Annotated in this window: 115 protein-coding genes, 1 tRNA gene and 1 pseudogene (1 of these 117 running past the window's edge); 63 read left to right on the forward strand and 54 right to left on the reverse strand. The window is 59.3% G+C overall.

Translation table 11 applies throughout. The features are described 5' to 3' along the window. Positions 1-176: 176 nt before the first annotated feature. Positions 177-578: a type II toxin-antitoxin system PemK/MazF family toxin gene (locus ACIQUH_RS19795; RefSeq protein ID WP_400818058.1), complete on the forward strand. Its 402-nt coding sequence runs from the start codon at positions 177-179 to the stop codon at positions 576-578. A gap of 300 nt (positions 579-878) precedes the next feature. Here the strand turns inward: ACIQUH_RS19795 and ACIQUH_RS19800 are convergent, their stop codons facing one another. Continuing rightward, positions 879-1379: a hypothetical protein gene (locus ACIQUH_RS19800; protein WP_400818060.1), complete on the reverse strand. Its 501-nt coding sequence runs from the start codon at positions 1377-1379 to the stop codon at positions 879-881. Positions 1380-2516: 1137 nt separating this feature from the next. Between ACIQUH_RS19800 and ACIQUH_RS19805 the strand changes: the two genes are divergently transcribed. Then, on the forward strand, positions 2517-3002 hold the full coding sequence (locus ACIQUH_RS19805) for a hypothetical protein (protein ID WP_400818062.1): 486 nt from the start codon (positions 2517-2519) through the stop codon (positions 3000-3002). A gap of 673 nt (positions 3003-3675) precedes the next feature. On the opposite strand, the gene ACIQUH_RS19810 is transcribed toward ACIQUH_RS19805, so the two are convergent. The 8 genes from ACIQUH_RS19810 to ACIQUH_RS19845 all read right to left on the reverse strand — a co-directional run bounded on the left by ACIQUH_RS19810 (position 3676) and on the right by ACIQUH_RS19845 (position 10278). Further along, positions 3676-4779: a hypothetical protein gene (locus ACIQUH_RS19810; RefSeq protein ID WP_400818064.1), complete on the reverse strand. Its 1104-nt coding sequence runs from the start codon at positions 4777-4779 to the stop codon at positions 3676-3678. Positions 4780-5033: 254 nt separating this feature from the next. Next, positions 5034-6068 (reverse strand): major capsid protein, encoded by a 1035-nt coding sequence (locus ACIQUH_RS19815; protein WP_400818066.1) that lies wholly within the window; start codon positions 6066-6068, stop codon positions 5034-5036. A gap of 6 nt (positions 6069-6074) precedes the next feature. Next, the gene (locus ACIQUH_RS19820) at positions 6075-6449 is read right to left on the reverse strand and encodes a head decoration protein (protein ID WP_400818068.1); all 375 of its coding nucleotides are present in this window, start codon (positions 6447-6449) and stop codon (positions 6075-6077) included. A 12-nt stretch (positions 6450-6461) separates the two neighbouring features. Beyond that, a complete protein-coding gene (locus tag ACIQUH_RS19825; RefSeq protein WP_400818070.1) occupies positions 6462-7496 on the reverse strand; it encodes a head maturation protease, ClpP-related in 1035 nt (344 codons plus the stop codon). After that, positions 7493-8014 (reverse strand): hypothetical protein, encoded by a 522-nt coding sequence (locus ACIQUH_RS19830; protein ID WP_400818072.1) that lies wholly within the window; start codon positions 8012-8014, stop codon positions 7493-7495. The genes ACIQUH_RS19825 and ACIQUH_RS19830 overlap by 4 nt, the downstream gene beginning before the upstream one ends. Then, positions 8011-8358 (reverse strand): hypothetical protein, encoded by a 348-nt coding sequence (locus tag ACIQUH_RS19835; protein ID WP_400818074.1) that lies wholly within the window; start codon positions 8356-8358, stop codon positions 8011-8013. The genes ACIQUH_RS19830 and ACIQUH_RS19835 overlap by 4 nt, the downstream gene beginning before the upstream one ends. 46 nt (positions 8359-8404) lie before the next feature. Beyond that, positions 8405-8917 carry a hypothetical protein gene (locus ACIQUH_RS19840; protein ID WP_400818076.1) on the reverse strand — a complete coding sequence of 171 codons (513 nt, stop codon included), beginning with the start codon at positions 8915-8917 and terminating at the stop codon, positions 8405-8407. Positions 8918-9579: 662 nt separating this feature from the next. Further along, positions 9580-10278, reverse strand: coding sequence for a hypothetical protein (locus ACIQUH_RS19845; protein ID WP_400818077.1), 699 nt, complete (start codon positions 10276-10278; stop codon positions 9580-9582). A 182-nt stretch (positions 10279-10460) separates the two neighbouring features. Here ACIQUH_RS19845 and ACIQUH_RS19850 point away from each other — a divergent pair, with 182 nt between their 5' ends. Then, the gene (locus tag ACIQUH_RS19850) at positions 10461-11051 is read left to right on the forward strand and encodes an alpha-ketoglutarate-dependent dioxygenase AlkB (protein ID WP_400818079.1); all 591 of its coding nucleotides are present in this window, start codon (positions 10461-10463) and stop codon (positions 11049-11051) included. Positions 11052-11060: 9 nt separating this feature from the next. On the opposite strand, the gene mnhG is transcribed toward ACIQUH_RS19850, so the two are convergent. The 7 genes from mnhG to ACIQUH_RS19885 form a co-directional block, all read right to left on the reverse strand. After that, a complete protein-coding gene (gene mnhG / locus ACIQUH_RS19855) occupies positions 11061-11405 on the reverse strand; it encodes a monovalent cation/H(+) antiporter subunit G (protein WP_400818081.1) in 345 nt (114 codons plus the stop codon). Continuing rightward, on the reverse strand, positions 11402-11683 hold the full coding sequence (locus tag ACIQUH_RS19860; protein ID WP_400818083.1) for a K+/H+ antiporter subunit F: 282 nt from the start codon (positions 11681-11683) through the stop codon (positions 11402-11404). Before ACIQUH_RS19860 ends, mnhG begins: the two co-directional genes overlap by 4 nt. Continuing rightward, positions 11680-12168: a Na+/H+ antiporter subunit E gene (locus ACIQUH_RS19865; RefSeq protein ID WP_400818085.1), complete on the reverse strand. Its 489-nt coding sequence runs from the start codon at positions 12166-12168 to the stop codon at positions 11680-11682. Before ACIQUH_RS19865 ends, ACIQUH_RS19860 begins: the two co-directional genes overlap by 4 nt. Continuing rightward, positions 12165-13811, reverse strand: a complete 1647-nt coding sequence (locus tag ACIQUH_RS19870) for a monovalent cation/H+ antiporter subunit D (RefSeq protein WP_400818087.1) — start codon at positions 13809-13811, stop codon at positions 12165-12167. The genes ACIQUH_RS19865 and ACIQUH_RS19870 overlap by 4 nt, the downstream gene beginning before the upstream one ends. Then, positions 13808-14143, reverse strand: a complete 336-nt coding sequence (locus ACIQUH_RS19875) for a Na+/H+ antiporter subunit C (RefSeq protein ID WP_020810384.1) — start codon at positions 14141-14143, stop codon at positions 13808-13810. The genes ACIQUH_RS19870 and ACIQUH_RS19875 overlap by 4 nt, the downstream gene beginning before the upstream one ends. Next, positions 14143-17061 carry a monovalent cation/H+ antiporter subunit A gene (locus tag ACIQUH_RS19880; protein WP_400818090.1) on the reverse strand — a complete coding sequence of 973 codons (2919 nt, stop codon included), beginning with the start codon at positions 17059-17061 and terminating at the stop codon, positions 14143-14145. The genes ACIQUH_RS19875 and ACIQUH_RS19880 overlap by 1 nt, the downstream gene beginning before the upstream one ends. 106 nt (positions 17062-17167) lie before the next feature. Continuing rightward, entirely contained in the window at positions 17168-17545 is a 378-nt protein-coding gene (locus tag ACIQUH_RS19885) for a hypothetical protein (protein WP_400818324.1), read from the reverse strand. Positions 17546-18062: 517 nt separating this feature from the next. On the opposite strand from ACIQUH_RS19885, the gene ACIQUH_RS19890 reads away from it, so the two are divergent. The 13 genes from ACIQUH_RS19890 (at position 18063) to ACIQUH_RS19950 (ending at position 31575) form a co-directional block, all read left to right on the forward strand. Next, positions 18063-19658, forward strand: a complete 1596-nt coding sequence (locus ACIQUH_RS19890) for a globin-coupled sensor protein (RefSeq protein WP_400818092.1) — start codon at positions 18063-18065, stop codon at positions 19656-19658. Next, entirely contained in the window at positions 19658-19957 is a 300-nt protein-coding gene (locus ACIQUH_RS19895) for an STAS domain-containing protein (RefSeq protein WP_003503483.1), read from the forward strand. Before ACIQUH_RS19890 ends, ACIQUH_RS19895 begins: the two co-directional genes overlap by 1 nt. Continuing rightward, complete coding sequence (gene cheY1 / locus ACIQUH_RS19900) at positions 19954-20319, forward strand: chemotaxis response regulator CheY1 (protein WP_004439870.1); 366 nt, start codon at positions 19954-19956, stop codon at positions 20317-20319. Before ACIQUH_RS19895 ends, cheY1 begins: the two co-directional genes overlap by 4 nt. Before the next feature lie 16 nt (positions 20320-20335). Further along, positions 20336-22609 carry a chemotaxis protein CheA gene (locus ACIQUH_RS19905; protein ID WP_400818097.1) on the forward strand — a complete coding sequence of 758 codons (2274 nt, stop codon included), beginning with the start codon at positions 20336-20338 and terminating at the stop codon, positions 22607-22609. Between the two features lie 13 nt (positions 22610-22622). After that, the gene (gene cheR / locus ACIQUH_RS19910; protein WP_400818099.1) at positions 22623-23531 is read left to right on the forward strand and encodes a protein-glutamate O-methyltransferase CheR; all 909 of its coding nucleotides are present in this window, start codon (positions 22623-22625) and stop codon (positions 23529-23531) included. Further along, entirely contained in the window at positions 23528-24583 is a 1056-nt protein-coding gene (gene cheB / locus ACIQUH_RS19915; protein WP_400818101.1) for a protein-glutamate O-methylesterase CheB, read from the forward strand. Before cheR ends, cheB begins: the two co-directional genes overlap by 4 nt. After that, entirely contained in the window at positions 24583-24972 is a 390-nt protein-coding gene (cheY2, locus tag ACIQUH_RS19920) for a chemotaxis response regulator CheY2 (RefSeq protein WP_003503467.1), read from the forward strand. Before cheB ends, cheY2 begins: the two co-directional genes overlap by 1 nt. Further along, positions 24969-25514, forward strand: coding sequence for a chemoreceptor glutamine deamidase CheD (gene cheD / locus ACIQUH_RS19925; protein ID WP_003522762.1), 546 nt, complete (start codon positions 24969-24971; stop codon positions 25512-25514). The genes cheY2 and cheD overlap by 4 nt, the downstream gene beginning before the upstream one ends. Before the next feature lie 14 nt (positions 25515-25528). Beyond that, the gene (locus ACIQUH_RS19930) at positions 25529-25912 is read left to right on the forward strand and encodes a hypothetical protein (RefSeq protein WP_400818104.1); all 384 of its coding nucleotides are present in this window, start codon (positions 25529-25531) and stop codon (positions 25910-25912) included. A gap of 130 nt (positions 25913-26042) precedes the next feature. Beyond that, positions 26043-27725, forward strand: coding sequence for a flagellar basal-body MS-ring/collar protein FliF (gene fliF / locus ACIQUH_RS19935; protein WP_400818106.1), 1683 nt, complete (start codon positions 26043-26045; stop codon positions 27723-27725). 369 nt (positions 27726-28094) lie between these two features. Continuing rightward, positions 28095-28826, forward strand: a complete 732-nt coding sequence (visN, locus tag ACIQUH_RS19940; protein WP_035262791.1) for a transcriptional regulator VisN — start codon at positions 28095-28097, stop codon at positions 28824-28826. A gap of 53 nt (positions 28827-28879) precedes the next feature. After that, positions 28880-29581 (forward strand): transcriptional regulator VisR, encoded by a 702-nt coding sequence (visR, locus tag ACIQUH_RS19945; protein ID WP_400818327.1) that lies wholly within the window; start codon positions 28880-28882, stop codon positions 29579-29581. 146 nt (positions 29582-29727) lie between these two features. Next, positions 29728-31575: a methyl-accepting chemotaxis protein gene (locus tag ACIQUH_RS19950; RefSeq protein WP_400818108.1), complete on the forward strand. Its 1848-nt coding sequence runs from the start codon at positions 29728-29730 to the stop codon at positions 31573-31575. Between the two features lie 54 nt (positions 31576-31629). Here the strand turns inward: ACIQUH_RS19950 and ACIQUH_RS19955 are convergent, their stop codons facing one another. Beyond that, positions 31630-35139, reverse strand: a complete 3510-nt coding sequence (locus ACIQUH_RS19955; RefSeq protein WP_400818111.1) for a PAS-domain containing protein — start codon at positions 35137-35139, stop codon at positions 31630-31632. A gap of 219 nt (positions 35140-35358) precedes the next feature. Here ACIQUH_RS19955 and mscL point away from each other — a divergent pair, with 219 nt between their 5' ends. From mscL to galE, 3 genes are all read left to right on the forward strand, one after another. Beyond that, positions 35359-35787 (forward strand): large conductance mechanosensitive channel protein MscL, encoded by a 429-nt coding sequence (gene mscL, locus ACIQUH_RS19960; RefSeq protein WP_400818113.1) that lies wholly within the window; start codon positions 35359-35361, stop codon positions 35785-35787. Between the two features lie 154 nt (positions 35788-35941). Then, positions 35942-37108, forward strand: a complete 1167-nt coding sequence (locus ACIQUH_RS19965; protein ID WP_400818115.1) for a pyridoxal phosphate-dependent aminotransferase — start codon at positions 35942-35944, stop codon at positions 37106-37108. Between the two features lie 327 nt (positions 37109-37435). Next, the gene (galE, locus tag ACIQUH_RS19970) at positions 37436-38467 is read left to right on the forward strand and encodes a UDP-glucose 4-epimerase GalE (RefSeq protein ID WP_400818117.1); all 1032 of its coding nucleotides are present in this window, start codon (positions 37436-37438) and stop codon (positions 38465-38467) included. A 12-nt stretch (positions 38468-38479) separates the two neighbouring features. Here the strand turns inward: galE and ACIQUH_RS19975 are convergent, their stop codons facing one another. The 10 genes from ACIQUH_RS19975 to ACIQUH_RS20020 form a co-directional block, all read right to left on the reverse strand. Next, positions 38480-39316, reverse strand: a complete 837-nt coding sequence (locus ACIQUH_RS19975; RefSeq protein WP_400818119.1) for a DUF6030 family protein — start codon at positions 39314-39316, stop codon at positions 38480-38482. A gap of 148 nt (positions 39317-39464) precedes the next feature. After that, a complete protein-coding gene (gene yacG, locus ACIQUH_RS19980) occupies positions 39465-39692 on the reverse strand; it encodes a DNA gyrase inhibitor YacG (RefSeq protein WP_400818121.1) in 228 nt (75 codons plus the stop codon). 3 nt (positions 39693-39695) lie between these two features. Further along, positions 39696-40319, reverse strand: coding sequence for a Maf-like protein (locus ACIQUH_RS19985; RefSeq protein ID WP_020010410.1), 624 nt, complete (start codon positions 40317-40319; stop codon positions 39696-39698). Between the two features lie 33 nt (positions 40320-40352). After that, a complete protein-coding gene (infA, locus tag ACIQUH_RS19990; protein ID WP_003503453.1) occupies positions 40353-40571 on the reverse strand; it encodes a translation initiation factor IF-1 in 219 nt (72 codons plus the stop codon). A gap of 143 nt (positions 40572-40714) precedes the next feature. After that, a complete protein-coding gene (locus ACIQUH_RS19995) occupies positions 40715-41203 on the reverse strand; it encodes a low molecular weight phosphatase family protein (protein WP_004432476.1) in 489 nt (162 codons plus the stop codon). 2 nt (positions 41204-41205) lie between these two features. Next, entirely contained in the window at positions 41206-41679 is a 474-nt protein-coding gene (locus ACIQUH_RS20000; RefSeq protein ID WP_400818124.1) for a UPF0262 family protein, read from the reverse strand. A gap of 3 nt (positions 41680-41682) precedes the next feature. After that, positions 41683-42981 carry a histidinol dehydrogenase gene (gene hisD / locus ACIQUH_RS20005; protein WP_400818126.1) on the reverse strand — a complete coding sequence of 433 codons (1299 nt, stop codon included), beginning with the start codon at positions 42979-42981 and terminating at the stop codon, positions 41683-41685. A gap of 133 nt (positions 42982-43114) precedes the next feature. After that, on the reverse strand, positions 43115-43555 hold the full coding sequence (locus tag ACIQUH_RS20010; protein WP_400818128.1) for a DUF2948 family protein: 441 nt from the start codon (positions 43553-43555) through the stop codon (positions 43115-43117). Positions 43556-43669: 114 nt separating this feature from the next. Continuing rightward, complete coding sequence (gene murA / locus ACIQUH_RS20015; RefSeq protein WP_149744035.1) at positions 43670-44962, reverse strand: UDP-N-acetylglucosamine 1-carboxyvinyltransferase; 1293 nt, start codon at positions 44960-44962, stop codon at positions 43670-43672. 101 nt (positions 44963-45063) lie between these two features. After that, positions 45064-45318 (reverse strand): hypothetical protein, encoded by a 255-nt coding sequence (locus tag ACIQUH_RS20020; protein WP_400818131.1) that lies wholly within the window; start codon positions 45316-45318, stop codon positions 45064-45066. 155 nt (positions 45319-45473) lie between these two features. Between ACIQUH_RS20020 and ACIQUH_RS20025 the strand changes: the two genes are divergently transcribed. Next, positions 45474-45548: transfer RNA gene (locus tag ACIQUH_RS20025), tRNA-Thr, on the forward strand. 188 nt (positions 45549-45736) lie between these two features. Here the strand turns inward: ACIQUH_RS20025 and ACIQUH_RS20030 are convergent. The 18 genes and pseudogenes from ACIQUH_RS20030 to ACIQUH_RS20115 form a co-directional block, all read right to left on the reverse strand. Continuing rightward, the gene (locus tag ACIQUH_RS20030; protein WP_149744037.1) at positions 45737-46678 is read right to left on the reverse strand and encodes a flagellin; all 942 of its coding nucleotides are present in this window, start codon (positions 46676-46678) and stop codon (positions 45737-45739) included. 240 nt (positions 46679-46918) lie between these two features. Beyond that, positions 46919-47881 (reverse strand): flagellin, encoded by a 963-nt coding sequence (locus tag ACIQUH_RS20035; protein WP_400818133.1) that lies wholly within the window; start codon positions 47879-47881, stop codon positions 46919-46921. A 25-nt stretch (positions 47882-47906) separates the two neighbouring features. Continuing rightward, the gene (locus ACIQUH_RS20040; protein ID WP_400818135.1) at positions 47907-48092 is read right to left on the reverse strand and encodes a hypothetical protein; all 186 of its coding nucleotides are present in this window, start codon (positions 48090-48092) and stop codon (positions 47907-47909) included. 196 nt (positions 48093-48288) lie between these two features. Further along, entirely contained in the window at positions 48289-49209 is a 921-nt protein-coding gene (locus ACIQUH_RS20045) for a flagellin (protein WP_400818137.1), read from the reverse strand. A gap of 373 nt (positions 49210-49582) precedes the next feature. After that, positions 49583-50320: a flagellar type III secretion system pore protein FliP gene (gene fliP / locus ACIQUH_RS20050; protein ID WP_059760555.1), complete on the reverse strand. Its 738-nt coding sequence runs from the start codon at positions 50318-50320 to the stop codon at positions 49583-49585. Next, positions 50317-50820, reverse strand: coding sequence for a flagellar basal body-associated FliL family protein (locus ACIQUH_RS20055; protein WP_400818140.1), 504 nt, complete (start codon positions 50818-50820; stop codon positions 50317-50319). The genes fliP and ACIQUH_RS20055 overlap by 4 nt, the downstream gene beginning before the upstream one ends. A 28-nt stretch (positions 50821-50848) precedes the next feature. Then, positions 50849-51568: a flagellar basal body L-ring protein FlgH gene (flgH, locus tag ACIQUH_RS20060; RefSeq protein WP_400818142.1), complete on the reverse strand. Its 720-nt coding sequence runs from the start codon at positions 51566-51568 to the stop codon at positions 50849-50851. Next, entirely contained in the window at positions 51565-52110 is a 546-nt protein-coding gene (locus ACIQUH_RS20065; RefSeq protein ID WP_400818144.1) for a MotE family protein, read from the reverse strand. The genes flgH and ACIQUH_RS20065 overlap by 4 nt, the downstream gene beginning before the upstream one ends. Then, positions 52107-53162: pseudogene (locus ACIQUH_RS20070) on the reverse strand (flagellar basal body P-ring protein FlgI); the annotation flags it as partial. The gene ACIQUH_RS20065 and the pseudogene ACIQUH_RS20070, both read right to left, overlap by 4 nt. A 62-nt stretch (positions 53163-53224) precedes the next feature. Continuing rightward, positions 53225-53713 (reverse strand): flagellar basal body P-ring formation chaperone FlgA, encoded by a 489-nt coding sequence (gene flgA / locus ACIQUH_RS20075; RefSeq protein WP_400818146.1) that lies wholly within the window; start codon positions 53711-53713, stop codon positions 53225-53227. A 20-nt stretch (positions 53714-53733) separates the two neighbouring features. Beyond that, a complete protein-coding gene (flgG, locus tag ACIQUH_RS20080; RefSeq protein WP_400818148.1) occupies positions 53734-54522 on the reverse strand; it encodes a flagellar basal-body rod protein FlgG in 789 nt (262 codons plus the stop codon). Positions 54523-54540: 18 nt separating this feature from the next. After that, positions 54541-54879 carry a flagellar hook-basal body complex protein FliE gene (locus tag ACIQUH_RS20085; RefSeq protein ID WP_269708012.1) on the reverse strand — a complete coding sequence of 113 codons (339 nt, stop codon included), beginning with the start codon at positions 54877-54879 and terminating at the stop codon, positions 54541-54543. Then, entirely contained in the window at positions 54876-55295 is a 420-nt protein-coding gene (gene flgC, locus ACIQUH_RS20090) for a flagellar basal body rod protein FlgC (protein ID WP_003503422.1), read from the reverse strand. The genes ACIQUH_RS20085 and flgC overlap by 4 nt, the downstream gene beginning before the upstream one ends. Before the next feature lie 3 nt (positions 55296-55298). Further along, positions 55299-55691 (reverse strand): flagellar basal body rod protein FlgB, encoded by a 393-nt coding sequence (flgB, locus tag ACIQUH_RS20095; protein WP_400818151.1) that lies wholly within the window; start codon positions 55689-55691, stop codon positions 55299-55301. A 172-nt stretch (positions 55692-55863) separates the two neighbouring features. Further along, on the reverse strand, positions 55864-56427 hold the full coding sequence (locus ACIQUH_RS20100) for a hypothetical protein (RefSeq protein WP_400818153.1): 564 nt from the start codon (positions 56425-56427) through the stop codon (positions 55864-55866). A gap of 3 nt (positions 56428-56430) precedes the next feature. Then, positions 56431-57837 carry a flagellar protein export ATPase FliI gene (gene fliI, locus ACIQUH_RS20105; RefSeq protein WP_400818155.1) on the reverse strand — a complete coding sequence of 469 codons (1407 nt, stop codon included), beginning with the start codon at positions 57835-57837 and terminating at the stop codon, positions 56431-56433. An 11-nt stretch (positions 57838-57848) separates the two neighbouring features. Further along, entirely contained in the window at positions 57849-58583 is a 735-nt protein-coding gene (gene flgF, locus ACIQUH_RS20110; RefSeq protein WP_400818157.1) for a flagellar basal-body rod protein FlgF, read from the reverse strand. 1 nt (position 58584) lies between these two features. Continuing rightward, positions 58585-59364, reverse strand: coding sequence for a DUF1217 domain-containing protein (locus ACIQUH_RS20115; protein WP_400818159.1), 780 nt, complete (start codon positions 59362-59364; stop codon positions 58585-58587). A 186-nt stretch (positions 59365-59550) separates the two neighbouring features. Here ACIQUH_RS20115 and motA point away from each other — a divergent pair, with 186 nt between their 5' ends. The 29 genes from motA (at position 59551) to folD (ending at position 87079) form a co-directional block, all read left to right on the forward strand. Next, the gene (motA, locus tag ACIQUH_RS20120; RefSeq protein ID WP_020010426.1) at positions 59551-60423 is read left to right on the forward strand and encodes a flagellar motor stator protein MotA; all 873 of its coding nucleotides are present in this window, start codon (positions 59551-59553) and stop codon (positions 60421-60423) included. After that, positions 60420-61379 (forward strand): FliM/FliN family flagellar motor switch protein, encoded by a 960-nt coding sequence (locus ACIQUH_RS20125; protein ID WP_400818163.1) that lies wholly within the window; start codon positions 60420-60422, stop codon positions 61377-61379. Before motA ends, ACIQUH_RS20125 begins: the two co-directional genes overlap by 4 nt. Positions 61380-61443: 64 nt before the next feature. Further along, positions 61444-61983, forward strand: a complete 540-nt coding sequence (gene fliN, locus ACIQUH_RS20130; RefSeq protein WP_400818166.1) for a flagellar motor switch protein FliN — start codon at positions 61444-61446, stop codon at positions 61981-61983. Positions 61984-62010: 27 nt separating this feature from the next. Beyond that, entirely contained in the window at positions 62011-63054 is a 1044-nt protein-coding gene (gene fliG / locus ACIQUH_RS20135; RefSeq protein WP_400818168.1) for a flagellar motor switch protein FliG, read from the forward strand. 127 nt (positions 63055-63181) lie between these two features. After that, positions 63182-64264 carry a flagellar biosynthesis protein FlhB gene (gene flhB / locus ACIQUH_RS20140; protein ID WP_400818171.1) on the forward strand — a complete coding sequence of 361 codons (1083 nt, stop codon included), beginning with the start codon at positions 63182-63184 and terminating at the stop codon, positions 64262-64264. Between the two features lie 5 nt (positions 64265-64269). Beyond that, the gene (locus ACIQUH_RS20145; RefSeq protein ID WP_400818174.1) at positions 64270-64707 is read left to right on the forward strand and encodes a hypothetical protein; all 438 of its coding nucleotides are present in this window, start codon (positions 64270-64272) and stop codon (positions 64705-64707) included. A gap of 309 nt (positions 64708-65016) precedes the next feature. After that, positions 65017-66309 carry a flagellin gene (locus ACIQUH_RS20150; protein WP_400818177.1) on the forward strand — a complete coding sequence of 431 codons (1293 nt, stop codon included), beginning with the start codon at positions 65017-65019 and terminating at the stop codon, positions 66307-66309. A 313-nt stretch (positions 66310-66622) separates the two neighbouring features. Continuing rightward, positions 66623-67279, forward strand: a complete 657-nt coding sequence (locus ACIQUH_RS20155) for a hypothetical protein (RefSeq protein WP_400818179.1) — start codon at positions 66623-66625, stop codon at positions 67277-67279. Continuing rightward, entirely contained in the window at positions 67276-68583 is a 1308-nt protein-coding gene (locus ACIQUH_RS20160) for a MotB family protein (RefSeq protein WP_400818182.1), read from the forward strand. Before ACIQUH_RS20155 ends, ACIQUH_RS20160 begins: the two co-directional genes overlap by 4 nt. Beyond that, positions 68580-69857: a chemotaxis protein MotC gene (motC, locus tag ACIQUH_RS20165; RefSeq protein WP_400818185.1), complete on the forward strand. Its 1278-nt coding sequence runs from the start codon at positions 68580-68582 to the stop codon at positions 69855-69857. Before ACIQUH_RS20160 ends, motC begins: the two co-directional genes overlap by 4 nt. Then, complete coding sequence (locus ACIQUH_RS20170; RefSeq protein WP_400818188.1) at positions 69854-71215, forward strand: flagellar hook-length control protein FliK; 1362 nt, start codon at positions 69854-69856, stop codon at positions 71213-71215. Before motC ends, ACIQUH_RS20170 begins: the two co-directional genes overlap by 4 nt. After that, entirely contained in the window at positions 71163-71729 is a 567-nt protein-coding gene (locus ACIQUH_RS20175) for a lytic transglycosylase domain-containing protein (protein ID WP_400818190.1), read from the forward strand. The genes ACIQUH_RS20170 and ACIQUH_RS20175 overlap by 53 nt, the downstream gene beginning before the upstream one ends. Positions 71730-72011: 282 nt before the next feature. Further along, positions 72012-72683 carry a response regulator transcription factor gene (locus ACIQUH_RS20180; protein WP_004432529.1) on the forward strand — a complete coding sequence of 224 codons (672 nt, stop codon included), beginning with the start codon at positions 72012-72014 and terminating at the stop codon, positions 72681-72683. A gap of 105 nt (positions 72684-72788) precedes the next feature. Further along, positions 72789-74084 (forward strand): flagellar hook protein FlgE, encoded by a 1296-nt coding sequence (locus tag ACIQUH_RS20185; RefSeq protein WP_400818193.1) that lies wholly within the window; start codon positions 72789-72791, stop codon positions 74082-74084. 22 nt (positions 74085-74106) lie between these two features. Beyond that, the gene (gene flgK, locus ACIQUH_RS20190; RefSeq protein ID WP_400818196.1) at positions 74107-75585 is read left to right on the forward strand and encodes a flagellar hook-associated protein FlgK; all 1479 of its coding nucleotides are present in this window, start codon (positions 74107-74109) and stop codon (positions 75583-75585) included. Between the two features lie 3 nt (positions 75586-75588). Beyond that, positions 75589-76692, forward strand: a complete 1104-nt coding sequence (locus ACIQUH_RS20195) for a flagellar hook-associated family protein (RefSeq protein WP_400818199.1) — start codon at positions 75589-75591, stop codon at positions 76690-76692. Between the two features lie 34 nt (positions 76693-76726). Next, positions 76727-77071, forward strand: a complete 345-nt coding sequence (gene flaF, locus ACIQUH_RS20200) for a flagellar biosynthesis regulator FlaF (protein WP_004432537.1) — start codon at positions 76727-76729, stop codon at positions 77069-77071. Continuing rightward, complete coding sequence (flbT, locus tag ACIQUH_RS20205; protein WP_004432543.1) at positions 77068-77517, forward strand: flagellar biosynthesis repressor FlbT; 450 nt, start codon at positions 77068-77070, stop codon at positions 77515-77517. Before flaF ends, flbT begins: the two co-directional genes overlap by 4 nt. Continuing rightward, positions 77508-77978 (forward strand): flagellar hook assembly protein FlgD, encoded by a 471-nt coding sequence (flgD, locus tag ACIQUH_RS20210; RefSeq protein WP_020812913.1) that lies wholly within the window; start codon positions 77508-77510, stop codon positions 77976-77978. Before flbT ends, flgD begins: the two co-directional genes overlap by 10 nt. Before the next feature lie 48 nt (positions 77979-78026). Continuing rightward, the gene (gene fliQ / locus ACIQUH_RS20215) at positions 78027-78293 is read left to right on the forward strand and encodes a flagellar biosynthesis protein FliQ (protein WP_003503352.1); all 267 of its coding nucleotides are present in this window, start codon (positions 78027-78029) and stop codon (positions 78291-78293) included. Between the two features lie 157 nt (positions 78294-78450). Beyond that, positions 78451-80538, forward strand: coding sequence for a flagellar biosynthesis protein FlhA (flhA, locus tag ACIQUH_RS20220; protein ID WP_400818202.1), 2088 nt, complete (start codon positions 78451-78453; stop codon positions 80536-80538). After that, positions 80535-81290, forward strand: coding sequence for a flagellar biosynthetic protein FliR (fliR, locus tag ACIQUH_RS20225; protein WP_020812910.1), 756 nt, complete (start codon positions 80535-80537; stop codon positions 81288-81290). Before flhA ends, fliR begins: the two co-directional genes overlap by 4 nt. Positions 81291-81304: 14 nt before the next feature. After that, positions 81305-81724, forward strand: coding sequence for a hypothetical protein (locus ACIQUH_RS20230; RefSeq protein ID WP_400818205.1), 420 nt, complete (start codon positions 81305-81307; stop codon positions 81722-81724). A 114-nt stretch (positions 81725-81838) separates the two neighbouring features. Then, complete coding sequence (locus ACIQUH_RS20235; RefSeq protein ID WP_065654443.1) at positions 81839-82396, forward strand: rod-binding protein; 558 nt, start codon at positions 81839-81841, stop codon at positions 82394-82396. 29 nt (positions 82397-82425) lie between these two features. Beyond that, positions 82426-82794 carry a hypothetical protein gene (locus ACIQUH_RS20240; RefSeq protein ID WP_004432559.1) on the forward strand — a complete coding sequence of 123 codons (369 nt, stop codon included), beginning with the start codon at positions 82426-82428 and terminating at the stop codon, positions 82792-82794. After that, on the forward strand, positions 82794-83333 hold the full coding sequence (locus tag ACIQUH_RS20245; protein ID WP_400818208.1) for a flagellar basal body-associated FliL family protein: 540 nt from the start codon (positions 82794-82796) through the stop codon (positions 83331-83333). The genes ACIQUH_RS20240 and ACIQUH_RS20245 overlap by 1 nt, the downstream gene beginning before the upstream one ends. A 204-nt stretch (positions 83334-83537) precedes the next feature. Further along, the gene (locus ACIQUH_RS20250) at positions 83538-84212 is read left to right on the forward strand and encodes a WecB/TagA/CpsF family glycosyltransferase (protein ID WP_400818211.1); all 675 of its coding nucleotides are present in this window, start codon (positions 83538-83540) and stop codon (positions 84210-84212) included. Between the two features lie 114 nt (positions 84213-84326). After that, a complete protein-coding gene (locus tag ACIQUH_RS20255; protein ID WP_400818214.1) occupies positions 84327-86102 on the forward strand; it encodes a hypothetical protein in 1776 nt (591 codons plus the stop codon). A 77-nt stretch (positions 86103-86179) separates the two neighbouring features. Continuing rightward, positions 86180-87079 carry a bifunctional methylenetetrahydrofolate dehydrogenase/methenyltetrahydrofolate cyclohydrolase FolD gene (gene folD / locus ACIQUH_RS20260; RefSeq protein ID WP_400818216.1) on the forward strand — a complete coding sequence of 300 codons (900 nt, stop codon included), beginning with the start codon at positions 86180-86182 and terminating at the stop codon, positions 87077-87079. A 248-nt stretch (positions 87080-87327) separates the two neighbouring features. Here the strand turns inward: folD and ACIQUH_RS20265 are convergent, their stop codons facing one another. Further along, entirely contained in the window at positions 87328-88353 is a 1026-nt protein-coding gene (locus tag ACIQUH_RS20265; protein ID WP_400818219.1) for a LacI family DNA-binding transcriptional regulator, read from the reverse strand. A gap of 277 nt (positions 88354-88630) precedes the next feature. Between ACIQUH_RS20265 and ACIQUH_RS20270 the strand changes: the two genes are divergently transcribed. The 8 genes from ACIQUH_RS20270 to ACIQUH_RS20305 all read left to right on the forward strand — a co-directional run bounded on the left by ACIQUH_RS20270 (position 88631) and on the right by ACIQUH_RS20305 (position 96348). Continuing rightward, positions 88631-89992 carry an ABC transporter substrate-binding protein gene (locus ACIQUH_RS20270; RefSeq protein ID WP_400818222.1) on the forward strand — a complete coding sequence of 454 codons (1362 nt, stop codon included), beginning with the start codon at positions 88631-88633 and terminating at the stop codon, positions 89990-89992. A 105-nt stretch (positions 89993-90097) separates the two neighbouring features. Continuing rightward, positions 90098-91111, forward strand: a complete 1014-nt coding sequence (locus ACIQUH_RS20275; RefSeq protein WP_400818225.1) for a carbohydrate ABC transporter permease — start codon at positions 90098-90100, stop codon at positions 91109-91111. Position 91112: 1 nt separating this feature from the next. Further along, on the forward strand, positions 91113-92273 hold the full coding sequence (locus ACIQUH_RS20280; protein WP_142855323.1) for a carbohydrate ABC transporter permease: 1161 nt from the start codon (positions 91113-91115) through the stop codon (positions 92271-92273). 36 nt (positions 92274-92309) lie between these two features. Further along, positions 92310-93965, forward strand: coding sequence for an alpha-glucosidase family protein (locus tag ACIQUH_RS20285; protein WP_400818228.1), 1656 nt, complete (start codon positions 92310-92312; stop codon positions 93963-93965). Between the two features lie 20 nt (positions 93966-93985). Further along, positions 93986-95074 (forward strand): ABC transporter ATP-binding protein, encoded by a 1089-nt coding sequence (locus ACIQUH_RS20290; RefSeq protein WP_400818230.1) that lies wholly within the window; start codon positions 93986-93988, stop codon positions 95072-95074. 239 nt (positions 95075-95313) lie between these two features. Beyond that, positions 95314-95670, forward strand: coding sequence for a hypothetical protein (locus ACIQUH_RS20295; protein WP_035236048.1), 357 nt, complete (start codon positions 95314-95316; stop codon positions 95668-95670). Positions 95671-95794: 124 nt separating this feature from the next. Continuing rightward, positions 95795-96058 carry a type II toxin-antitoxin system ParD family antitoxin gene (locus tag ACIQUH_RS20300; protein ID WP_400818233.1) on the forward strand — a complete coding sequence of 88 codons (264 nt, stop codon included), beginning with the start codon at positions 95795-95797 and terminating at the stop codon, positions 96056-96058. Continuing rightward, entirely contained in the window at positions 96055-96348 is a 294-nt protein-coding gene (locus ACIQUH_RS20305; RefSeq protein ID WP_400818236.1) for a type II toxin-antitoxin system RelE/ParE family toxin, read from the forward strand. Before ACIQUH_RS20300 ends, ACIQUH_RS20305 begins: the two co-directional genes overlap by 4 nt. Positions 96349-96437: 89 nt before the next feature. Here the strand turns inward: ACIQUH_RS20305 and ACIQUH_RS20310 are convergent, their stop codons facing one another. From ACIQUH_RS20310 to ACIQUH_RS20335, 6 genes are all read right to left on the reverse strand, one after another. Then, positions 96438-97802 (reverse strand): metallophosphoesterase, encoded by a 1365-nt coding sequence (locus tag ACIQUH_RS20310; RefSeq protein WP_400818238.1) that lies wholly within the window; start codon positions 97800-97802, stop codon positions 96438-96440. A gap of 221 nt (positions 97803-98023) precedes the next feature. Then, on the reverse strand, positions 98024-99844 hold the full coding sequence (gene edd, locus ACIQUH_RS20315; RefSeq protein WP_309578519.1) for a phosphogluconate dehydratase: 1821 nt from the start codon (positions 99842-99844) through the stop codon (positions 98024-98026). A 128-nt stretch (positions 99845-99972) separates the two neighbouring features. Further along, positions 99973-100671: a 6-phosphogluconolactonase gene (pgl, locus tag ACIQUH_RS20320; RefSeq protein ID WP_400818240.1), complete on the reverse strand. Its 699-nt coding sequence runs from the start codon at positions 100669-100671 to the stop codon at positions 99973-99975. 11 nt (positions 100672-100682) lie between these two features. After that, on the reverse strand, positions 100683-102158 hold the full coding sequence (gene zwf, locus ACIQUH_RS20325; RefSeq protein ID WP_400818243.1) for a glucose-6-phosphate dehydrogenase: 1476 nt from the start codon (positions 102156-102158) through the stop codon (positions 100683-100685). Between the two features lie 136 nt (positions 102159-102294). Next, complete coding sequence (locus ACIQUH_RS20330) at positions 102295-103581, reverse strand: NAD(P)/FAD-dependent oxidoreductase (protein WP_400818246.1); 1287 nt, start codon at positions 103579-103581, stop codon at positions 102295-102297. Positions 103582-103593: 12 nt separating this feature from the next. After that, complete coding sequence (locus ACIQUH_RS20335; RefSeq protein ID WP_400818248.1) at positions 103594-105033, reverse strand: glutamine synthetase family protein; 1440 nt, start codon at positions 105031-105033, stop codon at positions 103594-103596. 123 nt (positions 105034-105156) lie between these two features. Here ACIQUH_RS20335 and ACIQUH_RS20340 point away from each other — a divergent pair, with 123 nt between their 5' ends. The 3 genes from ACIQUH_RS20340 (at position 105157) to ACIQUH_RS20350 (ending at position 107757) form a co-directional block, all read left to right on the forward strand. Beyond that, positions 105157-106341, forward strand: coding sequence for an NAD(P)/FAD-dependent oxidoreductase (locus ACIQUH_RS20340; protein ID WP_400818250.1), 1185 nt, complete (start codon positions 105157-105159; stop codon positions 106339-106341). 155 nt (positions 106342-106496) lie between these two features. Then, complete coding sequence (locus tag ACIQUH_RS20345; RefSeq protein WP_400818252.1) at positions 106497-106631, forward strand: hypothetical protein; 135 nt, start codon at positions 106497-106499, stop codon at positions 106629-106631. Between the two features lie 253 nt (positions 106632-106884). Further along, complete coding sequence (locus ACIQUH_RS20350) at positions 106885-107757, forward strand: LysR family transcriptional regulator (RefSeq protein ID WP_400818255.1); 873 nt, start codon at positions 106885-106887, stop codon at positions 107755-107757. A gap of 15 nt (positions 107758-107772) precedes the next feature. Here ACIQUH_RS20350 and ACIQUH_RS20355 read toward each other — a convergent pair whose 3' ends face one another. Together ACIQUH_RS20355 and aceA are read right to left on the reverse strand one after the other, a co-directional pair. Then, positions 107773-108030, reverse strand: a complete 258-nt coding sequence (locus ACIQUH_RS20355) for a hypothetical protein (protein ID WP_003493954.1) — start codon at positions 108028-108030, stop codon at positions 107773-107775. An 84-nt stretch (positions 108031-108114) separates the two neighbouring features. Beyond that, a complete protein-coding gene (gene aceA, locus ACIQUH_RS20360) occupies positions 108115-109404 on the reverse strand; it encodes an isocitrate lyase (RefSeq protein ID WP_400818258.1) in 1290 nt (429 codons plus the stop codon). A 254-nt stretch (positions 109405-109658) separates the two neighbouring features. On the opposite strand from aceA, the gene ACIQUH_RS20365 reads away from it, so the two are divergent. The 3 genes from ACIQUH_RS20365 to ACIQUH_RS20375 all read left to right on the forward strand — a co-directional run. Then, complete coding sequence (locus ACIQUH_RS20365; protein WP_400818260.1) at positions 109659-111074, forward strand: short-chain fatty acyl-CoA regulator family protein; 1416 nt, start codon at positions 109659-109661, stop codon at positions 111072-111074. Between the two features lie 152 nt (positions 111075-111226). Then, positions 111227-112324 carry a polyamine ABC transporter substrate-binding protein gene (locus ACIQUH_RS20370; protein WP_400818262.1) on the forward strand — a complete coding sequence of 366 codons (1098 nt, stop codon included), beginning with the start codon at positions 111227-111229 and terminating at the stop codon, positions 112322-112324. Between the two features lie 239 nt (positions 112325-112563). Next, on the forward strand, positions 112564-113699 hold the 5' portion of the coding sequence (locus tag ACIQUH_RS20375; RefSeq protein WP_400818264.1) for an ABC transporter ATP-binding protein. 22 nt of this gene lie beyond the right edge of the window; the window shows 1136 of its 1158 coding nt (coding positions 1-1136); its start codon is at positions 112564-112566; its stop codon lies off the right edge, out of view.

Below are 113699 nucleotides of genomic sequence, written 5' to 3' on the forward strand. Positions count from 1 at the left end.
GCAAACACGTCAGGAACGGGATGCTGTCGCCCGTCGAGTTCGAGAAGCAGCAGAAAATCTAACCCGAGGGTGTCTACGAAACTCGGGGCTATTCAAACGAAATCCGAAAGTGAGTTGACTATTCCCGATCTGTTCCCTGATATCCTGCGTAGGCAGAAAATCCAGGCAAGATTCGATTGATAACTTTTACGCCCTCCCGCGGCAGCATCCTCATGTGCGATTTCGATATGGCAACGGTACCGCCCGAGATGCGCAAGCGTCGCCGCGTCATCGTCCTTTCCCCAAAATCCTATAATAAGCGGCCGAGCATGGCCGTGCCGGGCAAATGCATTGTGGTGCCGCTGTCAGTGACCGAACCCCGCACGCCTCAACCATCGCACGTTGCTATTCCTGACGATCGATACGCTAGCATCACGAAGCCGGTATGGGCGATCTGCGAAATGGTGGCGCACGTCTCCCATGCGCGCCTCGATCGTGTGGCATCTGGCAAGAAATTCCTGTCCGAAAGCATCACGGCAGATGATCTACAGAGCATCGAAAATGCTCTCAAACATGCATTGGGTTTTCCGGCCGAATAAAACGGCATGCAACATCATGCGACAGCATGGTTTCACATTGGGCTTGAATTTTCTGCGTTCACAGACTATATCAAAGTCACTTCCCGAAAGGGGCTTGCGGGCCTGTCCAGCGTGAAAGCGCTGGCAGGCCTAAATCATTTCTATCGATAAGTTTACCCGCCGCAGCCACCTGACTTGCTGATCTCTGGCGGAAAGGTTCGTCCGGTATCGGGTGCTGATCAACCCAGGGTGAAAAACATAAAATGCGGGAGAATGACACTCCCGCCGCCGCCTTTGCGTATCAGGATCGGTTCTTGCGTCTTACGAAATCTCGCAGGCCTTCATGAAGCTGGTCGCAGCCTTCGTCGATCCACTAGGCGAAATGTCAATCGAGTGTTTCGAATCGATGCTTTCGACGGACAGCCCTGCGAGGATCTTCTTTTTTGCAGATGAGATGGATTTCAGCAAGCTGACCTTCTGGGCGTCGTCCAACCTGGCTTTGAAACCCGCGTATTTATCGTTGTGCTGGTAAGCTTCCGCGTCGAGCCGCAACGCCTCGCCGCTGTCGACTTTGATGACAAGAAGGCCTTTGAGGGATGTGTCAATATCTTCTTTGAAGGGAAAAATGATCGATACATTAACATTCCGATCAGCGTCGCAGTTAAGGTAGACCGATCCGGCCGGCCCGCTGGCACCAATCATCGTGGCAGTTTGTTTTCCGCTGAATACGTCTTCTTCCGATTTCGTGAACCAGTCGGCAAACGCCGTGCTGCTTGACGCTAGAATGCATGTGGCAACCAGACAAAATTTCCGTATCGACATTTCAAACCCCCTAGAATTGGATGCGATTACTGATTGCACAAAATTGCAAAACAATCGTTATCAGCGAAGTCCGGAGTTCAGGGATGCGTCTGAAACCCAAAGACGGGACGCTAACGTTCCTCTCCGATTCTGCGATTCCTCGGGTGGAAAAACGAATATCGCTGAGTCGGCATGCAAATGCGTGCCAAGTCTTCAACAAAAAAGAACGAAACGCGAATTATTCACTGTGGATATCGCAGCCTTGAGCACTAAATATAGTATTAACAATACCTTATCGTAGTATCTTTAAGTCGCTGATTCATAAGCGATTTTTTCGAATGGCGCCCAATGAAAACAGTAGGTTACACGTTTTGTTCCGCGAAAAAACGGTTCAACATGACTGCGGCGCCGCTTGACTGTTAATGAACAATCGACTTCTATCCCTAGTGTCAGTGTTCACTGATGGTACGAAAAAGCCGAGGTCTGCGAAACCTCGGCCTCTCGTATCGAAACGCAAAGGCTAGGAAAGCTTGCGGATCGGTATCGTTAACAGGCGCAGAGTACGCGCAGAAACCCTTCTGTCAAGTTTTCCTATCCAAATTTTACGGATAGGAACAATGAAGTCACACTCGTATCAACTCACAAAACAAGATGCCGTACAGGTTTGGATTCGTCATTGGAAAGGCGAATATCAGCATGCGATTGCCGCAAGCTTCGGTGTCAACCAAGGTCGGGTAAACGAGGTCCTGAAAGGCCACCGTCACCCCGGAAGCGAGGAAATTGCTCGCGATCTCAAAGATCTTCACTAGGGAGGAAGGTATGTCAGTCTACATGGTGACATATGACCTAAACACACCTGGTCAAGACTATACGTCGTTAATCTCCCAGATCAAACGATACTCGCATTGCAAAGCGCTAGATTCCGCATATTTCGTCGATAGCTCGTCATCCGCGTCAGCAATTCGGGATCACCTGAATAGCTACATTGACGCAAACGACACGCTTTTTGTGATGGAACTGAGAAAACACTGGGCTTGCAGTCGAACAACTCCGGCTACGAAATGGCTGAAGGACGAGAGCCGAACTTGGTCATAAGCATACGTGCCCGCTTCTTTGAAGCGGGCACGTTCTAGCGCAGTGTCTTAAAAGGATGACGTGATGACAGAACGATTTGCTGAACTCGATGACATCTTTGCGCGGCATGAGGCCGAGCAGACGGCGCAAAAACAGCGAGACCTTGAGCTACAAAAACAACAACGCGATAGAATTATTAAGTTTATTGGCGTCGCAAACGATGTGATACGCCCCGCTATGCGAAAGTTTGGTGAATACCTCGATACAAAGGGATGCGAGTTCCTAATCGATCCTCGAGATGATCAACCTGCAGTCTTTGTTGCTGAGGCGTCTATAAAATTCACATTCGCGCCACCTGGACAGAGACTTGGAAACTTTGGTAGCGGCTTCCCAAATTTTTCATTCCACACATATTCCCATGACAACAAGGTCAATCTTCATCGTAGCACGATGACTCCTAGCCGTGGTGGACAAACCAGTTTCGTTGGGAAGTGCGATGCCGACGAAATTACGGAAAAACTCGTCATGGAAAAGTTGAAGGATTTGGTGGTGGAGGTTCTAGCACGATGACCGACAGTTGCATCGCTGCGAAATTTGTCCTTACCAAAACAATGGACGCCGATAAAAGTAGACTCGACGCGTTAACCTTACCCTTACGGAATTCACACCAAGTTGTATAGGCTAAGAAAAAATGCCGCGCTCTCGGCCTCGTTAGAGGCAGAGTTCGAAAAGGAAGCTGCGCGAGCATTGTTGTATTCAATTATCGCCGCGCTACTCACTGTAGTAAGTGGACAAGATAACAAGATATCGATCGCTGGGATCGCACTCGACCTGAAAGAACAATTTTTTCTCAGCGGAGCTTTTTGCGCGCTGTCGATATTTTTTGGCGCTTCGGCATTTCTTACTGGCATAAAGCTTCACGGGGCGGGCTGGCCATCAACATACGCGTTATTTTACAAAAGATACTTATTTAAAAGCCGGAATAGACAGGGGAATGAATATCGGCCAAGGCGCACTAAAACCATCGCCAGGATACTATGTTCCCTATTCAATAGTATATTAGTTACCGTGGGCATTCCCGTTCTTCTTGTCTATATCTATGGGGTCGTCACCACTTTCCCAGATTTGATGCGAATAATATATCTGATAATCGCCAAGGTCATAGAGAGGTAGAGGGCTGGTGTTATCCTTGCCATCAATCTCAAGCTCTGCCCGAACTTTCCGATTTGCCATTTGGCTATCCTCATCCCGCGAAATATTCGATGATCACAAGACCGGGTGCGCCGACTGCGCCTCCATAATTCGATCCAGCGCCGGCACCACCGCCACCTGGCGTTTGCCCAGGTGCCGGAAAGCCGGTAGATGAACCGCCGCCGGGGCCACCGCCTGAAGCTCCAGAGCCGCCAACTCCGCCAATACCGTATGTGCCAATGAACGTTCCGGATGATCCTTGGCCACCTGCTGTTTGAATATGGCCACCCACGCCGTTCCCGCCGCCGCCACTCACTCCTTGGCTATTGTTGGGGGCACCTTTTCCGCCGCCACCGCCTGTTGCGGAAACAGCAGAACCGAAAGAGGATGTGCCGCCGGCGGCGCCATCTCCATAAGTCGTGTTGCCTGCTCCACCCGTTCCACCAGCTCCGACCGTAACATTCACTGGAGTGCCGGGTGTAACAGCAACATGACCCTCTGCATATCCACCGCCGCCACCGCCGCCGCCCGCGCCGTTACTTTGGTTGCCGCCACCGCCACCGCCTGCGCCCCATACGCGGGCAAAAACCGAGCGAACGTTGGCTGGAGGCGTCCAGGACGACACACCCGTCGCAGAGAATGCGACGATCGTGCTACCCTTGTTCAATCGAGCTTGCAGCATTGAAGACGAGAACGTGATCTGGACGTTCGTGCCGTCATAGACGAACACGGCCACGGAACCCGATTTCAGGTCGCCGGCAATCGGATCACTGCCGTTGTCGATCTTGATCGACTTCGCACCGAGGCCGTTGACATTCAGCGTGCAGGCTCCGGTGTTCGTCGTGGCGATGATGCCGCGAAGTGGCGTTCCAACCAGGTCATTCCACGACGCAGGAGCTTCAGGAAGGATCATCGTCAGCGCGTTAGCTGTTCCAGCAATCGCGCTGAAATTCAACTTCCCCGACTGAATAGCAGAGGCGAGTTGATTTCCGTCAGACGGCTCTTTTCCTGTCTTGCTGATGACATTGACGATTTCGCGCTGTGGAACCTCGACCGCTTTGGCGGGGATCGCAGATCCTCGCACCGCGCCGGGAACGTCTTTGTCGACGTAAGACGCATTCGGATCTATCGACCCATAAGGTGGGTGGTATTTCATTTAGATATTTCCTTCTTTACATGGCGAATTTCGACGGCAACGGAAGCACCCGGATTAGGAATTATTTCTCTCAGTTTTAGTCCTTTAGTTTAGGCTTTAGGCTTCAGTTTTAGCCTCACACTGGAGATATTTCCGGGTCGTCCCGGCCCGCACTGGGAAAGAAAGCGGTACGGTCCCTTGATGGAGGGGGTGGCCTACCAGGCAGCCAGCAAACCAGCGGCCACCCCCACACGAGACCGGGCAGGAGAACCCGGTCAGGTGAGACGCAAACGGACGAGAAGCGGCGGGCGAACGCAGATCGGAAGCACGTTCGATTCGGTGTGGATTTCCCGGCCCTTGTCATGCGGCAGATCGTCCGTCGACACGAAAATCTTGGCATCCGGAGCGGGCTTGCGGTTCGCGCCGCTCAGCGTATCAGGCGGGGCCACGTAGCGCTTGAAGTAAGGCGTACCGAGCGGCAACAGGATGGCTTCGTCGTCGGGAACGGCCTTCTTGCTTATCAGCGTGCCGTTCGCCTGCCGGACCTTGTATTCCTCGTCGATACGCTCAAGCGTGATGCCGGCGAAGCTGAAGCGGTCCTGAATGTCATCGCGGCCGGGATTGGGCGTCGCGCCAGGATAGGCCCGCAACTCCGAAAGGACGTTCGGATGCTTCACATAGTTGTCGAAGAAGTTTTTGCCGGCAAGGGCAATGACGCCGGTGGATGCCGTGCCGCGCAATTCCTTGCGGATGATGCCCTTGGCCTCGCGGTTCTTATCGGAAACGGCAGTGTTGACATCATCGAGGTTGAAATCCACGACGTTTTCCGTCAGGTCGAATTTGTCATAGAGGTTCAGCAGAACCTTGCCTTCACCGTCCATGACGACGCCGTTCAACGCGCCCCAGTCGAGATAGCTGTGGGTGAGATCGTGCTTGCCGCGCATCGCCGTCAGACGGTCGTTATAGACGTCTTCCAGCGATGCCATTACGTGGCCGTCCCAGACCGTCAGGTTTTGGATATCGGAAGGCGTGATGGCGTCATCGAGCGGGAAATGCGGAATGTTGAACTGGACGCCGTTGCGGTCGTTACGCATGTTGAGATTGCTCTCACCGCCGCGCTCGCGGGCCGGGATCACGGTCAGTTCGTCTTCCTCGATACCGAGGCGAACATAGGTGGTATGGATCGGCGTATCGGTGAAGATACCCAGCTGGGCGGCGCGGCCCGTGGTGTAGGGCGCGACGTTGATGGCCTCCGTCAGATTGTCATCTGCAAATTCGGGAGCGTTGAGAAAATCGAGTACGGTGGACATGTGCGGTTACACTCCCATGCGGGGGACGATGCCAAGCGCCTTAAGCTGCGCGATGGCGGTGGATTTCTGGGTGTCGGTGACGCCGGCCGGCCAGACGAGAGCCTGCAGAACGACCTGGGCGCGGCGCTTGAGGTTGACAACAGTCTGATCGGCAGTCGTCGCGTCGGCATACTGCAGGATGACGGCGGCGGCGGTCTGGGTGCCGTCGCTGGCGCCAGGTGCAAGCGGCTTGAACTTGCCAGATGCCGTCACCTGCCCGAGGACAGCGCCGGGAATGACCTTGCCGGAGCCGGACGCCAGTGTGTCGGTGTCGCGGGAAAAGCGGTTCTTGCCTTCGTCCTTGACGACATCGCTGTCGGTTTTGATGCTGTAATGTTCCATGGCGGCCGATCCTTACTTGATGCCGTTACGGCGTTTCATGTTGGCGACAAGGCCACTGGCTTTCGGGTCGCCACCGACGACATAATCCGGTCTCGCAAGTCCAGAAATAGCGGAAGTATAGCCCGGCGGCAGCGCGGCGGCGCGGCGGCGGTCGTGTTCGGTCAAGCCCATAGCAGCGAGGCGACGCTCCTCGTAAGTCATCGTCTTTTCCGGCGTTTCCTTGCCGGCCAGCGCCAGCATTTTCGCCGCTTCTTCTGGCTCCATGTCGGTTTCGTAGGCGAGGTGTTCGGCAAGGGCGGTGCGGCCTTTAGCCTCCGCATGCATCATGATGGCCTTGATACGCGCAGCGGCTTCGGCCCGTGCCGTCGCGGCGGGTGTGTTCGACATCGTCTTTTCCTTCGGTGGGACAGGGGATTTAGTCTCGGCTTTCCAGTTTTTCGCCGCGGCTAGGTCGACAAGCTTTTTTGGCGCATGCTGAAACAGGGAATAATCGAAAGCGGCAACCATCAGGCCACGCGCTCCGGGGCCGGAAACCTTGTCGGCAAATCCTGCCGCCACGGCCTGATCCGGTTCGAACCACGTTTCCGCCTTCATCAGGTTGCGGCAGGCCGTGACAGATTTTTTCGACTTGGCGGCATAGACGCCGGCGTAAACGTTGGATGTCGCCTCTAGCCCAGACAGGGCGCGCTTGTGATCGTCGGAATTGCCATCGGTGAACTGGCTGACATCGTGGATCATCATCACCGATGATGTCATCATGGTCACGGTTTTTCCGGCCATGGCGATCAGGGATCCGGCAGAGGCAGCAATCCCCTCGATGACAACATCGACGCCGTTCTGAAGGGCGGCCAGCGTCGAATAGATCGCAGCGCCTTCAATCGCATCGCCGCCGGCCGAGTTGATGTGCACCGTGAGCTTCTTGCTCCGGTCCGTCTGATCGAGAGCGGTCATCACGTCTTCAAAGGTGAAACAATCATTGGTGAACCAGGTGTAGTCACCCACCATGCCATTGAGGTACAGCTTGCCATTGGAAACGAACGCGCTCATTCGAGGCTCTCCTTGCTGGCGAGAACCGCGAGAGGATCCGCGTCAAAACGGCGGAGAATATCGAGGCCCAAATCTTCGAGATGACGGATAATCGCCTCTTCCGACAGTTCCAAAGCCAGCACTTCCGCTGTCTTCGCCTCGATCTGGCTTTTGCGGTCGGCGTCAGTCAGGCCATCGATATCGCCATAGTTGGCCGTGAGCAGCTTCAGCATTTCGCCGCGCACCATCTGCGACAGGATGCCCATGATGAAATCCAGCGCCTCGGCAGGCTGCGGAGCGCGGTAAGACGGGAACACGAAGCGCCGAACAAAAAGCTTCAGGGTTTCTTCCTTGTGCAGATCGGAAAGCCAGGTATCCACACGATCACTCGCGATGGACAGCGCTACCGGCGCACGCTCAAGCTCCCCGATGGCGGCCCGTGCGAGAACGACCTTGAAGCGGATATCTTCCAGACCTTCGAACAGGTCAGCGCTGGCGCGCTTGGACTTGGAAACGGATTTCTTGGCGTCAGCGGTCAACGCGATGCCTCCTGCTGGTTAGAAACGAAGTCGGCGCAGTTTTTCGCGAGCCGGGAAGCACACACGTAACGCTCACGGGCGATTTCGGCCTGATAGTTCGCTTCCTCGATTTTTTTATCGAGGCGCTTCTGTTCGACCTTGAGGGCCGCCAGACGTTTCGAGAGGTTTTCGCCGGGCGCGCGGTCAATCTGACGCTGGATGTTCTGGATGTCCCGGCGCAGCGTGGCGGCCCGGTCCATCTTGGCGCTAACCTCATCCTGCGCCGCCTGCATCGCGGATTTCTCGCGATGGCTGATCGTCTGAAGGGCATCCAGTCGGCCCGGATCGATTGTCGGTTGCTGCATCGAAAACTCCTGTGATGGAGCGATCATCCCGCCGAGTCGTGGTTTTTCAAATGGGGTCTTGAAAAACCACGGCGAGAATTTTGCGAAGATGGTCCGGGCCGGGAACACGGGAGCGCATCTGGAGCAACTGCCAGAACGTGCGATGCGGTTCTGACGATGGAGCCTGCTGACGTTGGCGCTCACGCTGCCAGCGGGTTTTTTCGTACCGGCAAAACTCCGCGTACATCTGCCGGCTGACTGTTGCGACCGGCTGGCCCGGCCAATGGTTCCGGGCCAGCGATTGCAACAGGGTGTCTCGTTCGGCTTTTAAGACCGCCTTGTGAGCCGTCACGCCGCCATGGCTCTTGAGGCCCAGTGCGAAATCCAGCGAGGCAGCGCGGCCCCGCTCCAGATCGGAAAGATAAACCTTGAGACCAGGGCAAACCCGAGACTTCGCATCCGGTGGGATCGGTGTTCCATGTTCGAGGAATTCGAAAACTGCCCGTAGCGCCGCAACCTGATCGACTACAGAAACGCACTCGGCGTTCTCTTCTTCAGCCCATGCGTTGACGTCAACCATGGGCGTTAACCTCACCGTTAACCTCGTTAACTGCGTTAACCCAAATTTTGGGGCTGTTTGACTGCCGGCTTTGCGGGGTCGTCCCGGCCCGCACTGAGAAAGAAACAGGTACGGTCCCTAGACCCAGGGGGGTGGGTTCACCGGGCGATCCCTTATCCTCAGCCAAACTAAAGGGTGTCCATACTACTGACACCCTTCCTCTTGAATTTTTTGTTTCCAACACCGTTGGAAAAGCAACCTTCACCAAGAGAACAGTGCTTTTCAGCCTGTTTTGGACAGATAGGACAGAGATTAGAATTGAATGGACATGAAGAAGGACAGCAATAGAGCTATATTCTTTAATGAAATCAATAGATGGACAGGAAGGACAGCAATTTCCGGGTTTTATATGACGCGAGAAAGAAAAGATGTAGCTAACTGATTTCGGAGTTATCACATGTGCACATACGCACATCATGAAAAACCCGGAAATTGCTGTCCTTCCTGTCCAAGGTAAATAAGTCGCTGGAAAATATGTCGATTTTTGATTGGGGCCAAACCTGCTTCGTGTCCGTGCCGTAAAGATTGCTGTCCTAGCCGTCCAAAAACCCCTGTAACTCGCCACATAGCGAAAGACAGAAACACGCCATCTTGCATGGTCGTACAAGCAAAGGGTCCGGGTTTCAACCATTAGACCCGCCTTCATCGCAAAGCCGAATGCCGATGTAGATTGAGCCGTTGCTTCGTCGCCGCTTCGCGCCACACCTGATCGCAGCCTTCCCGAACGCGTGCAGACCTAATTGCGTGCCGTCTCGACCGACCATCCAGCGCTCGTAGCGCCTATGAAGCTCCGTTGCCGACATTCGCCACCGAGGGTCTGGGATAGTGCATTCTTTGAGGAACACAGAGACCATCTCGGTCGCTTCGGAAGTCGCCAGTGTGCTGGGGGGCGGTGGCGTGGGCATAGGCAAGCCCATTTCGTGCCAAAGCGCTTGAGCGACCTTTTGCCCATGGATGTCTAGCGCTAGCCGGACGAGATCGATCTTGAAGCTGTCAGCGTCGAATTTTGCAGGGAATGGCCCACCCGTCTCGGCGCCTGTCTCTTGAGCCGAAGCACCACCTGATACAGGTGGTCGATCTGTATTCCCCCGGACCCCACGCGTAGCGTCAGAAACGCCAGCTTCAGTGAACATGTCCAGCGTGTCCACCGAAGGTTTGGAAGGAAAAAGCGGCGCTTTATCGTTCTCTGGGTCCTCCTGAAGGTTTGACAAATCCTCGCTAAGTGCTTGACTTTCGATGCCGGGTTTGACAGTTTTTTTCCGGTAAGCTTTTGTTTTCGGCTTTTCACGCGGGGATTGAAAATCCGCGTGTCGGTGGTTCAAATCCGCCTCCGGGCACCATTTTCTCAACTTCATCGTTTTATGAATGATTGTGTCGGCTTGCCCGTGTACGAGGTGCGACCAAGCTTTGATCGCAGGCCTCGTTGTCACGTACTCTTGATATAAATGATATAGCTATGCAGCTAGCCCCTGTTTGCTTCAAGCAGTTGGAGAGCAGCCTGCACATGGACGAATTCGCAGGCCCATTTGTCCTACCGCCCGACATCATTTATTTTGACGGCTTCCTCTCTCCAGATGAGGAAGTCGCCGTCACGGACAGATTGGATGCCGGCGAGTGGAGCACGGAGCTGAAGCGTCGTGTGCAGCATTTCGGCTATCGGTATGACTATAAAGCGCGCGCTGTTACGCCAGATGCCTATCTAGGGCCTTTGCCGCCCTGGCTTCGCCTGTTCGCCGAACGATTGGTGGAGGATGGCTACTGCCGGAACTTGCCGGATCAAGTGATTGCGAACGAGTATCTTCCGGGGCAGGGCATCAGCGCGCATGTGGACTGTGTCCCCTGTTTTGATGATACGATCGTATCGATAAGCCTTTTATCCGCATGCGAGATGATTTTCCGCGATTTGCACGGACCGAACACATGCGGCGTTGTGCTTCACCCTCGTTCAGGTGTTCTGCTCAGTGGCTCCGGCCGCTACGATTGGAGCCATGAAATCCCGGCTCGCAAATCCGATATTGTTAACGGGGTAAAGACCGCCCGAAGCAGAAGGATTTCCCTCACTTTCCGCAAGGTTCTGGCTTTGAAACGGCCCTGATCAGAGCGATCACAAATGCTCCCGATTATCCGTATTCTGCTCCGCCCGGTCCCGATAAAGCGCCGCGCGCCCCAGCAGCATCAGGGAAACCGGCGTGGTCACCGTCATGAAGATGCCGATGAAGATTTCGTGGAAGGCGAAGCGGTCGCCGGAGACGGAGAAATAGATGATCGAGGCCATGACGATGCCGCCGGTGCCCCAGCTGGTGCCCAGCGTCGGCGCGTGCAGGCGCTCATAGAAGCTGTTCAGCCTGGCAAAGCCGATCGTGCCGATCAGCGTCAGCGAGGCGCCCAAGAGCACGAAGAAGGCCACTAGGATGGCGGCCCAGAGGGGGAATTCGTGCGCCTCGATCATTCGATCACCTCGCCGCGCATCAGGAACTTGGAAAGGGCCACGGTGGAGACGAAGCCGAGGATGGCGATGAGCAGCGACGCTTCGAAATAGATGTCGTTGCCGGTGCGCAGTCCGAAGGTCAGCAGAAGCAGCATGGCATTGACATAAAGCGTATCCATGCCCAGCACGCGGTCCTGCGCACGCGGGCCGATGGCGATGCGGTAGACCGAGATTATCATGGCGATGGCGAGCATCAACTGCGCCAGCGAAAAGGACCAGAAAAGGATAATCGAACTCATTCGAATATCTCCATCAGCAGTTTTTCATATCGGTTCTTGATGAGGCTTATCCATGCCGCCTCATCCACATCGTCGAGAACGTGAAGCAGCAGCGTGCCCTGGCTGGAATTATATTCGAGCCATGCGCTGCCCGGTGTCGAGGTGAGGATCGTTGCCAGAACGGCCAGCGCCATGGGGTCGCGAATCTCGAGCGGCACGGCCAGGAAGCCGGATTTGCGGTCCCTTTCACGCTGGAACAGGATGATCTTCACGACCGAGAGATTGGACCTGATGATATCGTAGAGCACGATGAAGATCAGTTGCACCAGCCTGTGCCAGTTGCGGATGCGCGGCTTGGCCGGCCTCAGCGACGCCATCGCCCAGGAGGCGATGAGGGCGACACAGGTGCCGAGCAGCAGGTGCCCCGGCGAAAAGCTGTTGATCGTCATCCAGAAGAAGATCAGCGAGATCGTCAGCAGCGGGTAGGGGAGGAGACGGCTTATCATGGCTCTGCCTCCGGATTGCTGCCCGCTCGCGGCGCGGAAATGACACCCTGAATATAGCTCGCGGGCAGATCGAGAATACGCGCCGTTTCCTGCATGTAACGCATCACCGGTCCCGCCTGCACGGTCATGGCGAGCGTCAGGCCGAGCAGCAGCATGACGGGGGCGATTTCGATGACGAGCACGCGCGGCACCGTACCTTCGATGGAGGCCCAGAAGGTGCGGATGCCGGCGCGTGTCATCGAGATCAGCGAAGCGAAACCGGCAAAGACGATCAGGAAAACCAGCCACCAGGAAAGCGTGGATACGCTGTCATTGGCGCCAAGCCCGGAAGGATTGAGAATGGCCGTCAGCATCGAGAATTTGGCGATGAAACCCGAAAGCGGCGGCAGGCCGGCAAGGAGAATGCCGCAGGCCGCAAAACAGGCACCGAGCACCGCCATGGTGGCGGGCATGGTCACGCCGACTTCCTCTTCGTCGTCTTCTTCCTCGCCCTCGCCATAGGCCTCCATGGTCACGGCGAGAACGTTCGCACCGGCATCCTGTCCGCGTTCCACCAGCTCGATCAGCATGAAGAAGGCGCTGATGGTGAGGGTGGAGCTGACCATGTAATAGAGCGCGCCGGCCGCCACCGTCGGATTGCCGGTACCCATGGCGGCAAGCAACGTTCCCGATGAGACGAGAACCGAAAACCCGGCCAGCCGCCCGAGCGCCTGTGACGCCAGAACGCCGATGGCCCCGAAGATGATGGTGGCGATGCCGCCAACCAGCAGGGCGTCATGGCCGAAACCGGCGGATTCGCCTGCTGTCTGTCCGAAAAGCAGGAAAGACAGGCGGGCGATGACATAAATGCCGACCTTGCTCATGATGGCGAACAGGCCGCCAACCGGCGCAGACGCTGCGCCATAGGCGGACGGCAGCCAGAAATTCAGCGGCCACATGCCAGCCTTCACCAGAAACGCGACGCCCAGAACCGCAGCACCGGTTTCCAGCAGCATACGCTGGTCCGGGTTCAGCCCTTCGATGCGGTGGGCAAGGTCGCCCATGTTGAGCGTGCCGGTGACGCCATAGATGAGGCTGACGCCGATCAGGAAGAACAGGGCGGCAACGAGGTTGATGGCGATATAATGCAGCCCGGCCTTCACACGCTGCTGGCCGGAGCCATGCAGCAGCAGGCCATAGGAGGCAGCCAGCATCACTTCGAAGAACACGAAGAGATTGAACAGATCACCGGTCAGAAAGGCGCCATTGACACCCATCAGCATCATCTGAAACAGCGAATGGAAATGCGCGCCCGACCTGTGCCACTTCGCCATCGAATAGATCAGCGAGGGAATGGCAAGCAGCGCCGTCAAAAGCACCATCAGTCCGGAAAGACGGTCGGCCACGAGCACGATGCCGAACGGCGCCGGCCAGTTGCCGAGCAGGTAGACGCCGCTCGAAACGACGGCCGCGATCTCGGTATTGACCGTCGAATTCACCTCGCGGAACAGCAGAATGGCGACGATGAGCAACAGCACGGTGGAGGCAAGGCTGATGGCCGCCTTCGCCACGCGCTGACGCTCATCGAAGAACAGGAGAAGCGCTGCGGTGATCAGCGGCAGCAGAATGGGGGCGATGACGATATGGAAGGGGAACGACATCATTTCGTCTCCCTCCCGTCCACATGGTCGGTGCCGGTCAGGCCGCGGGCGGCAAGCAACACGACGAGGAACAATGCGGTGGTGGCAAAACCGATGACGATGGCCGTCAGCACCAGTGCCTGCGGCACGGGGTCGGCCAGCGTGGAGCTGTCGACGCCGTTCACCAGCACCGGCGGCGCATTGGTCTTGATGCCGCCGACGCCGAAGATGAAGAGATTGACGGCATAGGACAGCAATGAGAGCCCGACGATGACCTGATAGGTGCGCGGGCGCAGCACCAGCCAGACGCCGGAGCCGGTCATGATGCCGATGCCGATGGCAAGAATGAGTTCCATTACACGTCCTCCGCTTTTGCGGCGTCAGGCGTGCGAACGCGGTAGTTACGCAACGATTGGTGTGCCAGTGCTATCAGGATAAGAACGGTGGAGCCGACGACCAGCGAGAAGACGCCGAGATCGAACAGCAGGGCGGATGCGGTCGGCATTTTGCCGATATAGGGTATCTCCGTATACTGGAAATAGGAGGTCAGGAACGGGTAGCCGAAATACCACGAGCCGATACCCGTCGCCGCCGCCATCAACAGGCCGAAGCCCATCCAGCGCAGCGGCAGGATGCGGATGCGGTCTTCCGCCCAGCGCGCACCGCCGGCGAGATATTGCAGCAGGAAGCCGATGGCCATGGTGATGCCGGCCGCAAAGCCGCCGCCGGGCATATCGTGGCCGCGCATGAACAGGAAGATCGAGAAGGTGATGATGACCGGGAACATCCACTGCATGACGATGGACGGCACGTAGAGATAGTCGCGCACCGTATCGCCATTGCTGCGGTCCGGCCGTTCGGCATCGAAGGCGTTCTGCATCTGCTGCTGTTCCGGCAGCCCGATGCTTTCATGCGCGGGGCGGAAACGGCGAAGCAGCGCGAAGACGGTGAGCGCCACGATGGCCAGCACCGCGATTTCCCCGAAGGTATCGAAGCCACGGAAGTCGACAAGGATGACGTTGACGACATTGGTGCCGCCGCCTTCGGTATAGGCGCGCTCCAGGAAGTAGGTCGCAATGGCATTCGGAACCGGCAGGGTCATCACGGCATAGGCGATGACGGACATGCCGATACCGCTGGCTGCGGCCAGCAGGAAGTCCCGGGCACGACGAAGCTGCGCCGGCAATTCGTCGCTGCTGTCGACCTTTTCGAAACGTTTCGGCAGCCAGCGGAGGCCGAGCAGGATGAGAACCGTAGTGACGATTTCCACCAGGAGCTGGGTGATGGCGAGATCCGGCGCGGAAAGCCAGACGAAGGTGAGGCAGGTGACGAGGCCCGAGACACCCAGCATGACGAGGGCGGCAAGGCGGTGATATTTCGCCTGCCATGCGGCGCCCATGGCCGCAATCATGCCGATCAGCCACAGGATGGCGAAGATCGGATCGAAGGTCGTCACGCGCGGCAGCGAGAGGGAAAATTCCGAAAGGAAGAGAGGCGAGAAACCGGCAAGAAGCGCCACGAGGATGAGAAGTCTCAGCTGCGGCTGCAGACGCCGCGTGCCGAGCGTGCTTTCCAGCCACCGCGCCCATTTCCAGGACACGGTGACGAGAATGCGCTCGAAGATGCGCTGGCCCCGCAGATGCCGGAAGACCGGCGGACCGTCATCGCAGCGCGAGAAATAACCGCCGAGCAGGACATAGATCGTAACCCCACCGATCAACGCCGCGATACTCATGATCAGCGGCAGATTGAAGCCGTGCCAGATCGACAGGCTGTAGACGGGTGTTTGCGCGCCGAGCACGGACAGCACGGCCGAATGCAGGAACGGGCCGATCGACAGGCTCGGAACGATGCCGACGATCAGGCAGGCGAAAACGAGGAACTCGATCGGAAAACGCATCCAGCGCGGCGGTTCGTGCGGATTGGGGTTTGGCAGATCGACGGGCTTGGGCCCGAAGAAGACCGTGTGGATGAAGCGCAGCGAATAGGCGACGGCAAATGCGCCCGACAGCGTCGCGACATAGGGCAGAGCCCGGTCGAGCAGCGAGTCGGCATGGGTTTCGACAGCCTCGGCGAAGAACATTTCCTTGGAGAGGAAGCCGTTGAACAGCGGCACCCCGGCCATTGCCGCGCTCGCCGCCATGGCGAGCGTCGCGGTCGCGGGCATATAGGTATAAAGCCCGCTTAAGCGCCGCATGTCGCGCGTGCCGGTCTCATGGTCGATGATACCCGCCGCCATGAAAAGCGAGGCCTTGAAAGTGGCGTGGTTGACCATGTGGAAGATGGCGGCCACAGCGGCCAGCGGGCTGCCGAGGCTCAGGAGCGTGGTGATGAGGCCGAGATGGCTGATGGTCGAATAGGCGAGCAGCCCCTTCAGATCCTGTTGGAACATGGCGAAATAGGCGCCGAGCAGCAGGGTAATGATGCCGGCCGCGCCCACCAGCCAGAACCATTCCTGTGTTCCCGCCAGCACCGGCCAGAACCGCACCAGCAGAAACACCCCGGCCTTCACCATGGTGGCGGAATGCAGATAGGCGGAAACGGGTGTGGGCGCCGCCATGGCGTTGGGCAGCCAGAAATGGAACGGAAACTGCGCGCTCTTGGTCAGTGCGCCGCCGAGAATGAGGATGAGCGCTGGCACATAAAGCGAATGGGCACGGATGGTGGCGCCGGCCTCGATGATCCTGTCGAGGTCATAGCTTCCGGCCATATGGCCGAGGATCAGCAGTCCAGCCAAAAGGCTGAAGCCGCCGATGCCGGTCACCGTCAGCGCCATGCGGGCGCCGTCGCGCGCGCCGGCATTCTGGTGCCAGTAGCCGATCAGCAGGAACGAGAAGATGCTCGTCATTTCCCAGAAGATCGACAGCAGGATGACGTTGCCGGAGAGCACCACGCCGAGCATCGAGCCCATGAAGGCGAGCAGGAAGGCGAAGAAACGGGGGATCGGATCTTCCGCCGACATGTAATAACGGGCGTAAAGCACCACCAGCAGGCCGATGCCGGTAATGAGGATCGCGAATATCCAGGCAAATCCGTCCAGCCGCAGGGTAAAGTTCAGGCCGAGCTGGGGCAGCCATTCCACATCATATTTAAGAACAGCGCCGCCGCTGACGCTCGTATAAAGAAAAATGCTGCTGACGAGGCCAAAAAGGGCGACCGCGCCGGCAACGGAGGCGGGACCGGCGGCCGCACCCTCGCGCGGCATGAAAGCCGTCAGGAGCGCGCCAACGAAGGGTAATGCGACAATGAATGGAAGAATGATTGCAAGTGTCATATGCGGCGGCGGTTTTCTCTCTGGAATGGGAGCTTACGGCGGGTTTCCGACGACTCCGATCCCTCAAGGTTCGCAATGAACCTGATAATGACGACCGCCGGAATGACTAATACATAATATGCGGAGGCGCGCGTGGAACCACGCTGGCAAAGTCTCGGAAAGCTTGTGGCACGATGGCAACAGCAACGAGCGAGGCCCTGGCATCGTCGGTCATGCTGAAGGTGGGTGAGAAGAACTCCTCCTGCCGGAATCCTCGACCGGCATCGCCGCTTCGGCAGCCGTAATCATTGCCGCTATCGCAATCCCTGTCGCGAAGAGAAAGGGAACGGCTGAGATCGACGCTCTGCAACCGCTCGAGGCGGCTGGTCTTCGAGAGTGCCTTGACGCCGGAGGGCGCCTGAAAGCCGATCATGACGAGCAGGCTCGCGACCACGAGGCCGATCAACACTTGCGGATGGCGCCTTGAACTGCGGCCTTTCTCCATCCGTGGCAAGTTGGCATCTCCTTGATCGTAAAGGTCTCTTTAAAGCATCACCGTTGAGCGAATATCCTGTTGATTTGTTTTAGGGGAAGCCGGACATGCTTGTCCAGCACGCACGCGGGAAAAACCGTCCGCGGCGTCCGATTCCTTTTCGTTTTTGTCCGTTTGCGGCAAAGTGAGGGCAGCAATGGCTAAAAGCTTTTACAAATTTTACCGTTTGACGCCGGTGCTTGCGTTTCTTAACTTTCAAGCAAGGAATTAACCATAAAGATTGGTAGTATTTCCACGGCGGAATGGGGTTCCTCCCCTTCCAGGCATGACGCCGCACTGCCGTACCGGGCCCGATCCGGTATTTTCGTTTCTTGGTTCAAGAAGGTCAGGCAAGCGTCGATGCCGCATCGTCCGCGATGGGTATGTTCGTTCAAAAATCCCCTTTAGGGTGCCGGCGTTCTGAACCTTGGTCAATTTGGCCGGGTTTTACCGGCCGTCATGGTGTTGGGGACGTCGGTTGGGGCAGGACTTGCCATCAGATCAAGCGCGCAGATCGGCAGGCGGAAGCCTGGCGGGACGGCTGCGCTTTGCCGGCCTCGATGAGACGCAATCCGATTTCCTGCGCAGCTATCGCGGCATGCTGGAGCCTTACGTCAAGGCCGGCCTGCGCGATGTGATGACCCGTTTCCAGTCCATGCCGGACTGTTCCCCGTCTTTCGAAAGCGAAAACCAGCTCGACCGCCTGCACGATCTGCAATCCTCGCACTGGAGCGTTTTGACGGATGCCCGTTTCGATGCGCTTTATGCCGAGCGGGTGAAGGTTCTTTCCGACAATGCCAGCCGCATGGGTCTCGATCCGCGCTGGCAGATCGCCAGCCATGCGGTGGTTCTCGAACATCTCGTCGGTGGGCTGGTTGCCGAACATGCGCCGCGCTCCATCCTGCCCGGCAACCGCAAGAAAACCCGTGAACTGGCGGAAGCCGTAAAGAACGTCGTCCGTCTGGTGATGGTCGATACCGAAATCGCTGTCTCGCTGCGCTTCAACGAATTGCGCCTGCGCCACGGCCGCGAACTGGCGGAACAGCGCGACAATGACCGCTCGGAAGCTGCGAAGTTGCTGGGCACGGCATTGACGGCCTTTGCCGCAGGCGATCTGCAGGCCCGTATCGGCGGCGATGTGCCGGAAGCCTATCGCGATGTTGCGGTGTCCTTTAATACGGCTCTGGAAACGATTGGCGCCTCGCTGATCGGCGCGCAAAACAGCATTGGCGAAGCTGAGGCGCTTGGTGCGCGCTTTGCCGATATGGGCCGCTCCATCGCGGAGCGCTCCCGCCAGCAGGCGGAAGCCCTTGCCGAAACCTCCCGCGCGATCCAGACCATGATCGGGAATGTGGCCGAAAACGGCGCCCGCATAGCGGCGACCGAAACGGCCGTTTCCCGCGCCCGCGACGCAGCTGTCGAAAGCGGCAAGGCAATCGGCGAGGCAATCGACGCCATGTCTGACATCGAGCAATCCGCCGAGCACATCGGCAGGATCATCGGCACGATCGACGAAATTGCTTTTCAGACCAACCTTCTCGCCCTCAATGCCGGCATCGAGGCGGCGCGTGCGGGTGAAAGCGGCCGCGGTTTCGCGGTCGTCGCGCAGGAAGTCCGGGCGCTCGCCCAGCGTTCCGCCGACGCTGCAAGGGAGATCAAGAGCCTTGTCGGCACCACCAAGACGCAGGTTGAGGGCGGCGTGCGCATGGTCAACCGCACGCAGGACGCAATCGGCGGCGTCGTCCGGCAGGTCTCTGGTATCAACGACATGATCGCGGAAGTCTCCCGGCATACGGCCGAGCAGGCCGGCGAACTGCAATCGGTTGCCGCCGATATCGGCGAGCAGCAAAGGCAGGCGGGCCGGAACGCCGCCGATATCAGCGCGAGCGCCTCCGAGGCCGACGCGCTTCAAACCGTTATTATCGAACTCGGTCACACCATCCGCGAATTCCGCATTGCCCGTCAGGCCCAGGCAAAAGCGGCGTCCGGTGCGGACCGGCAGAACACTTCATTTATGGCCCGCGCGGATAACCGCACGGATTACGGCCAGGATTACCAACAATTCAGACGTCAGGGAGTCATGTAATGGCAGCCAGAAAAGCAGCTGAGGCGACGCTGAAACTGTCACCGGTGCTGGACCTCAACGAAGCATCGGCCCTGCACGGCAAGCTGATGACGCTGAGAGGAGCACCTTTGTCGGTCGATGCGTCCGAGGTGGAGCGCATCGGCGCGCTTTGCGCCCAGGTCCTCATGGCCGGCGCGAAATCCTGGGAAGAGGATGGCAAACCCTTCGGTTTCGCAAGGGTTTCCGATGCATTCGACAAGACCATGAAACTGATAGGCGTCGATATCGACCATTTGCTCCCTAAGGAGATGCAAAAGTGAAGAAAAAAGTTCTTACCGTGGATGATTCCCGGACGATCAGGAACATGCTCCTGGTCACCCTCAACAATGCCGGTTTCGAGACCATTCAGGCCGAAGACGGCGTCGAGGGTCTCGAAGTGCTGGAACAGAGCAACCCCGATGTCATCGTGACTGACATCAACATGCCGCGTCTCGACGGTTTCGGCTTCATCGAGGGCGTGCGGCGCAACGAAAAGTACCGCGCGATCCCGATCCTCGTTCTGACGACCGAAAGCGATGCAGAGAAGAAGAACCGCGCCCGCCAGGCCGGTGCGACCGGCTGGATCGTCAAGCCGTTCGACCCTGCAAAACTCATCGATGCCATTGAGCGCGTAACCGCCTGATACGGGACATTTCACGATGGATATGAACGAAATCAAGGAAATCTTTTTCCAGGAGTGCGAGGAGCAGCTCGCTGAACTGGAATCGGGGCTTCTTAAATTGAATGACGGCGACCGTGATCCGGAAACCGTCAACGCCGTTTTCCGTGCCGTTCATTCCATCAAGGGCGGGGCGGGTGCCTTCGGTCTCGATGACCTCGTGGCCTTCGCCCACGTTTTTGAAACGACCCTCGACTGCGTCCGCTCCAACAAGCTGGAGCCGACACAGGACGTTCTCAAAGTCATGCTGCGCTCCGCCGACGTGCTGGCGGACCTGACCAATGCGGCAAGAGACGGCGGCAGCGTCGATGAAAGCCGCACCCGCGGCCTCGTCAAGGAGCTGGAGGCGCTGGCAAACGGCGAAACCGTGCAGGTTTCCGCACCGGCACCGGCACCGGCGCCGGCTGCCGTCAAGGCGCCGCAACCCGTCGCACCCAAGCCGACGGATGAGAGCGGCTTCGAGCCGATCCCTTTCTCCTTCACGGACTTTGCCGACGAAACCACGCCGCTGATGGAAGCGCCGTCGTTCCAGATCACCTTCAAGCCGCATGCGTCGCTTTATTCGAAGGGCAACGAGGCGGCACTTCTCCTGCGCGATCTCTCGCGCATCGGCGAAATGAGCATCAATTGTGACATGTCGGAGCTGCCTTCGCTCGACAAGCTCGATCCTGAAGCATCCTATCTCTCCTGGACGGTCTCCATCACCACCGAAAAGGGCGAAGAGGGTATCCGCAGCGTCTTCGAATTTGCCGAATGGGATTGCGATCTGGAAATCGTGCCGGTTGTTTCGGATGCCGCAGGCAACGAGGAAGAGCTTCCGATGATCCCGGTGCCGTTCGATCTTTCGGCTCTCGATAGCGGATCGGAAGAACAGCCCGTTGTCGAGATCGCCACAGCGGAAGCCTCCTATGTTGCCGCAGCCGTCGAAACGGCCGTCGCGACGACGCAGATCGCCCAGAGCGTCAATGCCGCCATCGAAAAGCGTGAAGCGGCGGCAGCACCTGCCGCGGCCCAGGCGAACGCCAATGCAGCGGCCAATGCCAGCGCCGGCCAGACCATCCGCGTCGACCTCGACCGTGTCGACCGCCTGATCAACCTCGTCGGCGAGCTCGTCATCAACCAGGCGATGCTGTCGCAGAGCGTCATCGAAAACGATGCGAGCGGCACCTCCGCCGTCAATATGGGCCTCGACGAACTGCAGCAGCTGACGCGCGAAATCCAGGACAGCGTCATGGCGATCCGTGCGCAACCGGTGAAGCCGGTGTTCCAGCGCATGTCGCGTATCGTCCGCGAAGTCGCCGACATGATCGGCAAGCAGATACGCCTCGTCACCGAAGGTGAGAATACCGAAGTCGACAAGACGGTCATCGACAAGCTGGCCGAACCCCTGACCCACATGATCCGCAATGCCGTCGACCACGGCATTGAAACGCCGGAAAAGCGCGAAGCCGCGGGCAAGAACCCGGAAGGCACCATCAAGCTTTCGGCCAAGCATCGCTCGGGCCGCATCCTCATCGAACTGCAGGACGATGGCGCGGGCATCAACCGCGAGCGCGTTCGCCAGAAGGCGATCGATAACGACCTCATCGCTGCCGATGCGAACCTGACGGATGAAGAGATCGACAATCTGATCTTCGCGCCGGGCTTCTCCACGGCGGACAAGATCTCCGACATTTCCGGCCGCGGCGTTGGCATGGATGTCGTCAAGCGCTCCATTCAGGCGCTTGGCGGCCGCATCAGCATCTCCTCGCGCCCCGGCCATGGCTCGACCTTCACCATGAGCCTGCCGCTGACGCTTGCCGTTCTCGACGGCATGGTGGTGACCGTTGCCGGCCAGACGCTGGTGGTGCCCTTGACGGCGATTGTGGAAACCCTGCAGCCGGAGGCGAAGAACATTCACTCCTTCGGCGCGAACCAGCGGCTGATCTCCATCCGCAACTCCTTCTGCCCGCTGGTGGATGTCGGACGCGTTCTCAATTTCCGCCCGACCCAGGCCGATCCGGTCGAAGGTGTCGCCCTTCTGGTGGAATCGGAAGGCGGCGGCCAGCGTGCCCTGATGGTCGATGCGATCCAGGGTCAGCGCCAGGTCGTCATCAAATCGTTGGAAGCCAACTATACCCATGTTCCGGGCATTGCCGCCGCCACTATCCTCGGCGATGGGCGCGTCGCTCTCATTCTGGATGTCGATGCCATCGTCAGCGCCTCGCGCGGACAGCCACTGAAGCAGGAAATGTCGCTTGCGGCGACAGGTTGAAAGCGGATCATCCATGGCAGCACTTAATTTCAGCGACCAGCGCCAGTCTTCCGAAGACGTTCTTGCCAGCGGCGAATACCCGCTGACGAGACGCGATCTGTCGGAAATCGCGGCGATGATCTATGCCGATGCGGGCATCTATCTCAACGACACCAAGGCGTCGCTGGTCTATTCCCGCCTGTCGAAGCATATCCGCAATCTCGGCCTGTCGGGTTTCCGCGAATATTGCGCATTGGTGTCCTCGCCCGAGGGCGCGCAGGCGCGACGCGAAATGCTGTCGCACCTGACGACGAATTTCACGCGGTTCTTTCGCGAGAACCATCATTTTGAACATCTGCGTGACGAAGTCCTGCCGGGTCTTGTTGCCCGCGCAAAGAGCGGCGGACGTGTCCGCATCTGGTCGGCGGCCTGTTCCGACGGGCAGGAACCCTATTCGATAGCGCTCACCGTGCTTGCCATGTTCCCGAATGCGGCCGATTACGATTTCAAGATTCTGGCCACCGATATCGATCCGAAGATTCTGGCGCAGGCCCGGGCAGGGGTCTACGACGACAATGCGCTGGAAACCGTGTCTCCCGCCATGCGCAAACAATGGTTCACGGAAGTCGATGCCGGCGGTCGCCGCAAGTTCCGCATTGACGACAAGGTCAAACGGCTCATCACCTTCAATGAATTGAACCTGATGACGCAATGGCCCTTCAAGGGCAATTTCGATGTGATCTTCTGCCGCAACGTCGTCATCTATTTCGACGAGCCGACGCAGACGCGCATCTGGTCGCGTTTCGCCGGGCTGCTGCCGGAAGGTGGCCATCTATATATCGGCCATTCCGAGCGCGTCTCCGGTGATGCCAAGAACCTGTTCGACAATACCGGCATCACCACCTATCGCTTCATCGGTCACGCATCCGGGAGGAAGGCATGAGCGCACTCGCACGGGTCCTCGTCGTTGACGATTCTCCCACCATGCGTGGCCTGATCTCGGCCGTGCTCAAGGCCGATCCGGAAGTGGAAGTGGTCGGCCAGGCCGGCAACGCCATGGAGGCACGCGCCGCCATCAAGCAGCTCAATCCCGATGTCGTGACACTCGACATCGAGATGCCGGAGATGAACGGCCTCGAATTTCTCGAAAAGATCATGCGCCTGCGGCCCATGCCGGTCATCATGGTCTCGTCCTTGACCCATCGCGGCGCCGACGCTTCGCTGGCCGCCCTCGAAATCGGCGCTTTCGACTGTGTCGGCAAACCGGCTCCCGGCGATGCGCGCCCCTTCGGCGATCTGGCCGACAAGGTAAAGGCCGCCGCCCGCTCGCAACATGCCGCCTATCGCGCGGCGCGGCCGGAAGCGGCTGCCGCGCCCCAGCCGGTCCCGATGAGCGAATATCGGGCGGGCCGCAAGGTGGTGGCCATCGGCTCCTCCACGGGCGGCGTCGAAGCGCTGATCGCCGTGCTGCAGAAGTTCCCGGCCAATTGCCCGCCGACCGTCATCACCCAGCACATGCCGCCGACCTTTACCAAGAGTTTCGCGGAGCGGCTGAACCGCATCTGCGCCCCTGTCGTGGAAGAGGCGACGGACGGCGCACGTCTGCAGACCGGCAAGATCTATCTTGCACCGGGCGGCGAGCGTCATTTGCAGATCGCCAACCGGTCCGCGCCCTGCTGCCGGCTCGTGGATCGTGATTCCGTCAACGGCCATCGCCCCTCCGTCGATGTGCTGTTCGATTCGGTGGCCGAGCTTGCCGGCCGCAACGCCGTCGGCGTCATCTTGACCGGCATGGGCCGCGATGGCGCGGCCGGGCTTCTGAAAATGCGCCATGCCGGTGCCCGCACCGTCGGCCAGAACGAAAAAACATGTGTCGTCTATGGCATGCCCCGCGTGGCCTATGAGCTTGGCGCGGTGGAACAGCAATTGCCGTTGGCCTCCATCGGCGAAGAAATCCTGAAACTAACCACTGCCCGCAAAGAAGGTGCTGACTAATGTCTCTCGCAGAAAAGATCAAAGTTCTGATCGTCGACGATCAGGTGACCAGCCGGCTGCTCCTCAGCGATGCGCTGACACAGCTCGGCTTCAAGCAGATCACTGCCGCCGGTGACGGCGAGCAGGGAATGAAGATCATGGAGCAGCAGCCCCATCATCTCGTCATTTCCGATTTCAACATGCCGAAGATGGATGGTCTCGGTTTCCTGCACGCCGTCAGGGCCAACCCGACGACCAAGAAGGCCGCCTTCATCATTCTCACCGCGCAGGGCGACCGCGCGCTGGTGCAGAAGGCCGCCCAGCTCGGCGCAAACAACGTGCTGGCCAAGCCCTTCACGATCGACAAGATGCGCGCTGCCATCGAAGCGGTTTTCGGATCGCTGAAATGATTGAAGCTGCGGCCAAGCGCGTACATATCATTCAGGGCGAGTACAAGGTCGTCAGCGATCCCGATGTGGTGCTGACGACGATACTCGGTTCGTGCGTGGCCGCCTGTCTGAGAGATCCCGTTGCCGGCCTGGGAGGAATGAACCACTTCCTGCTGCCGGGAACGGGCAATGTGACCGGCGGGGACGCGACGCGTTACGGCGTGCATCTCATGGAGCTGCTGATCAACGGCCTCCTGAAGCAGGGGGCGCGGCGCGACCGGCTGGAAGCCAAGGTTTTCGGCGGGGCGAAGACGATCGCCAGCTTCTCCAATGTCGGCGAGCAGAATGCCATCTTCGCCATGCAGTTTCTGAAGGACGAAGGCATTCCGGTCTTAAGCTCCTCCACGGGCGGGGATCACGGCCGAAAGATCGAATTCTGGCCGGTCTCCGGGCGTGCACGTCAGCATCCGCTCAGCGGCGCGGAAACCCAGAAGACGGTTGCCATGGAAACGCGTCCGGTGCCGGCCCCCAAGCCCGTCGCCAACGACATCGAATTTTTCTAGTCACGGAGTTTCCAATGCAGCTTGCAGAGCACACCGCCGCCACTCCGTTCGAAGAAGCCCTGCCGGACGTTCTGATGCGCGTGGTATCGGAACTGCACGACGTCGCCTATCTCATCGAGCGCATCGAGCCGCAATTGCTTGAAGTGACCAGCGGTCAATTGTCCAGCGAAGGCGTCAAGCTGCTGCAGGGCATCGACCTTGCCGTCCAGAAGACCCGCGGCCTTGCCGAATTCATCGACACCATCACCGGCTCCATCCCCGCGGACTGGTTCGTGGATGTCTCCACCGCACTCAGCCTCGTCAAGCTTGCCGAAATGCAGAAGGCGCTCGGCGCGGCCTTCCGCCATGGCCATTCCCAGCCGCTCGACAAGGCTTCCGGCGACTTCGACCTGTTCTAGATCGCATTTCGGCCTGCATTTCCTGCCTTCGCGCAATGCGGAGAAAGGCAACGCTCGCGCAAGCTTCGCACCCTATTGTCACGACGGGGCCAAAAGGTCTCGGACTCTATGAATGACGGTGCGGAACAGAATGAATCTGTTAAATCAAATCCCTCAGGTCTTGAAGAATGTCGCGGCGCTGGGGCAGACGCGGCTGCTGATGCTGGGCGGCGTGGGCGTCGTGTCCATGGCCATTATCCTTGCGGCAGCGCTTTACGTGAACCGTCCTGCTTACGAGACCCTTTATGTGGGGCTTGAAAAAAGCGACCTTAACAAGATCAGCATTGCGCTTGCCGAATCGGGTCTGGACTTCCAGGTGGGGACCGATGGTTCCAGCCTTCAGGTTCCGGTCGGCCTCACCAGCAAGGCACGGCTGCTTCTGGCGGAACGTGGCCTGCCCGACAGCGCCAATGCCGGTTATGAGCTTTTCGACAATGTCGGTTCCCTCGGCCTGACCTCCTTCATGCAGGAAGTGACGCGCGTTCGCGCCCTTGAGGGCGAGATCGGCCGCTCCATCCAGCAGATCGACGGCATTGCGGCCGCACGCGTCCATATCGTCATGCCTGACGTCGGCAATTTCCGCCGTGGCGAACAGAAGCCCACCGCATCGGTCATGATTCGCGCCAGTGCTTCGGCCGGCCGCAAGGCGTCCGCCTCCATCCGTCACCTCGTCGCCTCGGCCGTTCCCGGCCTTGAAGTCGATGATGTGACCCTGCTTGATTCGACCGGCCAGCTTCTCGCTTCCGGCGACGACGTCACCAATGCCGCGATGAACCGCTCGCTGACGCTGGCGCAGAACGTGCAGCAGGAAATCGAAACCAATATCGACAAGGCGCTGGCGCCCTTCCTCGGCATGGACAATTTCCGCTCCAGCGTGACGGCGCAGCTCAATACCGACAGCCGCCAGATCCAGGAAACCGTCTACGATCCGGAATCGCGTGTCGAGCGCTCCGTGCGCACGGTAAAGGAAGACCAGAAGTCCCAGGAAACGCAGCCCGACACGGCCGCGACCGTGGAGCAGAACGTGCCGCAGGCCGCGCCCCAGGGCGGCGGCGGTGGCCCGCAGTCTTCCGATCAGTCGGCCAAGAAGGAAGAACAGACCAACTACGAGATCAATTCCAAGACGGTTGCCACGGTCAAGAACGGCTATACCCTCGAGAAGATTTCGGTTGCCGTGGTCGTCAACAAGGGCCGCATTGCCAAGATGGTCGGCGAACCGGCCGATCAGGCCAAGATCGACGCCTATCTTGCGGAAATGCAGAAGATCGTCACCTCGGCCGCGGGCATTTCTTCCGATCGTGGCGACATGGTCACCCTGACGGCGATGGACTTCCTCGAAACGCAATTGCTGGATGAAGCCGCAACCGGCCCAGGCATCATGGAAGTGCTGAGCCGCAATTCCGCCGGCATCATCAACTCGCTCGCCTTTGTCGCCGTCGCCTTCCTTGTCGTCTGGCTTGGTGTACGCCCTCTGGTCCGCACGGTGACCAGCAACGGCGCCGCCGCAGGCCAGCTCAGCCAGGAGGCTGCCGGTCTCGAATTGCCGGATTTCTCTCCCGGCATGGATGCGGGCGCAGGCGGTCTCATGGAAGGTTTCGGGGCGGATTTCGGCTTCGACAGTACCGACGATCTGCTGGCGGGCGGCGATGGCGAGGGCACTTTCAACCGCCGGGTTCGCGAAGGGCCGGAACGCAGGCTCTCCCGCATGGTGGAAATCAGCGAGGAAAGAGCCGCCAAGATCCTGCGCAAATGGGCGGTGGAAAAAGCAGCATAATGTCGAAAAGGCCGGTTTTACCCGGCCTTTTTTCTGTTTTTGGGGTTTTTGCTATGCTTGGCGGGCGAGCCGTGGCAATCTCGTTTCGGGACAGTGTTTACAAAAAATTCAGCAACGATACAGTTTGCTGGGAATTGGCTGAGAATGCCGTTTATGGATTGAACAGCTTTTCAGTATGTTTTTTTAGTAATAGACGAGCAGGGAAATACGTGGAAAGGCTGTTGCCAGGTAATGGCAAATTCCGGTCGGTTCCATAAAATGAAGTGATTCGGTCTCCGGGGCGCGCCATCCCATTTTGGTAAGCTTCTCGAATGGAATGATTCCATCCCGATGTATAATCTCCCGCTGGGAGCAAGAGGGCGTAGGCGATTGAAAGTCGATGTTGATATCCGCAGGCTGTCTGCCAAGCCTATGGAGGGCATGGGTAAGCCCTTGCCGCGCGATCAGCTTGCTAAAAACGTCGCAGCCACGGCTGCTGCCGGTAACGTTGCAGGCGCACTGGATCTGCTCGTAACCTACGCTGGCGCCTCGCATTATCTGCTGGCGCGCGACGATCTTCTCGAAGAAACCGGACTGAAATTCATCGTCACCTCCGACTGGCCTTTCGATCTGGTCCGCAGGCTTGGCATCGAGTTGGCCAACAGCCAGAACCGGTCGAGCGAAATGGAGAAATGCCTTTCGCTTCTGCAGCCGCGGCTGCTTTTCCTTCCCGACGATGTTTCGGTTCCCTATGGCATAGACCGGCAATATTCGGCGCTGTCTTTCTGCGTGGGCCGCATCCGCCTTTCCCTGCTGCTGTTGTTTCCGGAAGAAGCAGTGCCTTCACCGGAAAGGCTTCGGGAAATCGCCCTGCTGACGGGCTATTGTGTCAGTTTCGGCATTGCCAGCGAAGCAAAGACCGTTCGCGATATCGATCTCACGGAGCGCGAACTCGAGTGCCTCTTCTGGATCGCGGAAGGCAAGACAAGCGATGAAATCGCGATGATCCTTGGCATTTCGCGCAATACGATCAATAATTACATCACAAGCGTGATGCGTAAAACCGCGACAAAAACCCGCTCGGAGGCAATTGCCTACGCCGTGCGCAACAACCTCGTATAATGGTCGGACGGATGGTACAGACGAAAGACAATGAGGGTACAGGTCAAACGGGCATGTATTACCGCAGCCCTGTCGTGACGAGCCGGTCGGATCTTTTTCCGAAGCTCGTCGCCATGCAGAAGCTGGTCGGCGCGCGCAATTTCGTGGTGACGAAGGCTGCCGCTTCCGGTTTCCCGAACAAGAAAAAGCTGACCTGCGAGCTGGAAAACTGGGGCATGAATGCCGCGGAGCAGAGCACGCAGTTCATCCGCGCCGTCGGCGACATTCTTCTCGATCATATCGAGACATCGCTTTTGCCGGTCATCTGGCGCAACAAAAACGCCGGCGGCTTTGCCGATCTTCCCGATGTGCCGGCACTTCTGCGCCGCATCGAGAACGATACCTTGCCCTATGCGGGGCTGGCGCTGCCGGTGCGGCTCGGCACCATCGGCAACGGTTATATCGTTTTCTGCGGCACCAACCTCGTTCTCGACAATGAGGTCGTGATCGAACAGCACATCAAATGCTGTGAGATCATGGTGGACATGCTGGCGCTGGACGAGCGCAAGGCGGCCCCTTCGGAGGCCCTGAGCGAGAGGGAAATCGCCTGCCTGCAACTGGCGGGGGACGGCCGTATCAGCGAAGAAATCGCGGTGAAGCTCGGCCTTTCCGTGCACACCGTCAACGCCTATCTCGGTTCGGCGACGATCAAGCTCGATTCCGTCAACCGCATCCAGGCGATCGCCAAGGCCATCAGGCTCGGTTACATCCATTGATGGTGGACGGGGTTCTCCCGTCCCCTTTAATCCTGCGGAATGCCGGCCGGCTTTCATGCTCCCCTAAAAGGCGCCATCGGCACTTCGCGTTTTTTTAACAGTTGCCCATTAGAACTTTCGTAAGTTTGGCTTTGGGGAACTGTTTCATGCACAACCGGCTCTTTAAGTCCGTTGCTGGCAAGGTCGTCGCGCTGACGATCGGCCTGATCGCGCTCAGCGTGGCGGCAGTTGGTTTTTCGACCTACATTCGCTTGAAGGACAACGTCATCGCCACTGCGCTGCGTGATACGCACAGCGCAATGCGCGGCATGGCCATCCTCTACGAGATGAAGGTTGGCGGCGTTGCGCTCGAAATGGTGGATGGCGAGTTGAAGAGCGTCGGTCGCGCCAGCATCGGAACGATGCGTGACAATGACCTCGTCGATCGCACGGCTGCCGGTAACGGCGGTATCTCTACTGTTTTCGAAGCCAAGGCTGGCGAGTTCATTCGCCTGACCACCAATCTGAAGAACGAAAAGGGTGAGAGAGCAGCAGGCACCAAGCTTGCCACCGATCATCCCGCTTTCCCGAAAGTTTCCAAGGGAGAGGCCTATTTTGGCACCGCCACGCTGTTCGGCACCAGCTACATGACCGGTTATATGCCGGTTACGAACAAGACCGGCGCAACGGTCGGCATCCTGTTCGTGGGCGTTCCCATGGATTTCTACAATGCGCAGATATACAGCCTGCGTGACATGATGCTGATCTGCGGCGCGCTCGCCATGCTTGGCGTCGGATTGCTCGCCTATTTCGTCATCAAGCGCACGCTTCAACCCCTTGGCAAGCTGACCGATGCGGTGAAGTCCCTTTCGGGCGGCAATCTCGACACGTCGATCCCCTACGCCACCAACACCAATGAATTCGGCAACATTGCCCGCGCGCTGGTGATTTTCCGCGAAAATGCGATCGAGAAACTGGCGATTGAGGGCAAAAGCGCGGAGGAACGCTCTGCGGCGGAGTCCGAACGTCACCGCAACGATGCCGAGAAGCAGGAAATGGACAGCCAGATCGAATTTGCAGTCGGCGAGATTGCTTCCGGTCTCGGCAGGCTTTCGCGTGGCGATCTGAGCCGCACGATCGAGACGCCTTTCGCCGGCCGCCTCGACCGCCTGCGCACGGATTTCAACGAATCCCTCCTCAACCTGCGCGATGCGCTGGGGCAGATCCGCGAGCGCACGCTCATCATCCAGCATAGCGGCTTTGAAATCGAGCAGTCGTCGGTCGATCTGTCGAAGCGTACCGAAAACCAGGCCGCCTCGCTGGAGGAGACTGCCGCCGCCGTAGACGAAATCACGGTTACCGTCAGATCGTCCGCCGAGCGGGCGCGGGAGGCCAATGAAGCCGTCCGCATCACCAAGCAGAGCGCCGACAGCTCCGGTTCGGTCGTCAGCAACGCCGTCGATGCCATGGGCCGCATCGAAGACGCCTCGCGCAAGATCGAGCAGATCATCGAGGTCATCGACGATATTGCCTTCCAGACCAATCTTCTTGCGCTCAATGCCGGCATCGAGGCGGCGCGTGCGGGTGAGGCGGGCAAGGGTTTCGCCGTCGTGGCGCAGGAAGTGCGCGAGCTTGCCCAGCGCTCCGCCGACGCGGCCCGCGAGATCAAGCAGCTCATCAACCAGTCGACGCATGAGGTGAGCTCCGGCTCGAAGCTGGTGCAGGAGGCGGGCACGGTTCTTTCCGCCATCAGCCAGCAGATCGTGACGGTCAGCCAGCACGTCGAAACCATCGCAACGGCGACGCAGGACCAGTCCTCCGCCCTTCACAACGTCAACAGCTCCGTCAACCAGATGGACCAGATGACGCAGCAGAATGCGGCACTTGCCGAACAGTCGAGCGCGGCCAGCCGGGTACTGTCAGGCGAGGTGGAAGCGCTGCTCGATCTGGTGCAGCGCTTCCAGATGGAACAGGGTTCGGCAACCGGCAGGGATCGCTACAATCAGGCGGCCTGACAGGTCTGTTTTTTGAAGGTCAAACCGCTCCCGGATCGCAAGGTCCGGGAGTTTTTATTCGGCTGCCGCCCGCACCGTGCTGGATATCTGGTTGATATAGGCCCGCAGCGCCGCCGGTTTGACCGGTTTGTGCTGAACCGAAATCCCGTATTTTTCGGCATCGCTGCGCACTTCCGGACTGCGATCCGCCGTCACAAGCAGGGCAGGGATCGTCTTGCCGTAAAATGTCCTGATGAGGCGGATGGCGCTGATGCCGTCGCCGTCGTCCAGGTGGTAATCGGCAACGATGACGTCGGGGGCTGCGGCCAAGGTGAGGAAGGGTTCTTCCAGCGTCGCTACGGAACCTGCGGGTAAAACCTCGCATCCCCACCCGGTCAGCAGCAGCGTCATGCCCTCGAGGATTTTCGGCTCGTTGTCGATGCACAGGACCCGGACGCCCTGAAGGCGGTCGCTGGCTGCAGGACTGATTGTCCCGCCATCGGCTTCGGCCGGTACGAGGCGATCCGCCTCGCGCGGCAGGTGGATGCGGAAGGTCGTGCCTTTTCCGGGGGTGGAAATCAGCTGCACCGGATGGTGCAGCATCCGCGACAGCCGGTCGACGATGGAAAGACCGAGCCCGAGGCCGGATGCGGTTTTTGCGCCCTCGTCCAATCGGGCGAATTCCTTGAAGACGGTGCGAAACTTGGATGAGGGAATGCCGATGCCGGAATCCGTCACCTGAATGACCACTTCGCCGCCGCGTCGGCGCGCACCGACGACCACCTTTCCCTTCAGCGTGTATTTGATGGCGTTGGAAACCAGGTTCTGTATCAGACGCCGCAGGAGATTGGGGTCGGAGCGGACCGTGAGCGAGGTCGGCATGACCACAAGGTCGAGGTTCTTCTCCTGCGCCATCGGCGCGAAATCGGTTTCGATGCGTTTCAGCAGCTCATTCAGCGGCACGGATGTCATGCGCGCCTTCATCGAGCCGGTGTCGAGGCGGGAAATATCGAGAACCGCGCCGAGAATGGTTTCGACCGATTCCAGCGCCGAATCGATATTGTGGACGAGATCGCTTTCTCCCGAGGCGCCAAGCCGTTCGACCAGCGAGGAGGAATAGAGGCGGGCGGCATTCAGCGGCTGGAGAATATCGTGGCCTGCGGCGGCGAAAAACCGTGTCTTGCCGATATTCGCCTCGTCGGCGGATGCCCTTGCTTCCGCCAGTTCACGGTTGACGCGGGTAAGCTCCACGGTTCGCTCCGCCACGCGCTGCTCCAGCGTCTCGTTTGCCTGTTTCAGCGCCTGATCGCTCGCCACCCGCTGGGTGATATCGGTGAAGGTGGCGACGATACCCTTGTCCGGCATGGTGTTGGAGCGCACCTCGATGATGCGCTCGCCGCCCGCCAGCACCAGCGAAAAGGGCAGGTCCATGGTCAGGAAGCTGGTAATCAGCTCGTTCGTGTCGCCTTCGGGCATATCGCCGCGTTCCTGCAGCATTGAAACGATATCCGTGAGCGGTACGCCGACCTGCCCGAATTGCTCGGGCAAATCCAGCAGCGTGCGGAAGCGCCGGTTCCAGATGGTCAGCTGCTGCGAACTGTCGAAAACCGCAATGCCCTGATCCATCTGGGCCAGCGCCGTTTGCAGCATGTCCTGATTATATTGCAGGGCCTCGCTTGCCTGATCGAGCAGCCATGCCGTGTCCGCACTGGTGTCTTCCGCCTTCTGAAGAATGATCGAAAGCACCAGACGGGCGGAGGAGGAGCCGATGGCGCTGCCCAGCAACTGTTCGGAGAAATGGATCAGCGCCATGTCCGCCGGCTGGTCGTCATTCAGTTTCCTGCCCGCCGTTTTTTCATAGGTCGCGAGTGATCGCAGCATGCGCTCCTCGCCGAGATAACGGGCGACCGCGCTTTTGAGATCGCCGACACTGACACGGGTTTTCCAGCCGCGCGTGGCGAATTGCGATTTCGAGTGGCGCTTGACGAAGATGCCGGACTGGATGCGCTCCACCGGCCTCGGATTGCGCGAAAGCGAGCCGAGCACGAAGGCAAGGCTGTTGACGAGCAGGCTGAGAATGACCGCATTCACGAAGGGATCGGCGTCCGGCCCATTGAACACCGTGCTGCCGGAAAACAGGAAGCCGAGAATATTCGCCGCGACCTCGGAATTGTCAGGCCCGCCGAAGCTTGGCAGGAACAGCAGATAGGCCCAGACGAAAAAGCCCGAACTTAAGCCGGCGATTGCGCCGCGCGCATTGGCGCGCCGCCAGAACAGCCCGCCGAACAAGGCAGGGGCCATCTGGGCGATGGCGGCAAATGCGAGAAGGCCGATGGAGGCGAGGCCCGTGGCGCTGTCGGCGGCGCGGTAATAACCGTAACCCAAGAGCATCACCGCAAAGATTGCCGTTCTGCGGATGTTGAGCAACGTCTTGGCGAAGTCGTCCCGGTGCGGCGAACGGTTCAGCAGCTTCTGCCGCAGGAAGATCGGCATGACGATATCGTTGGAAATCATGATCGACAGTGCGACCGAGGCGACGATCACCATCGCGGTTGCCGCCGAAAATCCACCGATGAAGGTGATCAGCGACACGACCGGCATCTGATGATTGAGCGGCAATTGCAGCACGTAGAGATCGGCATCGCCATTGGCGCCGAGCGTCAGAATACCGGCCAACGCAATCGGCAGCACGAAGATGTTGATCGCGATGAGATAGAGCGGCAGCAGGAACCCCGCCATGCGCAGCTCTTCCGGCGTGCGGTTTTCAACCACGGTGACGTGGAACTGGCGCGGCAGCAGGATGATGGCGAAGCCGGAAAGCAGCGTCATCACGATCCAGCGGCTGACGGGCGTGTGATAGGACATGGCCCGCATGGCCTGTTCGTTATCGGAGGCGAGCTGCCAGAGATGCACGGGACCGTCGAAGAGCACGAAGAGCACGTAAAAACCGACGGTGCACATGGCGACGAGCTTGACCAGCGATTCCATCGAGATCGCCAGAATGAGCCCGTCCTGATGTTCGGTGGCATCGGTGTGGCGGGTGCCGAACATGACGGCAAAGCCCGCCATGACGATGGTGACGACCAGCGGCAGATCGAGGAAATAAAGATTGCCGCTGCCAATGCCGTAATCGCCGGGATCGACCATCGTCGCCACCGAGCTGGACACGGCTTTCAGCTGCAGGGCGATATAGGGAATGGCGCCGACGAGAGCGATGATGGCGACGATCATCGCTACGGTGGAGTTCTTGCCGTAGCGGGCGGCGATGAAATCCGCAACGGAAGTCAGCTTTTCCGTTTTCGCCAGTTCGACGATGCGGCGGATGATCGGCATGCCGATGGTGAAGGCAAGGATCGGACCGGTATAGATGCCGAGAAACTCCAGCCCCCGGTCTGCCGCGAGCCCCACACCGCCAAAATAGGTCCAGGAGGTGCAGTAGATGGCGAGACTGAGTGCATAGACGAAAGGGCGCCCCTTTTTCGGCGCGTTTCTTTCACGGCTTTTCCTGTCCCCGTAGCTCGCGACAGCGAACAGCAGCAGGATATAAGCGAAGGCCGAGCCGAATATGATCCACCCAGGAAGCACGCATCCTCCCCATGCAAGAATTCCCTGATATCAAGCATAGGCGAATTCCGCGCCGTTGAGAATGAGCGCGGTCTGAGCATAAAGTTCAAGGTGAGCGTGCAAAAAGGCCAATAAATGCAATCCCGCGGATTCCAAATGATGCCCGGACCCTATATGGTTCGACCCGTAGGGACAGTCACATAGCTTCAGCTCGCGAAGCAGGAGAGAGGGACAATCTGAATGCTTAACGAATTTAAAACGTTCATTGCCCGCGGCAATGTCATGGATCTGGCCGTGGGTGTTATTATCGGTGCGGCTTTCAGCAAGATCGTCGACTCCGTCGTCAACGATCTCATCATGCCGATCGTTGGCGCTATCTTCGGTGGCTTCGACTTCTCGAACTACTTCCTGCCGCTGAGCTCCAGCGTCAACGCCACGTCGCTTGCCGCTGCCCGCGATCAGGGCGCCGTCTTCGCCTACGGCAACTTTCTGACGGTTCTCATCAACTTCCTGATCCTGGCCTGGATCATTTTCCTGATGGTCAAGGGCGTCAACAAGCTTCGTGATTCCGTTGAACGCAAGAAGATCGAGGAAAAGCCGGAAGCAGCGCCGCCGCCGGAAGACGTCAAGCTCCTCACCGAAATCCGCGATCTGCTGAAGACGCGTTGATTGCCGGCATCGTCCCCGGCCTGATGTGCCGGCCCGTGCGGCCGGCGATCTCCTGCCGGGGATGACCCATAAAGAAAATCCATGATCGCCTCACGGAATATCATGCACATGGCTGGTTCGATGCGATAAGAAGGCACCAAACGGAGTGTCTTTAATGTCCATTTTGAACAGTCTGAGTGCGCGCTCTCTGGCGGCTCCCGAGAGCGGCATTGTTGAAGTCGTGAATTATGCCCGGGGGCGGGACAATCTCCTGCCGCTGTGGGTCGGCGAAGGCGATCTGCCGAGCCCGGACTTCATCAATCAGGCCGCCATTGATGGGCTGAACAACGGCGAAACCTTCTATACCTGGCAGCGCGGCATTCCCGAATTGCGCCAGGCGCTGAGCCGTTATTATCAACGTCATTTCGCAGCGTCGCTGCCGCCGGAACATTTTTATGCGACGGGTTCCGGCATGCAGGCCATCGTGCTTGCCGTGCAGGCGCTGACCTCGCCGGGCGACGAAATGGTCTATCTGTCTCCGACATGGCCGAATATCGTGGCCGCCATCGGCGTGGCGGGTGCGAAGGCGGTTCCGGTCGGTATCGATTTCCGCGACGGCCGTTGGGATCTCGATATCAACAGGCTGGAAAGCGCGATCACCGGCAAGACGAAGGCACTTTTCATCAATACGCCCTCCAACCCGACCGGCTGGACGGCGACGCTCGACAATCTCCGCGACGTTCTGGCTCTCGCCCGCAAACACGATCTGTGGATCGTCGCTGACGAGATTTATGCGCTCTATCATTATTCCGGCAGCCGTGCGCCGTCCTTCCTCGACGTCATGGAGCCGGACGACAAGATCGTCTTCGCCAATTCCTTCTCGAAGAACTGGTCCATGACCGGCTGGCGCGTCGGCTGGCTTGTCGCCCCGCCGGCCATCGGCCAGGTGATCGAGAATCTCATTCAATATTCCACCTCAGGCGTGGCGCAATTCATGCAGCGCGGCGCGGTCGCCGCCCTCGATCACGGCGATGGTTTCGTTCGCGAGAATTATGAACGCGCTCTGACCTCCCGCGATATTCTCTGCGATGCGCTCATCGCGACGAACCGTGTGGAAACCCTGAAGCCCGACGGCGCCCTTTATGCCTTCCTGAAGATTGACGGTGTGACGGATAGCCGGGCCACGGCGCTCGATATCGTCGACAAGACCGGGGTTGGTCTTGCGCCCGGCACGGCCTTTGGCCCGGGAGGCGAACTGTTCCTCCGCGCCTGTTTCCTTCGCAACCCCAGGCAGATAGAAGACGCGGCCGACCGGCTGGCTTCTTATATCCTCGGCAGGTAAGCGTCGGCTTGCCGTGCAATGGTTTTCCCTGCCGGGCCGGGATCGCGCTGCGGTAGGGAAATCGACAACAGAATCACAGCAAAGACCTAAAACTGCAACCCCACGGCGCAACCATCGACGTGGGGGATTTTCTGTGATATGCGCTCCTTGTTCCATTTATGAGAACATTTTCACTAATCGATAAAAAGCACTTCATTGCGCTAACCAATCGTAAGCCACCTTTTTAATGGGGCGAGGGATCGGCTGCGTATTCGCTGTGCAAGTAATCAATGATGAAGAATTATTGGCTTTGATGAGCTCAAGAAAAGCAAACAGGGAAGTAGTGTCATGGCTGTTCTGGTCACGGGTGGGGCCGGTTATATAGGAAGTCACATGGTGTGGGCTTTGCTCGATGCCGGGGAAGAGGTCGTTGTTGTCGACCGGCTTTCGACGGGGTCGCGCTGGGCAGTCGCGCCGGCGGCGCGTTTTTATCTGGGCGATGCGGCGGATCGCGCCTTGCTCGACCAGATTTTCGAAGAAAACCAGATCGAAACCATTTTCCACTTTGCCGGCTCTGTCAGCGTTCCTGAATCCATCAGCCAGCCGCTCGAATATTACGAAAACAATACGGGCACGACCCGCGCGCTCGTCGCGGCGGCAGTCGCCCACGGCATCAGCAATTTCATCTTCTCCTCGACAGCCGCCGTCTATGGAAACCAGCCCTTTGATGGCCCGGTTCCTGAAACCGCGATCCTCAGCCCGGAAAACCCCTACGGCCTGTCGAAACTCGCCTCGGAAATCATGCTGCGCGATGTCGTGCAGGCACATGATTTCAATTACGTGGCGCTGCGTTATTTCAACGTTGCCGGAGCCGACCCCCAGGGCCGCGCCGGGCCTTCCCCCACAGGCGTTGCAAATCTCATCAAGGTGGCGTGCGAAGCCGCAACCGGTCGCCGCGACCGGGTGGAAGTTTATGGAACGGATTACCCGACTGCGGATGGCACCGGCGTTCGCGACTATATTCACGTCAGCGACCTGATCGATGCGCATATGTTGGCCATGGCGCATCTGCGCGCCGGTGGCGGCACACGCACGCTCAATTGCGGTTATGGCGTTGGTTATTCGGTTCTCGACGTCCTTCAGGCCGTGCAGCGGGAATCGGGAAGCGATTTCCCGATCATCCATTGTCCGCGCCGTCCGGGCGATATTGCGGCCATGGTGGCGGATTCGGCGCGTATCCAGTCGGAGTTTGGCTGGCGTCCCCGCTTCAACGATCTGGCGACCATCGTTCGCACCGCGCTTCAATGGGAGGCCAAGCGGCAAGCCCAGCAAAGCGACAGGATTCCGCCGGTGCGGCGCAAGCTGGCGGCAATAGGCTGAGCGGCCTTCGCGTCACCGGATACGATCTTTTCTGATGGACGGATAGAGGACCGGTCGGTCCAGCGCGGCGGCCGGGCGAAGCCAGCGATCCCGGTCAAAGAAGCTGCGTGTCAGCTTCAACCCCGGGGATTGTTCGTTTGCGAGCAAAATCACGTTCAGGCGATGCGGTGCTGTCGGTTCCGGTTTTACGGAAACCGAAATACCGAAATGTTGTGCCTGATAGGGCTGCAGCCGGCGCGCCGGCTCGAGCATGTTTGCCAGATCGGCCCAGCGGGTCTGTCCGATAATCATGGCGAGCGCTTCATCGAGCTTCGTCAGAACGGCTGTCCCGTCCGGCGTCCTGGGCGCAACGGCCTTCATTCTGATCGATCGAATCTCGCCGGACGCTTCGCCCCTGATTTCGAGGAAGAGCGATGCCCGCTCTGCCGGTTCTGATGCCTTTCCCGGCGCAAGATCGGCCATGCATTCGAAATTGCGGATGTTGACCGGGCTGGCGCGCCAGCCCTGCGGGTTGGAGAAACCCGAGGCGGTAAATCGGTCGCAGAGCTCCTTGCCGGAAACAACGAAATCACGTGCGAAAGACGCTCTGCCGCCCACTGGCTCGAACGTCAGCAGATGGGGCGGCAGAAAGACTTTTTGGGCGACAGGTTTCTGCCGTTTGACGGGCCTCGTCTTCGGCGGCGGTTCGGCGGAGCGCGTGGCGGGCGCCAGATTGAGATAGGTCAGCAGGCTTTTGAGGTGCGTCTTGTCATTGGCCAGCAACACCGTCGCGCCTATGGCAAGGCAAACGATGAGCACCGCAAACAGCAGCGCACCGTGGCTTACTCTCTTCTGCAAGCCTGCGTCCATCGCAAGACCTTAAAGGGCTGGCGGGGAGGGCGTCAGCCGGTTCTGATATGGCTTTTCGGGCTGCCGGCAGCCCGGTGAATATGTGGTTTGAGCGGTCGCTCTGAAAAACTTATGCAATTCACCGCCGAAGTTTCCGGCGGTGCGGGTATTATTCGGCGTTATTCTTGCCGCCATCTTGGCCGCCGGCGCTGCTTTCGTCGTCCGCGACCGGAATGGCGTAGGAGCCGTTCAGCCAGCGGGCGAGATCGAGCGAGCGGCAGCGATCCGAACAGAAAGGGTAGTTTTCGCGCGTCGAGGGCCTCCCGCATTCCGGGCATGGCTGGGATTTGCGAAGCGGGGTGACGTTTCCAGCGCCTTCAGTGGGGGACTTTGCCATGGCCTATCCCTCGAGCCAACCCGATGTCACCTCGAACCCTTCTCCGGAAAGAAGCGACATGGTCTCATAAAGCGGCAGGCCGACGACATTGGTATAAGAACCGGTCAGTTTCTGCACGAAGGCGCCGGCAATGCCCTGGATGCCATAGGCACCCGCTTTGCCGCGCCATTGGCCCGACGCGATGTAAGCCTCGATCTCCCGCGTGGAGAGGCGCTTGAAGCGCACCTTGGTCTCCGCGACCTTCTGCCGGATCTTGCCGCCGGGGGTCACCAGGCAGATGCCGGTATAGACCCAGTGGCTGCGGCCCGAGAGAAGATGCAGCGCCGCCGAGGCCTCTTCCGTATATTCGGCCTTGCCGACGATGCGGCGACCAACGGCGACCACCGTATCGGACCCCAGAACATAGGCGTCTTTCCACGCCTGTTCGTTCTTCAGCGCCGCCTGCGCGGCTTCCGCCTTCTGCAATGACAGACGGCGGCAGAGCGTGCGCGGATGTTCGAGCTTAGCAGGCGTCTCGTCGATATCCATCGGCATCAGACGTGCCGGTTCGATACCGATCTGATGCAGCAGTTCCAGACGCCGCGGCGAGCCGGATGCCAGAACGAGCTTTTGTTTTGAATTGGTCATTGCGCTGCCCGGGCGTCCGATGCGGAAGGTGGATTACTTGAAGCGATAGGTGATGCGGCCCTTGGTCAGGTCGTAAGGCGTCATTTCGACCAGCACCTTGTCGCCGGCCAGAACACGGATACGGTTCTTGCGCATGCGGCCCGCCGTGTGGGCGATGATTTCGTGGTCGTTCTCAAGCTTCACGCGAAAAGTTGCGTTCGGCAGCAATTCGGTTACGATGCCCGGGAATTCAAGGACTTCTTCTTTTGTCATGTAAGGGTTTTCTTCCTGTTGATAGTGCCGGACATATCGAGTCCGGGAAAATTGCGCGGAAACTACACAATCCCGGCACATTTGTGAACCTCTAAAGCATCGGCGTGAAAATCGCGATTGATTTTAACAGGCCGGGGCAGTTTTCAGTCTTTTGAAAGCGTGTCCGCCACCGGCTGCTGCCGCCTCGGCAGTCGTTCCGAGATCAGCTTTGCCAGATGGTCCCGCACCTCGCGATAGGCGTCGAGGATCTGCTCGCGCGTGCCTGTAATCACCGTTGGGTCCATGGTCGGCCAATAGACCACATCCAGTGAATTCGAGCGCGTCAGTTCCAGTGCGGCGTGATGGGCTTCGGGCGTCAATGTAATGATCAGATCGAAAAAATCATCCTCGATCTCGTCCAGAGTGCGCGGTTTGTGTTTACCGAGCGAAAATCCCTGTTCTTCCAGCACCGCATCCACGAAGGGATCGCGCTCGCCCGCCCTAACCCCGGCGGACTGTATATAGATGCCGGGCGCCACCAGCCGTTTGGCGATAACCTCCGCCATGGGGGAACGGATGGAGTTCATGCCGCACATGAAAAGGACCGATTTGGGCGCTCGTCCCTCGTTTGGCGCTGCGGCAGGATCGATCATCTCTAACCCCGCCAATAAAGCACGCAGACAAGGGTGAAGAGGCGGCGCGCCGTGTCGAAATCCACCTTTATCTTGCCGGAAAGCCGGTCCATCAGCGTCTGCGAGCCGTCATTGTGAATGCCGCGCCGGCCCATGTCGATCGCTTCGATCTGGCTCGGGGTGGAGGAGCGGATCGCCTCGTAATAGCTTTCGCAGATCAGGAAATAATCCTTGATGATGCGGCGGAACGGCGTCAGCGACAGAATATGGGTCGCGACATCCTTCTCGTCTTCGGTGCGGATCGAAAAGACCAGCTTGGCATCGACCAACGAGATGTGCAGCCGATAAGGCCCACCGGCATGGCCGAGCGGTTCAAAGGTGTTTTCTTCGATCAGGTCGAAAATGGCAACGGCGCGTTCATGCTCGACATCGGGTGTGGACCGGCCGATGCTGTCGTCCAGTACCACGTCGCAGAGCCGGAAATCGCCTGAAGCCATCGCTTAACTTTCCGGATTGAGGCGAATGGAGACCGAGCGCGCATGCGCGTCCAGCCCCTCCGAATTGGCAAGGGTGATTGCCGCCGGTGCAAGCTGGCGCAATTGCTCCGGCCCAAGCCGCAGGATCGAGGTGCGCTTGACGAAATCCAGCACCGAAAGCCCGGAGGAGAAGCGCGCCGAGCGCGCCGTCGGCAGAACGTGATTGGAGCCGCCGACATAGTCGCCGATCACTTCCGGCGTGTGGCGCCCGACGAAGATCGCGCCCGCATTGCGGATATGGGCCATCAGCGCATCCGGATCATCGACCGCAAGCTCCAGATGCTCGGCGGCGATGCGGTTGGCGAGCGGGATGGCGTCGGCAAGCTTTTCGACCAGAATGATCGCGCCGAAATCGGCCCAGCTGGCCGCTGCCGTTTCGGAACGCGACAGGCGCTTCAACTGCCGCTCGACGGCGGCTTCAACGGCCTTGCCGAGTTCGGCATTGTCGGTGATCAGGATGGATTGCGCGCCGCGATCATGCTCGGCCTGCGCCAATAGATCGGCAGCCAGCCAGTCCGGGTCATTATCTTTATCGGCAATCACAAGCACTTCTGAAGGCCCGGCGATCATGTCGATGCCGACGGTGCCGAAGACCTGCCGTTTGGCGGCCGCCACATAGGCATTGCCGGGACCGACGATCTTGGCGACCGGCGCGATGGTCTCGGTGCCATAGGCAAGTGCGGCGACGGCCTGCGCGCCGCCGATACGGTAGATTTCCTCGACGCCGGCAATACGCGCCGCAGCGAGTACGGCCGGATTGACCGCACCGCCATTGGCCGGCACGACCATGACGATGCGCTCCACACCGGCGACCTTTGCCGGCACGGCATTCATCAGCACCGAGCTTGGATAGCTGGCCGTGCCACCCGGTACATAAAGGCCGACGGCCTCGATCGCCGTCCAGCGCGAGCCAAGGCCGACGCCAATATCGTCCTCGTAGATGTCATCCTTCGGCATCTGCCGCGCATGGTGTTTTTCGATGCGCCGGGCTGCGAGTTCGAGGGCTTCTATGACGTTTCTGTCGACTGACGAGAACGCGGCATCGATTTCATCCACCGTCACCCGCATCGAAACCTTGGAAAAATCGATGCCGTCGAATTTCTGGGAATAATGGGCAAGGGCGGCATCACCGCGATGGCGGACATCGTTGATGATGTCGCGAACGGTCGCGTTGACGTCTTCGGAAACTTCTCTCTTGGTTGTCAGGAAGGCAGCGAATTTCTGTTCGAAATCAGCCGATGCCCGCTCCAGCCAGATTGCCACGCCATTACCCTTTCATTGTCCCCGCGGGCGATCCCGCGAGGTGCACGAACTTGCCGCGCAATAATCGCGGCTCTGGTATGTGGCATAAATCGAAACGGCAAGGAAAGGCAACCGTTGCGAAGGCTCGCAACGTTTATTCGCTGTCCGGATGATGCGGTTTGGTGGCGGTTTCCCATGCGCCGCTGACATCGGTCAGCTGCGCCTCGATGCATTCGACATCAAGCGCGATGGTGCCGCCGCCGGAAAGCGCCAGTTCCACGAGGCCATCGGGGCCTTCGCCATTCGGTGTGAAGCGCATCGCCAGAAGCGAAAGCACCTGCTCCCTGTCCGCTAGATTGATGGATTGCGAACGAACGGCGGAGACGCGTTTCAGGAAAACCACGCTGCGGCAGCGTTCCGGCGGCAGGTTCTTTTTCTCAGTGCTTTGCCAGACGAAACGATTGGCGGAAAGCGTGAATTGACCGTGCTTCGGTTCGAAGGCAACGTCCTTCAGTTTGAAGACGCTGTCCTGCATATGTGTCGAGATGACGGAGAGATCTTCAGTATCCAGCGCCAGCAATTTCAGGCCGCTCATCGTTTTCTTCCTTCTTCTGCGGTGCGGACCGCTATTTCCATGACTTGCAATGGAAATAGGCAGTCCGGGCCCACTCTGCAACGGGTAGAAAACGGATGAGCGGCGAAGACAGGATCAATCGCTGACGCGTTCGACCAGCGCGCCGCAACGGGTGAGCTTTTCCTCGAGGCGCTCGAAACCGCGATCGAGGTGATAGACGCGCGAAACCATCGTCTCACCTTCTGCCACGAGGCCCGCAATGACCAGTGAGACGGAGGCGCGCAGATCGGTCGCCATCACAGGCGCACCCTTCAGACGGGAAACGCCTTCGATGCGGGCCATCTGGCCGGAGAGCGAAATCTTGGCGCCGAGACGGGCCAGTTCCTGCACATGCATAAAGCGGTTTTCGAAGATGGTCTCGGTAATGTGCGAGACGCCCTGCGAACGGGTCATCAGCGCCATGAACTGCGCCTGCAGGTCGGTCGGGAAGCCGGGGAAGGGCTCGGTGACGATATCGACCGGCTGGATGCCGTTGCCGTTGCGCACGACGCGCAGGCCGGTCTCCGTCTCACTGATCGTGGCGCCTGCAAGCTTGAGTGTGTCGAGCGCATTGTCCAGCAGCGATGCGCGCGTGCCTTCCAGCACCACGTCACCGCCGGTCATGGCCACTGCCATGGCATAGGTGCCGGTTTCGATGCGATCAGGCAGAACCCGGTGGCGCGCGCCGGAAAGCGAGGTGACGCCTTCGATGGTGATGGTGGAGGTGCCGGCGCCTTCGATCTTCGCACCCATGGCGATCAGGCAGTGCGCGAGATCGACCACTTCCGGTTCGCGGGCGGCATTGTGGATGACGGTGGTGCCGCGGGCAAGGCTTGCGGCCATCAGCATCACATGCGTCGCACCGACGGAAACTTTCGGGAAGGTGTAGACAGCGCCGATCAGGCCGCCCTTGGGTGCGGTGGCGTTGATGTAGCCGCCGTCGATCTCCATCGTTGCACCCAGCGCCTCGAGACCCTCGATGAACAGGTCGACCGGGCGCGTGCCGATGGCGCAGCCGCCGGGCAGGGAAACGCGGGCGCGGCCTTCACGCGCCAGAAGCGGGCCGATGACCCAGAAGCTTGCGCGCATCTTGGAGACCAGCTCATAGGGCGCGGTCGTGTCGACAATGGTGCGGCAGGTGAAATGCACGGTGCGGGAATAGGCCTCGCCCTGGCTTTCGCGGCGGCCATTGACGGAAATATCGACGCCATGATTACCGAGAATGCGGATGAGCTGCTCCACGTCAGCCAGATGCGGCACGTTTTCGAGTGTCAGCGTATCGCTGGTCAGAAGCGATGCGATCATCAACGGCAGGGCGGCGTTTTTTGCGCCGGAGATGGGAATGATGCCGTTGAGCTTGTTGCCACCCGTAATTCTGATGCGATCCATGCGTCCCTACGGGCCTGTGCCCGCCTTTCTATCGTGCCTTGCGGAAAGGCGTGTCCTTAGACCAGTTTCCGCGGCGTTTCAATTTTATGCTGGTGAATTCTCTATGAGGATGATTCGTCCGTTTTTGCGGCAGGCAGGCCAATCGTCTCGTCTTCTTCGCCGGCGCGGCGCGCACGAACCTGCTGTTTGCGCTTCAAAAGATTTTCGCGAAGCTTCTTGGCCGCTCGCGCCTTGCGCTCCGCCTCGCGCTGGCGTGCCTTTTCGCCGGGCCCTGCCTGCGGCTTGCCATCGGCCACCGGAGCGGATGCCTCTGCGGAAACCGCTGCCTTTGCCTGTTTGTCATGATGTTCGTTCATAGATTCAGCAATATCTGAAAAATGTATTTTTCAACAGGGGGCACGCTTTTTTGCCCCGCTTGATGAAGAATATCGTTTTGCGACTTGCGCTCGTCAAAAACCTATGGCAATAGGCCGCCACGCTTGATGCTGAAGCAAACGCTTCGGCACCGGATGCTGCTATAGCTCAGGGGTAGAGCACTCCCTTGGTAAGGGAGAGGCCGAGAGTTCAAATCTCTCTAGCAGCACCATTTACCCAAATGATTTCAAATATTTATGTGATGGTTTGACCCGCTTGAACCGGCAAGTGCGATGTCTGCGCGCGCCGCACGGTTGGGGCCAATGGAAAACCGCGCCCCTTGCGAAGCGCGGTTTCCACATCCGAATATTCTGTTGCTGCCAGAGCGGGACGAAACCGCCCGTAGCCATCGGGCGCCGCTTACTGACGGAATAGCGACAGGATATTTTCGGAACTGGTATTGGCGATGGAGAGCGACTGGATGCCCAGCTGCTGCTGTGTCTGCAATGCCTTGAGGCGTGTTGATTCTTCGTTCATATCCGCATCCACCAGGCGGCCGATGCCGCTATCGATGGAGTCGGTGAGCTTGGAGATGAAATCTTCCTGCAGACCGATGCGCATCTTGATCGAGCCGAGGGCGGAAGAGGCGCTGCTCAGCGATTGAAACGCGGTTTCGACATCGGTGAGAAGATTGCCGATCGTGTAGGTGGGGGGCGTTGCACTGTCGAAAAGTTTGAGATCGATGTCCCATACGGAAATGCCAGAGGCTGTCCCAACCTCGCCGATGATGCCCTTTGTCGTATCAACCGTTGCAGGTGTGCCGGTCAGGCCAAAAATAACGTTGGCCGTTTCCGTCGCGGTCGTCGTGTCAACAAGGGTATAGTCGGTTTTCGTCACGCTGACCGAACCGCTGCCGTCACGGACAAAACCGGAAACGACGGTCTTGGCGCCGGTGCCCAGCAGCCAGTTTTCGCCGCTGAAAGAGGCGCCCTGCGCAATCGATTCCAGCTGTTTTTTCAGCTGGTCGATTTCTTCCTGGATCTTCGTCTTGTCGACACCCTCTTCGGTCGCCGCGACGATTTTCGATTTGATTTCCTTGACGACTTCGACGGCGCTTTCCATCGCGGAATAAGCGACATCGATCTTCGCTGCACCGAGACCCAGCGCATCCTGAACCGCGGAAAGGGCCATATTGTCAGAGCGCATCGTTGTCGCGATCGACCAGTAGGCGGCATTGTCGGATGCGGTCTTGACCCGCAGGCCTGAAGATACTCTGGATTGTGTTTCTTCGAGCTGGCCGCTGATTGCACGCAAAGTCTGAAGTGCCGACATGGCGGCGGTGTTTGTCAGAATGCTTGTCATAATTGCCCCTCTGAGCTGGCTAAATGGGAAGGGACATTCCGGGATCGCCGGAAACGACAACGCGGCGTGATGCCTGTTAACCTCTTTTTCGTCTTGGTTAACGAGTCGTTTCGATGCGCTGATTTAGCCGTGATTTGGTTAATGAAGTCTTAATCAAGAAATTTATGAATTTTGCAGTCAATGGCACAAACAAAAACCGCGCCTTTCGGCGCGGTTGATTTTTTCGCTTTCGATCTTCGATTAACGGAAGAGCGACAGGATGCTTTCGGAGTTGCTGTTGGCGATCGAGAGAGCCTGAACGCCGAGCTGCTGCTGCGTCTGCAGAGCCTTCAGCTTGGTGGACTCTTCGTTCATGTCAGCGTCCACGAGGCGGCCGATGCCCTTCTCGACGGAGTCCGACAGCTTGGAAGCGAAGTCTTCCTGCAGACCGATACGCATGGAGAGCGAGCCGAGCTTTGCTGCGGCGCTCGTCATCGCCTTCAGGGAGTTTTCAACCAGCGTCAGTGCTTCGGCCATGTTGGTGGCGCGGTCTGCAGCTGCATACTGGGTGATATCAAGCGTGTAGACGGACTGGGCGGTGACAGTCGTGAACGTTCCGGTCGTGCCGAGAATGCCGGAGGTGTCGGGGACACCTGCGGAGTCGACCGAGCCGAAAAGCGTGTTGCCGGTCGCGGTGTTGTCGAGGGCATATTTCGTGGTCGTGACGCTGACGGCACCGCCGGTGGCGCGAACGAAGCCGGCAACGACCGACTTGTCCGGGTCCGTGCCGGGCGTGGTAGCGCCGAGCGTCGAAGCGCCAACGAGCCAGTTTTCGCCGTAGAAGGATGCGCCCTGCGCAATCGATACCAGCTGGTTCTGAAGCTGATCGATTTCTTCCTGAACCTTGGTGCGGTCGACGCCTTCTTCGGTAGCCGTAACCAGCTTCGCCTTGATTTCCTTGACGACTTCGATTGCCGATTCCATGCCGGCAGAAGCGGTGTCTACCTTGGCGGCGCCGAGGCCGAGAGCGTCGGAAACGGAGGAGAGTGCCATGTTGTCGGAGCGCATGGTGGTTGCGATCGACCAGTAAGCAGCGTTGTCAGCAGCTTCGCCAACGCGAAGGCCGGAGGAAACGCGTGCCTGGGTGGATTCCATGTTCTGGCCGATAGAGCGCAGGGTCTGGAGCGCAGACATTGCTGCGACATTCGTGATAATACTCGTCATAGTAGTGTGCCCCTTGAATGGCTGATTAAAGAAGGGACATTCCGGTTTCACCGGGAACGGCGCACAGCATCATGCCTGCTAACTGGCTGATTTTTAACGTTAGCTCGCCGTTTCGATGAGCATTAGGTAACGCGGGTTTGGTTAATGAATTGATAAGCGCAGAAAGAAATTCAGCCTCGTCAAAATTAAAAAATGCAACTCTCGCGCGCACGCGCGCGTATCCTCAAAAGTTTAAAAAAAAGATAAGGCCGCACCCGTTTCCGGATGCGGCCTCATTGATGCATTCAGTCCGATTCAGCCTTTCGGACCTTTGTGCCTTCCATCCCGGTCTGCGCTCGGTCAGCCCCCGATTGCTTTTGGGAAGAAATGGGTCCCCCAGCCCCGAAGGGCTATGAGAAGCTCGGCTCTTAACGGAAGAGCGACAGGATGTTCTGCGAGTCGCTGTTGGCGATCGACAGAGCCTGAATTGCCAGCTGCTGCTGCGTCTGCAGAGCCTTCAGCTTGGTGGACTCTTCGTTCATGTCGGCGTCAACGAGGCGGCCAACACCCTTTTCGATGGTGTCGGACAGCTTGTCGGCGAAGTCGGTCTGCAGGTCGATACGGGCAGACAGCGAGCCGAGCTTGGCGCCGGCGCTGGTCATCTTCGTCAGGGCCGTTTCAACGGAGTAAAGTGCGTTGTCCAGGTCATCGGTGCCGACGTTCAGGTCGAGAACGGAAATCTGGGTGTAGGTCTTGGCGCCGACGGTGGTGGTTGCACCGGTAGCGTTCAGGATACCGGAGTTCGCGTCGATCGTGCCCGGCGTTGCTTCGGTGTAAAGCATGGACGAGGCATCCAGCGCGTAGTCCGTCGTCTTGACGCTGACATTGCCGTTGTCGTCACGGACGAAGCCGGATACGACCGTCTTGGTGGCGTTGGCGGTCGAAACGAGCCAGTTTTCACCGTTGAACGATGCGCCCGTGCCGATCGACTTCAGCTGATCGAGCAGCTGGGTAACTTCTTCCTGGATCTTGGTTTTGTCGACGCCTTCTTCCTTTGCGGCAACGACCTTGGCCTTGATCTGGGTGACAACATCGATAGCGGCTTCCATACCGGCAGATGCGGTGTCAACCTTGGCAGCGCCCATGCCCAGTGCGTCGGAGACTGCGCCGAGAGCCTTGTTGTCGGAACGCATGGTGGTCGCGATCGACCAGTAAGCAGCGTTGTCCGAAGCCGAACCAACCTTCAGGCCGGAAGAAATGCGGTCCTGCGTGGTCGACAGGTCGGAAGCGATGGAACGCAGGGTCGAGAGAGCGGCCATTGCGTTGGTGTTGGTGAGAATGCTTGCCATAATAAAATTGTCCCTTGTTTTTACGAGATACTGGAGTGGGGACATACCGGGTTTGGTATTACCGGTCGCAACGTTTCGGCTTCATGCCACTCGGTTCGGAAATGCTTAGTTTCAGAAACCAAACCCGCTGCGTGTGGAAAGAAATTCGCAGCGAAAAATTGCCCAATTATTAATTTGAGCGCCAAGAAATATTGGAAAATACTTATGGTTACTTTTTGATGTAGTTAAATGGTAATTTTTTTATTTAGGAAGATAGTTACCCGGTTGCTAGTGAAAATGGTAACCAAAGCACTAAAATGCGAAAACCCCGCGGCTTTCGGCACGCGGGGTTAAAAAACAGGGTTAATATGTATCAGCGGGGCACGAATGGCTGTCAGTTGAACGATCTGACGAGGCTGCCGACGAGCAGGTTCCAGCCGTCGATCAGCACGAAGAACAGGATCTTGAACGGCAGCGAAATCGAGGTGGGTGGCAGCATCATCATGCCCATGGCCATGGTGATGGTGGCGACGATGAGATCGATGACCAGGAACGGCAGGATGATGAGGAAACCGATCTCGAAACCGCGCCGGATTTCCGACAGCATGAAGGCCGGAACCAGCACGCGGTAGTCGACGACATTGTCGGTCATCACTTCCTGGCCACGCTCGCGGGCGATGTCCACGAAAAGCTTCAGATCCTTGTCACGCGTATTGGCGTTCATGAAGGTGCGGAAGGGTTCGGCAATGCGCTGCACGGCCTGCTGTTCGTTGATCTGGTTCTGCAGAAGCGGCTGCACGCCGTCCGTCCAGGCTTTGTCGAAGGTGGGCGACATGACGTAGAAGGTCATGAACATCGCCATCGACAAAAGGATCATGTTCGACGGCGTCGAGGCCAGTCCCATGCCGGATCTGAGGATCGAAAAGGCGATCACGAAGCGCGGAAAGCTCGTGACCATGATCAGAATGCCCGGTGCGACCGAGAGGACCGTCAGCAGGCCGAAGGTGCGGATGATCCACGCCGCAACGGAGCCGTCTATCTGCGTGTTGAACAGATCGGACGGAAATTGCTGGGCACTGGCAAGGCCCGGCAAAGCGAGGAGGACGGCGATGGTTACAAGAAATCGAATCATTCGATGACAAAGGTCCGGAACATGACCTTGGATACGCGCCCTTGAGAGCGCAGGTCAACTCGTTCCTGAATGTCATCCTTAAGATATTGAAAGCCGCGCGGCCCTTCCAGCTGCTGGAGGGAAACGGTGCGGACATAGGCCATGATGTCCTGGTGAATATCTTCCGCCAGACCCACCTCGACCGGCCCCTTGAACATCAGCGCCACTTCCAGCCGCACCCAGTTCGTCGAGGGATAGGCGAGGTTGGTGGTGATGGGATCGAGCTGGACGATGCCGTTCGCCTCGGCCGAGATTTTCTCGATACCTTCGTCCTTCTTCTCACCGTGCCCGCCGGCAGCCGCAGCGGGGGCATGCGCCTCCGCCCCGGCGATCTTCGGCGCGATCATGCCGCCCACGAGCCAGCCGCCGCCCGCGCCGAGCAGGGTGAGGATCGCAACGCCTGCGATGGTCATGACCAGAGGGGAGGATTTTTTCTTGCCCTCTGCCTGTTCGTTTTCCATGGGTCAGTCCCGTTCCCGTGTGCCGAGGTCAGAGCGGCGAGAACAGGTCGACGACCTGCTGCCCGACCGGGGGCTGCTGCACTTCCGTCAGACGTCCGCGACCGCCATAGGAGATGCGCGCTTCGGCGATGCGCTCGTAGGAGATCATGTTCTGTGCATCCACATCCTGCGGCCTGACGATACCGCCGACATTGAGGATGCGGATTTCATGGTTGACGCGCACTTCCTGTGAACCGCTGATGATGAGGTTGCCGTTTTCCAGAATGCCGGTCACCACGGCGGCCACGAGCAGCGTCAGCTTTTCGGAGCGCTTGGTCTTGCCCTTGGCCTGGGTGTCGGTGTCGGAACCGTAATTGATGCTGGAATCGGCCTTCGGGTTCCAGCCGAACAGCTGCGCATCCGCCTTCCAGTTCAAACCGCTGGAATTGGTGCGGTTGCGCTCGGTCTCGTTGTCGAAATCGGCCTTGTCGTTGATCTGGATATTGACGGTCAGGATGTCGCCGATGTTCAGCGCGCGCAGATCCTTGAAAAGGGCGCCCTGGCTGTCGCTCCACAGCGAATAACCGCTCGCCATATGTTTCGGCTGCTTCGGATACAGGCCCATCTGCGGCGTCTGGCTGAATTGCAGACCGCTGCCGATCGGGCTCATCGCGGGTGCGTTGCCGATTTCCTTCAGGGTCTGGTTGTTCTGGCAGCCGGCAAGCAAGGCGAGCGGCAGGAGGAGGGCCGGAAGACGACGCGTGCTCATGAAGGATCCTTCGAAGTGTTTTTATCGGTTGCCTGCGACATGATGCCGGCGACGAGAGCGGCTTTCTGCGCGTCCATCTCGCTGAGGATGAGGCCCGACTGGCGCGGCGGCAGCTGCATGATGATGGCGGCCGCTATTTCCACATGCATCTTTTCAAGCTGCGGCGCGGCGGCATCGGCCTTCATCGTCTTGTAGATGTCGACGAGGTTGCTTTTCGCTTGATTGAGGAAGTGTTCGCGGCGGGCCAGCCAGTCCTCATATTCCGCCTTGCGGTCTTCCAGCACGGCAATACGCTCGTTGACGTCCGACTGCAGCTTCTCCAGCTCCTGCTTTTGCAGCAGATAGCGCTGGTCGCGGGCCGCATCGGCGATGTTGGTGCAGAATTTCTGGATTTCATCCTGCGTGCTGAGTTCCGAAACCACGTTCTGCTGGCTTTCGGCGCCAGCAGCGGGAAGCAGGAAAAGCAGCGAGGCGACGGCAGCGAAGCGGGCAATGCCATTCAGGCCATTCGGGAAAGCGTTTTTCTTCTGATTGTCCATCATTGCAGCACAAGCTCCGCCTGAAGGGCGCCGGCGGATTTGATGCCTTGCAGAATGGCGATGATGCCATCCGCCTTGAGCCCGATGCTGTTGAGACCGGCAACCAGCGTGCGAAGGTCAGGTCCCTCGACGATGGCGACCTTGCTGCCTTCCTGCATTGCCATGATATCCGTCTGCGGCTGCACGGCCGTCTGGCCACGCGAGAAGGGCGCCGGCTGAATGACCTGCGGCGATTCCGTCACCTGCACGGTCAGCGTTCCGTAGCTGACGGCGACGCGGGAAATGCGCACATCCGCGCCGATGACGATCGTGCCCGTGCGCTCGTTGATGACGACCTTGGCCGGCGTATCCGTTTCCACGGTCAGGTTTTCGATTTCCGCCATCAGGCGGGTGAGGTCAGCGACGCGGGGCTTCTGTACCGCGATTTCCTGCGAATCGCGCGGCTCGGCGATCGGATCGCCGTAACGGGCGCGGGCAAAGGCATTGACGACATCGGCGACGCGCACCGCCGTCGAAAAATCGGGATTGCGCAGCTGAAGGACCAGATTGACCGAATCCTTGAACTTGGACGGCAACTCCCGCTCGATGATCGCGCCATTCGGCACGCGGGCGGAGGTGGTCACGCCCTGCGTCAATGTCGCGGCATCGCCCTGGGCCGAAAAACCATTGACGATAAGCGAACCCTGCGCGACCGCGTAGATCTGCCCGTCCGCACCGGAAAGCGAGGTCATGATGAGCGTGCCGCCGCGCAGCGACGAAGCGTCGCCCAGCGAACTTACCGACACGTCGACGCGGCTGCCGGGGCTGGCGAAAGGCGGCAGGTTGGCCGTGACCATGACAGCGGCGATGTTCTTGGCGTTCGACTGGCCGCCCTGCGTGGTGATGCCGAGGTTCTGCAGCATCGCCCGCATCGATTGCTCGGTGAAGGGCGAGGAGCGCAGGCTGTCGCCGGTACCCTGCAGGCCGACGACGAGACCGTAACCGATCAGCTGGTTGTCGCGTCCCGCCTGCAGCGAAGCGATATCCTTGATGCGGGACGTATCGGCATGGGCTGCGGGCACGGAAAGGAACGGCTGGGCCGAGAACAGAATGGCTGCTGCTATGATACGAAGCATTCTCATTTCGCCATCACCTGAATGGTTCCGTCCTTCATGACCGTGCCACTGACCATCACGCCGGAATCGATGTTGCGCACGCGCACGACCTCGCCGAGCGACCCGTCGGTCATCGGCGTTCCCGAAGCCATCAGCGTCATGTTGCCGATGGTGAAGACGAGTTTGACGCTTGTGCCACGCACGACGAGCGAGGGCTCGCGCAGCGCAGCGACCGGGATCGTGCGGCCGGGAAGCAGTGTCTGCTTGGAGATCCTGCCTTCGACTTCGCTGATATCGCTCGCATAACCCGAGGAAATATTGGGATTGGTCACTTCCACCGGCTTCACCTGTTCAGGCGTGATCGTCTCGCCCGGATAGATCGTGCGGGTGGGAACCAGCGCCATGGGCGCCTGAGCCAGCGCGGGAGCGAGAGCCCCAAGTGAAAAGGCAGACGCAAGGCATATACGGACGAGCGCCGTTCTGCTGCTGCTATGTTTCCGGCCAAACCTCATGTTCGCCTGCCTTTCCGTTCTTACTTCAGGTTCTTGCTGACAATCGAAGCCATTTCGTCAGCGGTGGTGATGACCTTGGAATTCATCTCGTAGGCGCGCTGCGCCGTGATGAGGTCGGTGATTTCCTTGACGGCGTCGACGTTCGAGCCTTCGAGGTAGGATTGCTTGATATAGCCGTAGCTTGGATCGTCTGGCACGCCGACCACCGCATCGCCGGAAGCCGGCGTCTGGGCGAAGAGGTTGTCGCCGAGCGGTTTCAGGCCGGCCTCGTTCGCGAAATTGGCGATGGTGAGCTGGCCGAGTTCGGTGAAGTCGGTGGCATTGCCGATGCGCGCTGTCACCTGACCCGTGCGGGTAATGGTGATGTCCTGCGCGTCCGTCGGGATATTGATGTTGGGAATGACGTTGTAGCCATCGATCGTCACCAGATTGCCGTCGGCATTCTTGTTGAAGGCGCCGGCGCGGCTGTAGAGCGTCGAACCGTCAGCCGCTTCGATCTGGAACCAGCCCTGGCCGATGATCGCGACGTCCAGCTTGTTGCCGGTCTCGATCAGGTTGCCCTGGGTATGAATGTTGCGCACCGCCGAGGTCTGCACGCCGAGACCGATATTGGCGCCTTCGGGCACGATCGCCTGGTTGGCGCGGTTCGGCACGCCCTGCATACGCTCGGTCTGGTAGAGCAGATCGGTGAACTCCGCACGCGCGCGCTTGTAGCCGGTGGTGTTGATGTTGGCGATGTTGTTGGCGATGACTTCCAGATTGGTCTGCTGGGCGTCCATACCGGTGGCAGCGATGGCAAGAGCTCTCATGTCAATATTCCTGCTGGGCTAGATCTGCATCTTGGTAATGTCGAGATAGGCCGACACGATCTTGTCTCGGAGCGCGATGGCGGTCTGCAGCGACTGTTCGGCCGAAAGCACGGCATCGACCACTTCACGGGTGTTCGCCTTGCCCTGAATGCCTTCGAAGGACGCAACTTCCGCCTTCTTCAGGTTGTTCATCGCATCCATCGAGACGTTGCCGAGAACGCTGGCGAAGCTTTGACCCGTCTGCTGGGCGGGCGTCGTCTGTTGCTCGCCGCCGAAAAGGCTTTCCGTCAGCGAGGAGACGCCGCTTGCGCCGCGGGTGAGCGAAAGGGAACTGACTTGCTTGATACCGTCGATCATTGCGATGCCTTCAGAAGGTCGATTGTGGAGGCGACGAGGTCGCGTGTCTGGCGGATGACCTGAAGATTGGCGTCGTAGCTGCGGTTGGCTTCGCGCATATCGGCCATTTCGATCAGGATGTTGACGTTCGGCATCTTCACCATGCCGTTGCTATCGGCGGCCGGGTTGCCGGGATCGTATTCGTTGACGAAGTCGCCACGGTCGACGCCGAGCTTCTTCACCGTCACGCGCTCGACGCCGCTGACGCGGTCGAGCTCGGAACCGAAGGTGACGGTCTTGCGGCGATAGGGATCGGCGCCGGGGGTGTCGCCGGTGGATCTGGCGTTGGCAATGTTTTCCGAAACGATGCGCAGTCGCGTGGACTGCACTTCCAGGCCGCTGCCGGCGATCTTGCTCGCCGCACTCAAGGGATCCATGGCTTACCTCTTTACCGTCATCAGCATCATGCGATGGAAGGATTTGACGAGATTGGCGTTCAGGTCGTACTGCCGCTTGATCTCGCCGGTCTTGGTCATTTCTTCCGCAAGCGCGACCGAATTGCCCGATTCCTGCATGCCGATCTCGTTGTTGACCGGGTTGTCACGCACCGCGATATTGTCGCTGAGGGTGCTTTCGCCGAAGTGGGCGGGATGCGTCTTCGCCATGCCGACCTGCTGGCTGGTGGCCTGCATGACCGCTTCGAAGGGGCTGACATCCTTGGCGTGGAACTTCGGGGTGTTGGCGTTGGCGATGTTGGTCGCCACGACTTCCTGCCGCACGCTCAGCCATTCCGCTTGGCGGGATGCCAGATCGAACAGTTGAATCGGTTGCATAGACTTCTCCATCTCGTATGGCCCGAACCTACGGGGCTAATCTTGCGTCAGACTTGCGGGGAGGGGAGAAGGTGCGGAACGGCGCAAGACGCGGACATAGATGCGGCCTGCCCAAAACAAAAAAAGGCGCGCCGACAGATGCGGCACGCCTTTTGAACCAGAGAAAAATATTCTATTTTTCAGGGCGATAGGTTTTCCCGGAGGATGTCTCGATCAACCATTCGCCGTTGCGCTGCTCGATCCTGGTGAGCATCGCATTGTCCGGCAGGGTCGATCCGACCCTGACCATATACATGCCGGAACCGTCCTCGATCAGGGCGCGGCCGTTGGAAACATGCAGCAGACGGAAGGAGGTCTGGCCGGGGAAGGGCTGATCCTCGACCCCGGCTGCGAGATTGTTCTGTTTTTCCCTGCCGCCTGCGCTGACGGTCGCCGTCGTCAGCATGTCGGGCAGCTCCGCCGGTGGCGGGGTGTCTTCCTTGTTGCGGTTGGTCATGGCCATGGGCGAAACGCTGAAGACTTCCCGCGGGCCGGTATGGGGCAGATCGCGGGTGCGGTCGCCGCCGGCCACCCTTATTCCGAATTTTTCCTCATTGAAGAACACGTACCAGGGGAAAAAGGCCGCCGCAGCGGCAAGCCCTATGCCAGTCCATGCCAGAATACGGTCTGGCGTGAAGAAAACAGGCTGCGGCCGCACGTCGTCAACGTCGCTCTTGTCGTTCCGCTTTTTGTTCACGGGTCAGCCTCTCATTCTCGGGTTTACCTGCGGCTGGCCATTCTGCGCGCCGCCGCGCAGCGCCGTCGCCAGATCGGCATAGGCATCCTGCGCCGCCGGTTCGCTCGGCAGCTGTTTCAGCGTTTCGTAGATGATCGGGACCTGCTTCACCGCCATGTCGAGATCGGGGTCAGTGCCGGGCCGATAACCGCCGATGAGGCGAAGATCCCGGGTTTCCTCGAAGCGGTGCACCAGCGCCTTGAGGCGCGACACCAGCTTTTCCTGATCCGGTGTCCAGGCCTTCTTGGCAAGACGCGAGATCGAGGCGAGCGGATTGATCGGCGGGTAACGGCCCTCTTCGGCAAGGCTGCGGTCCAGAACGATATGGCCGTCGAGAATACCGCGAGTCGAATCGGCAATCGGATCGTTGTGATTGTCGCCATCCACCAGAATGGAGACGATGGCGGTGATGGTCCCGGTGCCTTCGGCGCCCGGCCCCGCCCGCTCCAGAAGGCGCGGCAATTCGGTGAAGACCGAGGCGGGGTAACCGCGGGCGACCGGCGGCTCGCCCGAGGCGACCGCCACTTCGCGGATCGCATGGGCAAAGCGCGTCACGCTGTCGATGATGAGAAGGACATTGTCGCCCTGATCGCGAAAATGTTCGGCGATGGTGACGGCGGAAAGCGGCGCCATCTTGCGCAGCATCGGGCTTTCATCGCTTGTCGCGACGACGGCGATGGACTTGCTCATATTCTCGCCCATCGTATCTTCGATGAATTCGCGCACTTCGCGGCCGCGTTCGCCGACGAGCGCAATCACCACCTTGTCGAAGGCGTCTGCCTTGGCAAGCATCGACAGCAATGTGGATTTGCCGACGCCGGAACCGGCGAAAATGCCGAGACGCTGGCCGAGGCAAAGCGGCGAGAAGATATCGATTGCCCTGACACCGGTTTTAAACGGCGTCTCCACCCTTTTACGCGTCATCGAGGGCGGCGCATTGTTGGAAATCGAACGCCGCTCGATGCCGGAGGTCAGCGGACCCTGGCCGTCGATAGGCTCGCCGAGCGCATTGATGGTGCGCCCGCACCAGCTGTCGTCGGGCGAGACGCGGAAGGCGCCCTTGCGGATGACGGTATCGTGTATGCCGATCGGCTCGCCGGGTTCGATGGGGCAGACATAGCAGATGTCCGGTTCCACGCGCACGACTTCGCCGAGATGAATGCCGGTCGCGCTGCGATGGGCGACGAATTCACCGAGCCGCACATGCCGCGACAGGCCGGAAACCGTATAGTGCCCGGCGGCGATGGTGCGGACATGACCGCCATGCGCCACCGAAAATTCCGGATCGGCATAGTGCCCGGCAAGGCTCGCCAGCTGGGCGAGCTTCGGTGAAATGGCGTCAGCCGAGAGCATGGATTCCGGCATTCTCATCGCTCAGTTCCTCAACGCGCGCCGCCAAGCGTCTTGATGCCCTCGCCGAAGGTCGATTCGGTATCGCGCATCAGCGAGGAAATGCTCTCAAAGGCGCGGTTGACCTGGATGAGCTGGGTCATCTGGGAAATGCCGTTGACGTTCGACTGTTCGAGGTAACCCTGAACGACGCCGACTTCATGATTGTTGACGACCGGAACGGGCTGCGCCACGGGCTTCACGCCACTGTTGGGATGACGCAGGAAGCCTTGCGAGAAATCCGCCTGATAAATGCCGAGCGTGGCGACGATGTTTTCGTTCTGCCGGATGGCGCCGTCGAGACCGACGGTGATCGGGCCGCCATTCGGATTGAGCTGGATCGGGCCGCCGCCGGCATCGAGAACGGGATAACCGTTCGAGGAGATGAGTGCGCCGTCCGGACGCATGGTGAAACGGCCGTCGCGGGTCAGAATCTGGCCGTCGGGCGTATCCAACGAGAACCAGGCATCGCCCTTGATGGCGAAATCGAAGGAATTGCCGGTCTGCTCGAAAGCACCCTGGCGGGTGGAGAGATAGTCGTTGCCCTGCGAAACGAAGGCCACCCTGGCGTTCATGTCATTGTGGTTCTTGGCGACCATTTCGTCGAATTTTACCTCAGAACCGCGGAAGCCGACCGTGTTCACATTCGCCATATTGTCGGAAATGGTGGTGAGACGGCGCTCCAGCGCGATCTGCGAGGACAGGGCGACGTATAGTCCGGATTGCATATCATTTGCCTCCGAGTTTCAGGGAGTTGATGGAAATCAGCAGGTCCGGGGAAATGCCGTAGCCGCTGGAGGAGCCGAAAACGGCGAGAGGGTCATAGGTCGTCGATGGGTTTTGCATTTCCCACATGATGGTGAAACGCTCGAGCAGCTTGCCGACCTTTTCGGGATCCTGCAGATCCTTGATATCAATGGTTTTTTCGATCAGCGCCGCCTGTTTGTCGACATCGGCGGCGGCAAATTCGTCGGGAAGGTTGTAGGCCGTGCGAAACACCTGCGCGAGCGCGTCGTCCGCCAGAAAGTCGAGGCCCGATGTGATGGTCGACGCCTTGCGTTCGAAATAAAGGGCGAGCCGGACGCCGTTATTGTCGTCGCCCGCTTCCTGTTCCAGCGTCTGGCGGGTGTATTTGCCGATGACGCCGGATTTGGCGGCCTCGGTGGAGGTTGCCGCGGCCCCCAGGCCGGCAAAATCCAGCGACTTCGCAAAATCCGCATAACGGCTGTCGGAAAGCTTGTTGGCGAAGGCGTCCTTGTCCGAGGTGCCTTCCGTCAGCACCTTGCGGATGAAGGCCTTCGCATAGGCCATGTCCTCGAGCCCGTGGGCTTTCAGCGCGTAATTGTAAAGGCGCGTATCGGCCATGAAGTCGTCGATGGATTTCACATCGCCGATCTCCGCGCGGTAATATTCGGTCTCGCGCGCCACGTCGGGCTGCTCCGACACCCGCTCAAGCGATTTGCCGATATCCTGACTGATCAGTCTGTAGCTGGTGTAGGTGGAAGTCACTGAACCGCCGCTCTCGTTTGATCCCGATCTCAAGGCGCACGTCCGCCTTTGCCGGCATAGTGCCGTGGCTTGCTTGTGCGAAACTGGCTGGAGGCGGCAGCGTGGGAGAGGCTTGGCGGACAGGTTCACGCAAGCCACATTTTTTAGACATGGCGGCATGGAACACTGTTCGGGCGTGGTCGATCAATGAATATTGTAATTGGACTTATAATCACCTTCGGCTGCATCATCGGCGGCTATATGGCGATGGGCGGTCATCTGGACGTGCTGGTTCAGCCGTTCGAATTGATGATCATCGGCGGCGCCGGTCTCGGCGGCTTCATCATGGCGAACCCCATGAAGGTCGTGAAGGATTCGGGCAAGGCGCTCGGCGAGGCCTTCAAGCATTCGGTCCCGAAGGAGCGAAACTATCTCGACGTGCTCGGCGTGCTTTATTCGCTGATGCGCGATCTGCGCACGAAATCGCGCAACGAGATCGAGGCTCACATCGATAATCCGGAAGAATCCTCGATCTTCCAGAGCGCGCCATCGGTTCTGAAGAACAAGGAACTGACCTCGTTCATCTGTGACTACGTCCGCCTCATCATCATCGGCAACGCCCGCAGCCACGAAATCGAGGCGCTGATGGACGAGGAAATCGAGACCATCCTGAACGACAAGCTGAAGCCCTATCACGCGATTACCACCATGGGCGATTCCTTCCCCGCCATCGGTATCGTCGCGGCGGTTCTCGGCGTCATCAAGGCCATGGGCAAGATCAACGAATCGCCTGAGGTGCTGGGCGGCCTGATCGGCGCCGCACTCGTCGGCACCATGCTCGGCATCATCCTGTCCTACTCGATCTGCAACCCGCTCGCTTCGCAGGTCAAGATCGTCCGCACCAAGCAGCACCGCCTCTACATCATCGTGAAGCAGACGCTGATCGCCTACATGAACGGCTCGGTGCCGCAGGTCGCACTCGAATACGGCCGCAAGACCATCTCCAACTACGAGCGGCCGTCGATTGACGCCGTCGAGCAGGAGATGATGAATCCCGGCGGCGAAAACAAGGCGGCATGACGATGGCAAAAGCTGCAGCGCAAAAAGCACCCGCCATCGACACCGCCCTGCTCGCAAAATTGACGGGAGGGCTGTCCGACCGCAAGACAATCGCCAAGATCGGTTCCGATATCGGCCATCTCTACAGCGAATTCCTGCCTGATATTTTCCACAGCGAGACCGGCATTGCGATCGATGTGGAATATGTCGGCTCCGAATCGGGACTGATGACCGATCTCATCGCCAATGTCGGGCAGAATGTCTCGGTCGCCGATTGTTCGCTGCGCAACTGGTGCCCCAATTTCATGATGACGGTCGGCAACGGCTTCGTCATCGCGCTCATGGAGCGCATGCTGGGCGCATCGCCGGATACCATCGGCGAGCCGGACGAGCGGAGCCTCTCCCATATCGAGCTCGACCTTGCGGCCATGGTTCTCGGCCGCATCGCGGGCGTCCTGCGTTCCGGTGTCAACGCGCCGGGCGGTTTCGAGGCGACGATTGACCCGCCCTTCAATGCCAACGGAAAAAGCGCTTTCGACGAGATGATCGCCGGCCTTTACGGCGTGACCATCCGCATGAAGATCGATATCGGCAAGGTATCGTCGGAATTTTCCCTCATCGTGCCGCAGCGGCCCCTGCTCAAAACCTCCATCATCGCTCCGAAGGCTTCCGCCCAGGCGCTGAAGAAGCAGGAGGAATGGATGGAGATGATTTCGGAGCAGGTGAAGCGGTCGCAGGTCACGCTCGAGGCGCGCATCAAGCTCGAAACGCTGACGCTCAGGACGATCTCGAAGCTGGTGGCCGGCGATGTCATTCCGTTCCAGGCTCTGAAGCAGGACGACATCGGCGTCGAGGTCAGCGCCAACGGTTCCAAGCTCTATAATTGCGAATTCGGCAAGTCCGGCGACCGCTACATGGTTCGGGTGAAGAACAATGTCAGCACGGACGACGAGATCTTACGACATTTGATGGGTTAAAATCCTGCCCGGCCTTTGCGGTTCTGGGCAGGCTGACGCAAGTTTCAAAGGGAATAATCAGCGCATGGCTACGAAGAAAACACCTGTGACCGATGATGCGGCGCTGCCGTCGTTTGAAGACGGCGGCGACCTCGACCAGGCTATCGGCGATCTGCGTGGCGTCCTCAAGACGGATGCGGAAGGCTCGTTGTCCGATTTTGGCGACTTCGGCGATTTTGGAAGCACGGACGAGGTTTCGACGGACAACGACCTTTCCGCCTTCGGTGGCGGAACGACCGATTTTGCGATGGATGATTTTGCCGCCGCTCCGCAGGTTGCGGGCGTGAAGGCGCCGCTTGGCAGCGGATTGTCCGAAAATATGGAAATGATCATGGACATCCCGATCGATGTCCAGATCGTTCTCGGCACCAGCAGAATGCTCGTTTCGGGGCTGATGAGCCTTGAAGAAGGAGCGACGATCGCACTCGATCGCAAGATCGGCGAGCCGGTCGAAATCATGGTGAATGGCCGCCGTATTGCGCGCGGTGAAATAACGGTTCTGGAAGACGACGATACGCGCTTCGGCGTAAAATTGATTGAAGTACTGAGTACGCGAAAAGCCTGATCCCTGTGGGGACGGAGAGGAAAGACCATGATGGACTTCGAGGATTTCGGTAACCCCCTTGCGGGCAAGCCGTTGTCTCAGGCCGACAAGGCGGCCGCGGTGCTGCTTGCCATGGGCAAGGGCGTCGCCGGCAAGCTGCTTAAATTTTTCACGCAGCACGAATTGCAGATGATCATTTCCTCGGCCCAGACCCTGCGCGTCATCCCTCCGGATGAACTCGCGCAGATCGTGGCGGAATTCGAAGACCTGTTCACCGAAGGAACGGGTCTGATGGACAATGCCAAGGCAATCGAAAGCATTCTCGAAGAAGGCTTGACCCCTGAAGAGGTGGACAGCCTTCTTGGCCGCCGCGCGGCCTTCCAGGCCTATGAAGCGTCGATCTGGGACCGCCTGCAGGAAGCCGAGCCGGAATTCGTCGGCAAGTTCCTGCTGCGCGAACATCCGCAGACCATCGCCTATATTCTCTCCATGTTGCCCTCGTCCTTCGGCGCCAAGGTGCTTCTCACCATTCCGGAAGAGCAGCGCGCCGATATCATGAACCGCACCGTCAACATGAAGGAGGTCAGCCCCACGGCTGCCCAGATCATCGAGAAGCGTGTGGTCAACCTCATCAACGAAATCGAAGCCGAGCGCAATGCGGGCGGTTCTACGAAGGTTGCCGATCTGATGAACGAACTGGACAAGCCGCAGGTCGATACTTTGCTCAGCTCGCTCGAGACGCTCAGCAAGGAAGCCGCAAACAAGGTCAAGCCGAAGATCTTCCTCTTCGACGACCTCATGTTCATGCCGCAGCGCAGCCGCGTCCTGCTGCTCAACGATGTTTCGGCCGATGTTCTGACGATGGCGCTGCGCGGCGCCACGATGGAAATCAAGGAATGTGTGCTCTCCAGCATCAGCCCGCGCCAGCGCCGCATGATCGAATCGGACCTGGCGGTGCCGCAGGCCTCGATCAACACCCGCGAAGTGGCGATCGCGCGCCGCGCCGTCGCGCAGGAGGCGATCCGGCTGGCCAATTCCGGCCAGATCCAGCTGAAGGAAGCCGCCACGGAAGACCAACCGGCCGCCGCTTGAGCGGAAGCCGGTTGATAACCCGCCCTTCCGGCGGAACCGGCCATTGCGATGGCCGGTCACGGACGCTAGTTTCGGGATGACGGCCTGCCGGGATCGGCGGGCCTTTTTTTGATCCCGGGGACGTGCCTTGGCAGACGATCAGGACAAGGACAGTAAAACAGAAGCCCCGACGGAGAAAAAACTCCGCGATGCGGCGGAAAAGGGCAATCTTCCCTTTTCCCGCGAAGTGCCGATCTTTGCCTCGTCGCTGGCTTTTTACTGCTACCTGGTCTTCTTTCTGCCCGATGGCGCCGGTCGTCTTGGCGTCACATTGAAGGACCTGTTCGGTCAGCCCGAACAGTGGGACCTCAGCACCCGGCCGGATGCCCTGTCGCTATTGTATTTTCTCGGTACCTCGATTGCCTATCTGCTGATGCCGGCGATGATCATGTTCATCGTTTTCGGGCTTGCTTCGTCGTTTTTCCAGAACCTGCCGTCGCCGGTGCTTGAGCGGGTGCGTCCGCAATGGTCACGCGTCTCGCCGGCGAAGGGCTTCACGCGCATCTACAGCAAGCAGGGCTTCGTGGAATTCGGCAAGTCGGTATTCAAGATCATGATCGTCTCGGTCATCATGTTCTTTGCCCTGCGTGGCGATTTTTACAGCCTCATCGATCTGATGTTCTCCGATCCGCAGGTGATTTTCGTCAAGCTGGTCGAGATCGTCAAAAAGATGATGGTCGTGATTTTGCTTTCGACCGCGCTGCTTGCCGCCGTCGACGTTTTGTGGACGCGTCATCACTGGTTCAGCCAGCTGAAAATGACGAAGCATGAGGTGAAGGAAGAATACAAGCAGTCGCAGGGTGACCCCGTGGTCAAATCCCGCCAGCGCTCCATCGCCCGCGACCGTGCCCGCCGCCGCATGATCAACAATGTGCCGCGCGCCACACTTGTCATCGCCAACCCGACACACTTTGCGGTGGCGCTGCGTTATGTGCGCGAAGAAGGCGACGCACCTGTTGTCGTCGCCAAGGGCCAGGACCTTATCGCATTGAAAATCCGCGAGATTGCGGAAGAAAACAATATCCCCGTTTTTGAGGACCCTCCGCTTGCACGCTCCATGTTTGCGCAAGTCTCGGTAGATAGTGTGATTCCACCAGTCTTTTACAAGGCTGTGGCTGAGCTCGTTCACCGGGTTTACGCCATGAAGTCATCGAAAATACGGGTTCAATAAAACCAATGAAAAAATCCGCCTATTCCGAACAGCGGGAAATGATCGTCGCAGAGGCGATCAACCCGATCGCCACCGAACTTCGATTGTTAGACCCGGCCGACCTGATTTCGCTGCTCCGATTCGAGTGCAATGGCAGTATCGCCGACCTCGTTTCCTCGGCGGCGGAGCTTTATTATCATCCCGGTACGATCAATTTCGGCGCCGGCGGCGAATATAAGCTCGAATGGGAAGGCGCGCCGGAGATCGTCCTCGATCTCGAGCTCAAGCCGAAGGGCGCCACGGTCTATGCGCGGCTGACGCTCGCCAACGACCATGCGGCGATCGAGATCAATCACGTCTCGTTTCAGAACCCTTCCGAAAATCCTGATGAGAACACCGAGTTTCTTCGTCAAAGCCTGACGGCTGCGCGATTCGTGCCCACCCGTCAGGGCGAAGCGGCTTAACCGGATCTTCCGCTCCATATTTCCGTCATGTCCGTTGCGCGCGCCGAAATTCGCGGGCGCAACGGCCTCGTTCCGGTGCGTTTTAACCCGAGCTTGCCTGAAGCCTGCCGGTTTATGCGAAACCCGGCTGCGAAAGCGAGGAACGCCTTGCAAATCAGTCTCGTTGTTTGTTACCTATCGCATTAACGATTTGTTAACGAACGGCAGGTCGCGGTGGTCGGTTCTGGCCATTGCCGATGCGCATGATGCCCCTGCTCGTTGTCGGCACAGCGCCGGATTTTTTCTTAAATTTTGAGTTGGGTGGACCCCATGACCAGCATTTTGACCAATGCGGCGGCAATGGCCGCGCTGCAAACCCTGCGTATGATCGACAAGAATCTGGAAACGACGCAGGCGCGCGTGTCTTCCGGCTATCGTGTCGAGACTGCGGCGGACAACGCGGCCTACTGGTCCATTGCGACGACGATGCGCTCCGACAACAATGCCCTTTCGGCCGTGCAGGATGCTTTGGGTCTGGGCGCCGCCAAGGTCGACACCGCCTATGACGCGCTTGAAAGCACGATCGAGGTCGTCAAGCAGATCAAGGCCAAGCTCGTCGCCGCCTATGGCGTAGGTGCCGATCGCAGCAAGATTCAGGATGAAATCAAGCAGCTTCAGGAACAGCTGAAGAGCATCTCCGAATCGGCCTCCTTCTCGGGTGAAAACTGGCTGCAGGCCAGTATCAGCAACGGCGGCACGCCGCCGGTCGAGGAATCGATCACCAAAAAGGTCGTTGCATCCTTCACCCGCACAGGCTCGGGCAATGTCGGGGTCACCACCGTTGACTACACGCTCGACGGCAGCACCGTGCTTTTCGACCTCAGCGGCGGAAAGCTCGGCATTCTCGACAAGAATGCCGTTTTTGTCAGCAAGACGGAATATGAAGTCACCCAGACGTCGACGACCGCCGGCAAGACGGCGGAGGCGGGTTATGTCGTGCCGAAGCTTACCGATGCAGAAATCGGCGCGCTGAATGCCGCGACGACGGATACGAATACGGATCCGAATGTCTACAGTGACGGGACCGCCAATTATCTCCGCCTTGCCGAAAATGCATGGGTCAAGGTGACGGCGACAGATCCGTCGAGCGGCGGCACCACCGTTTCTCCCGCCTATCGCGACACCAGCAGCAACGACTGGTTCTACGATACCAGCAGCGGAACGGCTTCCGCCGATCGTTCCCTCGGCTTTTCCGTCTCCACCCTCGATCTCGGCAATCTCGACATCGTCGCCGCAGCCATGGGTGGTTTTGCCGGCAGCGGCACGACCTATACCGACGCAGACGCCATCGACATGATGATGTCCTTCGTCGACGGCCAGCTTGAGGCGATGACCAGCACGGCTTCCAGCCTTGGTTCGTTGCAGAGCCGCATCAGCATGCAGGACAACTTCGTCTCCAGCCTGATGGATGTGATCGACAAGGGCATCGGCCGTCTCGTCGATGCTGACATGAACGAGGAATCGACCAGGCTGAAAGCGCTGCAGACGCAGCAGCAGCTCGGCATCCAGGCGCTCTCCATCGCCAACGCCAACGCGGAAAATATCCTCCAGCTCTTCAAGTAACGGGTCTGGCCGGCGTGGGCGCGCGGGGATGAATGGGTGCAGGCTTCCTGATCGAGCCCGCCTTCATCCTCGCACAAGTTTGAACACCTAACGTCGGGTCAATATGGGGCGGATCGCATGGCGTGATCCGGCCGGGAAACGTGGAAGAGACGGGCAGGGTAGCAAGGATGACGGTGGTGCCGCCAAACGGCTTACAGCATTTCCAGGAAAAGTGGACCCCGGTTTTCCGTCCGGAAATGCGGCGCGGCTTTTGCGATTCGCGCAGGCAACGGGACATGTTTCGCCCTTTTGGCCCGTTTTGCCGGGGGCAGGCATGAGCGCGTCGATTGCACGATTTCTCAAGGATTTCGGTGAGGCACAACCGGCTTCATCGGCCTTTGGCGACCCGTTGGCGGATGTCGCTACCGATTTCGCGTCCGGTTTTGCCGATGTCACTTCCGGTTTCGACGAGGTAGCACCCGTCGATGCGGAAAGCGAAAAACAGGCGGCCTATGCCCGGGGCCGCGAGGATGCCACCCGCGAGATTACCGAAAAGATGCAGGCCGAGCGGGAAGAGCTGCTCGCCGCTCACGCCGCCGAGCTGGAGGAACTCCGTTCTGTCTATCTTGAGGAGACGGCCGTTTTTCTGTCACGCCGTCTGCGCGAAGGTATCGACGCAATCGCCGCCAATCTCAGCGAACAGACCGCCAATATTCTTGCGCCGCTTCTGACGGAAAAGCTGTCGCTCAAGGCGGTCTCGGCACTGGCGGATGTGGTGCGCACCGCCATGCCGGATGGCGAGGCGGTCACGCTTGTCGTGAAAGGCCCGAAAAACCTGTTCGAGCAGTTGAAGACCCAGCCGGGCTTTGAAGAAGAAACGATGAAATTTACCGAGACAGCCGATATCGATCTTTCGATCGAGTTGGGTGAAAGCGTGTTCGTGACGCGCATGTCCGCCTGGGCATCCAGTCTTCGCAAGGTGATGAAATGAGTGAAGGCGAAAATCACCACCACGGCAAGAACGAGATCATCATCGTCAAGCGCCACAAGGGCGGGCATGACGGTGCGCACGGTGGTGCGTGGAAAATCGCCTATGCCGACTTTATGACCGCGATGATGGCGTTCTTCCTCGTCATGTGGCTTGTCAACGCCGCCAATGAGGAAACCAAGGCCTCGGTCGCCAGCTATTTCAACCCGATCAAGCTGTCGGATGAGAAACCCTCGTCCAAGGGGCTGGAAAAGCCTGTCGACAAGGAAGAGGGCGTCCAGAAGAAGGACCAGTCCAACATCCAGGCGGAAAAGGTCACCAAAGGTTCCGCTGCGGCGACGGGCGAAGACCTGACCTCGCAGACCGGTGAGCAGTCGAATTTCTCCGAAGCGGACTTTTTCGAAAATCCCTATTCCGTGCTGGCGGAAATCGCCCAGCAGGTGGGGCAGCAGGCCAATGTCAGCGCCAAGGGCGAAGGCGGCGCCGCCGATTCCGGGCCGGCGACGGGCGCAAGCGGCGGCGAAGCCTATCGCGATCCCTTCGATCCTGATTTCTGGACCCAGCAGGTGAAAATCACCCGCGCCGATCAGCCGCAGAAACCGGTTGAACAGCAGCAACTTGCCGAGAACAAACAGGAGGATGCGGCCGAGAACGCTCAGGCGGTCGCGCTCAAGTCGTCCGAGACGCCGGCTGACAAGGCGGAAGACGGAAAGCCGACGGAAATCGCCGCCGTGGTGCCGCAGCAGCGTCCGGATGCCGCCGAGCAGGCAGCGCTTGCGCAGCCGAAGCCGGATGAGCCGCGACAGGCAAGCGATGCGCAGCAAAAGGCGAGCGATGCCGACTGGGAAAAGGCCGACACGCTGCGCGAAGAGATCGAGAAGCAGATATCAGGCATAACCGGCAAGCTTTCCGAAGGTCTGGTGGTGACGCCGGCCGAAGGCGGATTGCTGCTGACCATTTCCGACCAGACGGAAACGCCGATGTTCAATATCGGATCGGCCGTTCCCCGGCGTGAAATGGTTCTGGCCATGGAAAAAATCGGCAAGCTGCTGCAGGAGCGCGGTGGCAGCGTGGTGATCCGCGGCCATACCGACGGGCGGCAGTTCAAGGGCGAGGCCAATGACAACTGGCGGCTTTCCATGGATCGTGCCCACAGCGCCTATTACATGCTGGTGCGCGGCGGCCTGTCGGAAGAGCGGGTAAAGCAGGTCTCGGGTTTCGCGGACCGCAGATTGCAGGTGCCGGCAGACCCTCTGGCGGATGCCAACCGCCGTATCGAAATTCTGCTTGAGGCCGATCGGGGGTGAGTGTGACGAAAACCTCGAAACGCTGGCTTCTTCTTGCGGCGACGCTTTGCGGTCTCGGCTCCGAGCCGGGTAGGGCGTTTTCGCAGTCGCAAGACAATCTCATGCCCTACGCCATGCTGCGCTCCTTGCAATTCGTGCAGGATTCGGTGGCCATGGGCGACCATTCCGCCTCGGAAATGCAGCGGTTTCTGTTGCAGACCATCGACGAGCGGCTGAAGAGCGCGCCTTCGGCGATTTTCAAAGATCCGCGCAATGTCGATGCGGCGCTGATCTATGCGATGAGCGGCGGCAATCCGGCGACGCTGGAATTTCTGGTCGCACGCGATGTGGATGGCAATTTCGACAGCCGCGTTGCCGATATCCTGCGCAAATACCTGTCCGGCAAGGGAACGCTGGTGGCGCAGAGCATCGCGGCCATGGTGCCCGAATATCGTGGCAAGCGGATTGGCGCTTATCTGGCGCTGATCGGCGGCAATGTGACGATCCCGCGCGATCCGCTGGCGGCGCTCGGTTTTTATGACATAGCCCGGCTCGAAGCGCCCGGCACCATCGTCGAGGAGGCGGCATTGCGCCGTTCGCTCGCCATCGCGGTCGAGGACGGCGATGCGGCGCGCGGCGTCGATTATGCACAGCGTTATGCGCGGCGGTTCCTGCACTCGCCCTATGCCAGCCAGTTCGCGGACCTTCTGGTGTCGCTGGTGGTCAAGCGCGCCGATTCCATCGGCGAGGAGGCGATACAGGAAACCTTCGCCATGATGGATACGGAGAGGCAGAAGGAAGCCTATCTGCGCCTTTCCCGCCTGGCGGCGATCAGCGGCAAGGATTCTCTGGCGCGCATGGCGGCGTTGAAGGCGAAGTCGCTGTCTGCTTCGTTGCCGGATCAGCCGGAAGTACAGGCAAATCTCTATGAAAGCCTTTCCAACATCGGCACGCCCGATGTGGTGAGCGCGATCGAGACAATCGGGCAAATTCCCGAAGCGCAGCTTTCGGATCGGGACAGGGCGCTGCGGGAGGCGGCAAGGGCGATTGCCGAACAGGTGGTTCGTCCTCCTTCCCTGCAGCCCGGCGTCGAGACCGACACTGCGGCCACGAAGGACACCGGGCGGAATGCGCCCGAAAACGAGGCGACCGCTGCCGATGCAAAGAGCATATGGCGGGTCGAAACCCAGAAGGCAGACGATGAGGGCGATAACGTGCGGCAACTCGTGACGAGTGGCCGCAGCAAGCTCGATGAAATCGACAGCCTGTTAAAGAAAGGCGAGGGGGCACCATGATCGACGCAGCCATCAACGCGATAATGAATGCGCCGCCATCCGATCCGCGCGCGGGCAGCGCCAACGTCAGGGACGACGCCAAGGGCGGCAGTTTCGGCGATGCCCTTTCCACGGTCCGGGACGAGCGCCCGCCGCAGGCACTGCATTCGCGGCATCAAGAGGACGAGAAGCCGGCAGAAGAACAGCAGGCGCAGCCCGATGGTGAGGCGGAAAAGATGGATGTCCCGGTCAAGCGGCCTGCAACATTTCTCAATGTGATCGTCAACGAGCATGCCGGCGAAGGTCGTGCGCAGGAGACCGTGGCCGAGTTTCGGAACGCGGTGAAAACGACCCGCGCAACACCCGAAAACGGCAAGACCGGCAAGAAGCCCAAGGACGACACCGACAAGGACACCGAGGTGACGGCCGATGCGATCGATCCGAAGCTGGCGGAACTGCAGCTGGTGACGGCCAATGCCGCCGAAGTGGCGACGGCCAAGACACCGCTTGAGGAAATCGCACAGGCGATTGCCGGCAAGACCGACACGGTGAAATCAGACCGGGCTGAACCTGTCCGGGTCAAGGCCGAGCATTCGCTCAGGGACATGCCGACAGGGATCGCAGCTGCCGGTAATGAGGCGGGCTCGGCTTCGGAAAATGAGGGCGATGCCTCGGCATTCCGTTTTTCGTCTCCGCGTTCGGGTGCTGCCCGCGCTCTCGATATGAGCACGGTTCAGCGTGAAGGCCGTGTCGAGTTCGATGCACGGGAAAGCACTGGCAAGGCGGCCGATACCATAACGGTTCTCGATTCGCGGCGTTTCATCGGTCTCGCGCCTTCGACCAACGCTTCGGCCCTGACCGGGCTGATCGTCAATGATCCGGAATGGGTGAGCGCCATGCAGCCCGGTTCGTCGCTCTCCAATGCGGCGGCCCAGAGCAGCACCGGCAAGGTCGTCCATACGCTGAAGCTGCATATGACGCCGATCGAGCTCGGATCGGTGACGATGTCGCTGCGTCTTGCCGGTGACGAGCTTGCCGTTCACATGACGGTGGAGAGCGTTGCTGCCTATAAAAAGCTCCAGGAAGACAGCAAGAGCATCCTCGAGGGTCTCAAGGCGCAGGGTCTGACGGTCGATAACATCACCATCAGCATCGCTTCTTCCGACAAGAGTGACCAAACGGGCACACAGGGCAACAATCAGCAAAATCAGCAGGCGCAGCAGCAGGGCCAGCAGGCCGCCGCGGGGCGCAACCGTGACGAGTCCGGAGCACGGGGCGACCGGCAAGGCAATGGCGATAATTTGGGGGTGCATAATGAAGGCATGGATGGCGCTCTTGGTTCTGCCCGCTCTTCTGCTGACAATGGCGTCTACCTCTGAAAACGCGTCGGCTTCGGCAACGTCAGGTGTCTGTGAAAGAGAGATCCAGTCGGCGGCACGCAAATATGGCGTGCCGGAGGGAATTCTCTATTCGGTGGGGCTGACCGAAACGGGCCGCAAGGGGCGTCTCGACCCCAATGCCATGAATATTGAAGGAAAACCGGTATTTGCCTCCTCCACCGAGGAGGCGTTGACCACTTTCGAGGCGGCGAAGCGCAACGGCGCCAAGCTGATCGACCTCGGCTGCATGCAGATAAATCATTATTTCCATGGCGAAAACTTCGCATCCGCGCGGGAAATGTTCGATCCGCGCCGCAATGTGGAATATGCCGCGATGTTCCTTCGTAATCTCCACAACAGGCATGAAACCTGGACCATGGCGGTCGCCCGTTATCATGCGGGTCCCAACAATGACCCGGCGCAGAAGAAATATGTCTGTCGTGTCATCGCCAATCTGGTGGCGACGGGCTACGGGAAATGGACTCCCAACGCGAAAAATTTCTGCGACGGATAACAACCTGAAATTGCTTTCAGGCGCCGCAGGACTCGTATTTTGAAATGTGGCGATAGATTGATCGAAAAAAGGCATTTCAAGCGGTTTTTTCGGAATTTTGAAATTTCTACACAAAAATTTTGTGCCATATATGGTTAATACCCACTATATATAGATCAAATCGGCACAAAATAGTTAATCAATTATTAATATCTATCGATGATTTCCTACAGTTGTCGCTGAATCCCCCGATTCGTACCAATGCCACATTGGAAAACACCACACTGATTCGGAGGCGGACGAATGATCGTAGTGGTTGATGAGCGCGAGCTCGTTAAAGACGGCTATACATCTCTATTTGGGCGTGAGGGCATTCCCTCGACCGGGTTCGATCCGGTCGAATTCGGGGAATGGGTCTCGACGGCCGCGGAAAGCGATCTTGCGGCTGTGGAAGCCTTCCTGATCGGCCAGGGCGACCGGAGCTTTTCTTTGCCGAAGGCGATCAGGGATCGCACGACGGCCCCGGTGATCGCGGTCAGCGACCAGCCCTCGCTGGAATCAACGCTGGCGCTTTTCGACAGCGGCGTCGACGACGTCGTGCGCAAGCCGGTTCACCCCCGTGAAATCCTGGCACGTGCGGCGGCGATCCGTCGCCGGCTGCAGGTCATCTCGAACTTTACCGATGCCGGGCCGATCCGGGTTTTCTCCGATGGCCGTGATCCGGAAGTCGGTGGTGAAGTATTTCCCTTGCCGCGCCGCGAGCGCCGCATCCTCGAATATTTGATCGCAAATCGCGGACGCCGCGTTTCCAAGGCGCAGATTTTCAATGCCATCTACGGCATCTTCGATGATGACGTCGAAGAAAACGTCGTCGAAAGCCATATCAGCAAGCTGCGCAAGAAGCTGCGCAAGAAGCTTGGCTACGATCCGGTCGATTCCAAACGTTTCCTCGGCTACAGCATTGATTGGCAATGATTTTCATTGACCCGCGTGGTCTTTTTCAAACGCGGTATTTCCGACAGCTTCACGCAAGCCAAACGCTTTACCTTCTCCCTGAAAGATGACCACGAGGGTTTTTGAATGAGTATTTTCGGCACTATGCGAACCGGTGTGTCCGGCATGAATGCACAGGCGAACAAGCTGGGCACCGTGGGCGACAACATCGCCAACGCAAGCACCACCGGCTACAAGCGCGCATCGACGTCGTTCTCCTCGCTCGTTCTGCCCTCGTCGTCGGGCAGCTACGCCTCCGGCGGCGTTCAGTCCAACGTTCGCTACAGCATTTCGGAGCAGGGCAACCTCTCCTACACCACCTCGAGCACCGACCTTGCCATTCAGGGCAACGGCTTCTTCGTGGTTCAGGATGGTGCGGGCACGCCCTACCTCACACGTGCCGGTTCCTTCCAGAAGAACGCGGAAGGATATCTGGAGAATGCGGCGGGCTTCATGCTGATGGGCTACCCTTACGGCGCCAACCCGCCGGCTGCGGTCGTCAACGGCTTTACGGGCCTTGAGGCTATCAATATCAATGACTTCGGTCTGACAGCGTCTCCCTCCACGCAAGGCAGCTTCCCGGCGAACCTTAACCGTGATGAGACAATCGTTGCTGCGGGATCGCGCCCGAGTGACAACGTCGCAACGTCGACGATTGGCAGCAAGACGTCGCTTACGGCGTTCGACAGCGGCGGTGCCAAGGTTCTTTACGACTTCTATTACACGCGCATTGACAACGATGCGTCCGGCAATCCGCAGTGGGAAGTGTCGGTTTATCGTCAGGATCAGTCAACGGACGGCGGCTTCCCTTATACGGCAACCGCACCGGCGACACTCGTCAAGGAAACGGTCACCCTGACCTTCGACCCCGCCACCAACAAGCTCACCAGCGGATCGGATAGCTCGATCACGATTAACGACAGTAACAGCGGCGTGGCGCAGGCGATTGAGATCGACTTGTCGCAGATGACGCAGTTCTCCTCGAAGTTCACGCCAGGCACTGCTGTTCTGAACGGCAACGGCCCAAGCCAGATCAAGGACGTCGAAATCGGCAAGGATGGCCTGGTCACGGCGGTCTATCAGGATGGCGGTCGCCGCAACATCTACCAGTTGGCGCTGGCCACGGTGCCGAGCGTCGACAATCTCAGCCCGCAGAACGGTAACGTTTATCTGCCGAGCAACGAGTCGGGTGTTGTCACCATCGGCTTCGCGCAGACGGGCAGCTTCGGTTACATCCAGAAGGGTGCGCTGGAAGGCTCGAACGTCGATATCGCCAGCGAACTCACCGACATGATTGAATCCCAGCGTATCTACACAGCGAATTCGAAAGTCTTCCAGACTGGATCGGATTTGATGGACGTCCTGATCAATCTGAAGAGATAATACTTCTCACGAGGACAGATGAATGTCGCTCACGTCAGCAATGAATACTGCGCAGTCGATTTTCAATAATACAGGTAAGCAGACGGACGTTACCTCGAAAAACATTGCCAATGTCGGCAATGCGAACTACGTCAAGCGAACCGCCATTCTCGGCACGACCATGGCTGGAGCGAGTGTCGTCTCCAACGGCCGTGCCCAGAATGAAAGTCTTCTCAGGCAGACGATCTCCAGCTCTTCTCTCGCTTCCGGCCAGAGCACGGTTCTGACCGGTCTTGAGGAAATGAAGAGCATTTTCGGCGGCAACGATTATGAGAGCTCGCCGGCAACCTATATGAAGGAACTGCTGAAGAGCCTGGACGCCTACGCGGCCAAGCCGAGCGATGCCGCTCTGGCAGCAACGGCCGTCACCTCCGCTACCGATGTCGCCAGTTCCCTGAACAAGGCCTCGAACGAATTGCAGGCGATGCGTCTGCGCGCCGACAAGGAAATCGCCCTTCAGGTCGACAAGCTGAACGGCCTGCTTGCGAAGTTCGAGGAAGCCAATAACGAGGTCAAGGCGCAGACGGCGATCGGTGGCGATCCAAGCGATGCTCTCGACCAGCGTGAGACGCTTCTGAAGGATATTTCCTCCATCATCGGCATCAATGTCGTCAATCGTCCCAACAACGATGTGGCGCTTTACACGACGGATGGCGCAACGCTCTTCGAAATCGTGCCGCGCAGCGTGACGTTCAAGACGCAGCCGGGTTATGATGCGACGACCACGGGCAACGCAATCTATGTCGATGGCGTGGCACTGAAGGCTGGCAGCGGCAGCAACACGACGGCTGAGGGATCGCTTCAGGGCCTGATGCAGGTTCGTGACGACCTGGCGCCGACGATGCAGAGCCAGCTCGACGAAATCGCCCGCGGCCTCATCACCATGTTTGCGGAAAAGCCGGCGGATGCGACCAGCGGCCTGCCGGATATGCCCGGTCTCTTCACCTACGGCTCGCCGGCGGCGACGACCATTCCGGCAGACGGGATTGTCTCTCCCGGGCTCGCGGCCAGCATTACCGTCAACCCGGCGTTAATTATTTCCAAAGGTGGCAATCCGGAATTGTTGCGTGACGGCGGTATCAACGGTACCGATTACGTGATCAATACCGCAACCTCGGGGGGAACCGGTTTCTCCGAGCTGATCCGCAGCTATGTTACTGCCTTTGACGCGCCCATGAATTTTGCCGCGTCGACACGTATCGATACGAATACCAGCATCCTGAAATACGGCACCAACTCGATGGGGTGGCTCGAACAGGAACGTTCCGGCGCGACTTCGGCGAACGAAGCGAAAAGCGCGCTTTATGAGCGCTCCGCCACCTCCTATTCGAACAATACGGCGGTCAGCCTGGATGAGGAACTGTCGTTGCTCATGGATATAGAGCAATCCTACAAGGCCGCGACCAAACTGGTGACGACCGTTGATGAAATGCTCAAGTCCCTGATGGACATGGTGAGGTAAACGATGAAAACGTCATTCATTTCATCGCTGGCGATGCAGAACAGCATGCGCAGCACCATCCTCAAGGCTCAGCTTGAGATGACCAATCTCAATACCGAGCTGACGACGGGCAAGCATGCCGATCTCGGCGTGACGCTGGGCGCCAACACCGCCAGAAGCCTCGATCTCAATCGCGATATCGACCGCATCTCCTCGCTGGTCAGCGTCAATTCGATTGCAACGCAACGCCTCAAATCCTCGCAGACGGCGCTCGACGGCATGGCGCAGGCAGCGCAGGAAATTCAGAAGGTTCTGGTCCCCAACACCAGCAGCGAAGCACCGACGCTGACGACGGTTGCCAAAACCATCTCGAATGCGTTCAACAATTTCACCAGCTTCGCCAATACGGCGGTCAATGGCGAGTTTCTGTTCTCCGGCATCAATACGGACGTGAAGCCCGTCGATGACTATTTCGCTGAAGGGTCCCCCCTGAAGGAAGCCTATGAGACGGAGCTTGACGCATTCATGGCGGCGCAGACGCCGGCGGTTGGCGACATCACCGGCCTGTCCAAGACCCAGGCCGAAGCCTTCATGACCCATATCGAAGGTGTGTTCAACGGCACCACGACGGTCACGAACCCGCCGCACAGCAGCCTGACGGCCGGCCAGAACTACGATTTCTGGACGACCTTCGGCTCCAAGGCGAGCGACACCAACATGACGAGCCGCATCAGCCAGAACGAGGTCGTGGAAACGTCGAGCAACAGCAACTCGCAGGGCATGCGTTATTTTGCACTGACGGCGATGACGGCGATGACCTTCCTCGACGAAAAGGTGGATAGCGGCATTCGCGAAATGGTGGCGACCAAGTCGGTGACCAATATCGGTACCGCCATCAGTGGTTTGAACCAGCAGCAAAGCCAGCTCGGCCTTTCCGAAAGCCGTGTTTCGAAGGCCAATGACTCGCTGGCAGCCCAGAAGAAGATCATCGAAACGCATCTGCTGGATATTGAGGGGATCGATACCTACGAGGCGAAGACCCGCCTCGATCTGCTGCAGCAGCAGATTGAAATCGCATACAGCCTCACGTCGCGTCTGCAAAAAATGAGTCTGGTGAACTACCTCTGATGAACAGGGGTGGCGGCAGATAAAGGATACATGAATGTACCAGTTTTCCTACGCCGAAATCATGGAGGATGGTGTCGCCAACGCGAAGGATCGCGAGCGGCAGGCGTTGACAAAATCGATCGACCTTCTGGTGGAGGCAAGGGATTCCTCTTCGCAGCGCCACACGATCGAAGCACTTTTTTACACTCGACGGGTCTGGATCCGCTTCATTGAGGATCTCAAGCAACCCGACAACCAGCTGGCCATGGAACTCAGGGCCAATCTGATTTCCATCGCGATCTGGATTTTGAAAGAGTGCGAACTGATCCGGAAACGTCAGTCGACGAATTTCCAGGGCATAATTGACGTGACAACCATCATCAGGGATGGACTGAAATGAAAAGTACACTTCGGATTTCGCTGAAATCGGGCGAAAAGATTTTCATCAACGGCGCGGTTCTGCGTGTGGATCGCAAGGTGGCGCTGGAATTCCTGAACGATGTCACGTTCCTGCTTGAAAACCACGTTCTGCAGCCCGACCAGGCGACAACGCCGCTCCGGCAGCTTTATTTCATCGCGCAGATGATCCTCATCAACCCGGAAGGGCGCGAGCAGTCCACCAACATGTTCCGCAAGTCGGTCAGCATGCTGCTGAATTGCTTCCAGCATGACGAGGTTCTGGCGGAACTGAAGCGGATCGACGGGCTGGTTGCCTCGGGCAAGGCCTTCGAAGCGCTGAAGGCCATTCGCGGGCTTTATCCGATCGAGGAAAAAATCCTCAACAATCAGGAAATGACCCCCGCAACGATCGAACAGATTCGCAAGGAGATCGCACCATGGCGGTAGATGCAGTCACTTCGGCAGCGTCAAATCCCTGGGCCAATGCCGGGGCAAGCAGCTCCGACAGCAGCGCAGCATCGCTGAACTACGACAGCTTCCTGAAGCTCCTCATCGCCCAGATGAAGAACCAGGATCCGACCAGCCCGATGGATGCCGGCGAGCAGATGTCGCAGCTCGCAAGCTTCTCGCAGGTCGAGCAGACCATCAAGACCAACACCCATCTGAAAAGCATGCTGCAGGCGGAAGCCCTGACGCGCGCCTCCGATCTGGTCGGCAAGACGGTCAAGAGCGCCGACGACACCGTCACCGGTGTGGTGAAGGAAGTCGAGGTCTATTCGGACGGCGTTGTCGCCATCACCGAAGCTGGTGACAAGGTGCTGCTGCAGGCCGGCGTGACCTTCTCCAACGGCCCGATTACGAGTACATCTGATAGCGGTACCGATTCGGATTCAGCCACCGGTTCCTGACATTGAAGAGGCGGCATGACGCCGCCTTTCCGGATTGAGGATGCGACGATGAACGAGGCCGATGCGCTTGATATCATGCAGGCGGCTGTCTGGACGGTTCTCGTCGCGGCCGGTCCCGCGGTTCTCGCCGCGATGATCGTCGGTGTCGTCATCGCCTTCATTCAGGCCCTGACCCAGGTTCAGGAAATGACGCTGACCTTCGTTCCCAAGATCGTCACGATCATGCTCGTGCTCGGCGTCGCCGCCCCCTTCGTGGGCGCGCAGATATCGCTCTTTTCCAATCTCGTCTTTTCCCGCATCCAGTCCGGCTTCTGACGCTCGCCCGTTTGAGATGCCACCTTCGCGCAAGCTTCAGCGGCTAGGGATAGGCTGAAGCATCGGTCGAATTGCGTTCGCTTTTCAAAAAACCGGTGCCGCGGAACCGTGCGGCGGCTTTTCCGTCGCCCTTCTCATGAAGAGACAGGACGAATTTATGGCGCAACCACCAGTCATCTCCTTGCCCAAGGTCAGTCCGAGCACGCGTGACATCGGTTTCGCACTGGGCATCGTGGCGATCCTCTGCGTTCTCTTCCTGCCCATTCCGGTCATGCTGGTGGATATCGGCCTGGCCTTCTCGATTGCGCTTTCGGTCCTCATCCTCATGGTGGCGCTGTGGATCCAGCGCCCGCTGGATTTCTCCTCCTTCCCGACCGTGCTGCTGATCGCGACGATGATCCGCCTGTCGCTGAACATCGCGACGACGCGCGTTATCCTCTCCCACGGCAATGAAGGGCCGACGGCGGCGGGCGGCGTGATCGCTGGCTTCTCCAGCCTCGTCATGTCCGGCGATTTCGTGATCGGTCTGATCGTCTTCCTGATCCTGATCACCGTCAACTTCATCGTCATCACCAAGGGTGCGACGCGTATCGCGGAAGTTGGCGCGCGTTTCACCCTTGACGCGATCCCCGGCAAGCAGATGTCGATCGATGCGGATTTGTCCGCCGGTATCATCGACGAAAAGGAAGCGCAGCGCCGCCGCCGCGAGCTAGAAGAGGAAAGCTCCTTCTTCGGCTCGATGGACGGTGCCTCGAAATTCGTGCGTGGCGATGCCATTGCCGGCCTCATTATCACCGCGATCAATATTTTCGGCGGTATCATCATCGGTTATTTCCGCCATGGCATGCCGATCGGCGAAGCGGCCGACGTCTTCGTCAAGCTTTCGGTCGGTGACGGTATCGTTTCGCAGATCCCGGCGCTGATCGTATCGCTGGCTGCCGGCCTTCTCGTCTCGCGCGGCGGCACGGCCGGCTCGACGGATCAGGCTGTCGTCAACCAGCTGAGCGGATATCCGCGCGCGCTGATGGTCTCGGCCATGCTGATGGGCCTGCTCGCCATCATTCCGGGCCTTCCCTTCCTGCCCTTCATCTTCCTCGGCGGCATTATGGCCTTCGGCAGCTGGTATATTCCGCGCCAGGCGGAGGCCGAAAGCGCGCTGCGGCGTCAGGAAGAGGAGAACAAGGTTCTCCAGACCACCGAGGCGGAAAAGGATTCGGTCAAGCAGGTGCTGAAGACGGCCGAGATCGAACTGGCGCTCGGCAAGCAGGTTTCCACCCGCCTTCTCGGCGCGCATCAGGAACTGGCCTTCCGCGTTGGCAAGATGCGCAAGAAATTCGCCTCGCAATACGGTTTCGTGGTGCCGGAGATCAAGGTCTCCGACGATATCATGATCCCGGAAAAGGCCTACCAGATCCGCGTCCACGGCACGACCATCGCGTCCAGCAACCTGCGTGTCGGGGACGTTCTTGTCGTAACGGGCGCGGGGCGCAAGCCGAGCATTCCCGGCGACGAGATCCGAGAACCCGCCTTCGGCATGCCCGCCGTCTCGATCCTCGAAACCTTCACCGAGGATCTGAAGCGCGAAGGCTTCCATCCGATCGACAACGTCTCCGTGGTGCTGACGCATCTGAGCGAAGTCATCCGTAACAACCTGCCGCAGCTCCTGTCCTACAAGGATGTCAAGATACTCATCGACAGGCTCGATCCCGAATACAAGAAGCTGGCCGACGAGATCTGCTCGTCGCACATGTCCTATTCCGGCCTGCAGGCGGTCCTCAAACTGCTGCTCGCCGAACGCGTGTCGATCCGCAACCTGCACCTCATTCTGGAAGCGGTTGCCGAACTTGCGCCGCATGTGCGCAAGACGGAACAGATCGTCGAACATGTGCGGGTACGCATGTCGCAGCAGCTCTGCGGCGATCTTGCCGACAATGGCGTGCTGCGTGTCCTGCGCCTTGGCAACAAGTGGGATATGGTCTTCCATCAGGCGCTCAAGCGCGACCAGAAGGGCGAAATCGTCGAATTCGACATCGATCCCCGCCATCTCGAGGAGTTTTCCGAGCAGGCATCCAAAGTTATCCGTGAATTCATGGATCGCGGCCTGCCCTTTGTCCTTGTAACCTCGCCGGAAACGCGGTCCTATGTGCGCATGATTATCGAGCGACTCTTTGCGACCCTGCCGGTTCTTTCACATGTGGAACTGGCCAAGGGTCTGGAGATCAAGATTCTGGGCGCCATTTCATGATAACCGACCCGCAAGGGACAATCATTGCATTGTTCCTTGCCATCTGCCGTATCGGCGCATGCTTCATGACCATGCCGGGCTTTTCGAGTTCGCGCATTTCGCCGCAGATTCGCATGCTTCTGTGCGTCGCGGTGTCCATGGCGCTTCTGCCGGTGCTGTGGGACACGATCTATCCGAAGGTTTCCGGCGCGAGCCAGGGCACGGTCGTCGGCCTCATCTTCACGGAGGTCGTCATCGGCTCGATGTATGGCCTGATCGCGCGGTTCTACACACTTGGTTTCCAGTTCACCGGCGCGCTCATCGGCGCTTCCATTGGCCTCAGTGCGCCTGGAGGCGCCGATGTCATCGAAGACGTGCAGGAAAACCAGATATCCAACTTCATCACCTTTGGCGGCCTGCTGGTGCTGTTCATATTCGATTTCCACCACATCGTCCTCAAGGCGCTGGTGGATTCCTATACCGCCACGCCGGTCGGCGCGCTGATCAGCGGCCAGAAGATGTTGATTACGCTGACCGATACGCTCAGGGCCTCCTTCTCGATCATGCTGCGTCTTGCCAGCCCCTTCGTGATTTACGGCTTGATGTTCAACGTCGCGGTCGGCCTCATCAACAAGCTCGCACCGCAGATTCCGGTCTTCTTTATCTCGACACCCTTCGTTCTCGCGGGTGGACTTTTCATGCTCTATTTGTCGGTCGCGGCCCTCATCCGGCAATTCGTGGATGGTTTCGGCCCGGTCTTCATCGGCTTTTGATCGGGGAAAATGCGATGGCTTCGGACAAGCGCTCTGCCAAACTCAAGCGTCTGGTAACCGTCCAGCGGCACATGGAAAAAATGGCCGAGGTGGAACTGGCCGACACAACCCGCACCCGTACCGAAGTGGCGCAGTCTATGGAGAACGTGCTGGAAGCCATGAGTTCCATGGACCCGGTGCATCAGACATTCTCCAGGCATTATTCGGACCGCTATGGCCGTCTCGTCGTCCAGGACCGCCAGCTCGAAGGCGTTCAGCAATTTCAGGAAAACAAGGTCCTGAAGGAAAAGACCAAGGCTGACCGGCTGGAGGACAGGATGCATATTGCCCGCGATCTCGAGGAGCGCGAGGCCGACGATAATGCAATCTATGATTTGTTAGAAATTACGAATGTTTCCCACACACCAGCCTCCAGCAAGGTTGGCGATCCATAGTCTGTCCCATTGTTGCATCGCGGGCGTTTTAAGGACGTCTCCGGCGATGTTTCTTGATTGAGCGAATGCGCCGGCTTTCTGTGTCGCCCATTCGTCAGCTCGGGAGATATGGACGTGGCGATATCGGTGATAAGTGATCTGGTGATGGATGTGGTTCGCGCGGCGGACCCCCAGGAAGTTCAGGTCGCCCAGGAAAAACTCAAGGCGAACAAGGCGGCTTTTGCCGCAACAAGCCTTGCCGATGCCGGCAAGGGCTTTGGCGCTGCGGTCGATATGCTGGATGGCGCTTCCTCGAAGGCTGGTCTCGGCGATACCAATATTCGCGCCGCGCGCACCGAAATCCCGGAAACATACCGCAAATATGAAGCCTCGGTGCTCCAGACCTTCGTGGCCAACATGCTGCCGAAAGACAGCGAGGAAGTTTACGGCAAGGGCAATGCCGGCGAGATCTGGAAAAGCATGATGGCGGAACAGTTTGCCGACACGATCTCCAGAAATGGCGGCGTCGGCATCGCGGAGCAGGCTTACAAGGATGCGCTTCGGAAGGCTGAAAGCAAAGGCATTACCGACGTATCGATGAATGAAAAAGACAATAATGCTGCAATTCGGATGGTGGCGGAGTTCGAGCGGCAGGTCCTCGGCGTTTCCAATGAGAAAACGGACGAGGCTTGAGAATGAAAAATCTTAACGAGGAGACAAGCATGGACCTTATGTCGAACGACCACCGTATCCAATCCGTTCTCGGCCGCCTTGAGATGATCATCGACAATGAGAACGACAATATCGGTAAGGACCCCAAGTTCGATTTCAAGGTCTCCAATGCCCATAAGAGCCGTTGCCTCTATGAGCTGACGATGCTGTTCCGCGATACGCCGCGCGAGGAAATCGCCGCCGGTTACATGGAGCAGGTCAAGGGCATCAAGTCCAAGCTCGCGACCAATGCCAGCCGGGTCGAGGCGCATCTGAACGCGGTTCGCGCCGTGGCGGACCTCTTGAAGAACGCGATCCAGGAAGCCGATACCGACGGCACCTATTCCCAGGAACAGTTCATGTACGGCGCAGCCTCCTGATGTTGAAGCTTCTTCTCACCGGCGTCTGGGTTTGCGCCGTCACGCTCGGCGCGGTGTATTTCTCCGTCCAGTTGGCGACGGCGCCCGCGCCGGATGAGGCGGGGACGAAAAAGGCCAATCTGCAACTGGTCAAGGGCGAAAGCATCACGATCCCCGTCATCAATGATGGCGGCGTGAACGGCTATTTCCTCAGCCGTATTTCGCTGCGCGTCGACAAGACCAAGATGGCGAAGATCGAGCTGCCGGCAACGCAGCTGATGACCGATGAACTGTTCACGCTGCTCGCGGGTTCTTCCATGGTCAATATCGCCAATATTTCCACCTTCGATCCCGAAGCCTTCAAGCAGCGCATCCGCGAGGGGCTGAACAAGAGGCTCGATGACGAGGTGGTCGAGGATGTGCTGATCGAACAGCTGGATTATCTGTCGAAAGCCGATATTCGCGAGCAGAACGGTAACGGCACGCCCCGCTCGGTCAAGCTGGTCGAGGGCGAGAAGGCCGAAGCCGGAAAAGAAGCGGCTGCGGCGCCAAGCCACTGACGGTTCAAGGGGGAGGGGGCTTCGGTTCGCCAGAGGATGTGGAGCATCTTTCTGGTTAATTGTCCCTTGCCGCATCCAGAAGCATTTGAGAAATTGCTTTCAAGCTAAATTCAACCAGCACCTGTATAAACAGACCCATCAACCACCGTCCCGCAGGCCATGCGCCGGATCGGTGGCGATGGGTTTGGCATTTGGGGGTTGGCAATGAGTTTCGCGTCAGGTTTCGCGCAGCCGGGATCGCAACGGAATATCCACGGACTGCGCGTCTGTGATCTCGATTGGAACGGGGCGCTGGAACTGGTCAGCGGCAGTGCCTCGGCTTGCGAAGGGCATACGATGCTGTCCTTTCTCACCATCGAGAAGGCGAAGCTTTCTCTCAGGGATAACGACTATCGGCAGATTCTGGAAAGCTGCCTGCTTCTGCCGCAGGGCAAGGGCATGAGTGCCGCCGCGCGTGCAGAACATGGCGAGCCTCTTCCCGTCGTCATCGATGGCGTTGCCTTCGTCATGGCGCTTCTGACCTATATGGCAATGCCGAAACGTATCGGCGTCGCGGGGGATGATGCGGCCCAGATCGGTGAGGTTCTCGCCAAGTTGCGTGCGCACGCGCCATGGCACGATTTCGTCATGCTGAACCGGGATGCATCGGGCGTTAAGGTGGATGTTCTGCTGGCGGGAATGTTGAAGGAAAACCAGGAGACATGGCTGCACCGCGCCGTCAGCCGCGAGAATGCGCGGGTCGCCATCGCGGTTGGCCCCCTGTTCAAGGTCCTGTCGTCGGAAGTGGCCGGCATGCCGGAAATTTTCCGCAAGCTGCATATGAGCTGGCTCTACAGCCTCTGCGCCGAACCCTGGCACATCGCGCTCGGCAAGAGCTGAGGCCGTTCCCGCAGGCGTTGCGTTAACCATTTGTTTGCCACGATCCTTTAACCTCTCGTAAGGTTTTGACAGTCGCCCGTTACGGGCGGCACCGAGGGCGGCAGACGGCTTCAGATGGTTGATGACAATCCGGACATGATGGCGATTCGCCCTGACGAGGATGATGTCGCTGCGCCCGTATCGCAATGGCGCAGACATTGTCTGCGGCTCCTGACGTCTGGCTGTATCGCCGCCGCCACGGTTGCCGGGGCTGCCCTTCCGCTTTTGCTGATCGATTCGGGTTTTCGCGGTTATGTTTCGCAGGCCCGGATCGAGGTTACCCAGACCGCTTACGACGCCCCCGATGCGGCCCGCTTTCTGGCGATGGCACGCCGCACGCTGTTTTCGCCCTCCGGGCTCGACCGTATAACCGCCGATCTCAAGCTGAAGTCCGCCGATATGGTCGGTGTTCGCAATCAGGGCGAGCTTGGCCTGCTTTTCGACCTTCTGACCGGCGCGGATGCGCGTCCGCTCTCCGAGCGGGAAGCGCTGAACGGCGCGGTGGGTGAAGCGATCCGGCTGGAGCTCACGCCGGATGAAAATACGCTGATCGTGACCGGCAAGGCCGCGACGCCGGAAACCGCCAGGCGGCTGACCGATTATCTTTCGATGCGCGTCATCGCCGATGGCAAGGCCGGCACCATGACACCAGCCATGCGCGAGACGGAGAGGGCGCGGACAAGGCTCGATGAGGCGGAAGCCGCGCTGAACGGTTTCCAGATACGCCATGGCGACGCCGTGATGTCCGAAGTGCAGCAACTCGAGCAGCAGTTGCGTGACGCAAACGACAGCCTTGCCGGAATTGCGCGGCAGCAACAGTCTCTTCAGGCTGATTTGGCGGCGGCTTCGGCCCTGAAGCCGAATGATGTGTTTGCAAAGCCGCTGCCGGCCGGTGTGGGTTTTTCAGCGCTTGAGGATATCAGGCAGAAGCACGCGAGTGCCAGCATGGCGCTTGCTGCGGTTTCGGTCGACTACGGCCCGAAACATCCCCGCCGCATCGCCGCCCAGAATGCGGTGGATGCCGCACAGGCGCTTGCAGCGCCGGCACTGCGTCAGTTGCTTGAAGGCTTGCGGGCGGATGAAAAGCGCGTCGCTGAGGAGAGTGCCGCCGCCAATGGCGAGCACAAGAAATACCTCGACCGCCTGGGCGATCTCGGTGTCGCCCCCGGCGAATTCTCCAGATTGCAGGGTGAACTGGAAACGGCCCGAAATGCCTATCTGGAGACAAGCGAACGCCGTGACCTGTCCGCCTCCGCCACGCCCGCGGTCGAAACCCGTTTGACGCGGAAGGCCGCACCGGGAGAATTGACCCGCGACCTGACGCAGGCCGCCATGCTGGCGGGCGGCGGCGCATTGATCGGCCTGCTGGGCAGTCTCTATCTCCTCAGCTACCGTCGCCATGACGAGGAGGAGGAGGAGGGTGCACTGGTCGTTGAAGACGATGCGCAACTTCCATCCTCCGCCGAACGGCCGGACCACGCGCAATTCTCGGAATTCGAGCCGATCGAGCCGGCTGTCTTTGACGATTTGCAGGACCCTGTCGCAGAAGGCGATATCGCGCCGGAGGAAGACAGCTTTGCCGATTATTACGGCGAGGCTGTCAATGACGACGATGACATGCCGCTGGACGAGCGCGTGCGGCAGGTGCTGATGGGCAATCGCACCGTCAAAACCGCTGAACCCGCATCAGCAGGGCTGCCGCCGCTGCTGGCCGAAGCCCTTGCCGGGCACTTCGATCATGCGGAGGCCGAAGCCGAGGAGCTGATGGAATTGCGACGCGAATTGGCGTTCCTGAGAGAGCGTCTCGCCGATTACGCCGATCGTCGGGAAGACTACCGCAAAACAGCCTGAAAACGCCGCATTTTCGCTTGCATTCCTGTGAAGGGGGCACCATACGGAGCCGACGTAACCCAGCAGGAGCAGGACGCATGGCAGTTGTGATTGACGGGAAGGCGAAGGCGGCTTCGGTAACGGAGGCGGTCCGCAAATCGGCAGAAGCGCTTGAGGCGGAAAAGGGCGTGAAGCCCGGTCTCGCGGTTGTCATCGTCGGAAACGATCCGGCCAGCCATGCCTACGTGAATTCCAAGAGCAAAATGGCGAAGCAATGCGGTTTCAACTCCATCCAGCACACGCTGCCGGAGGAAACCACGCAAGGCGAACTCCTAAAGCTGGTCGGCGAACTGAACGCCGATGCATCCATCCACGGCATTCTGGTGCAGCTTCCGCTGCCGAAACATTTCAATTCGGATGAAATCATCCAGTCGATCCTGCCCGAGAAGGATGTGGATGGCTTGAGCGTCTTGAATGCCGGCAAGCTCGCGACCGGCGATCTCGCGACCGGCCTGATTTCCTGCACGCCCGCCGGCGCCATGCTTCTGGTGCGCGGCATTCACGGCGACGACCTTTCCGGCCTCAACGCCGTGGTCATCGGCCGCTCGAACCTCTTCGGCAAGCCCATGGGTCAGCTTCTGCTGAATGCCAATGCCACGGTGACCATGGCGCATTCGCGCACGAAGAATCTGGCGGCGATCTGCAAGACGGCCGATATCCTCGTTGCCGCGGTCGGTCGCGCGACGATGGTGAAGGGCGACTGGGTGAAGCCAGGTGCCACCGTCATCGATGTCGGCATCAACCGCATTGCCGCACCGGAAAAGGGCGAAGGCAAATCCAAGCTGGTGGGCGATGTCGCCTTTGACGAAGCAAGCGCCGTTGCCGCCGCCATTACGCCGGTTCCCGGCGGTGTCGGCCCGATGACGATCGCCATGCTGATGGCCAACACGGTCATCGCCGCTCATCGCGCTCAGGGGCTGACGGCGCCGAAGTTTTAACTCGCTTTCAGATTAGAGATTCGGCGACGGTGCATAAACCACCTTCCTCATCCCTGTGCTCGTCACAGGGATCCAGCCAGCCCAAGTCCTTGGGTTGAAAGGAGTCTTTCCGCCGCGCGGACGCGCGTCGGCTGGATTCCTGTGACAAGCACGGGAACGAGGGCGTGGAGGGTGCTTGGCGCGAGAAACACCTTATGCCGGCGACGTGTCCGGCTTCGGCCGCAGCACATGCATCAAGACCATCCGCCTCACCCCTTCGGAGCCGGCCCCGTCGAAGCGCGCACCACCAGTTCCGCCTTCCAGAGTTCCTGATGCGGTTCCGTCTGGTTAAGCTTGATGCGGTTGATGAGACGCTGGCCCACGCGCACCCCCGCTGCCCTGAGCGACGAGCGGGTGGTGGTCAGCGGCACCGAAAAATTATCGGGCTTCAAAAGCGGCAGCACGTCGTCATGGGCGATCAGCGAAATATCCCTGCCGGGCTTTAAGCCCCGCTGGTTGAGCGAACGGATTGCCCCGAGAGCCAGCGCGGTACTGGCGCAGAGAATGGCGGTCGGTTTTTCCGGGCGTGACAGCAGCGCCTCCATGCCGAGATAACCTTCCTCATCCGTCATGCTGCTGTGCCGTTTATTGTCCGGGTGCAGGGCGAGGCCGCTTGCCTCCAGCGCCTTCTCCACCCCGAGGCAGCGCCGATAGGTAAAGTCGTAGCCCTCCGGGCCGTTCAAAAGCCCGATGCGCTTATGGCCGAGCTGGAGGAGAAGCTGGGTCGCATCACGAAACGCTCCCTCATTATCCACGTCGAGATAGGGATAATTCTCCTCCACGCCGATAGAGCGGCCATGCACGAGGAAGGGCAGCGAGAGCGACTGCAGCATGGCGATGCGCGGGTCGTTCTTCTTCATGTAGGCGAGATAGATGCCATCGACGCTACCGCTCGCCGCCAGCCCACGCAGGGCTTCGCGTTCCTTTTCCGGCTCGGTCGGCATGATGACGAGATGAAAGCCGCTGCGTGAGGCTTCCTCACCGAGACCGCTCAGGAATTCGCCGAAATGCACGTCGGAACGATGGTGCTCGCCAATCGGCATGACAAGACCGATGGAACCGACCTTGCCGGTTGCCAGCCGCTGTGCCGCCGCGTTTGGGCGATATCCCGTCTTCTCTGCGGCTTCCATGACGCGTCGGCGCGTCTCGGCGCTCACCTCGGGATAGCCATTGAGAGCCCGGCTGATGGTCGTCTGCGAAATCCCCAGCAGTTGCGACAACTGTTTCAGGTTCATGTCTGTCATTTCCTCCATGCGCGCGCCCAGGAAAAGGCCAAAAGCCGCTCCTCACATTCCCAAAGCGCTTTAGATTTTTACCAGTCCCATCGGCTTTTCTCAATCGAAAATGATAGCCGCCTTCCGAAATAAATATGACTATTCCCAAGGGACTGCAACGTTTCCGCAGAAAGAGCCTCTTGACTCGGTCTCAATGACAATGAGATGAATAGGCAGCCAAAGCGCTTTGATTGAGAGAGGACGCTTTGAGCCTTTTATGTGATGGGAGGTAAATCACATGCGGAAGACTCTTTTGGCGACGGCAGCCTCGATGGTGCTGCTGTCGGGTGCGGCCTTTGCCGCCGATCTGAAATTCGCACCCGGCGCAGATGCCAAGTTCAACTGGAAAAGCTACGAGGACTTCAAGGCGGCCCATGCCGACCTGAAAGGTCAGACGCTGACGATTTTCGGCCCCTGGCGCGGTGAGGATGAGGCGCTGTTCCAGTCGGTGCTCGCCTATTTCGCCGATGCGACCGGCGTGAATGTCCGTTATTCCTCGTCGGAAAATTACGAACAGCAGATCGTCATCGATACGCAGGCGGGTTCGCCGCCCAATATCGCCATCCTGCCGCAGCCCGGCCTCCTGGCGGATCTGGCCGCCAAGGGTTTCCTCGTGCCGCTCGGCGATGAGACCGCCAACTGGGTCAAGGAAAATTACGGCGCGGGCCAGTCCTGGGTCGATCTCGGCAGTTACAAGGGCAAGGATGGCAACAAGGCCTATTTCGCTTTTCCCTTCAAGGCGGATGTGAAGTCGCTCGTCTGGTATGTGCCTGAGAACTTCGAGGAAGCGGGCTACAAGGTGCCGGAGAGCATGGAAGACCTGCTCAAGCTGACCGACCAGATTGTCGCCGATGGCGGCACGCCCTGGTGCATCGGCCTCGGTTCCGGCGGCGCCACCGGCTGGCCGGCGACCGACTGGGTGGAAGACCTGATGCTGCGCACGCAGCCGCTGGACGTCTACCAGAAATGGACGACCAACGAGGTCAAGTTCACCGATCCGGCCGTGGTCGAGGCGATCAACGAGTTCGGCAAATTCGCCAAGAATGAAAAATACGTGAGCGGCGGCGTTGCAGCCGTGGCCTCCACCGACTTCCGCGACAGCCCCAAGGGTCTCTTCGACATTCCGCCGAAATGCTACCTGCACCATCAGGCGTCGTTCATTCCGTCCTTCTTCCCTGAAGGCACCAAGGTCGGAACGGATGCGGATTTCTTCTACATGCCGACTTATGCGTCCAAACCTGACCTCGGCAAGCCGGTTCTCGGCGCCGGCACGCTCGTCACGGTAACCAAGGAAGCACCGGCGGCCAAGGCATTCGTCGAATTCCTGAAGACCCCGATCGCCCACGAAGTGTGGATGGCGCAGTCCAGCTTCCTGACGCCCTATAAAGGTGTGAATGTCGATACCTATGCCAATGAGCAGATGAAGCGTCAGGGCGAAATCCTGACGACCGCGACCAGCTTCGGTTTCGACGGTTCCGACCTGATGCCCGGCAAGATCGGTGCCGGCGCATTCTGGACCGGCATGATCGATTTTGTCGGCGGCAAGTCTGCCGACCAGGTCGCCGCCGATATCCAGAAGGCCTGGGACGGCCTGAAGTAAGCTCAATCCGGCTTGGCCCGGCGGCTTGCCGCCGGGCCTCACCAAAGGAACTGCCCCGACGACCGCATAAATCAACGCGGCGCGGAGAGGATCAAGGGAGGGAACATGGCTCAACAACTCGTGTCTGCCATCGGCGTCATGGTAGCGGGCGTTTTTGCCTGCGCTGCCTATTACTGGCTATCCGACAAGGCGCTGCAGGCGATCTTTCCCGTCCGTTCGGGAGACGTCATTCACGCATCCCGCAACCTCAACCGCCGCGCCGCCGTCCGGCCGTGGCTGTTCATCGGCCCGGCGTTGATCCTGCTGCTCGTTTATCTGGTCTATCCCGTCATCGCCACGCTGATCCTGTCCTTTTATGATCGCACCGGCAGCGAATTTGTCGGCCTTGCCAATTATCGCTGGGCGTTTTTCGATGCCGGTTTCCGCCAGTCGATCTTCAACAATATCCTCTGGCTCGCCGTCGTGCCGGCCGCCTGCACCTTCTTCGGCCTCGTCATTGCCGTCATGACCGACCGCATCTGGTGGGGCAACATCGCCAAATCCATCGTCTTCATGCCGATGGCGATCTCCTTCGTTGGCGCATCCGTCATCTGGAAGTTCATCTATGAATACCGCGCCGAAGGTCAGGTGCAGATCGGCCTCTTGAACGCCATCGTCGAATTTTTCGGCGGCAGCCCGGAGGTGTGGATTTCCATGCCCTTCTGGAACAATTTCTTCCTGATGGTCATCCTTATCTGGATTCAAACCGGTTTCGCCATGGTCATCCTGTCCGCAGCGCTGCGCGGCATCCCGGAAGAAACCATCGAGGCGGCCGTCATCGATGGCGCCAATGGCTGGCAGATCTTCTGGAAGATCATGGTGCCGCAAATCTGGGGCACCATCGCCGTCGTCTGGACGACGATCACCATTCTCGTGCTCAAGGTCTTCGATATCGTGCTGACCATGACCAATGGGCAATGGAACACCATGGTTCTCGCCAATCTCATGTTCGACTGGATGTTCCGCGGCGGCGGCGACAGCGGCCGAAGTGCCGTCATCGCGCTCATCATCATGGCGGCGGTCACCCCCATCATGGTCTGGAATATCCGCCAGGCAAACCGCGAGATGGAGGGCCGCTGAGATGAATATCGTCAAACGCCTTCGCCGCGTCGGCCTGCCGCGCCTCATCGTCCATGCCAGCGTCCTCGTCGTCGTGCTTCTCTGGCTCCTGCCGACGCTCGGCATTCTCGTCAGCTCGCTGCGCGACAAGGATCAGATCACGGTGTCGGGCTGGTGGACGGCTTTCTCCAGCTCCGAACAGACCTCGGCAGTGCGCCTCGCCGATGCTTCCGTGCAGAAGCAGGACGGCAGCCGCTATGTCATATCAGGCAATGTCTTCGAAAGCGGTGCCGGTGGGAAAGTCTCCGCCTTCGGCGTGCGCGTTCAGGAGCCGAGAGCATTCAACGCCGGCGAACCGGCCGATATCGGCGATGGCGAAACGCTGCTCGTCAATACGGACGGCACCTACGAATATAGCAAGGCTTCGAGCTTCGAGGGCGCGCGCGGCAAGCGCGTCTACATCTCCGTCGCGACGCCGCCCGTTTTCACGCTCGATAATTATCGCACGGTCCTGACCTCGGAAGGCATCGGCCAGTCTTTCGTCAACTCACTCACCGTGGCCGTGCCGGCAACCGTCATCCCCATCCTCATCGCCGCCTTTGCCGCCTATGCCCTGTCATGGATGAGCTTTTCCGGCCGCAATCTGCTGATTGCCATGGTGGTGGGCCTGATCGTCGTGCCGTTGCAGATGTCGCTGATCCCGCTTCTCAGGCTCTATAATGAAATCGGCACCATCTTCGGCGTGCCGTCCAAGACCTATGCCGGCATCTGGCTGGCGCATACCGCCTTCGGTCTGCCGCTCGCCATCTATCTGCTGCGCAACTATATTTCCGGCCTGCCGAAGGAGATCATCGAAAGCGCCCGCGTCGATGGCGCGAGCGATTTTGAAATCTTCGTCAAGATCATCCTGCCGCTCTCCTTCCCGGCACTCGCCTCCTTCGCCATCTTCCAGTTCCTGTGGACCTGGAACGACCTGCTCGTCGCCATGGTGTTCCTCGGCACGCAGAAGGACGAACTGGTATTGACCGGTGCGCTCAACGCGTTGCTCGGCTCGCGCGGCGGCAACTGGGAAATCCTCACCGCTTCGGCCTTTGTCACCATCATCGTGCCGCTTTGCGTCTTCTTTGCTCTTCAACGTTATCTCGTGCGTGGCCTGCTTGCAGGCTCCGTCAAGGGAGGCTGACATTCCATGAACGCCCATACCAGACAGGACACTTCCATGACCGCTTCGGTGACTTCCGCTTTGACGCCCAACAAGGACTGGTGGCGCGGCGCTGTTATCTATCAGATCTATCCGCGCTCCTATCAGGACTCCAATGGCGACGGCATCGGCGATCTCAAGGGCATCACCGATCGACTGGCGCATATTGCCGGCCTCGGTGCTGACGCCATCTGGATTTCGCCGTTCTTCACCTCGCCGATGAAGGATTTCGGTTACGACGTCTCGAATTATGTCGATGTCGACCCGATGTTCGGCACGCTCGCCGATTTCGACGGGCTGATTGCCGAAGCCCATCGGCTTGGCATCCGCGTCATGATCGATCTCGTCATGTCGCACACGTCCGATCAGCATCCCTGGTTCGTGGAAAGTCGCGCCAGCCGCAACAATCCGAAATCGGACTGGTATGTCTGGTCGGATGGCAAGCCGGACGGAACGCCGCCCAACAACTGGCTGTCGATCTTCGGTGGTCCGGGCTGGCAGTGGGACCCGACGCGCATGCAATATTACATGCACAACTTCCTGACGTCGCAGCCGGACCTCAACCTGCATAACCCGGAAGTGCAGGAAGAGCTGCTGAACATCACCCGCTTCTGGCTGAAGCGTGGCGTCGATGGTTTCCGCCTCGACACCATCAACTTCTATTTCCACGACCTTGAACTGCGCGACAACCCGGCGCTTGCACCGGAACGCCGCAATGCCTCCACGGCTCCTGCGGTCAATCCCTATAACTTCCAGGAACATCTCTACGACAAGAACCGCCCGGAAAACATCGCCTTCCTGAAGCGTTTCCGCGCCGTGCTGGACGAGTTCCCCGACATCGCCGCTGTCGGCGAAGTGGGCGATAGCCAGCGCGGTCTCGAAATCGTCGGTGAATATACCTCCGGCGATGACAAGATGCAGATGTGCTATGCCTTCGAATTCCTGGCACCTGATGCGCTGACCCCGCAGCGCGTTGCCGATGTGCAGGCGGATTTTGCGAGAGCCGCTCCGGAAGGCTGGGCCTGCTGGGCTTTCTCCAACCATGATGTCGTGCGCCATGTCAGCCGCTGGGGCGAGCATGTCGAGGACAAGGATGCCTTCGCCAAGGTGCTTTCGGCGCTGCTGATGACGCAGCGCGGCTCCGTCTGCATCTATGAGGGCGAAGAACTCGGCCTCACCGAAGCCGATATCGCCTTCGAGGATCTGCAGGATCCATACGGCATCCAGTTCTGGCCGGAATTCAAGGGCCGCGACGGTTGCCGCACGCCTATGGTGTGGGATGCCGGCCACGCACAGGCCGGTTTCTCGACAGCCGACAAGACATGGCTGCCCATTCCGGCCGAACACAAGCAGCGTGCCGTCAGCGCCCAGCAGGGCAATGAAGCTTCGGTGCTGGAACATTACCGCCGCTTCCTCGCTTTCCGCAAGCAGCACCCGGCTTTCGCAAAGGGTGGTATCGAATTCCAGCCGGTGCAGGGCGAGGTGCTGAGCTATACCCGCAAGCTGGGCAACGAAACCGTTCTTTGCCTCTTCAACTTGTCCGCAACGCCGGCAAAAGCCACGCTGCCGGAAGGGAACTGGGAGGTTCTCGAAGGTCACGGCTTTGCAGGCGACCTTGAAGGCAGAAGCGTAGAACTTCCGGCATGGGGCGCTTTCTTCGCCCGTTACGCCTGACAGAACAGGGAGGAACACCCATGACAAGTCTCGTTCTCAAGGATATCCGCAAATCATACGGGCAGGTGAAGGTCCTGCACGGCATCGATCTGCAGATCGAACAGGGCGAATTCATCGTTTTCGTCGGCCCGTCCGGCTGCGGAAAATCGACGCTTCTGCGGATGATCGCCGGTCTGGAGGAAATCACCGGCGGCGAGATGTATATTGACGGCCAGCTCGTCAATGAAATCCCGCCCTCGCGCCGGGGCATCGCCATGGTGTTCCAGTCCTATGCGCTTTATCCGCATATGACCGTCTACGACAACATGGCCTTCGGCATGAAGATTGCCAAGGAGAACAAGCAGGAGATCGACCGCCGCGTTCGCGCCGCCGCCGAAATCCTGCAACTGACGCAATATCTGGAGCGTCTGCCCAAGGCTCTGTCCGGTGGCCAGCGTCAGCGTGTCGCCATCGGCCGCGCCATCTGCCGCAATCCCAAGGTCTTCCTGTTCGATGAGCCTTTGTCGAACCTCGATGCGGCGCTGCGTGTCGCCACCCGCATCGAGATTGCCAAGCTCAACGAGCAGATGGCCGATACGACGATGATCTACGTCACCCACGATCAGGTGGAAGCGATGACGCTGGCGGATCGTATCGTGGTTCTGAATGCCGGTCGTGTGGAACAGGTCGGCGCGCCGCTCGAACTTTATGAAAGGCCCGCCAATCTCTTCGTGGCGCGTTTCATCGGCTCACCTGCGATGAACATCATCGCTGCAAAAATCACCGGAACCGGCGAACGGACCTCCATCGAACTTGCCGGCGGTAAGACGCTCGCCGTTTATGTTCCCACGCCCGCAACCGAAAACGGCAAGGCGGCGAGTTTCGGTGTCCGGCCGGAAGATCTGAGCATCGTTACCGGTGACGATTATCTTTTCGAGGGAAAAGTCGCGATCGTCGAGGCGCTTGGTGAAGTGACCCTGCTTTATCTCGAGGCGCCCAAGGGGCAGGAACCGATCATCGTCAAGGTGCCGGGCATCGTTTCCGTCACCAAGGGCGAAACGCTGCGTTTTGCGGCGCCGCAGGAAAAACTCCATCTCTTCGACGCCGAGGGCAAGACCTACCGCGTCTAATTGCCATGATACCGAAACCATGCCCCGGAACGTCCTTGTCCCGGGGTTATTTCCGGCCTTTTTACCGCTGTGGAAAAAAGTCGGAAATGTCCCGCTTCCGGTCCGTTTAAGACTGCGCTGATATGAATTGTTAAAGACTATGACCTAGTCTCGATTCATTGATCGAGCATGGGAGTCTGGGCGTGCAGAGCGGTACGGGTGTCATCAGGAACCATTACCTGAGCAAGGAAGAATCCTTCATGTATGACCGCGAAAGCCGGTTTCGCATGGAAGATACCATGAATGCCGCACGCATCGAATATACCGAAAAGGCCGTGATGCATATGGCGGCGCGGCGCTGCGACGTCATCCGCATCTCCCAGACCGAAGCCGTGCTGGCGCTGCTGACGAAATATAACCTGCCCAACCAGTTCTATCTCGATATTCCCGACGCCCGCATCACCAAGATCGGCTGCGTCATGTTGCGCGTCAACGCCAACAATACCATCCACGTCCGCTTCCTGCGCATGTTGACGCAGAAGGAACTGGACCGCATTTTCGTGTTCAGCACCCATCCGGCGCACAGGGACCGGAAGCTGGATATCCGGTCGTTCTGATATCATCTGCGACCGGCAAAATGATTTAACCGGTTGTTTTACCCGTCCGCATCGCCCGGCGTCATATCCTGCCGTTGCTAACTATTATCACAGGATGGTATAGGTGGGCGGAGAGGATATCGGTATGGCAAGCAGTGCAAATCTCGGTCGGCATCTGGAAACTTACGTCTCTGACCTTGTGAAGTCGGGGCGTTATAATTCTCGCAGCGAGGTGTTGCGGGAGGGCGTTCGGCTGGTGGAAGAGCGTGAAAAGAAACTCGCCGCTCTTGATTTGGCAATTGCACGCGGCGTCGCGGACGCGGATGCAGGACGCGTGACGCCAATCGAGGACGTTGCATCGCAGCTTAGCGCCAAGTACCGGAAAATTGCGGAAGAAAGCGGGCTGTGATCGTCGTTCTCACCGACGAGGCCAAGGCAGACCTTGAGCGCATCGGTGATTTTATTGCGGCTGATAATCCGCGACGTGCAGAAACCTTCGTTGCTGAATTGCTGGACCGATGTTCAAGACTGGCGGAGATGCCGAGAGCCTATCCGCTCGTGCCCCGGTACGAGCAAACCGGCATTCGCCGCCGTCCTTATGAAAACTATCTCGTTTTTTATCGTGTTGCCGAAACGCGCGTGGAAATTTTGCACATTCTGAACGGTGCCCAGGATTACGAATCCATCCTCTTCCCATAAGACTGATTCACACCTCGATCCCGAAACCGCAGCATGAATCAAGAATTTACAGGCCGTAGCGACCGTCTCTGCTTTCGATATCTGCGATCTTAAGAAAGCCCGCCCAGAACCGTCTGCTTCAGCTTCACATCCGTCACCTCGGTAAAGGTCAGATCGCCACGGCCGAAATAGGATTTCTGGTTGGTGGCCGACCAGTCGTTGCAGACGAGCTTGTAGCGGTCTTTCTTTTCCGGCTTCTCCGGCATCGCATAGAGATAGTCGCCGGTGCGGGCGGCGAGCGGAATGTCGCCGTCCTGGTTGCAGCGCTTGAGGATTTGCGCAAGCGCCTCGCCATCCACTTCCGTCACCATCAGCTTGCCGTCGAAACGCAGCGATGCGTTGAAGTCGTAGCGGCGAATATCGCCCGCAGGCAGGCCGGCGCCGAAGGAGGTGTGGCCGATAAAGCCGACATCCGCACCGGTTTTTGCCGCGATGAGCTGCGCCACATGACGGCCGGCTTCATCGACGGTCATTGCCTTGGCGGATTTGCCGACGACTTGCCGCTCTTCCGCCGTCAGATGCTTTTCGAGCGTCTGTTCGATCAGGGTCTTGAGGGCAGGGGAGACCGGGCCGTCACGATCGATGGCGACTGTTTCGATGGCAGCGGCCTTACCGGGAGCCGCAATCGTCGCAACCGTCATGGAGGTGCACCAGGAGCCGGTATGGACATAACGCGTCGCGCCCTGCTCATGCACGAAGTTCAGGTGATCGTGACCGCCCACCAGCAGCGTACCATCCGGCAGCAGCGGTAGGATATCACGGTCGGCGACAACGCCGGCATGGCTGAGAACGATGTTGATCGCATCCGCTTTGACGATATCAGGCAGATTGGTCTTCGCCCATTCCACTGGCTGCGGAATGTCGAGCATTTCGCGCGTGGCCTTCGGATAGGTGTTGATCGCATTGGTGGCGAGGCCCGCGAGGATGACCTTGCGATCACCGGCGTTCACCTCGGCACGATCAGGCGCATAGGGCTTTCCGCTGCGCTTGTCGACGATGTTGGAAAGCACGATGATGCCGAGTGCCTGGGCACGGGTCACAAAATTGGCGAGGTCGTTATCGATATCCGGCTCATGATTGCCGATATTGATGACGGTGGGAGCGAGCTTTGCGAGCGCCGCGAGGAAAGTCCATTCGATTTCGCCGGCCGAGCGTGCGGCCACTGCATTGCCGATCTCGAACAGGTCGCCGTTCAGAAGGATGATGTGGGGAACCTTGTCGGCGGCGATGCGCGTTTCGATGGCTGCGAGAAGCTGACCGATACGCTCATAGGCGGAATGCAGGTCGGAGATGACGATTGCGCGCAGAGCCGCATCCTGCGCCATGACCGGCGTTGCCGCCACCAGCAGCGGCAGCATGGCGGTGCCGGCCATCAGCTTCAGCACATCGCGGCGTTTGCTTGAGAAAATCGTCATGTTCTAGGCCCCATCATCCGAAACTATGCCGCCGTCCCGCGGCTGGTCGAAGAAGGCCCTAAAGGGAGATCATCACAGCCGCATGACAAGTCTGACGTTTCAGAAACGGGAAATAAAGCGGTTTCTGCACCGGATCATTCCGGGCGAGAAAGTGCAGTCAGACGATGTCGCAAAGCAGGGTTGAAAGGCGAAAACCGCATCGGCCTTCGCCTTTCAGAATGTCAATGGAACAGAACGCTGGCGCCCTGATCGGCCGGGCCGGCATTGCGGCGGAAGGGGGCGAAAAGTTCGCGGCCCATGCCCCATTCATTGCCGGAAAGATCGGCGCGCGCCGGTTCGCGTTTCGCCAGCTCGGCGGCGGACACCAGCACTTCCAGCGTTCCGGAGATAGCGTCGAGACGGATGATGTCGCCATCGCGGATGAGCGAAATCGGGCCGCAATCGGAAGCCTCCGGCGTGACGTGGATCGCGGCCGGCACCTTGCCTGACGCGCCAGACATGCGCCCATCCGTCACCAGTGCCACCTTGAAGCCGCGATCCTGCAAAACGCCGAGCGGCGGCGTCAGGCGGTGCAGCTCCGGCATGCCATTGGCCTTCGGTCCCTGGAAGCGGACGACGGCGATGAAGTCGCGGTTGAGCTTGCCGTCCTTGAATGCGTCCTGAAGCTCCTGCTGATCGTTGAAGACGATCGCCGGCGCTTCGATGATGTGGCGTTCCGGCTTGACGGCGGAAATCTTGATGACCGATTTGCCGAGATTGCCCGTCAGCATCTTCAGGCCGCCAGTCGGCTGGAACGGCGTTTCGATGCTGGAAAGCACCTTCGGATCATGGCTCTGCTCAGGGGAGGGCTCACGGGTTACCGCGCCCTTTTCATCGAGCTTGGCATCGACGGTATAGGCTGCAAGACCCTGTCCGAAAACGGTGCGCACATCGTCATGCACGAAGCCCTGTTTCAGCAACTGCTTGATGAGGAAGCCCATGCCGCCGGCGGCGTGGAAATGGTTCACATCCGCAAGGCCGTTGGGGTAAACGCGGGCGAGCAGCGGCACGATGTCGGAAAGATCGGAAATATCCTGCCAGGTGAGGATGATGCCGGCGGCGCGCGCCATGGCGATCAGGTGCATGGTGTGGTTGGTGGAACCACCCGTCGCATGCAGGCCGACGACGCCGTTGACGACGGATCTTTCGTCGATCATCTCGCCCGCCGGCGTGAACTCATTGCCCTGCGCGGTGATCGCCAGCGCGCGCTTGGCTGCTTCACGGGTCAGCGCGTCACGCAGCGGCGTGCCGGGATTGATGAAGGAGGAGCCGGGCATATGGAAGCCCATGATCTCCATCAGCATCTGGTTCGAATTGGCGGTGCCGTAGAAGGTGCAGGTGCCGGGGCCGTGATAGGACTTGGATTCCGCTTCCAGAAGCTCGGCGCGGCCAACCTTGCCTTCGGCATAAAGCTGGCGGATGCGGGATTTCTCGTCATTCGGCAGGCCCGACGTCATCGGACCAGCGGGAACGAAGACGGCGGGCAGATGGCCGAAGGCGAGCGCGGCGATGACGAGGCCAGGCACGATCTTGTCGCAGACGCCGAGATAGACGGCGGCGTCGAACATGTTGTGCGACAGGCCGATGCCGGCCGCCATGGCGATGGCATCGCGGGAAAACAGCGAAAGCTCCATGCCGGGCTGGCCTTGCGTCACGCCGTCACACATGGCGGGAACCGCGCCGGCCACCTGCGCTATGCCGCCCGCTTCCTTGGCCGCATCGCGGATGATCGCCGGGAAGGTCTCGTAGGGCTGGTGCGCCGAAAGCATGTCGTTATAGGCGGTGATGATGCCGAGATTGGGGACCCGGTCGCCGGCAAGGATGTCCTTGTCGGCGGGGGAACAGACCGCAAACCCATGCGCAAGATTGCCGCAGGACAGAACGGAACGGTGAACGCCTTTTGAGACCTGCAGCCGCAACCGCTCGAGATAGGTCTCGCGATAGGGCTTGGAACGTTCGACAATGCGGGCGGTGATGGCCTGAATGCGGGAATCGGCGGACATGGGCGTTCATCCTGTTCGTTGGTCGGCAACCGGCATTCCGGGAGGTGAGCGGCCGGTTGTCGTGTTTCAGTCTTCATGTCGTCGGGGCGCTTTGTCGCCGGGCCGCAATCGCGGCGGTGGCGTTTGGCTTATGGCGCCCAGTATATATCCACGGGCGTTTCGGCCCGGTTCAGCACGGCGCGGATTGGCATTTCGTCTTCGTCCTCGCCTGATTGCGCCTTCTCCAGCGTCGCCTTCTTGGCGGCACCTTCAATATGCAGCACCAGAAAATCGGCATCGTGCAGGCTGGAGAAGTTGAACGTCAACCGCTCCTCTCCGGCATTCTCCGCCGCCATGGTCAAGACGCCACGCGGCTCATCGAGATCAAGCGCTTCGTAGAGATTGTCGCCACCCGGGAAGAACGATGCCGTGTGGCCATCCGTTCCCATGCCGAGAATGACGACGTCGAAAGGATCGCAGATCGCTTCGGTCTTGACGGTCGCAAGCGTTGCCGCATCCTCCGGCGAGGCCGCCGGCTGGAAGAGCGGGACAAAATAGGCCGACTTCGCCTTGTCCTGCAGAAGATTCTCGGCAACGAGGCGGTGGTTCGAACGGTCGCTTTCCGGCGGCACGAAACGCTCGTCCACCAGCGTCACGCTGATATTGGGCCAGTCGAGATCGTGTTTGGAGAGCGCCTGAAAGAACAGCTTCGGTGTCGAGCCGCCGGAAACCGCAATGCTTGCGGCCCCCCGCTCCTTGGTTGCCGCATCAAGGCGTTTGGCAACCTCCGCCGCCAGCGCGGTGGCCAGTTCGGCGGCGGTGTCGAAGACGTGGATCGTTTCGCTCATCGGCCCGGCCCTCAGTCGGCATCGTGCCAGGTGCGGCCGTCGCGCTCGATCAATGCGATCGAACCGCTCGGACCCCAGGTGCCGGCCGTATAACCCTGTACGCCCTGTCCCAGATCTTCCCAGCTCTTCAAGATGGGGTCGATCCAGTCCCAGGCGGCCTCGACTTCGTCGCGGCGCATGAACAGCGTCTGGTTGGAACGGATGGTGTCCATCAACAGCCGCTCATAGGCGTCCGGGCTGCGCACGTTGAAAGCTTCGGCAAAGCTCATGTCGAGGGAAACCTGGCGCAGGCGCATGCCGCCCGGGCCGGGATCCTTGATGAGGAGCGACTGCTTGACGCCTTCATCCGGCTGCAGGCGAATGACCAGCTTGTTGGCCTCGATCTTGCCGGCCGCATCGTCGAAGATCGAGTGCGGAATCTGCTTGAAGGTGACGACGATTTCCGAAACGCGGGTCGCGAGGCGTTTGCCGGTGCGGATGTAGAAGGGAACGCCGGCCCAGCGCCAGTTGGCGATTTCAGCCTTGATGGCGACGAAGGTTTCGGTGTTGGAAACGCCGCCTTCCAGCTCTTCCAGATAACCCTTGACCGGGCCACCGGCGGAAGCGCCGGCGCGGTACTGGCCGCGCACGGTCAGCTTTTCGACATTGCTGGTATCGATCGGCTTCAGCGAGCGTAGAACCTTGAGCTTTTCGTCGCGCACGGCTTCCGCATTCATGGAAGCCGGCGGTTCCATGGCGACAAGGCAAAGCAGCTGCAGTATATGGTTCTGAACCATGTCGCGCAGCGCGCCGGCCTTGTCGTAATAACCGGCACGGCCTTCGAGACCGACCGCTTCGGCAACGGTGATCTGAACATGGTCGATATGGGCGGAATTCCACAGCGGCTCGTAAAGCGCGTTGGCGAAACGCAGCGCCATCAGGTTTTGCACCGTCTCCTTGCCGAGATAGTGGTCGATGCGGAAGATCTGCTCTTCCTTGAAGACATGGCCGATGGTGTCGTTGAGTTCCTGCGCGGAGGCGAGATCGCGGCCGATCGGCTTTTCAACGACGATGCGGGTCGAGCGGGTAATCAGCTTGTGTTCGCGGATCTTGTCGGCGATGTCGCCGAAAATGCCCGGCGCCACGGCCAGATAAAAGGCGCGGATGCGTTCCTTGCCCTCATCGAGCAGCTTCTTCAGCACGTCCCAGCCATTGCCGGACTTGGCGTCGACGGGCACGTAAAAAAGCCGGTTGAGGAACAGGGTGACCTGCGCGTCGTCATATTCGCCGGCCTTCAGGTGTTCCTTCAGGGCGTCCTGCGCGAATTTGCGATATTCCTCATGGGTCATGACCGAACGCGACGCGCCGATGATGCGGGTCGGCTCCGTGAACTGGCCTTCGACCTGCCGGTGATAAAGGGCCGGCAGAAGCTTGCGTTCGGCAAGATCGCCCGTGCCGCCGAAAACGACACAATCAAAAGGTTCAACAGGAATGATCTGACTGCTCATATCGATTCTCTCGATCTTCAAAGGTTGGGGCATCAATAATCTAATCGATTTAAAAATGCCAGACTCAGTTATGTGAAATTATGAATTTTGCTTCCGCCAACTCGTCCGCCGCCGGCAACAGTCTGTAAACATTGGCCTAAAACCTATCTCGCAACGCGTACCAGGAGAGCGCGAGGAAAAGCAGCGGCGCGCGCAGCGACGCCCCGCCGGGGAAAGGCGGCACCTTCAGCTGCGCGAAGGGCGCCAGCATGTCCTTTTTGCCGAGAACGAGATCGGCATAGAGCTTGCCGCAATAATTCGACAGCATCACGCCATGGCCGGAATAACCGCCGATGGAGGTGACGCCCGGCATGACGTCGCGCACGAAGACCCGTCGCGGCAGGGTAATGCCGACCGAGCCGCCCCAGGAATGGGTGATGTCTATGTCTTTCAGCGCGGGATAGATTTCCGCGATCTGCCGGCGGATATGGCTGGAAATATCGCGCGGCGTATCGGCCGTATAGGCTTCCCGCCCGCCAAACAGCAGCCGGTTATCGGCCGTCTTGCGGAAATAGCGCACCACGAACCGCGAATCCGCCACGGCTTCCCGGTCGGGAATGATGTCGGGAAACGCATCCAGCGGCACGGTAGCGCCGATGAAGGAGCGGATCGGCATGATATGGGCGGCGGTGACCGGCTCCAGATTGCCGATATAGGCATTGGTGGCAATCAGTACCCGCGGCGCGGTGATCGTACCGAAAGGCGTTTCGATGATGGTCTTGCCGCCCGCCTGGCGGATGGATTTCGCCGGCGTCATTTCATAAATGCCGGCGCCCGCCGCTTTCGCCGCCTTCGCCAGCCCGACCAGCAGCTTCAACGGGTGGATATGGCCGGTACCGGTATCGCGCGTGCCGCCGAAATAATGGGTGGAACCGACACGTCTGCGCGCTTCTGCGCGTTCCATGTAGGAAATATACGGATAGCCATAGCGATTGTTCATCGCATCGACGCTTCGGCGATAGTCGTCCTCGTAAGCGGCCTTGTGCGCCACATAGAGCTGCCCGGGAAGATATTCCATGTCGATGCCGCGACTGACGGCGAAGCCGCGCACATAATTCTTGGCGTCCTCGGCAATGTCGAACAGCAGTTTCGATTGCTCGAAGCCGATCTCTTCTTCCACCTCGTCGGGGAAGGAGCGCTGGCCGGTGCCGAACTGGCCGCCATTGCGGCCGGAAGCGCCATCGCCGAAACGATGCGCTTCGATGAGGGCGACGGAGACACCGTTTTCGGCGAGGTTACAGGCGGCCTGAAGGCCGGTATAACCGCCGCCGATGATCGCGACATCAACCTGCTTCGACCCGTCGAGGGCGGAATAGTCCGGCCGCTCGCCGACGGTTGCCTGATACCAGGATAATCCCGGCGCAATCGGGCTTTGCCATGTCATGCTCGTGGTTCCTCACACGTTGAGAAGCAGGAACTCGCGCTCCCAGGGGCTGATGACCTGCATGAAGGTCTCGAATTCCCCGCGTTTCAGGCCGGCATAAAGGCCCACGAATTCATGGCCGAACACCCGGTCGAACTGTTCCTCGCCTTCCAGCAGCGCCACGGCCTCAAGGAGGCCGCGCGGCAGTTCGATGGAGCCTTCATTGGCCGTATCGGCGGTGGGTTCGGTCGGTTCGATATTGTTGACGATGCCAAGCCAGCCGCAGCCGAGCGAAGCGGCAAGCGCGAGATACGGATTGGCATCCGAGCTCGGCAGACGGTTTTCGACGCGACGGGCCTGCGGGCCGGAAATCGGCACGCGGAAGGCCGTCGTGCGGTTGTCGTAACCCCAGGCATTGTTGACCGGGCAGGCCATGTCGGGCGTCAGGCGGCGATAGGAATTCACATAGGGCGCCAGCATGACGAGCGCGTTCGGAACGTAACGCTGCATGCCGCCGACAAAGGCGAAGAACTCCTTCGAAGGGCTGCCATCGGCATTGGAGAAAATATTGCGGCCGCTGTCGATTTCCACCACCGACTGGTGAATATGCATGGCCGAACCCGGCTGGCCCTGCATCGGTTTGGCCATGAAGGTGGCGTAGATGCCGTGTTTCAGTGCCGCCTCGCGGATGGTGCGCTTGAACAGGAACACCTGGTCGGCAAGCTCGATCGGGTCGCCATGGCGCAGGTTGATCTCAAGCTGCGCCGGGCCTTCCTCGTGGATCAGCGTATCGATCTCGAGGCCCTGTTTTTCGGAGAAATGATAGATGTCGTCGATCAGCTCGTCGAATTCGTTGATGCCGGCGATGGAATAGCTCTGCCCGCCGACGATGGAGCGGCCGGACCGGCCCTTCGGCGGATGCAGCGGATAGTCAGGGTCGTCATTCATGGCGACGAGATAAAATTCGATTTCCGGCGCCACGACCGGCTTCCAGCCCTTTTCGGTATAGAGCGAAAGCACATTCTTCAGCACGTTGCGCGGCGTATAGGGCACGAAATTGCCCTCGGCATCCACCACGTCGCAGATCACCTGCGCGGTCGGGTCCGTTTCCCACGGCACGACGGACAGCGTCGAAAGATCGGGCACCAGCTTCAGGTCGCTGTCGCGCGGCTCGTAGCGGAAATTGGCGGTCTCGTCGGGATACTCGCCCGATATCGTATGGCGGTAGAGGGCGGATGGCAGGGCAAGCGAGGTGTCGCCCGTGAACTTCGCCGTCGGCATCATCTTGCCGCGCGGAACTCCGGCAAGGTCGGGGGTAATGCATTCTATGTCTTCGATCCCGCGCGCCCGCAGCCATTGCGCGGCTTCGCGCCAGGAGGAAACGCCACGGGTGGAGGAAAGGTCGAGGGGAGGGGTCTTCTTTGCCATGGTTGCCTGTTTCTTCGGGCGGAGCATGGTTTTCTTGGCGGGCATGTATCACCGGGTCTGTGTTTCGACTGGCGCCATCATAACCGTAGTTTGGCAATTGGCGAGGGGGAAAGCGCCATTGACAAGCGCCGGCACTTGGAAAAGAGGAAAGGAAACGGATCGGATGGAATGATGACAGAGAAATGTGACGTGCTGATTTTGGGGGCGGGCGCCGCCGGCATGATGTGCGCCATCCGTGCCGGAAAGCGTGGCCGCTCCGTCGTCATTCTCGACCATGCCAAGGCGCCGGGTGAGAAGATCCGCATCTCCGGCGGCGGCCGCTGCAATTTCACCAATATCCACGCCGGGCCGAAGAACTATCTCTCCGCCAATCCGCATTTCGCCAAATCCGCGCTTGCCCGTTATACGCCGCGCGATTTCATCGCTCTTGTCGAAAAACACCGCATCGCCTGGCATGAAAAGACGCTTGGCCAGCTCTTTTGCGACGACAGCGCCAAGGACATCATCCGCATGCTGCTTGGCGAAATGCAGGCGGTGAATGCGAAGCTGCGGCTCGAAACATCGGTCTCGGCCGTCACCCATGATGGCGCCCGTTTTCGCGTCACGACATCCGGCGGCGTCATCGAGGCGGAAAGCCTCATTGTGGCGACGGGCGGCAAATCGATCCCGAAAATGGGCGCGACCGGTTTTGCCTATCAGCTCGCCGAACAATTCGGTCTCAAGCTCGTCGAGCCGCGTCCCGGTCTCGTGCCGCTGACGCTTGATCCCGCCTTGCTGGAAAAACTGAGCCCGCTTGCCGGTGTCGCGGTTCCAGCGGAGGTCTATCACGGCAAAACGTCGTTTGAGGAAGCGCTGCTCTTCACCCATCGCGGTTTGAGCGGCCCCTCCATACTGCAAATCTCCTCCTACTGGCGCGAGGGCGATGTCATCCGTCTGAAGCTGGAACCGGCGCGCGATATCGCCGTGCTGCTGAAGCAGGCGAAACAGAAGAACGGCCGCCAGTCGCCCCAGACCGCCTTGTCGGACATCCTGCCGAAACGGCTTGCCCAGCACGTCGTCGAACAATCCGGCCTCACCGGCCATCTGGCTGACATGTCCGACAAGGTGCTGGCGAAGCTGGCGGGCGAGGTGCAGGACTGGCAGATCAAGCCTGCCGGGTCCGAAGGCTATCGCACGGCGGAAGTCACGCTCGGCGGCGTGGACACGACCGGTCTCGATTCCCGCAGCATGGCTGCGAAGTCCGTACCCGGCCTCTATTTCATCGGTGAATGTGTTGATGTGACCGGCTGGCTCGGTGGTTATAATTTTCAGTGGGCCTGGGCATCCGGGCACGCGGCGGGTGAATTCGCGTGAGGCCACGCCCGTTAATGCCTTGTTAACGGGCGTGGAGTCATCCTGACCAAATGCCAGCAAGGCCGGATCGCTCAATGATCCCGCTGCACATGATGTCCTGCTGGAGGCCCTCAACAGGGCATGGGTCGGTTGAGTTTTTCGTCAGGAACCCGCGCATGAACAGATCTGCACATCGCCGCCCTCGCGCCATTGCCATCGCCCGCACTGACAACGAGAGCCGTCATCTGGCCTTTCGCCTGAGCCTCATCGCAGCCGGTGCCCTCGCAGCCCTGATCGCTCTCTTTCACTGATCTGCGGCTCTTCGCCCTCATCCGGCTTATAAGCGCGCTGAAAAGCCGCCACGGCCGAGATGCCTCGGCCATATCGGCATAAAACTTCTCTTCCTGCAGAATGGCTTCGCGCCGTGTGCGCGGCTGCTGGTTTTCGATAATGACCCGTGCTGCAAAAATCGCGTGCATGTCGCTCTCCTTCTAATGCGGAGGGCCATGATGCGCGCCGTTTTTTGATTTATCTGCGCAAGAAAATGCGCTACGTTTTTCACTGATGAAAAACGTCACCTGGGATTCCTATCAGCTTTTCCTCGATGTGTCACGCAGCGGCGGCCTGACCGGGGCCGCGGCCCTGACGGGCTTGAGCCCCGCGACCATTGGACGGCGCATGGTCGAGCTGGAGGAGCGTATCGGCAAGGCGCTGTTCCAGCGCAGCCAGACGGGATACGCCCTGACGGCGGATGGCCGCACGCTGTTCGATCGGCTTCAGGCAATGGAGAATGCGGCCAAGGACATCGAGGGATGGCAGAAGGCGTCTTCGGCCTCTTCCACCGTGCGCATTGCCGTCGGCACCTGGAATGCCTGGCTGCTGACCGGGAATTTCTCCGCCATCTGCACCGACCGCGATGATTTTCGCATCGATCTTTTCATTGCGGAACAGAGAGCGGCTCTGGCGCATCGAGAAAACGACATCGGCATCCGCGCTTTCGAGCCGCAGGAAAAGAACCTTGCCGCCATCAGGACGGGGGAGGTGGCCTATGCGCCCTACAGGCTGCGCAACGCCGCTGCCGCTGTCGCCGACCGCTGGCTGGCGGTGGCCGAGGAAAGCGCCATTTCAACCTATCTGCGCTGGCCGCATGAAAATCGTAACGGTGAGATCGTGGTAACGGTGAACCGCCCGGTGGCGCTGCTCGACCTGGTGCTGGCCGGGGCAGGGGTTGCCGTGCTTCCCTGTTTCGTGGGCGATGCGGATGGACGTCTTGCCCGCGAAGGTGGGGAAATAGAGCCGCTTCGCCACAATCAATGGATCGTCATGAACAATGACGATCGCCACCGCCGCGATATCAGGACGGTGGCGGATCGGATGACCCGTCTGATCAAGGGCCATTCCGATCTATATGCCGGGCGCAAAAGCCGCCCGGCATAAAAGAACGGCTGCCGGTCAGGCGGCGGCACTTCCCTGCGCGACGATGACGGGGATCAGCAGATCGCCCCAGTTGCCGCCGCCGCCATGGTGGCGGGCCGAGCGGACAAGCTCGACGGAAACACCGGCCTCGACGGCTTTCATGACGGCCTGGTTGAGGCGGTGCAGATCGTTGGCCAGCATGCGGATGGCGGCCTGCTGATCCTGCGTCATGGCGGAGGATTGTTCCTCGGCGCGTTCCTTGACGTGGGTCTTGATGGGATTGTGGGCATTCATGGCATTTCTCCTCTCATTATTGGTTGGGGTTCTTGATCCGGTTTGCAAGCCCTTCCTGTCACCGGGAAGGGCGGTTTTTCGATTTTATTCGGCCGCCGGTCGGAACTGGTCGTGCTCGGTGGATTCCTTCATGGCTGTCGTGGACGACGTGCCGCCCGAAATCGCCAGAGACACGGCGTCGAAATAGCCGGTGCCGACTTCGCGCTGGTGCTTGGTGGCGGTGTAACCGTTCGCTTCTGCCGCGAATTCCGCTTCCTGAAGCTCGGAATAGGCTGCCATCTGCCGATCCTTGTAACCGCGGGCCAGTTCGAACATGCCGAAATTCAGCTGGTGGAAACCGGCAAGTGTGATGAACTGGAACTTGTAGCCCATCGCGCCCAGCTCGCGCTGGAACTTGGCAATCGTCGCGTCATCGAGGTTCTTTTTCCAGTTGAACGACGGCGAGCAATTGTAAGCGAGCTTCTTGCCGGGATGCACCTTGTGCACGCCTTCCGCAAACCTGCGCGCCTGTTCGAGATCCGGCTTTGATGTCTCGCACCAGATCAGGTCGCAATAGGGCGCATAGGCCACTGCGCGGGCAATGCAGGGCTCAAGACCGTTCTTGACCTGATAGAAGCCCTCAACGGTGCGGCCGGCATCGTAATCCACGAAAGGTTGGTCGCGCTCGTCGATGTCGGAGGTCAGAAGCTTGGCGGCCTCCGCATCCGTGCGGGCGATAACCAGCGTCGGCACACCCATGACATCAGCCGCAAGCCGCGCCGCCGTCAGGTTGCGAATATGCGCCGCCGTCGGGATCAGAACCTTTCCACCGAGATGGCCGCATTTCTTTTCCGATGCCAGCTGGTCTTCATAATGAACACCCGCCGCACCCGCTTCGATAAAGGCCTTCATGATCTCGAAGGCGTTGAGCGGACCGCCGAAACCGGCCTCCGCATCGGCAACGATCGGCGCGAACCAGGTATCGACCGAAAGACCCTTGCCCTCCGCCGTCTCGATCTGGTCGGCGCGCTGCAGGGTGCGGTTGATGCGCTTGGCAAGCTCCGGTGCTGCATTGGCGGGATAAAGCGACTGGTCCGGATACATGGCCGAGGCCGTATTGGCATCGGCCGCAACCTGCCAGCCCGAGAGATAGATCGCCTTCAGCCCGGCGCGAACCATCTGCATGGCCTGGTTGCCGGAAAGCGCGCCGAGCGCATTGACGAAATTTTCCTCATTGATCAGCTTCCACAGCCGGTTCGCGCCCATCTCGGCCAGCGAGTGGCGGATTTCGACGGACCCGCGCAGTCGCTGCACGTCGGCGGCTATGTAGGTGCGCTCGATGCCGTCGAAACGTCCCTGCGGTGCGCCCGGAACAAGCTTGTAAAAATCCGTCATACTTCTTTCTCCCATGATGAATGCGGTTTCGGAAACGGCTTGCTTTCGATTTCGTAAAGCGCCGTTTGGTGTGACTACATTTACATTTTTGGAGATTTAAACGCCAGAACAAACATAAAAACAGTGACTTGAAAGAGGTTATCCTGTAGTGTGCATGACAGGGTAGGGCTGTAAAATTGTAAATCTTGTAAAAGTTCTTTGCCCCATGAGTTTGTAACAGGCTTGTATGAGTCGCGGGATGGAGAGGTGAGGCTGTGTCGGAAAACAAGATTTTTGCGGGCCCGCGCGTGCGCCGCATTCGCAACGGCCTAAGCCTGACACAGACGGCCATGGCCGAGGCGCTGGCGATCTCGCCCTCTTACCTCAATCTCATCGAGCGCAACCAGCGGCCGCTCACCGTGCAGCTGCTTTTGAAGCTTGCCTCCGTCTACAAGGTCGATCTGGATGACCTGCAGGGCGAAAGCGCCGGTTCCGCCGGGCAGTTGCGCGAGGTCTTCGCCGATCCGCTGCTTGCGGGCGAGGTACCGTCGCCGCAGGAGCTGATCGAGGTTGCCGATGCCGCGCCCAATGCGGCAAGCGGTGTCCTCAAGCTTTACCGGGCCTACCGGGAACAGGCACAGCGCCTTTCCGACCTTTCCGATCTTCTGGCGCGGGAAGGGCATGAGACGGCGCTGTCCTCGACCCGCCTGCCGATCGACGAGGTACGGCACGTCTTTGAAAACCGGCCGGCCTATTTCAATTCCATCGATGCGGCGGCGGAAGAACTCCACAAACAATTATCGTCAGGCGATGATCTCGCCTCCGGTCTGCGCGCATGGCTGCAGAAAAACCACGGGATCGTCGTCAGGACGTTGCCGGTTCATGCCATGCCCAATCTGCGGCGACGTTACGACCGCCACTCCATGCGGCTATTCTTGTCCGAACGCCTGTCGCAGCCCGATCAGCTCAGGGAAATGGCAATGGAAACCTGTCTGCTGGCGCTTCGCGACGAGATCGGGACCGAGCTGGAGGCGCTGGGCCTGAACGGCGAGGAGGCGCGGCGCATCGCCCGCTTCGAACTGGCGCGTTACGCCGCCCATGCATTGATGATGCCCTATGGCGCATTCCTCAGCGCCGCGCAGCGGGCGAAATACGATCTCGACGTTCTGCGGTCGCGTTTCAACGTTTCTTTCGAACAGGTGGCCAACCGGCTCGTCAGCCTGCAACGACCGTCCGCCGCGGCGATCCCGTTTTTCCTGATGGAGATCGACAATGCCGGCAACCGTTTCCGCCTCGCAGGGGCCGGCGGTTTTCCAAGGGCGCGTTTCGGCGGCCTCTGTCCGCGTCTGAACATCCATGCCGCTTTCGCCCAGCCGGGACAGGTGCTGGTGGAAGCGGTGGAAATGCCTGACGGTGATGCCTTCCTCACCGTTTCGCGCACGCTGGAAGGCCCGCAGGCGGGTTTCGGCGAAAGGGTGCGGCGAACGGCCGTGCTTGTCGGCTGTGATCTCGCCCAGGCCGCTGAGACGGTTTATGGCCCAGCCGTCTCGGGCGCTGCGCCTGTCGCGGTCGGCCCCTCCTGCCGGCTGTGCGAAAGGCAGGGCTGTCTGTCGCGGGCGGAAGCGCCACTGACGCGGCCGCTCGGGCTTGATGAAATGGTCACGGGTCTCAGTGTTTTCGACTTCCAGTAGGTGTTTCCATTCGCTTTTTTGTGGTCGGAACACATTTGGTTGAAAATGCTGTGCTGCACATTTCCCGCTTGCTCCCTTCTGTTTTCCTTTCTAGTCTCTCCCAAAAAAGGGGATCACGCTCCCACCGTGAGGATGCGTTAACAGGAGACATCATGAAAAACCGTTCTCTCCGCCTGACCTTGGCTCTCACCACCGTGCTCGTTGCAGCAGGCTCGGCAATGGCCCAGGAGAAGGTCGTCCACGTCTATAACTGGTCGGATTATATCGACGAATCGATCCTTACCGATTTCACCAAGGAAACCGGTATCAAGGTCGTTTATGACGTGTTCGACAGCAACGAGCTTGTGGAAACCAAGCTTCTGGCCGGCAGCTCCGGTTATGATGTCGTGGTGCCGACCGGCCCCTTCCTCGCCCGCCAGATCAATGCCGGCGTGTTCCAGAAACTCGACAAGTCCAAGTTGCCGAATCTGAAGAACATGTGGCCCGAGGTTTCCGAGCGTCTGGCGAAATACGACCCCGGTAACGAATATGCCGTAAACTACATGTGGGGCACCACCGGCATCGGTTATAATGTCGCCAAGGTGAAGGCTGCGCTTGGCGATGTTCCTGTTGATAGCTGGGATATTCTCTTCAAGCCGGAAAATGCCGAAAAGCTGAAATCCTGCGGCATCAATATTCTCGATGCGTCGGACGAGACCTTCGCCATTGCCATGAACTATCTCGGCAAGAATCCGGATAGCAAGGAAACCGCCGATCTCGAGGCGGGCGGCGATGTCTACATGAAGATTCGCCCCTATGTGAAAACCTTCAATTCCTCCGCCTATATCGATGAACTCGCGAATGGCGACAGCTGCATCACCATCGGCTGGTCGGGCGATATCCTGCAGGCGAAGAGCCGTGCCGAGGAAGCCAAGAACGGCGTTGAGGTGAATTACGTCATTCCGAAGGAAGGCACCTATATGTGGTTCGACAACCTTGCCATCCCCGCGGATGCCAAGAATGTCGAGGAAGCGCACGCCTTCATCAATTATCTGATGCGGCCGGAAGTCATCGCCAAGGCCTCCAACTACGTTCAGTATGCGAATGGCAACCTCGCCTCGCAGGCGTTGATGGATGAGGCCGTCGCCAAGAACCCGGCGGTCTATCCCGATGCCGAGACGCTGAAGAAGCTCTTCACCATCTCGCCTTACGGACCGAAGGAACAGCGCGTGCTGAACCGCGTCTGGACGCAGATAAAGACCGGCAGCTAAGCGAATCCGGGGAGGGTGGCCCGTCCACCCTCATTCCTGTGCTTGTCACAGGAATCCAGCGACCTGACGTCTGTCAGGTCAGATGAAGTCTTTTCAGCCCAAAGGCTTGGGCTGACTGGATCCCTGTCACATCCTCGGCGCTTGTTCCGGGGAACAGGGATTAAGACAGTGGGGATGGCGTCGATCCGGCCTGCTTGTCGTGTACGTTGTCGATGGATTCTTGGTGAAATGGGGCGGGCATGGCAAAGACACTCGGACCGGTCAAACGCAAATTCAGCCCGTGGGACAACCCCGATGCGGTGCCCTTCATCCGCTTTGAAAACGTCACCAAACGTTTCGGCGATTTTGTCGCCGTCAACAATCTGACGCTCGATATTTACGAGCGTGAGTTCTTCTCGCTGCTCGGTCCGTCGGGCTGCGGCAAGACCACGCTGATGCGCATGCTGGCCGGTTTCGAGGAGCCGACCGAGGGCCGCATCCTGCTGCAGGGCAAGGATATTTCCGGCGTGCCGCCCTATAAGCGCCCCACCAACATGATGTTCCAGTCCTACGCGCTTTTCCCGCATATGTCGGTGGAAAAGAACGTTGCTTTCGGCCTGGAGCAGGACGGTCTGCCAAAGGCTGACATTGCCGCCCGCGTCGAGGAAATGTTGCGCCTCGTCAAGCTCACGGAATTCGCCAGGCGCAAGCCGAGCCAGCTTTCCGGTGGTCAACGGCAGCGCGTGGCGCTCGCCCGTTCGCTCGCCAAGCGGCCGAAGGTGCTGCTGCTGGACGAACCGCTCGGCGCGCTCGACAAGAAGCTGCGCGAGGAAACGCAATTCGAACTGATGGACATCCAGACCAATCTCGGTCTCACCTTCCTCATCGTCACCCATGATCAGGAAGAGGCGATGACTGTGTCGGACCGCATCGCCGTCATGGACAAGGGCATCGTCGTGCAGGTGGCGACGCCGGCCGAGATTTATGAGGCGCCGAACAGCCGCTACGTGGCGGATTTCATCGGCGACATCAATATTTTCGACGCCAGGGTCGTCGCCAATGCCTCCGATATCGGCAAGCCCGGTCTGGTGACTTTGGATTGCGACGGGTTGAAGGTGGCGGTGGAGCAGGAATGCGCCGCGGCGACCGGCAGCCAGGTGGCCTACGCCATCCGCCCGGAAAAGGTTCGCATCTCGCTCGACCAGCCCGCCGACAGCAGCGTCAACTCCGCCTATGGCGAGGTCTGGGATATCGGTTATCTCGGTGACTTCTCGGTCTTCATCGTCAAGCTCGCCGATGGTCGCGTCATTCGCGCAGCGCAGGCGAATGTCTCGCGTCTCGTGGATCGCCCGATCACCTTTGGCGATATGGTGTGGCTGAACTGGAAGCCGGATTC

The organism is Agrobacterium sp. NPDC090283 (genome assembly GCF_044769685.1).
Taxonomy (GTDB): domain Bacteria; phylum Pseudomonadota; class Alphaproteobacteria; order Rhizobiales; family Rhizobiaceae; genus Agrobacterium.

Coding starts and splice junctions, on each gene's coding strand:
- ACIQUH_RS20355 (WP_003493954.1), bottom strand. CDS start 108,030: ATGAATGCCCACAATCCCATCAAGACCCACGTCAAGGAACGCGCCGAG.
- ACIQUH_RS19815 (WP_400818066.1), bottom strand. CDS start 6,068: ATGTCCACCGTACTCGATTTTCTCAACGCTCCCGAATTTGCAGATGAC.
- ACIQUH_RS20280 (WP_142855323.1), top strand. CDS start 91,113: ATGAATATCGTCAAACGCCTTCGCCGCGTCGGCCTGCCGCGCCTCATC.
- ACIQUH_RS19885 (WP_400818324.1), bottom strand. CDS start 17,545: ATGGAGAAAGGCCGCAGTTCAAGGCGCCATCCGCAAGTGTTGATCGGC.
- ACIQUH_RS20230 (WP_400818205.1), top strand. CDS start 81,305: ATGGCTTCGGACAAGCGCTCTGCCAAACTCAAGCGTCTGGTAACCGTC.
- ACIQUH_RS20085 (WP_269708012.1), bottom strand. CDS start 54,879: ATGATCGACGGTATCAAGCAAGTCAGTTCCCTTTCGCTCACCCGCGGC.
- visR (WP_400818327.1), top strand. CDS start 28,880: ATGTATTACCGCAGCCCTGTCGTGACGAGCCGGTCGGATCTTTTTCCG.
- folD (WP_400818216.1), top strand. CDS start 86,180: ATGGCAGTTGTGATTGACGGGAAGGCGAAGGCGGCTTCGGTAACGGAG.
- ACIQUH_RS20345 (WP_400818252.1), top strand. CDS start 106,497: ATGAACAGATCTGCACATCGCCGCCCTCGCGCCATTGCCATCGCCCGC.
- ACIQUH_RS20000 (WP_400818124.1), bottom strand. CDS start 41,679: ATGGCTTCAGGCGATTTCCGGCTCTGCGACGTGGTACTGGACGACAGC.
- ACIQUH_RS20270 (WP_400818222.1), top strand. CDS start 88,631: ATGCGGAAGACTCTTTTGGCGACGGCAGCCTCGATGGTGCTGCTGTCG.
- galE (WP_400818117.1), top strand. CDS start 37,436: ATGGCTGTTCTGGTCACGGGTGGGGCCGGTTATATAGGAAGTCACATG.
- mnhG (WP_400818081.1), bottom strand. CDS start 11,405: ATGATCGAGGCGCACGAATTCCCCCTCTGGGCCGCCATCCTAGTGGCC.
- edd (WP_309578519.1), bottom strand. CDS start 99,844: ATGTCCGCCGATTCCCGCATTCAGGCCATCACCGCCCGCATTGTCGAA.
- ACIQUH_RS20055 (WP_400818140.1), bottom strand. CDS start 50,820: ATGGAAAACGAACAGGCAGAGGGCAAGAAAAAATCCTCCCCTCTGGTC.
- yacG (WP_400818121.1), bottom strand. CDS start 39,692: ATGGCAAAGTCCCCCACTGAAGGCGCTGGAAACGTCACCCCGCTTCGC.
- ACIQUH_RS19950 (WP_400818108.1), top strand. CDS start 29,728: ATGCACAACCGGCTCTTTAAGTCCGTTGCTGGCAAGGTCGTCGCGCTG.
- fliQ (WP_003503352.1), top strand. CDS start 78,027: ATGAACGAGGCCGATGCGCTTGATATCATGCAGGCGGCTGTCTGGACG.
- mscL (WP_400818113.1), top strand. CDS start 35,359: ATGCTTAACGAATTTAAAACGTTCATTGCCCGCGGCAATGTCATGGAT.
- ACIQUH_RS19800 (WP_400818060.1), bottom strand. CDS start 1,379: ATGTCGATACGGAAATTTTGTCTGGTTGCCACATGCATTCTAGCGTCA.
- zwf (WP_400818243.1), bottom strand. CDS start 102,158: ATGAGCAGTCAGATCATTCCTGTTGAACCTTTTGATTGTGTCGTTTTC.
- ACIQUH_RS20160 (WP_400818182.1), top strand. CDS start 67,276: ATGAGTGAAGGCGAAAATCACCACCACGGCAAGAACGAGATCATCATC.
- ACIQUH_RS20310 (WP_400818238.1), bottom strand. CDS start 97,802: ATGACGATTTTCTCAAGCAAACGCCGCGATGTGCTGAAGCTGATGGCC.
- fliN (WP_400818166.1), top strand. CDS start 61,444: ATGGCTACGAAGAAAACACCTGTGACCGATGATGCGGCGCTGCCGTCG.
- ACIQUH_RS19875 (WP_020810384.1), bottom strand. CDS start 14,143: ATGGAACTCATTCTTGCCATCGGCATCGGCATCATGACCGGCTCCGGC.
- ACIQUH_RS19865 (WP_400818085.1), bottom strand. CDS start 12,168: ATGATAAGCCGTCTCCTCCCCTACCCGCTGCTGACGATCTCGCTGATC.
- ACIQUH_RS20020 (WP_400818131.1), bottom strand. CDS start 45,318: ATGAACGAACATCATGACAAACAGGCAAAGGCAGCGGTTTCCGCAGAG.
- ACIQUH_RS20295 (WP_035236048.1), top strand. CDS start 95,314: ATGTATGACCGCGAAAGCCGGTTTCGCATGGAAGATACCATGAATGCC.
- flgH (WP_400818142.1), bottom strand. CDS start 51,568: ATGAGCACGCGTCGTCTTCCGGCCCTCCTCCTGCCGCTCGCCTTGCTT.
- fliG (WP_400818168.1), top strand. CDS start 62,011: ATGATGGACTTCGAGGATTTCGGTAACCCCCTTGCGGGCAAGCCGTTG.
- ACIQUH_RS19975 (WP_400818119.1), bottom strand. CDS start 39,316: ATGGACGCAGGCTTGCAGAAGAGAGTAAGCCACGGTGCGCTGCTGTTT.
- motA (WP_020010426.1), top strand. CDS start 59,551: ATGAATATTGTAATTGGACTTATAATCACCTTCGGCTGCATCATCGGC.
- flgK (WP_400818196.1), top strand. CDS start 74,107: ATGTCGCTCACGTCAGCAATGAATACTGCGCAGTCGATTTTCAATAAT.
- ACIQUH_RS20185 (WP_400818193.1), top strand. CDS start 72,789: ATGAGTATTTTCGGCACTATGCGAACCGGTGTGTCCGGCATGAATGCA.
- ACIQUH_RS20175 (WP_400818190.1), top strand. CDS start 71,163: ATGGCGCTCTTGGTTCTGCCCGCTCTTCTGCTGACAATGGCGTCTACC.
- flgC (WP_003503422.1), bottom strand. CDS start 55,295: ATGGATCCCTTGAGTGCGGCGAGCAAGATCGCCGGCAGCGGCCTGGAA.
- ACIQUH_RS20155 (WP_400818179.1), top strand. CDS start 66,623: ATGAGCGCGTCGATTGCACGATTTCTCAAGGATTTCGGTGAGGCACAA.
- ACIQUH_RS19985 (WP_020010410.1), bottom strand. CDS start 40,319: ATGACCAATTCAAAACAAAAGCTCGTTCTGGCATCCGGCTCGCCGCGG.
- ACIQUH_RS19995 (WP_004432476.1), bottom strand. CDS start 41,203: ATGATCGATCCTGCCGCAGCGCCAAACGAGGGACGAGCGCCCAAATCG.
- ACIQUH_RS19850 (WP_400818079.1), top strand. CDS start 10,461: ATGGACGAATTCGCAGGCCCATTTGTCCTACCGCCCGACATCATTTAT.
- ACIQUH_RS20010 (WP_400818128.1), bottom strand. CDS start 43,555: ATGAGCGGCCTGAAATTGCTGGCGCTGGATACTGAAGATCTCTCCGTC.
- ACIQUH_RS19835 (WP_400818074.1), bottom strand. CDS start 8,358: ATGCAGCAACCGACAATCGATCCGGGCCGACTGGATGCCCTTCAGACG.
- flaF (WP_004432537.1), top strand. CDS start 76,727: ATGTACCAGTTTTCCTACGCCGAAATCATGGAGGATGGTGTCGCCAAC.
- ACIQUH_RS20150 (WP_400818177.1), top strand. CDS start 65,017: ATGACCAGCATTTTGACCAATGCGGCGGCAATGGCCGCGCTGCAAACC.
- ACIQUH_RS19825 (WP_400818070.1), bottom strand. CDS start 7,496: ATGAGCGCGTTCGTTTCCAATGGCAAGCTGTACCTCAATGGCATGGTG.
- flbT (WP_004432543.1), top strand. CDS start 77,068: ATGAAAAGTACACTTCGGATTTCGCTGAAATCGGGCGAAAAGATTTTC.
- pgl (WP_400818240.1), bottom strand. CDS start 100,671: ATGAGCGAAACGATCCACGTCTTCGACACCGCCGCCGAACTGGCCACC.
- flgB (WP_400818151.1), bottom strand. CDS start 55,691: ATGCAACCGATTCAACTGTTCGATCTGGCATCCCGCCAAGCGGAATGG.
- ACIQUH_RS20340 (WP_400818250.1), top strand. CDS start 105,157: ATGATGACAGAGAAATGTGACGTGCTGATTTTGGGGGCGGGCGCCGCC.
- flhA (WP_400818202.1), top strand. CDS start 78,451: ATGGCGCAACCACCAGTCATCTCCTTGCCCAAGGTCAGTCCGAGCACG.
- flgF (WP_400818157.1), bottom strand. CDS start 58,583: ATGCAATCCGGACTATACGTCGCCCTGTCCTCGCAGATCGCGCTGGAG.
- ACIQUH_RS20145 (WP_400818174.1), top strand. CDS start 64,270: ATGAAAAAATCCGCCTATTCCGAACAGCGGGAAATGATCGTCGCAGAG.
- ACIQUH_RS20300 (WP_400818233.1), top strand. CDS start 95,795: ATGGCAAGCAGTGCAAATCTCGGTCGGCATCTGGAAACTTACGTCTCT.
- ACIQUH_RS20045 (WP_400818137.1), bottom strand. CDS start 49,209: ATGGCAAGCATTCTCACCAACACCAACGCAATGGCCGCTCTCTCGACC.
- flgG (WP_400818148.1), bottom strand. CDS start 54,522: ATGAGAGCTCTTGCCATCGCTGCCACCGGTATGGACGCCCAGCAGACC.
- ACIQUH_RS20195 (WP_400818199.1), top strand. CDS start 75,589: ATGAAAACGTCATTCATTTCATCGCTGGCGATGCAGAACAGCATGCGC.
- ACIQUH_RS19805 (WP_400818062.1), top strand. CDS start 2,517: ATGACAGAACGATTTGCTGAACTCGATGACATCTTTGCGCGGCATGAG.
- ACIQUH_RS20275 (WP_400818225.1), top strand. CDS start 90,098: ATGGCTCAACAACTCGTGTCTGCCATCGGCGTCATGGTAGCGGGCGTT.
- ACIQUH_RS20125 (WP_400818163.1), top strand. CDS start 60,420: ATGACGATGGCAAAAGCTGCAGCGCAAAAAGCACCCGCCATCGACACC.
- cheY2 (WP_003503467.1), top strand. CDS start 24,583: ATGTCTCTCGCAGAAAAGATCAAAGTTCTGATCGTCGACGATCAGGTG.
- ACIQUH_RS20240 (WP_004432559.1), top strand. CDS start 82,426: ATGGACCTTATGTCGAACGACCACCGTATCCAATCCGTTCTCGGCCGC.
- ACIQUH_RS20335 (WP_400818248.1), bottom strand. CDS start 105,033: ATGCCCGCCAAGAAAACCATGCTCCGCCCGAAGAAACAGGCAACCATG.
- ACIQUH_RS19895 (WP_003503483.1), top strand. CDS start 19,658: ATGGCAGCCAGAAAAGCAGCTGAGGCGACGCTGAAACTGTCACCGGTG.
- flgD (WP_020812913.1), top strand. CDS start 77,508: ATGGCGGTAGATGCAGTCACTTCGGCAGCGTCAAATCCCTGGGCCAAT.
- ACIQUH_RS20350 (WP_400818255.1), top strand. CDS start 106,885: ATGAAAAACGTCACCTGGGATTCCTATCAGCTTTTCCTCGATGTGTCA.
- ACIQUH_RS20290 (WP_400818230.1), top strand. CDS start 93,986: ATGACAAGTCTCGTTCTCAAGGATATCCGCAAATCATACGGGCAGGTG.
- fliR (WP_020812910.1), top strand. CDS start 80,535: ATGATAACCGACCCGCAAGGGACAATCATTGCATTGTTCCTTGCCATC.
- ACIQUH_RS20030 (WP_149744037.1), bottom strand. CDS start 46,678: ATGACAAGCATTCTGACAAACACCGCCGCCATGTCGGCACTTCAGACT.
- ACIQUH_RS20255 (WP_400818214.1), top strand. CDS start 84,327: ATGGTTGATGACAATCCGGACATGATGGCGATTCGCCCTGACGAGGAT.
- ACIQUH_RS20170 (WP_400818188.1), top strand. CDS start 69,854: ATGATCGACGCAGCCATCAACGCGATAATGAATGCGCCGCCATCCGAT.
- infA (WP_003503453.1), bottom strand. CDS start 40,571: ATGACAAAAGAAGAAGTCCTTGAATTCCCGGGCATCGTAACCGAATTG.
- ACIQUH_RS20330 (WP_400818246.1), bottom strand. CDS start 103,581: ATGACATGGCAAAGCCCGATTGCGCCGGGATTATCCTGGTATCAGGCA.
- ACIQUH_RS20035 (WP_400818133.1), bottom strand. CDS start 47,881: ATGACGAGTATTATCACGAATGTCGCAGCAATGTCTGCGCTCCAGACC.
- ACIQUH_RS19860 (WP_400818083.1), bottom strand. CDS start 11,683: ATGAGTTCGATTATCCTTTTCTGGTCCTTTTCGCTGGCGCAGTTGATG.
- ACIQUH_RS20370 (WP_400818262.1), top strand. CDS start 111,227: ATGAAAAACCGTTCTCTCCGCCTGACCTTGGCTCTCACCACCGTGCTC.
- cheR (WP_400818099.1), top strand. CDS start 22,623: ATGGCAGCACTTAATTTCAGCGACCAGCGCCAGTCTTCCGAAGACGTT.
- ACIQUH_RS19880 (WP_400818090.1), bottom strand. CDS start 17,061: ATGACACTTGCAATCATTCTTCCATTCATTGTCGCATTACCCTTCGTT.
- ACIQUH_RS19965 (WP_400818115.1), top strand. CDS start 35,942: ATGTCCATTTTGAACAGTCTGAGTGCGCGCTCTCTGGCGGCTCCCGAG.
- fliI (WP_400818155.1), bottom strand. CDS start 57,837: ATGAGAATGCCGGAATCCATGCTCTCGGCTGACGCCATTTCACCGAAG.
- ACIQUH_RS19930 (WP_400818104.1), top strand. CDS start 25,529: ATGCAGCTTGCAGAGCACACCGCCGCCACTCCGTTCGAAGAAGCCCTG.
- murA (WP_149744035.1), bottom strand. CDS start 44,962: ATGGATCGCATCAGAATTACGGGTGGCAACAAGCTCAACGGCATCATT.
- ACIQUH_RS20180 (WP_004432529.1), top strand. CDS start 72,012: ATGATCGTAGTGGTTGATGAGCGCGAGCTCGTTAAAGACGGCTATACA.
- aceA (WP_400818258.1), bottom strand. CDS start 109,404: ATGACGGATTTTTACAAGCTTGTTCCGGGCGCACCGCAGGGACGTTTC.
- ACIQUH_RS20245 (WP_400818208.1), top strand. CDS start 82,794: ATGTTGAAGCTTCTTCTCACCGGCGTCTGGGTTTGCGCCGTCACGCTC.
- flgA (WP_400818146.1), bottom strand. CDS start 53,713: ATGAGGTTTGGCCGGAAACATAGCAGCAGCAGAACGGCGCTCGTCCGT.
- ACIQUH_RS20250 (WP_400818211.1), top strand. CDS start 83,538: ATGAGTTTCGCGTCAGGTTTCGCGCAGCCGGGATCGCAACGGAATATC.
- ACIQUH_RS19905 (WP_400818097.1), top strand. CDS start 20,336: ATGGATATGAACGAAATCAAGGAAATCTTTTTCCAGGAGTGCGAGGAG.
- ACIQUH_RS19870 (WP_400818087.1), bottom strand. CDS start 13,811: ATGATGTCGTTCCCCTTCCATATCGTCATCGCCCCCATTCTGCTGCCG.
- cheB (WP_400818101.1), top strand. CDS start 23,528: ATGAGCGCACTCGCACGGGTCCTCGTCGTTGACGATTCTCCCACCATG.
- ACIQUH_RS19840 (WP_400818076.1), bottom strand. CDS start 8,917: ATGGTTGACGTCAACGCATGGGCTGAAGAAGAGAACGCCGAGTGCGTT.
- ACIQUH_RS20265 (WP_400818219.1), bottom strand. CDS start 88,353: ATGAACCTGAAACAGTTGTCGCAACTGCTGGGGATTTCGCAGACGACC.
- ACIQUH_RS19820 (WP_400818068.1), bottom strand. CDS start 6,449: ATGGAACATTACAGCATCAAAACCGACAGCGATGTCGTCAAGGACGAA.
- ACIQUH_RS20285 (WP_400818228.1), top strand. CDS start 92,310: ATGACCGCTTCGGTGACTTCCGCTTTGACGCCCAACAAGGACTGGTGG.
- ACIQUH_RS20065 (WP_400818144.1), bottom strand. CDS start 52,110: ATGATGGACAATCAGAAGAAAAACGCTTTCCCGAATGGCCTGAATGGC.
- cheD (WP_003522762.1), top strand. CDS start 24,969: ATGATTGAAGCTGCGGCCAAGCGCGTACATATCATTCAGGGCGAGTAC.
- fliP (WP_059760555.1), bottom strand. CDS start 50,320: ATGATTCGATTTCTTGTAACCATCGCCGTCCTCCTCGCTTTGCCGGGC.
- ACIQUH_RS19810 (WP_400818064.1), bottom strand. CDS start 4,779: ATGAAATACCACCCACCTTATGGGTCGATAGATCCGAATGCGTCTTAC.
- fliF (WP_400818106.1), top strand. CDS start 26,043: ATGAATCTGTTAAATCAAATCCCTCAGGTCTTGAAGAATGTCGCGGCG.